The sequence below is a fragment of the Tenggerimyces flavus genome, from assembly GCF_016907715.1.
GTDB classification, from domain to species: domain Bacteria; phylum Actinomycetota; class Actinomycetes; order Propionibacteriales; family Actinopolymorphaceae; genus Tenggerimyces; species Tenggerimyces flavus.
The window spans coordinates 8,023,854-8,136,547 of record NZ_JAFBCM010000001.1 but is presented as its reverse complement, the minus strand read 5'-3'; the positions used below and the strand labels follow the sequence as shown (position 1 = coordinate 8,136,547).

Annotated in this window: 109 protein-coding genes and 1 pseudogene (2 of these 110 cut by a window edge); 59 read left to right on the top strand and 51 right to left on the bottom strand. The window is 68.7% G+C overall.

Features of this window, described 5'->3' with window-relative positions; genetic code table 11:
* Positions 1-576, top strand: partial view of an alpha/beta hydrolase gene (locus JOD67_RS37870; protein WP_205122472.1) — the 3' portion only. 330 nt of this gene lie to the left of the window's left edge; only the last 576 of its 906 coding nucleotides appear in the window; its start codon lies off the left edge, out of view; its stop codon occupies positions 574-576.
* Here JOD67_RS37870 and JOD67_RS37865 read toward each other — a convergent pair.
* From JOD67_RS37865 to JOD67_RS37855, 3 genes are read right to left on the bottom strand one after another with little or no spacing between them, the layout of a single operon-like run.
* The gene (locus JOD67_RS37865; protein WP_205122471.1) at positions 563-1,582 is read right to left on the bottom strand and encodes a TRM11 family SAM-dependent methyltransferase; all 1,020 of its coding nucleotides are present in this window, start codon (positions 1,580-1,582) and stop codon (positions 563-565) included. The two genes, JOD67_RS37870 and JOD67_RS37865, sit on opposite strands and share 14 nt — an antisense overlap.
* Positions 1,579-2,208: an MBL fold metallo-hydrolase gene (locus JOD67_RS37860; RefSeq protein ID WP_205122470.1), complete on the bottom strand. Its 630-nt coding sequence runs from the start codon at positions 2,206-2,208 to the stop codon at positions 1,579-1,581. The genes JOD67_RS37865 and JOD67_RS37860 overlap by 4 nt, the downstream gene beginning before the upstream one ends.
* 10 nt (positions 2,209-2,218) lie before the next feature.
* Positions 2,219-3,196 (bottom strand): N-acetylglucosamine kinase, encoded by a 978-nt coding sequence (locus JOD67_RS37855; RefSeq protein WP_205122469.1) that lies wholly within the window; start codon positions 3,194-3,196, stop codon positions 2,219-2,221.
* A 171-nt stretch (positions 3,197-3,367) separates the two neighbouring features.
* On the opposite strand from JOD67_RS37855, the gene JOD67_RS37850 reads away from it, so the two are divergent.
* The 8 genes from JOD67_RS37850 (at position 3,368) to JOD67_RS37815 (ending at position 13,425) form a co-directional block, all read left to right on the top strand.
* Positions 3,368-4,129, top strand: coding sequence for an isoprenyl transferase (locus tag JOD67_RS37850; RefSeq protein WP_205122468.1), 762 nt, complete (start codon positions 3,368-3,370; stop codon positions 4,127-4,129).
* Between the two features lie 336 nt (positions 4,130-4,465).
* A complete protein-coding gene (gene phoH2 / locus JOD67_RS37845; RefSeq protein WP_205122467.1) occupies positions 4,466-5,806 on the top strand; it encodes an RNA 5'-3' helicase PhoH2 in 1,341 nt (446 codons plus the stop codon).
* Positions 5,807-5,890: 84 nt separating this feature from the next.
* The gene (locus JOD67_RS37840) at positions 5,891-6,850 is read left to right on the top strand and encodes a sulfotransferase family protein (protein ID WP_205122466.1); all 960 of its coding nucleotides are present in this window, start codon (positions 5,891-5,893) and stop codon (positions 6,848-6,850) included.
* Between the two features lie 1,376 nt (positions 6,851-8,226).
* Positions 8,227-8,928, top strand: coding sequence for an aggregation-promoting factor C-terminal-like domain-containing protein (locus JOD67_RS37835; protein ID WP_205122465.1), 702 nt, complete (start codon positions 8,227-8,229; stop codon positions 8,926-8,928).
* 201 nt (positions 8,929-9,129) lie between these two features.
* Entirely contained in the window at positions 9,130-10,473 is a 1,344-nt protein-coding gene (locus JOD67_RS37830) for an extracellular solute-binding protein (protein ID WP_205122464.1), read from the top strand.
* Positions 10,474-10,492: 19 nt separating this feature from the next.
* Positions 10,493-11,422, top strand: a complete 930-nt coding sequence (locus JOD67_RS37825; RefSeq protein ID WP_205122463.1) for a carbohydrate ABC transporter permease — start codon at positions 10,493-10,495, stop codon at positions 11,420-11,422.
* Positions 11,422-12,240, top strand: a complete 819-nt coding sequence (locus tag JOD67_RS37820) for a carbohydrate ABC transporter permease (RefSeq protein ID WP_205122462.1) — start codon at positions 11,422-11,424, stop codon at positions 12,238-12,240. Before JOD67_RS37825 ends, JOD67_RS37820 begins: the two co-directional genes overlap by 1 nt.
* Positions 12,241-12,246: 6 nt before the next feature.
* Positions 12,247-13,425, top strand: a complete 1,179-nt coding sequence (locus tag JOD67_RS37815) for an ABC transporter ATP-binding protein (protein ID WP_205122461.1) — start codon at positions 12,247-12,249, stop codon at positions 13,423-13,425.
* A gap of 65 nt (positions 13,426-13,490) precedes the next feature.
* Here JOD67_RS37815 and JOD67_RS37810 read toward each other — a convergent pair whose 3' ends face one another.
* Positions 13,491-14,327 (bottom strand): hypothetical protein, encoded by an 837-nt coding sequence (locus JOD67_RS37810; RefSeq protein WP_205122460.1) that lies wholly within the window; start codon positions 14,325-14,327, stop codon positions 13,491-13,493.
* 126 nt (positions 14,328-14,453) lie between these two features.
* On the opposite strand from JOD67_RS37810, the gene JOD67_RS37805 reads away from it, so the two are divergent.
* The 3 genes from JOD67_RS37805 (at position 14,454) to JOD67_RS37795 (ending at position 17,954) form a co-directional block, all read left to right on the top strand.
* Positions 14,454-15,152 carry an SDR family oxidoreductase gene (locus JOD67_RS37805; RefSeq protein ID WP_205122459.1) on the top strand — a complete coding sequence of 233 codons (699 nt, stop codon included), beginning with the start codon at positions 14,454-14,456 and terminating at the stop codon, positions 15,150-15,152.
* A gap of 270 nt (positions 15,153-15,422) precedes the next feature.
* The gene (locus JOD67_RS37800) at positions 15,423-16,832 is read left to right on the top strand and encodes a hypothetical protein (RefSeq protein ID WP_205122458.1); all 1,410 of its coding nucleotides are present in this window, start codon (positions 15,423-15,425) and stop codon (positions 16,830-16,832) included.
* Positions 16,833-16,856: 24 nt separating this feature from the next.
* On the top strand, positions 16,857-17,954 hold the full coding sequence (locus JOD67_RS37795; protein WP_205122457.1) for a dienelactone hydrolase family protein: 1,098 nt from the start codon (positions 16,857-16,859) through the stop codon (positions 17,952-17,954).
* Here the strand turns inward: JOD67_RS37795 and JOD67_RS37790 are convergent.
* From JOD67_RS37790 to JOD67_RS37775, 4 genes are all read right to left on the bottom strand, one after another.
* Positions 17,932-18,519: a GrpB family protein gene (locus tag JOD67_RS37790; RefSeq protein WP_205122456.1), complete on the bottom strand. Its 588-nt coding sequence runs from the start codon at positions 18,517-18,519 to the stop codon at positions 17,932-17,934. The two genes, JOD67_RS37795 and JOD67_RS37790, sit on opposite strands and share 23 nt — an antisense overlap.
* A 14-nt stretch (positions 18,520-18,533) precedes the next feature.
* Complete coding sequence (locus JOD67_RS37785; protein WP_205122455.1) at positions 18,534-19,487, bottom strand: phosphotransferase enzyme family protein; 954 nt, start codon at positions 19,485-19,487, stop codon at positions 18,534-18,536.
* Positions 19,488-19,494: 7 nt separating this feature from the next.
* Positions 19,495-20,133 (bottom strand): hypothetical protein, encoded by a 639-nt coding sequence (locus JOD67_RS37780; RefSeq protein WP_205122454.1) that lies wholly within the window; start codon positions 20,131-20,133, stop codon positions 19,495-19,497.
* Positions 20,134-20,207: 74 nt separating this feature from the next.
* Positions 20,208-21,602, bottom strand: coding sequence for a class II fumarate hydratase (locus JOD67_RS37775; protein ID WP_205122453.1), 1,395 nt, complete (start codon positions 21,600-21,602; stop codon positions 20,208-20,210).
* A 33-nt stretch (positions 21,603-21,635) separates the two neighbouring features.
* Here JOD67_RS37775 and JOD67_RS37770 point away from each other — a divergent pair, with 33 nt between their 5' ends.
* The 3 genes from JOD67_RS37770 to JOD67_RS37760 are packed head-to-tail and all read left to right on the top strand — an operon-like array spanning position 21,636 to position 24,085.
* On the top strand, positions 21,636-22,841 hold the full coding sequence (locus JOD67_RS37770; RefSeq protein ID WP_205122452.1) for a citrate synthase: 1,206 nt from the start codon (positions 21,636-21,638) through the stop codon (positions 22,839-22,841).
* A 58-nt stretch (positions 22,842-22,899) separates the two neighbouring features.
* The gene (locus JOD67_RS37765) at positions 22,900-23,529 is read left to right on the top strand and encodes a hypothetical protein (RefSeq protein WP_205122451.1); all 630 of its coding nucleotides are present in this window, start codon (positions 22,900-22,902) and stop codon (positions 23,527-23,529) included.
* A 31-nt stretch (positions 23,530-23,560) separates the two neighbouring features.
* Entirely contained in the window at positions 23,561-24,085 is a 525-nt protein-coding gene (locus JOD67_RS37760; protein WP_205122450.1) for a hypothetical protein, read from the top strand.
* Here JOD67_RS37760 and JOD67_RS37755 read toward each other — a convergent pair.
* The 4 genes from JOD67_RS37755 to JOD67_RS37740 form a co-directional block, all read right to left on the bottom strand.
* Entirely contained in the window at positions 24,082-25,215 is a 1,134-nt protein-coding gene (locus JOD67_RS37755) for a citrate synthase/methylcitrate synthase (protein WP_205122449.1), read from the bottom strand. The genes JOD67_RS37760 and JOD67_RS37755 overlap by 4 nt on opposite strands.
* A gap of 52 nt (positions 25,216-25,267) precedes the next feature.
* The gene (locus JOD67_RS37750; RefSeq protein ID WP_205122448.1) at positions 25,268-25,840 is read right to left on the bottom strand and encodes a TetR/AcrR family transcriptional regulator; all 573 of its coding nucleotides are present in this window, start codon (positions 25,838-25,840) and stop codon (positions 25,268-25,270) included.
* Between the two features lie 11 nt (positions 25,841-25,851).
* Positions 25,852-26,778, bottom strand: a complete 927-nt coding sequence (locus tag JOD67_RS37745; protein ID WP_205122447.1) for a DMT family transporter — start codon at positions 26,776-26,778, stop codon at positions 25,852-25,854.
* A gap of 714 nt (positions 26,779-27,492) precedes the next feature.
* Positions 27,493-28,191, bottom strand: coding sequence for a spermine/spermidine synthase domain-containing protein (locus JOD67_RS37740; RefSeq protein WP_205122446.1), 699 nt, complete (start codon positions 28,189-28,191; stop codon positions 27,493-27,495).
* 44 nt (positions 28,192-28,235) lie between these two features.
* On the opposite strand from JOD67_RS37740, the gene JOD67_RS37735 reads away from it, so the two are divergent.
* On the top strand, positions 28,236-29,495 hold the full coding sequence (locus JOD67_RS37735) for an MFS transporter (protein ID WP_205122445.1): 1,260 nt from the start codon (positions 28,236-28,238) through the stop codon (positions 29,493-29,495).
* A gap of 169 nt (positions 29,496-29,664) precedes the next feature.
* Positions 29,665-30,294, top strand: a complete 630-nt coding sequence (locus JOD67_RS37730; RefSeq protein WP_205122444.1) for a DUF1707 SHOCT-like domain-containing protein — start codon at positions 29,665-29,667, stop codon at positions 30,292-30,294.
* Positions 30,295-30,297: 3 nt separating this feature from the next.
* Here JOD67_RS37730 and JOD67_RS37725 read toward each other — a convergent pair whose 3' ends face one another.
* The 10 genes from JOD67_RS37725 to JOD67_RS37680 form a co-directional block, all read right to left on the bottom strand.
* The gene (locus JOD67_RS37725) at positions 30,298-30,915 is read right to left on the bottom strand and encodes a vitamin K epoxide reductase family protein (protein WP_205122443.1); all 618 of its coding nucleotides are present in this window, start codon (positions 30,913-30,915) and stop codon (positions 30,298-30,300) included.
* Positions 30,896-31,627 (bottom strand): DsbA family protein, encoded by a 732-nt coding sequence (locus tag JOD67_RS37720; RefSeq protein WP_205122442.1) that lies wholly within the window; start codon positions 31,625-31,627, stop codon positions 30,896-30,898. The genes JOD67_RS37725 and JOD67_RS37720 overlap by 20 nt, the downstream gene beginning before the upstream one ends.
* 42 nt (positions 31,628-31,669) lie before the next feature.
* Positions 31,670-32,143 (bottom strand): hypothetical protein, encoded by a 474-nt coding sequence (locus tag JOD67_RS37715; protein WP_205122441.1) that lies wholly within the window; start codon positions 32,141-32,143, stop codon positions 31,670-31,672.
* A 136-nt stretch (positions 32,144-32,279) separates the two neighbouring features.
* Positions 32,280-33,209, bottom strand: a complete 930-nt coding sequence (locus tag JOD67_RS37710; RefSeq protein WP_205122440.1) for a cation diffusion facilitator family transporter — start codon at positions 33,207-33,209, stop codon at positions 32,280-32,282.
* Positions 33,209-33,616 carry an ArsR/SmtB family transcription factor gene (locus JOD67_RS37705; RefSeq protein WP_205122439.1) on the bottom strand — a complete coding sequence of 136 codons (408 nt, stop codon included), beginning with the start codon at positions 33,614-33,616 and terminating at the stop codon, positions 33,209-33,211. Before JOD67_RS37705 ends, JOD67_RS37710 begins: the two co-directional genes overlap by 1 nt.
* A 130-nt stretch (positions 33,617-33,746) precedes the next feature.
* Positions 33,747-35,639, bottom strand: a complete 1,893-nt coding sequence (locus JOD67_RS37700) for an outer membrane protein assembly factor BamB family protein (protein WP_205122438.1) — start codon at positions 35,637-35,639, stop codon at positions 33,747-33,749.
* A 3-nt stretch (positions 35,640-35,642) separates the two neighbouring features.
* Positions 35,643-36,671 carry a class II fructose-bisphosphatase gene (glpX, locus tag JOD67_RS37695; RefSeq protein ID WP_205122437.1) on the bottom strand — a complete coding sequence of 343 codons (1,029 nt, stop codon included), beginning with the start codon at positions 36,669-36,671 and terminating at the stop codon, positions 35,643-35,645.
* Between the two features lie 209 nt (positions 36,672-36,880).
* The gene (locus tag JOD67_RS37690; RefSeq protein WP_205122436.1) at positions 36,881-37,114 is read right to left on the bottom strand and encodes an exodeoxyribonuclease VII small subunit; all 234 of its coding nucleotides are present in this window, start codon (positions 37,112-37,114) and stop codon (positions 36,881-36,883) included.
* A gap of 7 nt (positions 37,115-37,121) precedes the next feature.
* Positions 37,122-38,330 carry an exodeoxyribonuclease VII large subunit gene (gene xseA, locus JOD67_RS37685; RefSeq protein WP_205122435.1) on the bottom strand — a complete coding sequence of 403 codons (1,209 nt, stop codon included), beginning with the start codon at positions 38,328-38,330 and terminating at the stop codon, positions 37,122-37,124.
* 49 nt (positions 38,331-38,379) lie between these two features.
* Positions 38,380-38,694 (bottom strand): hypothetical protein, encoded by a 315-nt coding sequence (locus JOD67_RS37680; RefSeq protein WP_205122434.1) that lies wholly within the window; start codon positions 38,692-38,694, stop codon positions 38,380-38,382.
* Between the two features lie 93 nt (positions 38,695-38,787).
* Between JOD67_RS37680 and JOD67_RS37675 the strand changes: the two genes are divergently transcribed.
* From JOD67_RS37675 to JOD67_RS37665, 3 genes are all read left to right on the top strand, one after another.
* Positions 38,788-39,978, top strand: coding sequence for a hypothetical protein (locus JOD67_RS37675; protein ID WP_205122433.1), 1,191 nt, complete (start codon positions 38,788-38,790; stop codon positions 39,976-39,978).
* A 138-nt stretch (positions 39,979-40,116) separates the two neighbouring features.
* Positions 40,117-41,217 carry a hypothetical protein gene (locus JOD67_RS37670; RefSeq protein WP_205122432.1) on the top strand — a complete coding sequence of 367 codons (1,101 nt, stop codon included), beginning with the start codon at positions 40,117-40,119 and terminating at the stop codon, positions 41,215-41,217.
* Positions 41,218-41,289: 72 nt separating this feature from the next.
* Positions 41,290-43,164 (top strand): beta-N-acetylhexosaminidase, encoded by a 1,875-nt coding sequence (locus JOD67_RS37665; RefSeq protein ID WP_205122431.1) that lies wholly within the window; start codon positions 41,290-41,292, stop codon positions 43,162-43,164.
* 91 nt (positions 43,165-43,255) lie between these two features.
* Here the strand turns inward: JOD67_RS37665 and JOD67_RS37660 are convergent, their stop codons facing one another.
* Entirely contained in the window at positions 43,256-43,834 is a 579-nt protein-coding gene (locus JOD67_RS37660; protein ID WP_205122430.1) for a chorismate mutase, read from the bottom strand.
* A gap of 108 nt (positions 43,835-43,942) precedes the next feature.
* Between JOD67_RS37660 and JOD67_RS37655 the strand changes: the two genes are divergently transcribed.
* A complete protein-coding gene (locus tag JOD67_RS37655) occupies positions 43,943-44,905 on the top strand; it encodes a 4-hydroxy-3-methylbut-2-enyl diphosphate reductase (RefSeq protein WP_205122429.1) in 963 nt (320 codons plus the stop codon).
* Here the strand turns inward: JOD67_RS37655 and JOD67_RS37650 are convergent.
* A complete protein-coding gene (locus JOD67_RS37650; RefSeq protein WP_205122428.1) occupies positions 44,902-46,518 on the bottom strand; it encodes a DUF6542 domain-containing protein in 1,617 nt (538 codons plus the stop codon). The genes JOD67_RS37655 and JOD67_RS37650 overlap by 4 nt on opposite strands.
* A gap of 207 nt (positions 46,519-46,725) precedes the next feature.
* Between JOD67_RS37650 and JOD67_RS37645 the strand changes: the two genes are divergently transcribed.
* A complete protein-coding gene (locus JOD67_RS37645) occupies positions 46,726-47,511 on the top strand; it encodes a siderophore-interacting protein (RefSeq protein WP_205122427.1) in 786 nt (261 codons plus the stop codon).
* Here JOD67_RS37645 and JOD67_RS37640 read toward each other — a convergent pair.
* Together JOD67_RS37640 and ychF are read right to left on the bottom strand one after the other, a co-directional pair.
* The gene (locus JOD67_RS37640; RefSeq protein WP_205122426.1) at positions 47,490-47,690 is read right to left on the bottom strand and encodes a hypothetical protein; all 201 of its coding nucleotides are present in this window, start codon (positions 47,688-47,690) and stop codon (positions 47,490-47,492) included. The two genes, JOD67_RS37645 and JOD67_RS37640, sit on opposite strands and share 22 nt — an antisense overlap.
* Before the next feature lie 29 nt (positions 47,691-47,719).
* Positions 47,720-48,793: a redox-regulated ATPase YchF gene (gene ychF / locus JOD67_RS37635; RefSeq protein ID WP_205122425.1), complete on the bottom strand. Its 1,074-nt coding sequence runs from the start codon at positions 48,791-48,793 to the stop codon at positions 47,720-47,722.
* Positions 48,794-48,855: 62 nt separating this feature from the next.
* Here ychF and JOD67_RS37630 point away from each other — a divergent pair, with 62 nt between their 5' ends.
* The 4 genes from JOD67_RS37630 to JOD67_RS37615 are packed head-to-tail and all read left to right on the top strand — an operon-like array spanning position 48,856 to position 51,993.
* The gene (locus JOD67_RS37630; RefSeq protein WP_239554238.1) at positions 48,856-50,016 is read left to right on the top strand and encodes a DNA recombination protein RmuC; all 1,161 of its coding nucleotides are present in this window, start codon (positions 48,856-48,858) and stop codon (positions 50,014-50,016) included.
* Between the two features lie 54 nt (positions 50,017-50,070).
* Positions 50,071-50,490, top strand: coding sequence for a VOC family protein (locus JOD67_RS37625; RefSeq protein WP_205122423.1), 420 nt, complete (start codon positions 50,071-50,073; stop codon positions 50,488-50,490).
* 40 nt (positions 50,491-50,530) lie between these two features.
* The gene (locus tag JOD67_RS37620) at positions 50,531-50,959 is read left to right on the top strand and encodes a MerR family transcriptional regulator (protein WP_307782700.1); all 429 of its coding nucleotides are present in this window, start codon (positions 50,531-50,533) and stop codon (positions 50,957-50,959) included.
* Between the two features lie 56 nt (positions 50,960-51,015).
* Positions 51,016-51,993 (top strand): aldo/keto reductase, encoded by a 978-nt coding sequence (locus JOD67_RS37615; protein ID WP_307782699.1) that lies wholly within the window; start codon positions 51,016-51,018, stop codon positions 51,991-51,993.
* Here the strand turns inward: JOD67_RS37615 and JOD67_RS37610 are convergent.
* The 7 genes from JOD67_RS37610 to JOD67_RS37580 form a co-directional block, all read right to left on the bottom strand.
* Positions 51,990-52,193, bottom strand: a complete 204-nt coding sequence (locus tag JOD67_RS37610; protein WP_205122420.1) for a hypothetical protein — start codon at positions 52,191-52,193, stop codon at positions 51,990-51,992. The two genes, JOD67_RS37615 and JOD67_RS37610, sit on opposite strands and share 4 nt — an antisense overlap.
* A gap of 94 nt (positions 52,194-52,287) precedes the next feature.
* The gene (locus JOD67_RS37605; RefSeq protein ID WP_205122419.1) at positions 52,288-52,731 is read right to left on the bottom strand and encodes a DUF1707 SHOCT-like domain-containing protein; all 444 of its coding nucleotides are present in this window, start codon (positions 52,729-52,731) and stop codon (positions 52,288-52,290) included.
* 88 nt (positions 52,732-52,819) lie between these two features.
* Complete coding sequence (locus JOD67_RS37600) at positions 52,820-53,842, bottom strand: ABC transporter ATP-binding protein (protein WP_205122418.1); 1,023 nt, start codon at positions 53,840-53,842, stop codon at positions 52,820-52,822.
* Positions 53,826-54,848, bottom strand: a complete 1,023-nt coding sequence (locus JOD67_RS37595) for an ABC transporter ATP-binding protein (RefSeq protein ID WP_205122417.1) — start codon at positions 54,846-54,848, stop codon at positions 53,826-53,828. The genes JOD67_RS37600 and JOD67_RS37595 overlap by 17 nt, the downstream gene beginning before the upstream one ends.
* Positions 54,849-54,856: 8 nt before the next feature.
* Positions 54,857-55,786, bottom strand: coding sequence for an ABC transporter permease (locus JOD67_RS37590; protein WP_205122416.1), 930 nt, complete (start codon positions 55,784-55,786; stop codon positions 54,857-54,859).
* The gene (locus JOD67_RS37585) at positions 55,779-56,705 is read right to left on the bottom strand and encodes an ABC transporter permease (protein WP_205122415.1); all 927 of its coding nucleotides are present in this window, start codon (positions 56,703-56,705) and stop codon (positions 55,779-55,781) included. Before JOD67_RS37585 ends, JOD67_RS37590 begins: the two co-directional genes overlap by 8 nt.
* A gap of 107 nt (positions 56,706-56,812) precedes the next feature.
* Positions 56,813-58,465, bottom strand: a complete 1,653-nt coding sequence (locus tag JOD67_RS37580; protein ID WP_205122414.1) for a peptide ABC transporter substrate-binding protein — start codon at positions 58,463-58,465, stop codon at positions 56,813-56,815.
* Between the two features lie 166 nt (positions 58,466-58,631).
* On the opposite strand from JOD67_RS37580, the gene JOD67_RS37575 reads away from it, so the two are divergent.
* A complete protein-coding gene (locus JOD67_RS37575) occupies positions 58,632-59,495 on the top strand; it encodes a hypothetical protein (protein ID WP_205122413.1) in 864 nt (287 codons plus the stop codon).
* A gap of 135 nt (positions 59,496-59,630) precedes the next feature.
* Here JOD67_RS37575 and JOD67_RS37570 read toward each other — a convergent pair whose 3' ends face one another.
* From JOD67_RS37570 to JOD67_RS37555, 4 genes are all read right to left on the bottom strand, one after another.
* Complete coding sequence (locus JOD67_RS37570; RefSeq protein ID WP_205122412.1) at positions 59,631-60,401, bottom strand: SDR family NAD(P)-dependent oxidoreductase; 771 nt, start codon at positions 60,399-60,401, stop codon at positions 59,631-59,633.
* Positions 60,398-61,363 carry a sugar phosphate isomerase/epimerase family protein gene (locus JOD67_RS37565; protein WP_307782698.1) on the bottom strand — a complete coding sequence of 322 codons (966 nt, stop codon included), beginning with the start codon at positions 61,361-61,363 and terminating at the stop codon, positions 60,398-60,400. The genes JOD67_RS37570 and JOD67_RS37565 overlap by 4 nt, the downstream gene beginning before the upstream one ends.
* Positions 61,360-62,121 carry an SDR family NAD(P)-dependent oxidoreductase gene (locus JOD67_RS37560; protein ID WP_239554237.1) on the bottom strand — a complete coding sequence of 254 codons (762 nt, stop codon included), beginning with the start codon at positions 62,119-62,121 and terminating at the stop codon, positions 61,360-61,362. Before JOD67_RS37560 ends, JOD67_RS37565 begins: the two co-directional genes overlap by 4 nt.
* Positions 62,122-62,310: 189 nt before the next feature.
* The gene (locus JOD67_RS37555) at positions 62,311-62,721 is read right to left on the bottom strand and encodes a hypothetical protein (protein WP_205122410.1); all 411 of its coding nucleotides are present in this window, start codon (positions 62,719-62,721) and stop codon (positions 62,311-62,313) included.
* 513 nt (positions 62,722-63,234) lie between these two features.
* Between JOD67_RS37555 and JOD67_RS37550 the strand changes: the two genes are divergently transcribed.
* The 3 genes from JOD67_RS37550 to JOD67_RS37540 are packed head-to-tail and all read left to right on the top strand — an operon-like array spanning position 63,235 to position 66,287.
* The gene (locus JOD67_RS37550; RefSeq protein ID WP_205122409.1) at positions 63,235-64,539 is read left to right on the top strand and encodes an ABC transporter substrate-binding protein; all 1,305 of its coding nucleotides are present in this window, start codon (positions 63,235-63,237) and stop codon (positions 64,537-64,539) included.
* The gene (locus JOD67_RS42285; RefSeq protein WP_307782697.1) at positions 64,536-65,465 is read left to right on the top strand and encodes a carbohydrate ABC transporter permease; all 930 of its coding nucleotides are present in this window, start codon (positions 64,536-64,538) and stop codon (positions 65,463-65,465) included. Before JOD67_RS37550 ends, JOD67_RS42285 begins: the two co-directional genes overlap by 4 nt.
* A gap of 6 nt (positions 65,466-65,471) precedes the next feature.
* The gene (locus tag JOD67_RS37540; protein ID WP_205122408.1) at positions 65,472-66,287 is read left to right on the top strand and encodes a carbohydrate ABC transporter permease; all 816 of its coding nucleotides are present in this window, start codon (positions 65,472-65,474) and stop codon (positions 66,285-66,287) included.
* Between the two features lie 26 nt (positions 66,288-66,313).
* On the opposite strand, the gene JOD67_RS37535 is transcribed toward JOD67_RS37540, so the two are convergent.
* Positions 66,314-67,735, bottom strand: a complete 1,422-nt coding sequence (locus tag JOD67_RS37535; RefSeq protein ID WP_205122407.1) for a M23 family metallopeptidase — start codon at positions 67,733-67,735, stop codon at positions 66,314-66,316.
* A 193-nt stretch (positions 67,736-67,928) separates the two neighbouring features.
* Here JOD67_RS37535 and JOD67_RS37530 point away from each other — a divergent pair, with 193 nt between their 5' ends.
* From JOD67_RS37530 to JOD67_RS37525, 3 genes and pseudogenes are all read left to right on the top strand, one after another.
* Positions 67,929-70,811, top strand: coding sequence for an AfsR/SARP family transcriptional regulator (locus JOD67_RS37530; protein ID WP_205122406.1), 2,883 nt, complete (start codon positions 67,929-67,931; stop codon positions 70,809-70,811).
* A 245-nt stretch (positions 70,812-71,056) separates the two neighbouring features.
* Positions 71,057-71,434, top strand: a pseudogene (locus tag JOD67_RS42280) (hypothetical protein); the annotation flags it as partial.
* Between the two features lie 126 nt (positions 71,435-71,560).
* Positions 71,561-72,661 (top strand): ISL3 family transposase, encoded by a 1,101-nt coding sequence (locus tag JOD67_RS37525; RefSeq protein ID WP_307782766.1) that lies wholly within the window; start codon positions 71,561-71,563, stop codon positions 72,659-72,661.
* A gap of 74 nt (positions 72,662-72,735) precedes the next feature.
* Here the strand turns inward: JOD67_RS37525 and JOD67_RS37520 are convergent, their stop codons facing one another.
* Positions 72,736-73,032: a 4a-hydroxytetrahydrobiopterin dehydratase gene (locus JOD67_RS37520; RefSeq protein WP_205122404.1), complete on the bottom strand. Its 297-nt coding sequence runs from the start codon at positions 73,030-73,032 to the stop codon at positions 72,736-72,738.
* Between the two features lie 293 nt (positions 73,033-73,325).
* On the opposite strand from JOD67_RS37520, the gene JOD67_RS40865 reads away from it, so the two are divergent.
* Complete coding sequence (locus tag JOD67_RS40865) at positions 73,326-73,565, top strand: dihydrofolate reductase family protein (protein WP_239554235.1); 240 nt, start codon at positions 73,326-73,328, stop codon at positions 73,563-73,565.
* A gap of 109 nt (positions 73,566-73,674) precedes the next feature.
* Here JOD67_RS40865 and JOD67_RS37510 read toward each other — a convergent pair whose 3' ends face one another.
* From JOD67_RS37510 to JOD67_RS37485, 6 genes are all read right to left on the bottom strand, one after another.
* Positions 73,675-74,442, bottom strand: coding sequence for a succinate dehydrogenase/fumarate reductase iron-sulfur subunit (locus tag JOD67_RS37510; protein WP_205122403.1), 768 nt, complete (start codon positions 74,440-74,442; stop codon positions 73,675-73,677).
* A 5-nt stretch (positions 74,443-74,447) separates the two neighbouring features.
* Positions 74,448-76,244, bottom strand: a complete 1,797-nt coding sequence (locus JOD67_RS37505; RefSeq protein WP_205122402.1) for a fumarate reductase/succinate dehydrogenase flavoprotein subunit — start codon at positions 76,242-76,244, stop codon at positions 74,448-74,450.
* Positions 76,245-76,263: 19 nt separating this feature from the next.
* The gene (gene sdhC, locus JOD67_RS37500) at positions 76,264-77,058 is read right to left on the bottom strand and encodes a succinate dehydrogenase subunit SdhC (protein WP_205122401.1); all 795 of its coding nucleotides are present in this window, start codon (positions 77,056-77,058) and stop codon (positions 76,264-76,266) included.
* Between the two features lie 421 nt (positions 77,059-77,479).
* The gene (locus JOD67_RS37495) at positions 77,480-78,286 is read right to left on the bottom strand and encodes an oxygen-binding di-iron domain-containing protein (RefSeq protein WP_205122400.1); all 807 of its coding nucleotides are present in this window, start codon (positions 78,284-78,286) and stop codon (positions 77,480-77,482) included.
* Between the two features lie 3 nt (positions 78,287-78,289).
* Positions 78,290-78,715, bottom strand: a complete 426-nt coding sequence (locus JOD67_RS37490; RefSeq protein ID WP_205122399.1) for a VOC family protein — start codon at positions 78,713-78,715, stop codon at positions 78,290-78,292.
* Positions 78,712-79,326 (bottom strand): TetR/AcrR family transcriptional regulator, encoded by a 615-nt coding sequence (locus JOD67_RS37485; RefSeq protein WP_205122398.1) that lies wholly within the window; start codon positions 79,324-79,326, stop codon positions 78,712-78,714. Before JOD67_RS37485 ends, JOD67_RS37490 begins: the two co-directional genes overlap by 4 nt.
* 114 nt (positions 79,327-79,440) lie before the next feature.
* Here JOD67_RS37485 and JOD67_RS37480 point away from each other — a divergent pair, with 114 nt between their 5' ends.
* From JOD67_RS37480 to JOD67_RS37450, 7 genes are all read left to right on the top strand, one after another.
* Complete coding sequence (locus tag JOD67_RS37480) at positions 79,441-79,884, top strand: hypothetical protein (protein ID WP_239554234.1); 444 nt, start codon at positions 79,441-79,443, stop codon at positions 79,882-79,884.
* Entirely contained in the window at positions 79,785-80,096 is a 312-nt protein-coding gene (locus JOD67_RS42595) for a helix-turn-helix transcriptional regulator (RefSeq protein ID WP_372442380.1), read from the top strand. The genes JOD67_RS37480 and JOD67_RS42595 overlap by 100 nt, the downstream gene beginning before the upstream one ends.
* A gap of 7 nt (positions 80,097-80,103) precedes the next feature.
* Entirely contained in the window at positions 80,104-81,057 is a 954-nt protein-coding gene (locus tag JOD67_RS37470) for an NAD(P)-dependent alcohol dehydrogenase (protein WP_205122397.1), read from the top strand.
* Between the two features lie 14 nt (positions 81,058-81,071).
* Positions 81,072-82,211, top strand: coding sequence for an NUDIX domain-containing protein (locus JOD67_RS42275; RefSeq protein WP_205122396.1), 1,140 nt, complete (start codon positions 81,072-81,074; stop codon positions 82,209-82,211).
* An 88-nt stretch (positions 82,212-82,299) separates the two neighbouring features.
* Entirely contained in the window at positions 82,300-84,354 is a 2,055-nt protein-coding gene (locus JOD67_RS37460; RefSeq protein ID WP_205122395.1) for a GxGYxYP domain-containing protein, read from the top strand.
* 241 nt (positions 84,355-84,595) lie between these two features.
* Positions 84,596-85,966 carry an FAD-binding oxidoreductase gene (locus JOD67_RS37455; RefSeq protein WP_205122394.1) on the top strand — a complete coding sequence of 457 codons (1,371 nt, stop codon included), beginning with the start codon at positions 84,596-84,598 and terminating at the stop codon, positions 85,964-85,966.
* 26 nt (positions 85,967-85,992) lie between these two features.
* A complete protein-coding gene (locus tag JOD67_RS37450) occupies positions 85,993-88,080 on the top strand; it encodes a S9 family peptidase (RefSeq protein WP_307782696.1) in 2,088 nt (695 codons plus the stop codon).
* Here the strand turns inward: JOD67_RS37450 and JOD67_RS37445 are convergent.
* Together JOD67_RS37445 and JOD67_RS37440 are read right to left on the bottom strand one after the other, a co-directional pair.
* On the bottom strand, positions 88,077-88,280 hold the full coding sequence (locus JOD67_RS37445; RefSeq protein ID WP_205122393.1) for a cold-shock protein: 204 nt from the start codon (positions 88,278-88,280) through the stop codon (positions 88,077-88,079). The genes JOD67_RS37450 and JOD67_RS37445 overlap by 4 nt on opposite strands.
* 187 nt (positions 88,281-88,467) lie before the next feature.
* Complete coding sequence (locus tag JOD67_RS37440; RefSeq protein WP_205122392.1) at positions 88,468-89,118, bottom strand: TetR/AcrR family transcriptional regulator; 651 nt, start codon at positions 89,116-89,118, stop codon at positions 88,468-88,470.
* Between the two features lie 432 nt (positions 89,119-89,550).
* Here JOD67_RS37440 and JOD67_RS37435 point away from each other — a divergent pair, with 432 nt between their 5' ends.
* The 6 genes from JOD67_RS37435 to JOD67_RS37410 all read left to right on the top strand — a co-directional run bounded on the left by JOD67_RS37435 (position 89,551) and on the right by JOD67_RS37410 (position 94,593).
* Positions 89,551-90,441, top strand: coding sequence for a fatty acid desaturase family protein (locus tag JOD67_RS37435; protein ID WP_239554233.1), 891 nt, complete (start codon positions 89,551-89,553; stop codon positions 90,439-90,441).
* On the top strand, positions 90,438-90,644 hold the full coding sequence (locus JOD67_RS37430) for a hypothetical protein (RefSeq protein WP_205122390.1): 207 nt from the start codon (positions 90,438-90,440) through the stop codon (positions 90,642-90,644). The genes JOD67_RS37435 and JOD67_RS37430 overlap by 4 nt, the downstream gene beginning before the upstream one ends.
* A 245-nt stretch (positions 90,645-90,889) precedes the next feature.
* The gene (gene mshB / locus JOD67_RS37425) at positions 90,890-91,771 is read left to right on the top strand and encodes an N-acetyl-1-D-myo-inositol-2-amino-2-deoxy-alpha-D-glucopyranoside deacetylase (RefSeq protein ID WP_205122389.1); all 882 of its coding nucleotides are present in this window, start codon (positions 90,890-90,892) and stop codon (positions 91,769-91,771) included.
* A gap of 88 nt (positions 91,772-91,859) precedes the next feature.
* On the top strand, positions 91,860-92,261 hold the full coding sequence (locus JOD67_RS37420; RefSeq protein WP_205122388.1) for a DUF6113 family protein: 402 nt from the start codon (positions 91,860-91,862) through the stop codon (positions 92,259-92,261).
* Complete coding sequence (locus tag JOD67_RS37415; protein ID WP_307782695.1) at positions 92,242-92,775, top strand: flavin reductase family protein; 534 nt, start codon at positions 92,242-92,244, stop codon at positions 92,773-92,775. Before JOD67_RS37420 ends, JOD67_RS37415 begins: the two co-directional genes overlap by 20 nt.
* Positions 92,776-92,883: 108 nt before the next feature.
* Positions 92,884-94,593: a VanW family protein gene (locus tag JOD67_RS37410; RefSeq protein ID WP_205122387.1), complete on the top strand. Its 1,710-nt coding sequence runs from the start codon at positions 92,884-92,886 to the stop codon at positions 94,591-94,593.
* A gap of 13 nt (positions 94,594-94,606) precedes the next feature.
* Here JOD67_RS37410 and JOD67_RS37405 read toward each other — a convergent pair whose 3' ends face one another.
* Entirely contained in the window at positions 94,607-95,557 is a 951-nt protein-coding gene (locus tag JOD67_RS37405) for a GNAT family N-acetyltransferase (protein WP_205122386.1), read from the bottom strand.
* Between the two features lie 121 nt (positions 95,558-95,678).
* Between JOD67_RS37405 and fdxA the strand changes: the two genes are divergently transcribed.
* The 7 genes from fdxA (at position 95,679) to JOD67_RS37370 (ending at position 103,643) form a co-directional block, all read left to right on the top strand.
* A complete protein-coding gene (gene fdxA, locus JOD67_RS37400) occupies positions 95,679-96,014 on the top strand; it encodes a ferredoxin (RefSeq protein WP_205122385.1) in 336 nt (111 codons plus the stop codon).
* Positions 96,015-96,062: 48 nt separating this feature from the next.
* Complete coding sequence (gene dapC / locus JOD67_RS37395) at positions 96,063-97,151, top strand: succinyldiaminopimelate transaminase (protein ID WP_205122384.1); 1,089 nt, start codon at positions 96,063-96,065, stop codon at positions 97,149-97,151.
* 144 nt (positions 97,152-97,295) lie between these two features.
* Entirely contained in the window at positions 97,296-98,585 is a 1,290-nt protein-coding gene (locus tag JOD67_RS37390; protein WP_205122383.1) for a citrate synthase, read from the top strand.
* Between the two features lie 66 nt (positions 98,586-98,651).
* Positions 98,652-98,927, top strand: a complete 276-nt coding sequence (locus JOD67_RS37385) for a hypothetical protein (RefSeq protein ID WP_205122382.1) — start codon at positions 98,652-98,654, stop codon at positions 98,925-98,927.
* A 795-nt stretch (positions 98,928-99,722) separates the two neighbouring features.
* A complete protein-coding gene (locus JOD67_RS37380) occupies positions 99,723-100,979 on the top strand; it encodes an HNH endonuclease signature motif containing protein (protein WP_205122381.1) in 1,257 nt (418 codons plus the stop codon).
* 139 nt (positions 100,980-101,118) lie between these two features.
* Complete coding sequence (locus JOD67_RS37375) at positions 101,119-103,008, top strand: glycosyltransferase family protein (RefSeq protein ID WP_205122380.1); 1,890 nt, start codon at positions 101,119-101,121, stop codon at positions 103,006-103,008.
* On the top strand, positions 103,005-103,643 hold the full coding sequence (locus tag JOD67_RS37370) for a class F sortase (protein WP_205122379.1): 639 nt from the start codon (positions 103,005-103,007) through the stop codon (positions 103,641-103,643). The genes JOD67_RS37375 and JOD67_RS37370 overlap by 4 nt, the downstream gene beginning before the upstream one ends.
* Here the strand turns inward: JOD67_RS37370 and JOD67_RS37365 are convergent.
* Complete coding sequence (locus tag JOD67_RS37365) at positions 103,636-104,793, bottom strand: glycosyltransferase (protein ID WP_205122378.1); 1,158 nt, start codon at positions 104,791-104,793, stop codon at positions 103,636-103,638. The genes JOD67_RS37370 and JOD67_RS37365 overlap by 8 nt on opposite strands.
* Position 104,794: 1 nt before the next feature.
* Positions 104,795-105,844: a succinyl-diaminopimelate desuccinylase gene (gene dapE / locus JOD67_RS37360; RefSeq protein WP_205122377.1), complete on the bottom strand. Its 1,050-nt coding sequence runs from the start codon at positions 105,842-105,844 to the stop codon at positions 104,795-104,797.
* Between the two features lie 63 nt (positions 105,845-105,907).
* Between dapE and dapD the strand changes: the two genes are divergently transcribed.
* From dapD to JOD67_RS37345, 3 genes are all read left to right on the top strand, one after another.
* Positions 105,908-106,852 (top strand): 2,3,4,5-tetrahydropyridine-2,6-dicarboxylate N-succinyltransferase, encoded by a 945-nt coding sequence (gene dapD / locus JOD67_RS37355; protein ID WP_205122376.1) that lies wholly within the window; start codon positions 105,908-105,910, stop codon positions 106,850-106,852.
* Positions 106,852-107,700, top strand: coding sequence for a VldE C-terminal domain-containing protein (locus tag JOD67_RS37350; RefSeq protein ID WP_205122375.1), 849 nt, complete (start codon positions 106,852-106,854; stop codon positions 107,698-107,700). The genes dapD and JOD67_RS37350 overlap by 1 nt, the downstream gene beginning before the upstream one ends.
* Before the next feature lie 130 nt (positions 107,701-107,830).
* Positions 107,831-108,493, top strand: a complete 663-nt coding sequence (locus tag JOD67_RS37345; RefSeq protein WP_205122374.1) for a hypothetical protein — start codon at positions 107,831-107,833, stop codon at positions 108,491-108,493.
* On the opposite strand, the gene JOD67_RS37340 is transcribed toward JOD67_RS37345, so the two are convergent.
* Positions 108,483-109,646, bottom strand: coding sequence for a threonine synthase (locus JOD67_RS37340; RefSeq protein ID WP_205122373.1), 1,164 nt, complete (start codon positions 109,644-109,646; stop codon positions 108,483-108,485). The genes JOD67_RS37345 and JOD67_RS37340 overlap by 11 nt on opposite strands.
* 184 nt (positions 109,647-109,830) lie before the next feature.
* Here JOD67_RS37340 and JOD67_RS37335 point away from each other — a divergent pair, with 184 nt between their 5' ends.
* Positions 109,831-111,408, top strand: a complete 1,578-nt coding sequence (locus JOD67_RS37335) for a carboxypeptidase-like regulatory domain-containing protein (protein WP_205122372.1) — start codon at positions 109,831-109,833, stop codon at positions 111,406-111,408.
* A gap of 377 nt (positions 111,409-111,785) precedes the next feature.
* Positions 111,786-112,694 carry the 5' portion of an ABC transporter substrate-binding protein gene (locus tag JOD67_RS37330; protein WP_205122371.1) on the top strand. 855 nt of this gene lie beyond the right edge of the window, so the window shows 909 of its 1,764 coding nt (coding positions 1-909); the start codon lies at positions 111,786-111,788; its stop codon lies beyond the right edge, outside the window.

The window sequence follows — 112,694 nt, the reverse complement described above, 5'->3', positions numbered from 1 at the left end:
ATCTGCCTCGGCGGCGGGTACGCCGTCCGGGCGGCCGCGTTCGACCGCCGGATCGCCGCCGTGGCGAGCGTGGCGGGCGGGTTCAACAGCCCGGCCTGGTTCCGCGACCAGATGGGCACCCGGGCCTACCAGGCGACACTCGCCGAGTTGATGCGCGAGTACGCCGACGAACCCGACAAGCGCATCCCGGCCGTCGCACTCGAGGGCGTCGCGTCGATGCCGGGCGACGAGCCGTTCGCGTACTACGGCACCGAGCGCGGCCGCAGTTCGTTCTGGCGGAACGAGGTCACCGCGTTCTCCACGTACACGCTGCTGACGTTCAACACCCTCGGCGCCGCGAGCTTCGTCTCGCCCACGCCGCTGCTGATCGTGCACGGGCGCAAGGACGACTACTGCAGCCCCGAGGGCGCGCAGGCAGCGTACGAAGCCGCGGACGAGCCCAAGCGGATCGTCTGGCTCGACACCACCAACCACATCGACCTGTACGACCAGCAGGAGTACGTCGGTCGCGCGATCGGCGAGCTCGCCGACCACTTCGGCCGACACCTGGCCGGCCGCGGTGTCAGCGGGTCTTGACGGCGACCACGATGTCGCGGTCGATCGACTGATCCACCCAGTGCCGGAAGCCGTCGTACGGCGGTTCGTCGCGAACGGTCAACCCGGACGAGGCGAACAGCTCGGCGACGTCGGTGCGCGGCGCGACGTGCGTGTTCCAGGACAGGCCGATCGCGCCGCCCGCCCGGAGCAGTTCCACCCAGATCGGTACGGCCTTGCGCAGCAGGTCCAACGGCGACCGCGACAGCGACGACTGGCCGGCCGCGCGGCTGCCGTGCTGCACTCCATACGGGGCGTCGGCCACGATCAGGTCGAACGCCGACGCGCGGAACACGTCGCGGCCGAGCAGGGTGTCCGCGTTCACCACCGTCAACGACTGGCTGACGCCCGCCTTGTGCAGCTCGGGCGTCGCCGACACGGTCACGTCCAGCCGGCGGCCGAGCGTCTTGCGTTCGCGCCGCACTGGGGTGATGTCCGCGCGGTGCTTGAGCCGCTTGCGCCGGAGCCAGGTCTTGAGGAACGCGGCGTACGCGTCGAAGTCCTTGCCGTCGACGTCCATGCCGGTCGCGTCCCAGCCGTACATCAGGGCCTGGTTCAGCGTCGTGCCGCGCCCGCACAGCGGGTCGAAGACGTGCAGCTTGCGCTCGGCGGTGGCGAACGCGCTGGCCGCGACGGTCACGTTCAGCAGCAGCTTGGTGAAGTGCTCGTTGGTCTTGCCCGCGTACTTCGGGATCGTGATCAGGTCGTCGTCGTACGTCGCGAGCGGCGTCAGCTCGACCGGGCGCAGCAGCTCGCCCTCGCGGGCGAAGAGTGCGTACACCGACGAAAGGTTGGACAGCTTCGCGATCGCGTCGGGCGCGAGGTCGGCGGTGAACGTCACGTACGACACGCCGCCGAACGTCGTCTCGGCCGCCGCTCCGACGGCGTCGCCAAGAACGGCGCCGAGCTCGGCGCGGGTCAGTGCTGGTGTCGCGTCGGCGTACACCCGGTTGGCGGCCGGGAGGACCAGCAGCGCGTACTCGGTCACGCGTCGACCGCTGCGCCGACCGCGAGCCGGCGGTACTCCGAGCCGGCCTGCTCGGCCATCTGCCCGAGCAGCCGGTCGACGATCGACAGACCGATGTCGTTGTAGAGCCCGTCGTGGACGGCGAGGGCGAGCTCCGGGCGGACCGTACGGATGTAGTCGACCGAGTCCGCGGCGCGGAGCCACGGCGCGCTCACCGGGACCATCAGCGTCCGCACCGGGCGGTCGGGCACCGTGAACGCGTCGCCGGGGTGGAAGAAGGAGTCGTCGACGAAGAAGCCGACGTTCGGTACCGACGGCAGGTCGGGGTGGATCACCTCGTGCAGCGCGCCGTGGACGGAGATCTGGAACGCGCCGATCTCGAACCGCGAACCCTCGGCGACGACGTTCAGTCGGTCCGTGCCGAAGTCCGCCAGCTGCTCGGCGACGGCCTCGTTGGTGTAGATCGGCAGGTCCGGGTACTTCTCCAGCTTCGCCGGGTCGAGGTGGTCGGGGTGCTCGTGCGTGATCAGCACCGCCGTCGCGCCGTCGAGCGGCTCCGCCTCGGAGAACGTTCCCGGATCGATCACCAGCGCCTGGTCGCCCTTCTCTAGGCGTACGCATGCGTGGGTGTACTTCTGGATCCGCATTCCCTGGATTCTAGGTCGTGAGGTGCGAGGTGCCGGCGGCCAGCCGTTCGATCACCGGCCCGTCGACGACGACTCCGGCGCGCTGGAGGGCGAGGAGCGCGGCTCCCGCGACCGGCGGAAGGGCTGGATCGGTGACGTGGAACCGCCCAGCGGGAGCGACCCCCGCGAGCTCGACCGACACCCGACCGGCGAACGCAGGGGAACGGGCGAGCCCTCCGAGCAGGGCTACCCGCACCGTCGGCGAAGGGAAGTGGGCGGCGAGCAGGCGGATGCCCACGCAGGTGAAGTGCGCGAGCCGGTCGCAGGCGGCGCCCGCGACCGGCGCGGAGTCAGCGGCGGCGGTGACCAGGGGAGCCATCCGGCCGTAGAAGCGCTTGGCCTCGTTGTAGTCCGCGGCCTCGAGTTCCCGCGCCTTCGCCCGCAACCCGGGCTTGTCGGACACGCCCCAGTACCGGCAGATCTCCTCGACCAGTACGGCGTCCGCCGCGGTGTCCTCGTCGATCAGGATCCGCGCCATCAGGTCGAACACCAGGTGCCGTGCCCCGCCGGCGTAGTGGCGGTAGCGGTCGTTGCGGATCACCTCGCCGTCCTCGGCGACCGCCAGGATCATCGATCCCGTTCCCGCGATCGCGACGATCCCGGGCTCGCCGGCGAACGCTCCCGCCTGGGCGACCATCGCGTCGTTGACGACGTGTGCCCGGCAGCCGAGACCGTCGAGGTCGAGGAACCCGGCCGCCCACTTCAGATCGTCTTCCTGGTCGAAGCCCGCCATCCCCGACACCATCGCGACGACCTGCGGCGGCTTGACGTTCGCCGCCTCCATCGCCTGGTGGATCGCGTCGCGGACATGACGCCTGGCGTCGACGTTGTGGTTGGGGCTGCCACCCGGGCCTCGCCCCGTTCCCCGCACGGTGCCTTCGAGGTCGACGCACGCCACTCGGGTATGGCTGCCGCCGGAGTCGATGCCGATCACGTACCCGCGGTCCATCCACGCTCCCGCCCCCGCGCATCCCGACGACGCGACCGAAGGGAGAGGGTACCCAGCCCGCTGAGGCGGCGCCAGGGACCGTTATCTGACTCGTGGCCCCGCGCCCGCTGCGGTGGAGCGGTGCGCGCCGGTAGCCTCAGTCCTGGCATGTCGAGGAGGTGACCCGAGCGAATGGCCTTGTCCGGCCTGCTCTACCGGCTCTATCAACGCCGACTGATCGCGTCGCTGTCGAGCGATCGGATTCCTCGACACGTCGCGGTGGTCATCGACGGCAACCGGCGCTGGGCCCGCTCGGTCGGCGGGAACGTCGAGTACGGCTACGACGCCGGCGCGGACAAGATCCCGGAGTTCCTCGGCTGGTGCGAAGAGCTCGGTGTCGACGTCGTCACGATCTACATGCTCTCCACCGACAACCTCACCCGCGACGAGGAACACCTCGCTCCGCTTCTCTCGGTGATCGACCGGATCGTGGGCGAGCTCGCCGACAGCGGGCGCTGGCGGATCCATCCGGTGGGAGCGCGCGACCTGCTGCCGGAGGCGTTCGCGCACATGCTGAAGGGTGCGGAGGAACGCACCGCGAACGTCGACGGCCTGCTGGTCAACGTCGCGATCGGGTACGGAGGCCGCCGCGAGGTCGCCGACGCCGTCCGGTCGCTGCTCCAGGAGCACGCGACGCGGGGGACGACGATCGAGGAGCTCGCGGAGGTGCTCGACGTCGAGCACATCGCCGAGCACCTGTACACGAGGGGCCAGCCCGACCCGGACCTGGTGATCCGAACGTCGGGCGAGCAGCGGCTCTCGGACTTCCTGCTCTGGCAGAGCGCGTACAGCGAGTTCTACTTCTGCGAAGCGTTCTGGCCGGACTTCCGCAAGGTCGACTTCCTGCGGGCGATCCGTTCGTACGGCGTCCGCAACCGGCGCTACGGCCTCTGACAAATACCTGGTCAGGCGACCGTTCCCACGCCTGGCGTTACACGCTGTTCACCACGCGGTCGTGCGTGTCCTCTGTTCGGATGCCCAGAACCGTCGTACCGTCATAAGTGGCGAGTCGGATAGATAGCCGGCCGCTCGGGAGGCCCATCGATGCGAGCTCGATCCAAGCACCGCAAGGCGGGGCGAGGAATGAGCGCGCAGGTCGCCCCAGGGTCAGTACGACCTGTGGCGGGAGGGCCGGCACCCGGCCCTCGGGCTTGGTCTCGGTCTCACACCTAGCGCGCAAAGGGCACTTGCGGCGCAGGGTGCGCGCCGCGGGCTCGAGGGGACGGAAGCATGGCTACCTCGACGCGGAACCCCGTACGTCGTAAGTCGCGGACCCCCTCGGGTCGCAGAACCTATGTGTTGGATACCAGCGTGTTATTGGCGGACCCCCACGCCATCACCCGTTTCGACGAGCACGAGGTCGTGATCCCGCTCGTCGTCGTGACCGAGCTGGAAGGCAAGCGGCACCACCCGGAGCTGGGCTACTTCGCCCGTTCCGCCCTGCGCTTGTTGGATGAACTGCGGGTGTCCGCCGGGCGCCTCGACGAGCCGATCCCGATCGGTGCCGCTGGTGGAACGATCCGGGTGGAGCTCAACCACACCGATGCCGAAGTGCTGCCGGCCGGCTTCCGGCTCGGCGACAACGACACCCGCATCCTCGCGGTCGCACGGAACCTCGCGGCCGAGGGGCGCGACGTGGTGTTGGTGTCGAAGGACCTGCCGCTCCGGGTGAAGGCCTCCGCGGTCGGCCTGTCGGCTGACGAGTACCGCGCGGAGATCCCGGTCGAGACCGGCTGGACCGGGATGGTCGAGCTCGACGTGTCGCCGGACGAGCTGGACGAGCTGTACTCCTCGGGCTCGCTCGTCCACGGCGCCGCGGCCGAACTGCCCTGCCACACGGGGCTGGTGTTGCTGTCGTCGCGGGGATCCGGGCTCGGGCGCGTGACTGCGGACAAGACGATCCGCCTGGTACGTGGAGATCGCGAGGCGTTCGGCCTGCATGGCCGTTCGGCCGAGCAACGGGTGGCGCTCGACCTGCTGCTGGACCCCGACATCGGCATCGTGTCGCTGGGCGGGCGCGCAGGTACGGGCAAGTCGGCGTTGGCCCTGTGCGCGGGGCTCGAGGCCGTGATGGAACGTCGGCAGCACCGCAAGGTCGTGATCTTCCGGCCGTTGTACGCGGTGGGCGGGCAGGAGCTCGGGTACCTGCCGGGGTCGGAGACGGAGAAGATGCAGCCGTGGGCCCAGGCTGTCTTCGACACGCTGGGTGCGGTCACGTCGTCGGAGGTGATCGACGAGGTGATGGACCGCGGCATGCTCGAAGTGTTGCCGTTGACGCACATTCGCGGGCGGTCGCTGCACGACTCGTACGTCATCGTGGACGAGGCACAGTCGTTGGAGCGCAACGTGCTCTTGACGGTGCTGTCGCGGATCGGCTCGGGGTCGCGGGTGGTGCTGACGCACGACGTGGGACAGCGCGACAACCTGCGCGTCGGCCGGCATGACGGCGTAGTGGCCGTGGTGGAGAAGCTGAAGGGCCACCCGCTGTTCGCCCATGTGACGTTGACTCGGAGCGAACGTTCTCCGATCGCGGCGCTGGTGACGGAGATGCTGGAGGACATCACCCTCTAGGGCAATTTGGCGCCCCTTCCGGGTCCGGGAGGGGCGCCTTATTGGGTTGGCAGGTCGGCTGGGGTGCGGGTTGACTCTGTCGCCATGGACAGTCCGACACGGATCTTCGTCGCCGGCACCGGTCGGTCGGGTACGTCGCAGCTTGCTGACGTACTCGGCGGGCACCCGCTGATCCACCGGGTGCCGATCGAGACGCACTTCATCGTGGACCCGGGCGGCTTGCGGGATCTGGCGGACGCGCTCACCGTTCGGTACGACAACTACGTCGCGGACGACGCGCTTCGTCGGCTTCACGACGTGCTCACCGTGCGCGTGCCCGGCCGGATGGACTTCGATCGCGGTCACACCGCGCCGCAGGCGATCGGCGAGCGGCACTACTGGGACGCGGTGGGCCGGCTGTGGTCGGAGCTCGTCGTGTCCACGTTCGACGAGCCCGTGGGGGCGGCGGGGTCTCGCCATGCCTCCTGGCCGGCGGGGCCGTTCGAGGAGCTGAGTCACCGGGTGGCGGTCGCTCGGTACTTCAAGGACCGTCCTGAGCTGATCGCCATCTTGCGTCGCGCGGTCGACACGATGTTCGGCGGCTCGGCTGCGGACGCGGGGAAGCCGATCTGGTGCGAGAAGACGCCGTTCAACCTGCTGTGCATGGACTTCCTGTGGGAGCTGTTTCCCGAGGCGACGATCGTCCACATCAAGCGCCACCCGATCGCGGTGCTCGCGTCGCACCTCGACCAGTCCTGGGCACCCTCGACCGTCGACGGCGCCCTCGCCTGGCTGCTGCCGATCTACGACCGTTGGCTTTCGTGGAAGGCGACGGCCTCGCTCGACTCGCAGCGATACGTGGAGGTCAAGGCCGAGGACCTGGCGGCGGACTGGCCTTCCCAGCGGAAGGCGCTCTTCGCGAACGTGGGGCTGGAGGACGTCGAGACCGCGGCGACCTTCGTGCCGCGCAGCCTCAACCACCGCAACGACCAGTTCGATGGGGAGACCCGCGCCCGGATCGAGCAGGCACTAGCGGAAGTCATCCCCGCCATGGGCTACGAGTAGCGCCCCCGCTCGGTTCGAATGAAGGGCACCTTCATTCGAACCTATTGAATGAAGGTGCCCTTCATTCAAACCAGGGGCCCACTTCACCTACTGGGCTGGGGTTCTCCAACGTTGCAACAGCGCTCCGAACCCCGTTTCGGTAGGTGAAGTCGGGCAAGTTGTGGACAGCGATCAGCTGATCCCGCATCCTGTCATTGCCCATCAAAGGGGCGTTCCCACCGCCTGCGAGCGCCCTCCGAACGTGGCGGGGCAGCTCGGCGGCCAGTGGAGGGGAAGTGCGTTGGATGAAGGGCACCTTCATCCAAACCTATTGGATGAAGGTGCCCTTCATCCAACCAGCGGGAGTGGTGGCGAAGGGGATGGGGCGCGGCGAGAGTTGGCGCGAGCTGGTCGACGGGGAGTGACAGGCGCGGGGGAGCTGGCAGGGAGTCGATCAGGCGCCACGTCGATCTCGTCCATGCGCCTTTCCGGTCGCGGCGGAGCTAGTCAAGGGCCGCGCAGCGGTCGCGAAGCGACGCTGCCCGTCTGCGAAGCCGCCGCGGCGCCCTTTACTCGCTCCGCCGCGACCGGACACTGGCGGACGAGATGACGAGGCGGAGCACCCACACCCGCCGAGCGCGCACGAGTGAGCACGGCAGCTGGTCGACGGGGAGTGACGGCGCCAAGGAGCTGGCAGGGAGTCGATCAGCCGCCGCGACCGGACAATGGCGGACGAGATGACGAGGCGGAGCACCCACACCCGCCGAGCGTGCACGAGTGAGCACGGCAGCTGGTCGACGGGGAGTGACGGCGCCAAGGAGCTGGCAGGGAGTCGATCAGCCGCCGCGACCGGACAATGGCGGACGAGATGACGAGGCGGAGCACCCACTGCCGGAGAGCGAACGGCAGAACCCCACGATCCGCAGAGCTCGATCGCTCCGAGGCAGCTCGCGGGAAGAGGACGGCAGCTGGCACACGTCGAGTGACGCAGCCCGAGAGCGCTCCCACTCTTGGCGGGCGGCGGCGTATCCCGCCTGGCAGGAGAGCTCGCAGCGGCCGCGATCAGCCAAGGAAAACCGCGCCAAAAGGGCCGTTTCACCCCTGAAGTTCCCGACCTGCGGGACTGGTCCGGACTCGGCCACAGACCCTTCGCGTTCCCCGCCTCCAGGTACTGGACGGATGACCAAGATGCCCGCTATAGATTCCCCTGCGCTCTCTCCACCCCTTCGAGAGCCGGCCCGACACGCGCCATCCCCGCGTGAGCACAGCGTTACCGTCTTGATACAGTCCGTGTTCATCCGGGGGACGAGCGACGTCTGGAGGTAAGGGTGCCGTCGCGGCAGCCAGGCAGGCATAGAGCACCTGGGCGCCATTCGGCGAAGGTGAAGGCGCGCCCCGTGGGGCCGCGGTTCGCACTCCCGAAGCTCCCCTCCCTCGACCTCGGCAGGAAGGGCCTCAAGCCCACCCTCGCCGCCGTCACCTGTGCGAGCGTCGGCGTCGCCGGCGTCGGGGTCACGGCCGCGGTGGTCGCCACCGCGAAGGGGCAGCTCGCCCAGGACAACACCCTCCTCGCCGACCAGATCAAGGTTCCCGGACCCCTCACCTCCGCCACCAGGGCCCGCCTCGCCGACCAGAAGAAGCAGGACGACAAGAGCACCACCGCAGCCAAGGCGAGCACTGCCGTCACGTTCGAGGAGCCCCAGGCCGCCAGCGGCGTGGCCTCGTTCGACCGGACGAGGATCGAACGCCAACGCGCCATCGACCGCGCGAGCCGCGACAAGGAACGGGTCTTCGCGGAGGGCACTCCCAAGGAGATCGCCAAGGTGCTCGTGATCGAGCGCGGCTGGAGCGAACGTCAGTACAACTGCCTCGTGCCCATGTGGCGGCGCGAGAGCAACTGGAACCACCTGGCCGAGAACAAATCCTCCGGCGCGTACGGCATCGCCCAAGCCCTGCCCGGCCGCAAGATGGCGAAGTTCGGCGACGACTGGCGCACGAACCCGGTCACCCAGATCAAGTGGGGCCTCTGGTACATCGAGAACCGGTACGGCACCCCGTGTGGCGCCTGGTCGTTCTGGCAGCGCAATCACTGGTACTGAGACGTACTGAAACGCCACCCGAGAGGGTAGGGACTCGGTGCGAGATCTCACGATCTTCTAGTAACGCGCCGCGCCGCTGGAAAGTCTTGCGGATTTCGCAAAGATCGACAGGATGAGTTCACACGGGCGTAACTTGGACCGACCACGAGCTACCGCGCGTAGGCAATGGCCTACGCGCTGACGCGACCGGGGAGGCACACGGTGCATAGCAAAGGTCAGGGCAACGGGGAACGGACGCACAGATCGGCCGACGCGCGAGCACCGGCCCGCCCACCCCAAAGACACCACCGCCGCAAGGGAGCGGTCTTCTGCGTCGCGACGCTCCTGGCCGCCAGCGCCTTCGCCGGCTGCAGCAGCCAGACCGGCCCGCCGGCGTTGACCTGGTACATCAACCCGGACAACGGGACGCAGGCCAAGCTCGCCGAGACCTGCACCACGCAGGCGAACGGCAAGTACCGCATCAACACCGCGCTGCTGCCCCGGGAGTCGACCGGCCAGCGCGAGCAGCTCGTCCGGAGGCTCGCGGCGCAGGACTCCGGCATCGACCTGATGAGCCTCGACGTCCCGTACCTCGCCGAGTTCGCGAACGCCGACTTCGTCAGGCCGTTCACCGACGAGGAACGTCAAGACCTCACCGAGGGCATGCTCGAGGGCCCGCTCGAGGCCGCGCAGTGGGAGGAAGACCTCTACGCCGTCCCGTTCAACACCAACACCCAGGTGCTCTGGTACCGCAAGTCGGTCGCGGAGCAAGCCGGCCTTGACATCGGCCCCGACGCCCAGCTCACCTGGGCGCAGGTCATCGAGGCGGCCGAGCAGACCAAGACCACGGTGCAGGTCCAGGGCAAGCGGTACGAGGGCTACATGGTCTGGATCAACTCGCTGATCATGTCGGCGGGCGGCGAGATCCTGGAGAATCCCGAAGCGGGCAAGGACGTTCGCCCTGCCCTCGACTCCGAGGCCGGGAAGCGCGCCGCCGAGGTCGTCAAGCTGCTCGCCGACTCGCCGGCCAAGGCGGCCGACCTGAGCAACTCCGACGAGGGTACGACGCAGGCCGGGTTCGCCGCGGACAACGGCGGCTTCATGACGAACTGGCCGTTCATCTTCGCGGCGGCGAACGACGAACTCCGCGCGGACATCGGCTGGGCGAGATGGCCGTCGGTCACCGAGGGCGAGGAGAGCAGGCCGCCGCTCGGAGGCATCGACCTCGCGATCGGTGCGTTCACCAAGCACCCGGACCTCGCGGTGGAGGCGGTCAAGTGCATCACCTCGCCGGAGAGCCAGAAGACCTACACGCTCGCCGAGGGTCTGCTCCCGACCATCGAGTCCGTGTACGACGACGCCGACGTCAAGAAGGCGTTCCCGATGGCCGACCTGCTGCGCCAGTCCGTCGACGACGCCGCGCCGCGTCCGGTCACGCCGTACTACCCGGACATCACCGAAGCCGTGCAGCGTACCTGGCATCCGGAGTCTGGAGTGGGAGACGGAACGCCCAAGTCTGCCGCGGATCTGATCGTCGCCGTGCTCCACGACGAGCGACTTCTCTGAGGCCGAAGGGAGGACAAGCATGACCACAACGGCAACGCCTGCCCCTCCGGCGGTACGCAGAGGCGGCGCGAGCGACCGGGCACGCAGCGAACAGCGGCTCGCCTGGTATCTCTGCGCGCCGGCATTCGTTCTGATGCTCGTCGTCACCGCCTACCCGATGATCCAGGCGGTCTGGCTCTCCTTGCAGAGCTATCGGATCACCGACCCGGAGTCCCGGGAGTTCGTCTGGTTCCAGAACTACGCGGTGGTCCTGTCCGACGGTCTGTGGTGGCGCGACGTCGCCGTCACGGTCCTGATCACCATCATCACCGTGGTCGTGGAGCTCATCATCGGCTTCGCGCTCGCGATGGTGATGCACCGCATCATCTTCGGACGTGGCGCGGTACGAACGTCGATCCTCGTTCCGTACGGGATCATCACGGTCGTCTCCGCGTTCGCCTGGCAGTTCGCGTTCGCGCCCGACTCGGGATTCATCAATACCTTGTTCGGGTTGGAGAACTACGACTTCTTCGCGCAGTTCGGTTCGTCGATCGCCGTCATCTGCATGTCGGAGATCTGGAAGACGACACCGTTCATGTCGCTGCTGCTGCTCGCCGGTCTCGCCCAGGTTCCGGAGGAGCTGCAGGAGGCCGCGAAGGTGGACGGCGCGACGCCGTGGCAACGGCTGTGGAAGGTGACGATCCCGAACATGAAGGCGGCCATCATGGTCGCGCTGTTGTTCCGGACGCTCGACGCCTACCGCATCTTCGACAACGTGTTCATCATGACCAGCGGCGCGCAGGGCACCGAGACGGTGTCGTTCCTCGCGTACAGACAGATGATCAGCCGAACAGCGGTCGGCTTGGGCTCGGCCGTGTCGGTGCTGCTGTTCTTGACAGTGGTGTTGATCGCGGTCGTCTTCATCAAGCTGTTCAAGGTCGACCTGGGTCGAGTACGGGGTGATGGGTGATGCGTAAGCGCAGCAACCTCTGGTGGGGCCTCGGCGGCGTGGTGATCATTCTCTACGCGCTGCTGCCCGTCGCCTGGATCATCTCGCTGTCGTTCAAGGCAGACGACCAGGACAAGCAGTTCTTCCCTGCGGAGTTCACGTGGGACAACTACAAGACAGTGTTCGACTCCGGCCTGTTCACCAGCGCACTGCGCAACTCGATCGGCATCTCGCTCATCGCGACCGTGCTGTCGGTGGTGCTGGCGACCCTCGCGGCGTACGCGATCGCGCGGCTGGAGTTCAAGGGCAAGCGGCTCGTTCTCTCGATGGCGTTGGGGATCGCGATGTTCCCGACGATCTCGTTGGTGCCGCCGCTGTTCGACATGTGGCGCAGCATCGGCCTGTACGACACGTGGATCGGGTTGATCATCCCGTACATGTCGTTCACTTTGCCCTTGTCTATCTGGGTGTTGTCCGCGTTCTTCCGAGAAATCCCTTGGGAGATGGAGCAAGCGGCGCAGGTCGACGGTGCGACACCGTGGCAGGCGTTCCGCAAGGTGATCGTTCCGCTGGCCGCGCCGGGTGTGTTCACCGCCGCGATCCTGACGTTCTTCTTCGCGTGGAACGACTTCATCTTCGGCATCTCGCTCACCGCGTCCGATGCCGCGAGACCTGTGCCCGCCGCCCTCGCCTTCTTCACCGGCGAGTCCTTCTTCACCCAGCCGACAGCGGCCATCGCGGCTGCCGCGGTGGTGGTCACGATCCCGGTGATCGTGCTCGTTCTGTTCTTCCAGCGAAAGATCGTCGCCGGCCTGACGTCCGGCGCTGTGAAGGGTTGATACGCCATGGCAGCCATTGAGATGAAGAACATCGTCAAGCGGTACGGGGACGGTTTCCCGGCGGTCAACGACATCAGCTTGGACATCGCCGACGGCGAGTTCATGATCCTGGTCGGACCGTCCGGGTGCGGGAAGTCCACGCTGCTGCGGATGATCGTGGGCCTGGAGGACATCACGTCCGGCGACATGGTCATCGGCGGCGAGCGCGTGAACGACAAGGCGCCGCGCGAACGCAACCTCGCGATGGTGTTCCAGAACTACGCGCTCTACCCGCACCTCACCGTGTACGAGAACATCGCCTTCCCGCTGCGGTTGGCGAAGATGTCCGACGCGGACGTGAGCTCGAAGGTCGAGAACGCGGCGGAGCTGCTGGAGCTGAACGAGCACCTGCAGCGCAAGCCGAGCCAGCTTTCGGGTGGTCAGCGGCAGCGGGTCGCGATGGGCCGCGCGATCGTTCGCGAGGCTTCGGCGTTCCTGTTCGACGAGCCGTTGTCCAACCTGGATGCGAAGTTGCGCGGGCAGATGCGTACGGAGATCTCCCGGCTGCAGCGGCGGCTCGGGACGACGACCGTGTACGTGACGCACGACCAGACCGAGGCGATGACACTCGGCGACCGGGTTGCCGTTCTGCGCAAGGGGATTCTGCAGCAGTGCGCGTCGCCGCGCGAGCTGTACGAGCAGCCGGTCAACCTGTTCGTCGCGGGCTTCATCGGCGCGCCGCCAATGAACTTCCTGCCGGCTTCGGTGGAGGGCAACGAGGTGAAGCTGCCGTTCACCACGGTGCCTTTGCCTGCTGGGCTTGACGCTTCGGAGCTGTCGGGGCAGCTGCTGGTGGCGGGCATCCGGCCGGAGCACTTCGAGGACGCGGAGTACGTCGAGGCGGCGAAGCAACCTCGCGGGCACACGTTCGAGGCGACGGTCGACGTGACGGAGTGGCTGGGCAACGAGCAGTACGCGTACGTGCCGTACGAGTCGCCGGCGGAGATCCGTGCGCAGGTCGACTCGCTGGCGCAGGAGCTCGACATGGAGGCGATGCGGCCGCAGCTGATCATCTCCCTCGACCCGGCCAGCCGGATCCGCGAGGGGGAACCGGCGAACTTCTGGGTCGACTTCACGCGGATGCACCTGTTCGACCCGCGTTCGGGCGACAACTTGACGAACAAGGCCACGGCTGCATCGGCCTGAGCTTCGTGCGCTAGGTGGCGGCCGCGTGCTGAGCACGTGGCCGCCACACAGGTTTGCAGCCGCCGCTAGCCGGTGAGCTCGGGGCGTTCGGCGATCGGGAACAGGTAGCGGTCGGCGATGTGGTTGAGGACGCGTCTGGCCTGGTGGAACCTGCTTGCGACGTCGGCGACGACGGCCAGCCGTTCGGTACGGATCGGGGCCAGGTCCCAGGCGTTGCGGTACCAGCCCGCGCCGAGCATCTCGAACAGCTCCAGCGCCGGGGCTTCGGCCATCCTCGCGCGCTCCTGCCGTTTCACGAGCCGGAGCAGCCGGCCGGCGTCGATCGGAGACAGCGCCTGGCGTTGGGTGTACTCGGGGAAGACGCCGGCGAGGAACAGCGCGACATCGCCGAGCCTTCGGTAGATGCCGGGGCGCTCGGCCTCGTTCGCGCTGTCCAGTAGCCCGGCCAGGTGCAACGGGTCGAGCTCGCTGTACCTCCGCCACCGCCAGCCCCGCCTCGTCTGCACGCGGTACCGACCGCTGGCGATGCGCGTGAACGAGGCGAGCAGCTCCGCGAGCAGCAGCCGCCGCGCGTCGTCGGAGAGGAAGTCGGCGAGCTGCGGCCCGTCGAAGACCGGGACTCGTTCGCGGAGCCCGGTGCGTTCGGTGACGTACGTCATCTCCGACAGATCGTGCGCCGCCTTGTGCACGATCACGGCGAACAGCAGAAACGGCGAGACGCCGAGGAACGGAGCGGCAGCCTTCGACTGGGCGCCGAGGATGCTCTCGAACACGCGCCGGTCCGACAACACCCGCGGTATCAGGTCCGGCCGCCGCCGCAGCTCCGCGGCCCCGAGCTTCGCCAACAGCTCGAGGTCATGCTCGGTCAGGTGGTCCGCGTAGGAAGCTCCGACACCGTCCACCCTTCGACTATCGCACGCGATCAGCCAACCAGCACTGCGTCAGGTGGCCTCAAACTGTGGGGTTCTGGTAGCAACACGCCGGCGTGTTGCTACCAGAACCCCACAGTTTGTGCAGCATGCGAGCTGGTGCTCAGCCGGCAGGCCCACCCCGCGAAAGACGGCGTCGAGTACGTCGTCGGCGACCTGGCCACCGGCGACGGACTCAGCGAAGCCGTCGAGGGCGTAAACACCGTCGTCCACCTCGGCGGATCCGCCAAGGGCGACGACGCCAAGGCGCGCCACCTCGTCGACGCCGCCAAGCCGGCCGGCGTCCGGCATGTGGTGTACGTCAGCGTGGTCGGCGCCGACCGCGTACCGGTCAAGAGCGGCATGGACCGCGCGATGTTCGGCTATTTCGAGACCAAGCTGGCCGCCGAACGGGTGATCGCCGAGTCCGGGCTGCCGTGGACCACTCTCCGCGCGACGCAGTTCCACGAGGCGATGCTCGCGATGGTCCGCGCGATGGCGAAGCTCCCGGTCGTCCCTGTGATGGTCGGCTTCCGGTTCCAGCCCGTCGCCGCCGCGGACGTGGCCGAACGGCTCGTCGAACTGGCCCTCGGCGCGCCCGCCGGCCTCGTACCCGACCTCGCCGGCCCGACGTCGTACGGCCTGGACGAGCTCGCCCGCGACTACCTGCGCGCCACCCATCGGCGCCGGCCGATCCTGTCCCTCCCGATGCCGGGCAACGCCGCCCGCGCCTACCGGGACGGCGCCAACCTCCCGACCGCGGGAGCGGCGAAAGGCCACCGCACCTGGGAGGCTGTCCTCGCGGAGCAGACGAGCTGACCCGTAGCGGTCCAGGCCGTGTCAGGCAAAGATCGCCTGGCGCGCGACACCTCGCATCCCGCCTGGACGCGGTGCACCTCGTCACCCATATAACCAATATGAGCTCCTCCTGCACCACGCCCAGCCGGGCGCGATGCGCTGCGCGCGATGACCGGCGCTATTTGCCGGACACGGCCGCCGAACGGGTTGTCAGCCCCGCGCGTGGTCGCTAGCGTCCTTCTGTAACCGCATAGATATCTCCAGCATTTCGTACGGAGGACGTCAGACGTCATGCCCGCACGTGAAGGCTTCCGCGCCAACCTCCCCGCCGGCGGCATCAAGGCCGCGCTGATCGGCGGCAACACGATCGGTGCCTCGATCCGCGAGGCCACGGCCCGTTCCGACGGCTACCGGCACATCGACACGCCTCGGCTCATCGGGCGTCTCCAGGAGCTCAACACCAACACGTACTTCTACGGCGTCTGGGACTCCGCCACCGACTGGGACGACCTCCGCGAGGAGTTCCTCCCCGCCGCACAGGAGATCGGGCTCAAGGTGATCCCGTACCTCGTGCCGCCGTCCGAGACCGACCTCAACGGGCGGGCGTCGCGGCCGTACATCATGGACTACGTCGCCTGGGCCCGCGCGCACGCCGAGCTCTCGCTGGAGTACCCGAACCTGATCGGCTGGTCGATCGACGACTTCGAGTTCGACATGAACGCGAAGCTGTTCACGCACGAGTACATGACGCAGATGCGCGAGACCCAGGACGCGATCAACCCGGACCTGGGCTTCCTGACCTGCGCGTACTGGGGCGCCGCGACGAGCCCGGAGTTCCTGGACAAGTACGGGCCGTTCATCGACGGCATCGTGTATCCGTACCTCGACGGGCACAACCACAACACGCAGGTCACGTCGACGGTTAAGTCCGACCTCGACGCGATCCGCGAGGTGGCCGAGCCGCGTGGGATCGAGACCATCCTGCTCGTGTACGCGGGCCGGTTCCTCACCTCGCAGCTGCGCCCGACCGAGACGTACGCGGCGGAGTGCGTGCGCGCCGGGGTCGAGCATGCCGCGGAGGGCAAGATCGCCGGCGTGGTCGCGTACGGGACGCAGGTGGACGGGGCGCCGACGCCGAACAGCGAGAACCTCGCGATGTACGGCACCGGCCGGCTGTCGCTCGCCGCGCCGTACCACTCGGTCGCCAAGACCGGGACGTACGGCGAGGGCTGGCAGACGGTCGTCGTAGACCCGGACTCGCCGCGGTACGAGCTGTCGTTCTGGCACTACCGCCTCTTCACCTCGAACGTGCCGGCGCCGGGCGACTACGAGTTCCGCGTGCTGGTCGACGACGAGGAGGTATGGGCGTCGGACGTACGCGGCGAGCCGTGGGCACTGTGGATCCAGGGCAAGGGGCTGCAAGGCCCGGTTGACATCACGCCGTACCTGAAGGGCAAGACGTCCGCCCGGTTGGCCTTCCGGCTGACAGCCGAGCGGGACGTGTCGAGCCGGTACGTCGACGTGGGCATCGACCACCTCGAGACGGTCGGCTTCACGATCGCCGACCCGGGCTTCGAGGAAGACGGCCCTTGGGAGTTCGTCCGGGGCGGGAACGGCCCGATCCTCGCGAGCATCGACCACTTCGTCCCCGACCGCCCGGAGCGCATCTTCCGCGCCGTGAGTGAGGAGTTCGGCCGCTGAGCCTGGACTAGTAGCGTCGTGGGCATGGCGACCTACCAGGATCTGGGGCCGTACTCCGACTTCGTCGACGCCGCTCGTGCTCGTCAGCCAGCCAGGGATGGTGGCGGGGTGCGGGCGGCGTTGGGGTTCGACGGGCCTGACACCCTGCCGACCGACGTCCGGCTTGAGGGGACCTGGGAGCGCGACGGCGTGGTGGGCGAGGAGCTGACCTGGTCGGTCGGCTACGGCCCCAGGACAGCGGCTACTTTCGTCAAGCCCGCCGGAGCAACAGGCCCGTTGCCGGGTGTCGTCGCTCTGCACAGCCACGACGGCTACACGTTCCACGGCCGAGAGAAGGTCGTCGACGGCGCCGATGGCCTTCCGCCGGACCTGACGAGGATCCGGAACGAGCAGTACGGCGGCGTCGCGTTCGCCAACCGGTTGGCCAAAGCTGGCTTCGCGGTGCTCGCGCCGGACGTCTTCTGCTGGGGGAGCCGCCGGTTCCCGGTCGAGACGATGCCGGAGTCGATCCGCCGGCACACGAAGGTGATCGCGCCGGACGCGGACGAGGTGACCGAGCAGAACGCCGCTGGCAGGCTGTTCGAGAACCTCGTCGAGAAGTACTGCGTGCTCCTCGGCGCCAGCATGGCCGGCGTCGTCGCGGCCGAGGACCGGATGGCCGTGGATTACCTCGCCTCGAGGCCGGACGTGCAAGCCGGCAAGGTCGGCTGCGTCGGCCTGTCCGGCGGCGGTGCGCGGTCGGCGCTGCTGCAGGCGACGAGCGAACGGATCGGTGCGGCGGTCGTGGTCGGGATGATGTCCACGTACGAGGGCCTGCTCGACCACAACGTCGCCGGGCACACGTGGATGTTCTTCCCCGCCGGCTGGGCCCGCCACAGCGACTGGCCCGACCTCGCCGCCGCGCGGGCGCCGTCGCCGCTGCTCGTGCAGTACGACAACGAGGATCCGCTGTTCACGCCCGACGGTATGCGCGCGGCGCACGCGAAGCTGCAGGCGGCGTACGGCGAAGCAGGCGGATACGAGGGCAGGTTCTACGACGGCCCGCACAAGTTCGACCAACCCATGCAGGACGACGCCGCGGCCTGGCTGACCGGGCAGCTCAGCGCAGCGCCCGCGCCATGATCTCGTCGACGACGCCGGTCTTGGCGTCCGCGTAGTTCTGCACGAACTCCCAGTCCCGCGACGCCAACTCCCGCTTCGTCTGCTCGTACAGCAGCCGGTCGGCCTCGTTCGCACGCAGCCAGTCCCGGAACCGCACCATCCGCTCGGTCTCCGGCGACCCGGCCGAGAACACGTGCAGGTTGACGTTCGTGTCCGGGCCCTTGAACAACCGGTGCTCGTGCCAGTCCGGCTCCCGGATGCGCAGCAGGTAGCCGGCGGCCTCCATCGGCGGGACGTACGCAGGCTCGTCGGACGAGTCTGGCACTTCGAGCGTCAGGTCGATGATCGGCTTCGCCGCGAGCCCGGGCACCGAGGTCGAGCCGGTGTGCTCCAGCCGTACGACCAGCTCGCCGAGCACCGAACGGATCCGCTCGGCCTCGCGCGCGAACAACGACGGCCACGCCGGGTCGTACTCCGCCAGCACGATCCGCCCACCGACCGGCCGGCTCGGCTCTCCCACGGTCGCCGCCCGGATCTCCTCCTCCGAGGAGACGGTACGGGTGCGATCGAGCGGTGCGTCAGACATGCCGAGGAGACTACCTACGTCCACCAGGCAACGGAGTACGCGGCGGTGCGGGACTCCAGCCGAACGCCGGCGTCGAGCCGGTCCACGACGTCCTCCAGCGTGGCCTGGCCACGGCGCCACTTGCCGGCGCGCCAGATCGCCGAGCCGAGGGCCCGGTGCCGGACCGCGGCCGGCAAGGCGGCGAGCTCCGGCTCCGACAGCGGCCAGCGCGCGGTGTAGCCGCGAGCGAACGCCTGCACGGGCGCGTCGTCGTCGCGGTCCTCCGACCAGGCGAGGACGGAGTGCAGGCCGGCCACCGGGTCGACCAGGCGCAGGTCGGCGCCCGCGATCTCGAAGTCCAGGATGGCCGCCACCGAGCCGTCGTCGGCCAGCAGGATGTTCGACAGCGCGAAGTCGCCGTGGACGATCTGGACCGGCAGCGTCGCCTGCAGCACCTGATGCTGCTCGTCGGTCGGGTGCGCGTGCTCGGCGAACCAATCGGCGCCCTCCGACGCCGGTAGGGAGGCGATCAGCTCGTCGAGGTCCGTCACCGCCGGGTGGATCTCGGTGAACGGCCGCCGCCAGTCGGTCGGCGCCAGCGACAGCGGCAGCTTGGCGAGCGCGAGATCCAGCTCGGCCAGGGCGGAGGCGGCAGCGGCGACCTCGTCGGGCCGCTTCCACTCCGGATGCCGGCCGGGTACGTACGGGAACAGCGCCGCCAGCTCCGTACCGTCCGACACCACGGTGCGACCGTCCGGAGTCGGCAGCGGGGACGGAACGGCGAACGGGAGCCCCAGTGCGGACAGCTCACGCAGCAAAGCGTGCTCGGCGAGGACCTGCTCGAGCGCGAAGTTCTGCACCCCACGCAGGACGTACGAGGACGAGCCGATCTCCACGATCAGCATGGTGTTGTTCGTACCGCGGGCCGCGTCACGCACCGAGGAAGGTGCCGGCAGGTCCCACGAGGACAGCAGCGCGAGCAGGCTCATCGCGCTGTCAGGCGGGGGTTGACAGCAGCCGCATCAGGATCACGCCGCCAAAGATAGCGGTCGGAACGTACAACAGGATGGGCGGAACGCCGTCGGTGAGGATGAACAGCCCGACGATCAGCGCGCCCGCGCCGACGCTCATCCAGCCGACCCAGAAGGGCATCAGGTCGGTCATGACCAGCGAAACCCCGAAGCCCACCAGGCCAAGCGAGCACAGGATCGCGCCGGCGTGCCACAGCCCGCTGACCCAGTTCGACAGCGGTTCGTACCAGTCGCCGATCTGCCCGCCGTGGCGATAGGCCTCGGCCTCTGTCGAGGTCACGGACAGCCGGAACGCGAGATTCGCCAACCACAGCACGGAGCCCACGGCGAACATGATCAGCGAGGGCGTCGGCAGGAAACCCTCGGGTTCCTGCCGGTCGATGACGCGTGCCAGCCCGGCGATGCCAGGCAGGGTGAGACCCGCGCCCACGGCGAACAACCAGTTCGCGAACCTCCAGATCCCGGTCCGCCTGGCCACCAACGGCAACGCGTCCTCGCCACGCCTCCACCACACGCGGTAGAGCTGGGGAAACAACGAAGCGAGCACCACACAGAAGCCGCCAGCGCCGAGCAGCCCGCCCACGGCGAACAGTTCGGTGCGCATTGGGCCATTGTGCGCAGCAATGCGCAACGATGCCGCTGGTTTGGATCATTGTGCGAGATTGGCCACAGTGGCAATTACGGGTGTGTCATGGACAAAACATCCAATGCCGCATCGAGTTGCTCCTCGGTGAGATCGCCGCGGTCGACGTACCCCTGCTCCAGAACGACCTGCTTGATGGTCTTTCGTTCGGCGAGGGCGGTTTTCGCAACCTTGGCGGCGTTTTCGTACCCGATGTAGCGGTTCAAAGGAGTCACGACGGAAGGTGACGACTCCGCATACTCCTTGCAGCGTTCAACATTTGCAGTGATGCCGTCGACGAGCCGGTCCGCGAAGAGCCGACTGACGTTGGCCAGCAGGCGAATCGACTCGAGCAGGTTGCGCGCCATCACCGGCAGCATCACGTTCAGCTCGAAGTCACCCTGCGAACCGCTGAACGCCACCGCGGCGTCGTTGCCGATCACCTGCGCGACGACCTGGCGCGCTGCTTCGGGGATCACCGGGTTGACCTTGCCGGGCATGATGCTGCTGCCCGGCTGGAGGTCGGGCAGCGCCAGCTCGGCGAGGCCGGTGCGCGGGCCGGAGCCCATCCAACGGATGTCGTTCGCGATCTTGTACAGGCCGACGGCGATCGTCCGGAGCTGACCGGACAGCTCGACGAGCCCGTCCCGGGCACCCTGGGCCTCGAAGTGGTCGCGCGCCTCGGTGAGCGGCAGGCTGGTGGCCGCGACCAGCTCGGTGATCACCTTGTCGGCGAACCCGGGCGGGGTGTTGATGCCGGTGCCGACCGCGGTGCCGCCGAGTGGGAGCTCGGCGACGCGGGGCAGCGTGGCGTTGAGGCGCTCGATGCCGTGCGTGATCTGGGCGGCGTACCCGAAGAACTCCTGGCCGAGCGTGACCGGCGTGGCGTCCATCAGGTGGGTACGGCCGGATTTCACGATGTCGGCGAACTCGGTGCCCTTGCGGCTGAGCGCCTCGTTCAGGTGGCCGAGCGCGGGCATCAGGTCGTTCAGGACAGCGTTCGTCGCGGCGATGTGGATCGAGGAGGGGAACACGTCGTTGCTGGACTGCGACGCGTTCACGTGGTCGTTCGGGTGCACGTTGCTGCCGAGCGACTCCGAGGCGAGCGTGGCGATGACCTCGTTGGTGTTCATGTTGCTGCTCGTGCCGGAGCCGGTCTGGAACACGTCGATCGGGAAGTGCGCGTCGAACTCGCCGTCGGCGACGCGCTGCGCGGCGTCCTGGATCGCCTTTGCGATGCCGGCGTCGACCACGCCCAGCTCGGCGTTGACCTTGGCGGCGGCGCCCTTGATCAGCGCGAGCGCGCGGATGTGCTGGCGCTCCAGCGTGGTGCCGGAGATCGGGAAGTTCTCCACCGCCCGCTGCGTCTGGGCGCGGTACTTGGCCCAGACGGGCACCCGAACCTCACCCATCGTGTCGTGCTCGATCCGAAACTCAGCGTCCTCGACCATGTCCCCGACTTTATGCCGGTACGTTCTGTCTCTATGTCCCAGGGTTCGCGCTGGCTGACGACCGCGCAGGCGGCGGAGCGGTTGGGCGTGAAGCGGGAGACGCTCTACGCGTACGTGAGCCGTGGCGTGCTCGCCCGGCATCGGGGTCCCGACAAGCGCTCGTCGCGGTTCGACCGGTTCGAGGTCGAGCGGTTGGCAGCGCGGACGCGGCGCGGCGGGCGGGCCGGGTCGCTCGAGGTCGTGATCGACTCCGAGCTCACCATGCTGGATCCCGCCGGGCGGCTGTACTACCGCGGTCAGGACGCGGCGGAGCTCGCCGCGACGTCGACGGTCGAGAACGTCGCCGCCCTGCTCTGGGGCCTGCCCGCCCCGGCGCCGTGGGAGGCGTCGCCCGTCGCGTTGAAGGTCGGCCGGCGCGCCCAGGCAGCGCTGCCCGCCTCGGCCCGGGTGATCGACCGGGTGCGGGTGATCGTGGCGGCGGTGGCCGCGACGAACCCCGTCCGGGATGACCGCCGCCCGGCCGTCGTGGTCGAGGTCGCGCGGTCGCTGATCGCGGCCGCGATCGGCTGTCTGCCCGAGCTGTCCGAGCCCGCGTCGACCGCTGTCGCGGCCCGGCTCTGGGCGCGGTTGTGCGCACGCAAGCCGCGCCGCGGGGAGCTGCGGGCGATGAACGCGGCGCTGATCCTGCTGATGGACCACGAGCTCCCGGCGTCGACGTTGGCGGCCCGGATCGCCGCGTCGGTGTGGGCAGACCCGTACCTCGTTGCCCTGACCGGGCTCTGCGTCGGCGGCGGGGTGCTGCACGGGGCGATCTCGTCGGCGGTGGAGGCGCTGCTGCTCGAGCCTGCGGGCGCGGACGACGTGCCGCGTGTGGTGGGGGAGCGGCTGCGTCGGGGCGAGGTGCTGCCTGGTTTCGGCCATGCCGTGTACACCGGCACCGACCCTCGGGCGGAGGTCCTGCTCGGTTTGGTGCGCGGGATGGGGCGGCGCGGAACGTTGGACGCCGTGATCGACGGGCTGGTGTCCGTGGTCGGCGCCCAGGGCGGTCCGCGGCCCAATGTGGACTTCGGATTGGCCTCGTTCGGCGTCAAGGCCGGGTTCACGTCTGGGTCGGGCGAGGTGATCTTCCTGGTGGCGCGGATGGTGGGCGTTCTCGCGCACGCGTTGGAGGAGTACCCGCACCGGCAGCGCTTCCGACCCCGGGCGCTCTACACCGGGCCGCCGGTTAAGCCTTCGTAAACAGCTCTCCCGGCGTGCGGCGGCCCGCTATGGTCGTTGCGGGCGAGGGGGGAAGTCGATGCTGGGCAGGGTTGTGCTCGTCGTGCTGCTCGTGGCGGCGGCTGCGGCGTGTGGTGTCGAGGAGCCGAAGGAGTACGGCGCGACGCGGGCCGGGCCGACCAAGGTCTCCAAGCCGTTGATCGCTGACCAGCCGCCTCAGGTCGACGATTCGGCCGAGAACGAGGACGAGCCGAAGGTCGTGACGTCGTCCGCCGGGCTGTGCAAGCTGTACACCCAGGAGCAGATCGGGGAGTTCCTCGGTCGCTCGGTGCGCGAGGGGCGCCCGGGGACGAGCAAGACGAGCGCCAGCTGCGTGTGGGCCGGCACCGGCAAGCCGACGAAGACCAAGGGCGCGCCGCCGGTTCCGATCGTGGTGTCGATCACGCGGGCCAAGGCGACGCGGTACGACACGATCCACGCGAACACGGTCGAGATGGCCGAGAGCCGCAGCGCCGGCGGCGCCCAGGTCATCCGCGGCGTCGGCGACGAGGCCTTCGCGATCGGCGCCTCGGTGAAGGGCGTCCCGATCTGGTACGGCGGCGCCCGCCACGGCGACTGGATGACCGTCGTCGAGATGTCCGGCGGCAACTCGAAGGCCGGCGTGGTGTCCGTGACCGAGTTCCTGCTCGACATCATCGAACACGGCTGAACCTTCCGTCCGCGTCCCGCGTCTACGAGATATGCGACGGCTGACTGTCCTCCTCGTGCTGACGCTCCTGCTTGCTGGATGCACAGCGGGCGGTGGCGAGCCGCCGCCGGCGCCCTCGCCGCCGTGGCGTCAGTTCGAGCTCGACGACCTGCGGTTCACCGCGCCGGCGGACTGGCACGCGCTCGAGGTGGGCCGGCCGATCAACACCCAGGAATCCGTGATCGGCCTGCTCGGCTCCGTGCCGGCGGGTCCTCCTCGCGAGCTTCGCGCCCCGTTCGATGTGGGTGAAGGCGGCGTCGGGATTATCGTGACGAACGACGGCAACTTCGGCCTCCGCCGTCTCCCCGACGACGGCGAGCCGTGTGCCGAGCTGGCCGGGATGAGGTGCGTTCGCCGGACGGTGGCTCAGGACGGGTTCCGGACGAACGCCGAGCGCATCGTCGAGTGGACCTACAAGCCCGCCAAGGGCGACCTCATCCACGTCCGTGTGCACGTCACCGGCGACCGTGCCCTCGGCGACCTCGCCGCGAAGGTCGTCGCGACGATGACGCGTTAGGCCGCCGGGATCGGCATCGGTGGGGTGGGACCGGTGTAGCGGGCGGCGGGGCGGATGATCTTGCGTTCGCGGGCCTGTTCGAGGATGTGGGCGGTCCAGCCGATCACGCGGCTCGAGGCGAACGTCGGGGTGAACATCTCGCGCGGCAGCCCGCACTGCTCCATCACGACCCCGGCGAAGAACTCCACGTTCGTGTACAGCTTGCGGTCCGGCTTCAGCTCCGCCAGCAGCGCCAGCACCTGACGTTCGACCTCCACCGCGAACGCGGCCCGCTCGCCGCCGAGCTCCAGCGCGGTCTGTTTGAGCATGCGCGACCGCGGGTCCTCGGTGCGGTAGACCGCGTGCCCGAAGCCCATGATCCGGTCGCCGGCGACGATCTGAGCCCGCAGGTACGGCTCGATCTGGTCCGGCGTGCCGATCGCGTCCAGCAGCTCCAGCGCACGGCTCGGCGCGCCGCCGTGCAGCGGGCCGGACAGCGCGCCGATCGCGCCGACGATGCAGGCCGCGACGTCCGCTCCGGTCGAGGCGATCACCCGCGCGGTGAACGTCGACGCGTTGAAGCCGTGGTCGACGGTCGACACCAGGTAGCGCGAGATTGCCCTTTCCTGCAAGGGATCTGGGACCTCGCCGGTGAGCATGTACAGATAGTTGGCCGCGTACGACAGGTCCGCGCGCGGCTCGATCGGCTGGTCGCCGTTGCGCAGCCGGTGCAGCGCGGTGAGCAGCGTCGGCACCTGGGCGGCGAGCCGCAGCGCGTCGAGGCGGCGTTGCGGCTCGTCGAGGTCCCAGATCGGGCGGAGGCCGAGCGCGGAGCCGCTGAGGGAGAGCGCGGTGCGCAGCTCGTTCAGCGGGTTGCCGGACGTCGCGATCGCCGGCAGCACGTCGCGTACGCCGTCGGGCAGCGCGAAGAACGGCGCGATCTTGGTGGCGAACGCGTCCCGTTCCGCGTGCGTGGGCAGGGCGCCTTCGTACAGCAGGTACCACACGTCCTCGAGTGGACGGGTCGTCGCGAGCTCGACCGCGGAGTACTGCCGGTAGTGGTAGAAGCCCTCCAGGCCGCGCACGTCCCCGAGCGTCGTGTCGGTGACGGCGACGCCGGCGAGACCAGGCGGAACGTCGATGAGCGTCATGCCTGGACTGTCACTCCGCCGCAACATGTTGTCAATGTTGATGGAATCAATGTCAAGCGTGCCGAGTGAGCAGGATCACGGCGAGCTGTTGCAGGCCGGCGGTGATCTGGTCGGGGGTGAGGCCGCGCTCGTGGCGTTGGTAGTCGTACACGTCGGCGGCGAGTGGGGCCAGGAGTGGTTCGATCAACGTGTCGGGCTGGTCGATCTTCGCGGCGACGAGCAGGGAGCGAACGTGGAGCCGCCAGAAGCCGTACGCGCCCGTCGCGAACCGCGCCGGCCCGACCTCGGTGCCGAGAACGAGGTGGACGTGGTTTTCCAGCAGCCGCACCATCGCGGCGTAGAACGCGGCGAGCCGCTCGGCCGGTTCGGCGCCGGGGCCGAGCGGCGGTGCGCCGTTGATCAGCTGCTCCTGCAGTTCGCGTTCGTGCTCGTCCAGCAACGCGGTGGCGATCGCGGCGATGTCGGGGTACCGCCGGTACAACGTGCCGCGCCCGACGCCCGCCGCCGCGGCGATGTCGCCCATCGTCACGTTGCGCGCGCCGCGTTCCGCGAACAGCTCGCTCGCCGCGTCGAGTACGCGGCGGCGGTTGCGTGCGGCGTCGGCGCGCTCCGGTCGGTCTTCCATGGGGTCTATGTCTAGCTGAACTGGACGAGCGCGGAGCCGGCGAGGAGCAGGACGAGGCCGCCGAGTCGTACCGGCGCGAGTTGCCGTTGTGGCATCCGGAACAGGCCGAAGTGGTCCACGACCGCCGAGGCCAGCTGCTGCCCGGTGACCGTCAGCGCGACCGTGGTCGCGGCCCCGATCTGCGGGATCAGCAGGAACGTCGCGGTCACATACGTCGCCGCGCAGGCACCGCCGAGCCAGCCCCACCAGGGCATCTTGTTCAGGCCTTTGAGCTTCGGCGGCGGCGTGCGCCGGGTCGCGGTGAGAACGATCAGGACGAGCGCGATCGTGACGGTGGCGACGAGGAAGCTGACCAGGCCAACGACGATCGGCGCGCCGACGGTCTGCCGGAGCTGGGCGTTCACCGCGCCCTGGACGGGGAGGACGGCGCCGGCGACGATGCCGAGCGCGATCCAGCCAACCCGCCGCCGAGCCGCTGCTGACGTTGGAGAGGCGGACTGCCCGCGGATGATCACCGTGATGCCGGCGATCACCGCCACCGCACCGAGCAGGATGCCGGCCGTGACGGGTTGGCGCTGGACGCCGATGAGTCCGAACAGGTCGAGTGCCACCGAGGCGAGGATCTGGCCGGTTACGAACAGCCCAACCGCCGCCAGCGCGCCGAGCCGCGGGAACAGCAGGATCCCGCTGGTGATGTAGAGCGGACTCGCGATGCCGCCGAGCAGCTGCCAGGCGGGTACGTCCGCGACGTGCGCGATCGCGCCGACGGTACCGGTGGCGACCGCGACGACGAGCAGCAGCAACGCGGCAACGCCGAGTTGGAGCGTCGAAGCCCCGTACGGCGTCCCCACCGCCGCGTTGAGGCGCAGGTTGACCGAGGTTTGGACAGCCAACAGCCCACCGACGAGCAGGGCAGACACGAGCAGGAGGAAGGTCATGAAGACTCTAACTGGACACGGTGTCCACTTCATTCCACGCCAAGGGTTTGAATGAAGGGACCCTTCATACGAACCTATTGAATGAAGGTGCCCTTCATTCAAAAACAGGGGACGGCCCCGGCTTCATCTGAGCCACAAGAAGCCGGGGGCCAACAGGCGACCCAAGCACGGCAGCAAACCGGAACAGGAAGGAACCTCCCCCGGGACACCTGTTCCGGGGGCAGGGGCGGCGCGTGAAAAACAGGTGGCCGGGCCGGGGCGAGTCAAGGGCCGCTCCGCGGTCGCGAAGCGACGCCTCTCTCCGTATGCGCGAAGCGCCCCTCAGAGAGGCGCCCTTGACGCGCCCCGGACCGGCCACCACCATCGACCGCCGCCACAGACCCCGAAGAGCACCAAACGACAGGAGAGCTCTCATCGAGGACCGCACCAATACAGCACCAACCCAGAAGAGCTTCGCCACAAGAGAACCGAGCCCCGGTCCGTGATCATGAAGGCCAACCCGTCGTATACGACCGGTTCGGCTTCATGATCACGTTCATGATCACGGCGCTGACCGCACCCGCGGATGGCCCATTGGCGGGGTCTGGTTGGGTCGGGGGCACCCTGGTCCGGACCTATGGGACCAGGGTGCCCCCGACCCAAACGACCAGGGCCCAAGGGATGCGCCGGGCTCGTTGGATGAAGGTGCCCTTCATCCAAACAGCGGGTCGGCGGTCAGGCTTTGGTCGCGACGTAGAGGTAGTAGTCGAGCAGCTTCCCGTCCCGGTGCACGAGCTCGTGCAGCTCCTGGCAGGACGCGAACGTACGGTCTAGCACGCGGCGGAGGGCGCGGGAGCGGGCGGCGGACCAGACGACGAGGATGCCGCCTGGGCGCAGGACGCGCAGCAGCTCGCGCGCGAACGCCAGCTCGTACACCTCGACGTTCGCCATGTGCACAAGGAAGTCTGGCCCGTTGTCCACATCCAGCAGCACCGAGTCCACGCTCGCGTCCGGCTGCGCGGGGATCCAGTGCCGGACGTCGGCCACGTGCGTCGACACCCGCGCGTCGGCCAGGACGCCGCGGGTCGCTGGGACGAGGCCGGCGCCGATCCAGGAGACGATGCAGGACTCGAGCTCGACGACGTCGATGTGCTCGATCCGGGTGTCGGACAACAGCTCCCGCAACGTGAAGCCGAGCCCAAGCCCGCCGACGACCACCCGCGACGGCGACGACGCAGCAGGGGTCCCGGCCCGGGCGAGGAGCCGCTCGGTCGCGGTCTCGACGGTGTCCATGACGAACGCGCCGTTCACGACCAGCTCGTACACCGCCGGCCCACCCGGCACCAGCCGCCGCCGGAGGGCGACCTCGCCGCGCGGGGTGGCCTCGCGCGCGACGGTCTCGGGCAACGATTCCGGAGCCGGCGGGGTTGGCATAGCCGAAACCGTATCCAGTAAGTTGGGCGGCTCAGGGGGAGGACATGGGGGCTTCCATCAGTAGGTCCGGGCTCGGCCGTTCGCTGAACAAGAACTTCAAGTGGTACTGGACAGGCGAGTCGATCTCGCTGCTCGGTACCGAGATCTCACTCACGACCATCCCGCTCATCGTCGCCGTCACGTTGCACGCGTCCGCGACCGAGGTCGGCCTCATGCGGGCACTGGTCTTCGTCCCGTTCATGGTCGTCCCGATCTTCGCCGGCGTGATCGTCGACCGCTACCGGCGACGACCGATCATGATCGGCGGGAACGTCGTCCGCGCGGCCGTCCTCGCCGTCGTGCCGGTCGCCGCGTGGCTCGGCTTCCTCGACCTGCCGCTGCTGTACGTCGTGGCGGTGATCGTCGGGACAGCCGCCGTCTTCGTCGACGTCGCGGGGCTCGCGTTCTTCCCGTCGCTGGTCGACAAGCGGGAGCTCGCGCGGGCGAACAGTTGGCTGGGTACGTCCAGCTCGACCGCCGTCACCGCGGGTCCGGGCATCACCGGTTTCCTCGTCGGCATCATCGGCGCACCCGCGACGCTGCTCGCCAACGTCGGCGCGCTCGTCGTCTCGGTCCTCACGCTGCTGAAGGTCCGGCACCGCGAGGAACGACCAGGCAACACCGACGAGGGACCGAGCCCGTGGCGCGAGCTGCTCGGCGGCTTCGGCGTCGTCGCGAAGTCGCGCGTCGTCATGGTGCTCGCGCTCGTCGGCGGCACGTACAACCTGTGCCTGGAGATGATCGAGGTCGGGCTGCTGCTGTACGCGACGCAGACGCTGCGCTGGCCGTTGCCGGTGTACGGGCTGGTGCTCGCAGCGATGGGCGTCGGATCGATCCTCGGCTCGATGGTCGCGGCGCGCGTCTCCGATCGCATCGGGCTCGGCCCGCTGTTCGCGATCGGCGGCGTCGCGAGTGGTCTCGCCGCGTTCCTGATCCCGCTCGCGCCGAACGGACTGCTCGGACAGGCCCTCGCCGCCGTCGGCCTCGCCGGGGTCGGCGCCGCGATCGTGGCGAGCAGCATCGCCGGCCAGACCATCCGCCAGGCAGTGACGCCGAACGAGCTGCTCGGCCGGATGTCCGCGCTGGTACGGATGATTCTGTTCGCCGGCATGCCGCTCGGCGCCCTGGCCGGCGGCATCGTCGGCGCGGCCGCGAGCCCGCGGATCGCGTTGATCGTGGGAGCTGTCGTGCTGCTGCTCGCCGGCCTTGCCGCGCTGGCGACGACGGTGCGGACGTTCGTGCGGGTGCCCGTCGCCGTCGACTGATCGTTTGCGGTTGTCGGTGCCCTGTGAAATCGTTTACTGGCGGGTCTTGACCCAAGGGGGAATGGGAAGGAGGCCGTCATGAAGGGCACTCGCGTGACGTGATGACAGCGCCGCGGCCCTCGCTTCGGCGGGGGCCGCGGTCCGCTCTTTCGTGGGTTAGCCTCGAGCTATGAGCGAATCGCGGTGGCCGCAGTGGGGATCGCGTCCCAGGTCGGACGACCTGCGCGCGTCCGACTCCGACCGCGACCGTACGGCCGAGGTGTTGCGCGACGCCGCGGGTGAGGGACGGCTGTCGCTGGAGGAGCTGGAGGACCGGCTCGAGCAGACCTACTCCGCGAAGACGTACTCCGAGCTCGCGCTGGTCACCGCCGACCTTCCGGTCGAGCAGGAGCCGTCGCTCGGCGGCAAGTCGACGCCGTCCGATGTCACCCGGCCCGGGCCGTCGGAGATCACCGCGTTCCTGTCCGAGCAGAAGGTCACCGGGCGCTGGCTGGTGCCGCGGCACGTGACCGCGCGGACGTTCCTGGGTTCGGTCACACTGGACCTCACCCAGGCGGCGCTGCCGCACGAGGTGGTGCTGGACGTGCAGGTGTTCCTCGGCGAGCTGAAGCTGATCGTTCCCGACGATATCGCGGTCGTGATGGAGCCGTCGCCGACGATCCTGGGGGAGCGGTCGAACTCCTCGACCGCGGAGTACGCGCCGGGTACGCCGGTCGTACGCGTTCGCGGTCCGGTGATGCTGGGCGAGCTCAAGGCGCGGCCGCCGAAGCGACGCTGGTTCGGCAAGCCGCGCGGGTAGTGCTCAGATCAAGCTGACCCAGTAGTCCCAGAAGCGCAGCACGATCAGCCCGAGGATGCCGAGCAGCCACACGGTGAGGACGACCGCGTGGTTCTCGATCAGGATGCGGGCCCAGCGTTGTCGCCTGAGGTTGAACAGCGTCACGTACCAGAAGATCGGGATCGTGACGACCCAGACCACCATGCAGTAAGGGCAAAGCGCGCCGATCGAGTACAGGCTCTGGACGATCAGCCAGTGGATGAACCCGACGCCGATCGTCGCACCGGCCTGCAGTCCGAGCCAGAACCAGCGCGGCAGTCGCGCGCCGGCCAGCAGCGCCATGCCGATCGTCACCACGACCGCGAAGCCGGCGATGCCGAGCAGCGGGTTGGGGAAGCCAAGCACGGCCGCCTGCGGCTTGGTCATCACCGAGCCGCAGGACAGGATCGGGCTGATGCTGCAGCTCGGCACGTACGCCGGGTTCTTCAGCAGCTCGATCCGCTCGACCGTGAGGACGAACGCCGCCGCGAAGCCGAGGATGCCCCCGATCACCAACAGCCACGGCAACATCCGGGCGAACGGCGCCGGCTCGGCGGCGTCCGCCTCGGCCTCGTTCTCGGTGTCAGTTTGCGAGAGCTGCATCGATCGCCTTCGTGAAGTCCTCGTAGGATTTGGGGTCCAGCTTCTCACCGTTCAGAAAGAACGAAGGCGTTCCGGCCACTCCGAGCGCCTCGCCGTCCCTGACGTCCGCGTTGACCCGCTTCAGCGTCGCCGGATCCTTGTACGCCTTGTCCCACTTGGCCATATCCAGGCCCAGCTCCTCCGCGAAGCCCCGGAACGTCGCGTCGGCGGGCGTCTGCTTGTTGCCCCACTGCTGCTGGGTCTCGTACATCTTCTGGTACATCGCCTCGAACTTGCCCTGCTGCCCGGCGGCCTCGGCGGCGAGCGACGCGCGCTCGGCGTTGAAGTGCATCTCGAGCGGGAAGTACCGCGCGACGAACGTCACCTTGCCCGCGTAGTCCTTGCGCAGTTGCTCGACCGCGGGATAGATCGCCCCGCAGGACGGGCACTCGAAGTCGAGGAACTCCACCAGCGTGACCTTGCCGTCTCCGGCGTCACCGAGCCGGTGGCTGTCCGGACGGACGAGCTGGCTGTTCGTCGACGTGTCGGCGGCGGCCGGCTTGTCGTCCTTCAAAGCCGAGTTGATGAAGATCACGCCTCCGACGACGACCGCGAACGCGATCACCGCGCCGAGCGAGATCACCAGGTTGCGCCGGGTCGTCTTCCGCCGTTGGGCCTTCTGTACTTCTTCGAGACGCTCTCGACGCGACTCGCGATCCTTCTTCTGAGACATGGGAATCTTCCTTCTGGGCAGGGTGAAATGGCGCTCGACTGCTCAGAAGGATGGTGGCCCGCGAAGTCGGTTCGTACGGATCGACGCCGCCGGCGCGGGGGCCGCGACGACGGAAGCGGGAGCGAGCTGCGGAACGTCGGGCAGCAGCACTCCGAGGAGCGCCACGCGGATGAACCGCAGCAGGTCGGCGATCGCCCAGATCAGCGAGTCGCCGTGAACGGCCAACGCCGCAACGAGAATCGACACGGTGACGTGGAACACCGACATCGACGGGGTCGGGAACGCGCTGTCGTGGCCGCAGATCACGAACGCGGCGGGGAACACCAGCTGGGCGCCGACGGCCGACGCGCCCACCTGGACCAGGCCGCGCCGTTTGTCGGCGAGCACCACGAAGGCCGCGGCCAGCACGGCCCAGCCCGCGACCAGGCTCAGCAGCGGTGGCAGGTGTCCGCCCGTGGCGACGTGCGCGGCCGCCGCGAGCATGGTCGTGACGAACGCGAGCACGGCGCCACGCATGGCGCGCGTTGCCCCCGTGAGCCACCCCGGGGTCCCCGCGAAATCGTGGCTGGTCACGCCAGCCGGTTCACTCCTTGACACCGGAGCGATTTCGTGGGGTAACTTCACGCGGCCGAGCATAACTGGTGAATGTGTGTCACCAGCCCAGTTCGTCGCAGCCCCGGTGGTCGGCCGGCTCCACCTGCAAGGTCGCGTGGGCCACGCCGTGGCGGTCGCGCAGGATCGCGCGGCCGCGGTCGAGGACGGCGTGCGCCTCGGTCTGGTCCGCGATGACCAGGTGCGCGGTCGCGACGTTCATGCCGGACGTCAGCGACCACAGGTGCAGGTCGTGGACGTCGCGTACGCCTTCCACAGCGGCCAGGTCGGTGGCGATCTGGTCCGGGTCGAGGCCGTCCGGCACGTGCTGCGCGAGAACGGCGAGCACCTGCCGGCCCAGCCCGACCGCCCGGACGACCACGAAGACGCCGATCGCGAGCGCGATCACGGTGTCCCAGAACGGCTGGCCGGTCGCGCCGACGAGGAGCCCGGCGACGATGACGCCCACCGAACCAGCGGTGTCGGCGACGACCTCGAGGTAGGCGCCCTTGACGTTCAGGCTCTCGCTGGCGCCCGCACGGAGGAGGAACAGCGCGATCAGGTTGACGATCAGGCCGAGCCCACCGACGACCAGCATCGGGGTCGTCGAGATCTCGGCGGGAGCGTTGATGCGGTGGATGGCCTCGTACACGATGTAGCCGGCGACCATCAGCATCAGCCAAACGGCGAGCGCGGAGGCGAAGACCTCGGCCCGGTACGAGCCGTAGCTGCGGCGGCCGGTCGTGTCCTTGCGGGTCGCGACGCGGGTGGCGATCAGCGCGGCGGCGAGGGTGACCACGTCGGCGGCCATGTGGCCCGCGTCGGAGAGCAGGGCCAGCGAGCCGGAGACCAGGCCGTACGTCAGCTCGACGACGAAGAACGCGGCGATCAGCGCGAACGCGGCGGCGAGCCGCCAACGGTGCTTGCCGCCCGCGTGACCGCTCGCGGGGACCGTGCTGTGGCCGTGACTGTGACCGTGTCCTGCGCCCATCACGTCTCTCGTTCGGGGTGAATGGCGTCGGTGTGTTCCACGTGCGAGAACGCGAGGTCGAGCAGCATCCGGACGTGCGCGTCGTCGAGGCGGTAGTACGCCATCCGGCCGGACCGGCGGGCGGCGACGACGCGGTGCGCGCGCAGCAGGCGCAGGGCGTGCGAGGTGGCGGACTCGCTGGTGCCGGTCACCGCGGCGAGGTCGCAGACACAGAGCTCGCCGTCCAGCAGGGCGACGAGCAGGCGGAGCCGGCCCGGGTCGGCGAGCAGGCTGAACACGTCCGCGGTGTCGACGACGTCAGGCTCGGCCGGCATGCGGTTCTGGACGCTCTGGACGCGGGCGGCGTCGACGACTCGGGTGTTGCAGGCGTCGAGCGCTAGCACCTGGTCGTCTGAAGAGCTGTTCATACGTCGATCCTGGCGGCGCTGGTCCTGGCCTGTCAAGCTCGCAAAGTGTGGGGTTCTGGTACAGACACGCCGGCGTGTCTGTACCAGAACCCCACACTTTGCGTGGGTGGGCCGGGGGAGGGGGTGCTGACTACTGGATGGAGGCGCCGACGAACGGGACGGAGTTCTCCGACAGCAGCTCGACGTACAGGCCGAGGTCGCCGACGGTCACCTTGAGCCGCGGCGTGCCCGTGACGTCGGCGGGCGTCGTCGTGGTGTTCGCCATCGGGATCGTCGTGTCCGTGCCGATCTCGCCGTTCCGCGGATCGATGGTCACCAGCCGCAGCCGGAAGTCGCGCGCCGCCTCGCCGCCCGTGCCCTCAGGGGAGCCGACGACGCCGATCAGCAGCCGGCCGTCGGGGAGAACGGTCTGGATCCAGCGGACCGTCGACCGCTCGTACTCCGTGATCGGCAGCTTGCGCGACCACGCCGTGTAGCCAGTCGCCGGCCGGATCGCGCGCAGCTCGAGGGCGCGCGCGTCGAACGTCGCCTCGGTGAGCACCGCGATCCGGCCCGAGGTGACGAACGTCCGCCGGTACGCGACCGAGGTACTGGCGAAGTCGGACTCCGGCCCGGAGTGGCTCGCGTCCAGCCAGATCTGCTTGCCATCGGTCAGCCGCACCGCGCCGAGCGTGTACTCCGGTGCGCCGTTGCGGGCGATCGCGACGACCGCCTCGGTCGCGCCCGGCTGCAGCTTGCCGACGACCGAGAACAGGCCGAACGCCGGCGCCGTCCAGGTCCAGACCGTCTTGCCGGTCGAGGCGTCGAACATCATCAGCACGTTCGGGGTCGGGTACGAGTCGCGCCCGGGCTGCGAACGGCAGGTCAGCACCGCGAGCACGCGGTCGCCCGGCGCGTTCTGCGCGTCCCGAACGGTGCATGCTCCGGGCAGCTTGTGCTCCCAGATCGTCGTCCCGTCGAACCGGGTCGCGGTCATGACCGCGTCGTCGGTCGGCGTCGCGCCCCGGCTCCACAGCAGCCAGTTGCCGGCGAGCGCGGCACGCAACGAGCTGCGTTCGTCCGGCGCGGCGCGGCTGACCAGCATCTTGCCGGTGAGCGCGTCGAATACCCAGAGCCAGCGGGTCGGCGGGCTGTTGAACAGTACGTTCCGGCTCTTGTCGAGCCGGCCAGTGGTCGCCACGATCGAGCCGTCGGTCGAGACCTTGGGGATCTCGACGTTCTTGGTGTCGTACCGCAGCTGCTCCCACCGGAGTTTGCCCGTCCGCGGGTCGGTCATCGTCAGGCCGCGGCCGGTCGTCGCGACGAGCCCTCCGGAGGTGGTGAGCCACCCGTTGGACCGGTTGTCGTTCGCCGGCTGGCGCCACTCCAGTCCGCCGTCGAGCTTCGCCACCTGCTCCTTCGGCGCCGGTAGCGCGGTCTCCTTGACGATGGTGTTGCCACCGGAGACGGCGTCCGGGAGCCACAGCTCGGTGGTGAACGTGGTCGCGGCCACGCCGACCACGACGACGACGGCCATGCAGATGATCGACACCCGCCGGGCGCGGCGCATCCGGCCGCGGTGGCTGACGATCAGGCAGATCGCGGCGAGCGTGGTGAGCCCCAGGCCGACCGCCGCCAGCGGGCCGCGGAAGCCCGCACCGCCGAGCGGGCCGGGCTCGACCATCAACGTGAGCAGGGCGACCGTCATGCCGCTGAGCGACGCCACGAGCGTGAGGCTCGGGACCAGCAGCCGCCACAGGTCGCGGAACGTGAACCAGGAGATGATCGCGAGCGCGAACGCGAGCACGGTCATCGAGACGCTGCCGTCCAGCCAGAAGCCCGGCTGGGAGTACCCTGCCGCGGGGGCCGTGACCGTGGTCTGGATCGAGGCGGCCTGCAGGTGCAGCGCGCCGGCGAGCAGCAGCATCAGGCCGAGCGTGCGGAGTACCCAGCGGCCGCGGGTGGCGTACCCGCTGTCGGGCGCGGGTGGTTTCGCCGGCGGTGCCTCGGTCGCGGCCGGTGGGGGCACGGTGTGCGTGTCCATAGCTCAGTGCTCGAAGTCGACCGAGGAGTACGCGCGGAGCTTGGCCAGCGAGTGCTCGGAGACGATCGAACGGATCGTTCCACTGCGCGAACGCATCACGAGCGAGTGCGTCGTGGCGCCACCGGAGCGGTAGCGGACGCCGCGCATCAGCTCGCCGTCGGTGATGCCGGTCGCGACGAAGAACGCGTCGTCGCCCTCGACCAGGTCGTCGGTCTTGAGCACGCGGTCCAGGTCGTGGCCGGCGTCGATGGCCTTCTGCCGTTCGTCGTCATCGCGCGGCCAGAGCCGGCCCTGGATCATGCCGCCGACGCACTTCATCGCACACGCGGCGATGATGCCCTCCGGCGTTCCGCCTATGCCGGCGAGCAGGTCGACGCCGGTGTCCGGGCGGGCGGCCATGATCGCGCCGGCGACGTCGCCGTCGGTGATGAACTTGATCCGCGCGCCGGTCTCGCGGACCTCCTGGACGAGGGCCTCGTGTCGCGGCCGGTCCAGGATCACGACGGCCACGTCGGCGGGCGAGGAGTTCTTCGCCTTGGCGACGCGGCGGATGTTCTCGCCGATCGGAACGGTGATGTCGATGACGTCGGCGGCCTCGGGGCCGGTCGCGAGCTTGTCCATGTAGAACACCGCGGACGGGTCGAACATGGCGCCGCGCGGGGCGACCGCGAGAACGGAGACGGCGTTGCTCATGCCCTTCGCGGTCAGCGTGGTGCCGTCGATCGGGTCCACGGCGACGTCGCACTCCGCGCCCTCGCCGGAGCCGACCTCCTCACCGTTGTAGAGCATCGGGGCGTTGTCCTTCTCGCCCTCGCCGATCACGACGATGCCGCGCATGCCGACGGACGCGATCAGCGTGCGCATCGCGTTGACGGCGACCTGGTCGGCACCGTTCTTGTCACCGCGGCCGACCCACCGGCCGGCGGCCATCGCGGCCGCCTCGGTGACGCGAACGAGCTCGAGCGCGAGGTTGCGATCCGGCGCCGTCGGTTCGACGCGCAGCGGCGGCGGTACGGCGGTGGGATCGGACATCGGGTCGCCTCCGTGGGCGGGTCGAGGGGAGTGCTCGCCAGCCTATCCAGCGGCGCTCGGTCGCAGGAGAGTCGGTGGCGGCGTTGCTTTCTCGGCCCCGCTTTGCGTCGATGGCGCGCCCGACCGATCAGCTGATCCAGACAACCCGGATGGCGCCATCGATGCCATCCGCCGAGAAGGCGACGCCTGATGCCACCGACCGGTGCGACCTAGGAAGCACTGTCGAGGTCTTCCACCTCGTCGGCGGGCTTCTCCGACCGCGCTGCCGCGAGGCGGGCGCGGGCGCCGTCGAGCCAGGACTGGCAGATCTTCGCCAGCTCCTCGCCGCGCTCCCACAGCCGGAGGGACTCCTCCAGCGTGGTGCCGCCGGCCTCCAGCTTGCGGACGACGTCGATCAGCTCGTCGCGGGCCTGTTCGTACGAGAGGCCGTTCTCACTCACCATAGGCAGCCTACTTCCGTACCTCGACGCCGAATCGGCCGGCCGACACCCGCGCGTCGAGCCGCTCGCCCTCGTCGACCTCGGACGGGTCGAGAACGGCCACGCCGTCCGCCTTCTGCAGCACGGCGTAGCCGCGGTCGAGCGTCGCCTTCGGGCTGAGCGCGCGGACTTGGGCGAGCTGGTGGACCAGGTCGTCACCGGCCCGGTCGAGCAGGTGGCCGAGCGTACGTCTGGCCCGGTCGCGGACGGCGACCAACTCCTCGCCGCGGCGGGTGATCTCGCGCTGCGGGTCGCCGAGGGAAGACCGCGCGCGGAGGCCCTGCAGACCGTTCGTCTCGCGGTCGAGCCAAGCGGTGACGAGCTGGCGCGCCCGGGTGCGGAGCTCGCTCACCCGGGTCAGCTCCTCGCCGACGTCGGGAACGATCCGCCGCGCGGCGTCGGTCGGCGTGGACGCGCGGAAGTCGGCGACCAGGTCGAGCAGCGGGGAGTCCTGCTCGTGCCCGATCGCGCTCACCACCGGGGTCTTCGCCTCGGCGACGGCGCGGACCATGCCCTCGTTCGAGAACGGCAGCAGGTCCTCGACCGAGCCGCCGCCGCGGGCGATCACGATCACGTCGACCTCGTCGTCCTTGTCCAGCCGCCGGAGCGCCTCCATGACCTGCTCGACCGCGAACGGCCCCTGAACGGCGACGTTCTCGACCCGGAACCGCGCGGCCGCCCACCGCCTGCGGGTGTTGTCGAGCACGTCCCGCTCGGCGGCGGAGTCGCGGCCGACGATGAGGCCGATCTTCCTTGGCAGGAAGGGCAACGGGCGCTTGCGTTCACGTGCGAACAGTCCCTCGCTCGCGAGCAGGCGCTTCAGCCGTTCGAGCCGCGCCAGCAGCTCGCCGAGGCCGACCGGGCGGATGTCGTCCGCGGCGAGCGACATCGTGCCGCGCGGGATGTAGTACGTCGGCCGAGCGTGCACGACCACGCGGGCGCCCTCGACGACCGGCGGGTCGACCACGTCGAACACCCGGCGCGGGCAGGTCACCTGCACCGAGATGTCGGCGGCCGTGTCGCGGAGCGTGAGGAACACGACCGTCGTGCCGGGGCGGCGGGTCAGCTGTGCGACCTGACCCTCGACCCAGATCACGCCGAGCTTCCCGATCCACTGGCCGATCAGATTCGCGATCTGCCGGACGGGAGCGGGTTGCTCGGGTGTGGTCTGCAACGCCATTCGGGCAGCCTACTTGGGTGTTCCGACGGTTCTTCGGCTATCCACAGGGTCAGTCTTCGTACTCCGAACGCGACCAGAACTCCGGCTCCAGGCCGAGACTCTTCAGCCAGGTCGACTCGCCGGCCCGGACGAGCAGCTCGCCCTCGCGCTCGAGCAGGTCGAGCACGTCGTCGCCCGGTTGGCCGCCGAGGGCCGCGACGACCCGGGGAACGTCGGCGGGCGCCACGCGGAGCGAGTACTCGTACTCCACCATGCCCGGCCGGCCGAGGTCCTGGCCCTCGATCACGAACCCGCGGTCGTCGGTCGCGCTGGCCCACACGTGCAGGCGGTGGGCTGCGTACATGCGCACGGTGCGGCCGGTCACCCGCCCAACATACGTACTTCTACCGATAGATCAGCTCCGCCCTCGGCTGACACCGTGACGCTGGCCACCAGGGGCTTGGGAGAGGGGATCACCATGTCGGAGAAACGAGACACACGGCGGGCTGTGCTGACGGGGGGAGCGGTGCTGCTGGGTGCGGCGGTCGTCGGCGGTGCGGCGGAGGGTACGGCCGAGGCGGCGAACGGCGGCGCGTTGCTGATCGGGCGCGCGAACGCGGGGTCGGCGGAGACGAAGCTCAGCAACGCGAGCACGGTGCCCGGGTTGAGCGTCACGAGCACCAACGCGGCCGGTGGAGCTCGGGCGGCGAGCCTGATCGCGAAGGGCGGCTACGGCGCGTACATCGAGTCGACCAGCAACCACGCCGCGTCGATCTGGGCGAAGCACAAGGACAAGTGGGGCATCTTCTCGGTCAATGGTGCGACGACCAGGGGCACCGGTGGCGCGTTCCGTGCGGACGGCCGGCAGAACCAGGGCTTGTTCGCCACCACGGCCAACAAGACGACGACGGCGATCACGGCCCGCAACACCGGGGCGGGAGCCGGGTACGTGACCGCGTCGGCGATCAACGGCACGGCGGGGCCGACCGCCGACGCGGACCTCAAGACCGCGATCACCAACTACTGGGCGGGCGCCGGAAGCTTCGCCGGAGCGAACGGCGTGCTGGGCGTCGCGACGGAGTCGTCCGGCTACGCCGTCGTCGGAGTGGCGACCAAGCCGAACGCTGTGGGCCTCAAGGGCATCGCGACGAGCCCGGCCGTGATCGGCCTCAGCGTCAGTGGCCGGAGTGACCTGGGTGGCGATGCCAGGGTGTTCGGCACGCTGTCGAAGACGGCGGGCTCGTTCAAGATCGACCACCCGTTGGACCCGGCGAACAAGTATCTGTCGCACTCGTTCGTCGAGTCGCCGGACATGATGAACGTCTACAACGGCAACGTGATCGCCGATGCGAAGGGCGAGGCGACGGTCGAGCTGGCGGACTGGTTCGAAGCGCTGAACCGAGACTTCCGCTATCAGCTCACCCCGATCGGCGGCGCCGCGCCAGACCTGCACATCAAGCGGGAGGTCGAGAAGGGGCGCTTCTCGATCGCCGGCGCAAAGCCGGGGCAGAAGCTCTCCTGGCAGCTGACCGGCATCCGCCAGGACGCGTACGCCGAGGCGCACCGCATCCCGGTGGAGGAGGTGAAGTCCGCGCAGGAGAAGGGGAAGTACGTGTTCCCCAAGGGCTTCGGCAAGCCGAACTCGGCCTCCGTGGCGGCGCACCGATGAGCAGCCGGCACCGCCAGCGTACCTGCCCGATAGCTCCTCCGAGCCGACCCGAACGGCGGCACGTTCGCCGCTCCCGCTGACGGTTCTGTCTCTGCCACCGTGCGGTGGCAGAGACAGAACCAAGGGGAGGGGTCAGTGATGACGGAGAAACGCAACACCCGGCGGGGGATGCTGACGGGCGGAGCGGTGCTGCTCGGCGCCGCGGTCGTGGGGTCGCCGGGCACCGCGGAGGCGGCGAACGGCAACGCCCTGTTGATCGGCCGGGCGAACACCGGCTCGGCGGAGACCAAGCTGACGAACTCGGGGACCGCGCCCGGGCTGAACGTCACCAGCACCGCCGCCGCCCACGCCGCTCTGCTCACCACCAAGAACAAGGACCGATGGGGCACGTGGGCGGCGAACGACGCCGCCGGGCAGGGCGTCGGCGGTGCGGTCCGCGCGGACGGGCGGCAGAACACCGGCCTGTCAGCGGGCACGGTGAACCCGAAGGCCACCGCGATCACCGCGCGCAACACGGCGGGCGGCGCCTCGTCGATGCGCCGCGCCGTCGTGGGCACCGCGACCCCGACCGCCCAGCCGAAGCTGGACGCGTTCCACGACCGGAACTTCTGGGGTGGAGGCGGCGAGTTCGCCGGGACCAACGGACTCATCGGCCTGGCCACGGACTTCGGCGGCTACGGCGTGCTCGGCATCGCCACCGAGGCGAGCGGCGTGGGTGTCTACGCCGAGGCGCCGCCGGACCAGACCGCCCTGCTCACCCTGGGCAACGCGTTCGTGCAGGGCAATCTGTCCAAGTCGGCGGGCTCGTTCAAGATCGACCACCCGCTCGATCCGGCGAACAAGTACCTGTCCCACTCGTTCGTCGAGTCGCCGGACATGATGAACGTCTACAACGGCAATGTCACCGCCGACGCGAACGGTGAGACGACGATCGAGCTGCCCGAGTGGTTCGAGGCGCTCAACCGCGACTTCCGCTACCAGCTCACGCCGATCGGCGATGCCGCTCCCGACCTGCACGTGAAGACCAAGGTGGCCGGCGGCACGTTCTCGATCGCCGGCGCGAAGCCCGGCCAGGAGGTCTCCTGGCTGCTCACCGGCATCCGGCGGGACGCGTACGCCGAGGCGCACCGCATCAAGGTGGAGGAAGCCAAGCCGGCCGAGGAGAAGGGCACGTACCTCTTCCCCCAGGGCTTCGGCAAGCCGGCCTCGGCGGGGATCCGCCGGCAGCGCCCACGCTAGCCCCGTCGCTCCTGGGTGCGGGCAGATACGGTGGCCACCGATGTCCGCACTCAGGAGGGGCCGATTCACGAAATGACCGAGCTCACGTTGCTACCGGCGCCACGTTCGATCACCGCGGACGAGGGCGAAAGCCTCACCCTGCAGCCGGACGGCCTCCTCCTCATCGACGCCCCGGACGCGTCCAAGATCCTCTTCACCGCCCAGCGTCTGCAGGGCGCTCTGGCCAGCCACGCGGGCGTCGCGTACGAGATCGCCGCCGCCACCTCGGAGTCGCCCGACGGCGCCATCGCGCTCCGCATCGACCCGGAGCATGCGCACAGCCAGGGGTACGTGCTCACCGTGCGCGAGCACGGCGCCGAGATCCGGGCCAAGACCCCGCAGGGCCTGTTCTACGGCGTGAGCACGCTCGTCCAGATCCTCGAGCAGGCCGGCTCGGAGCTCCCGCGCTTCACCGTCACCGACTGGCCCGATCACCATGCCCGCGGCGTGATGCTCGACGTCAGCCGCGACAAGGTCCCGACGATGGAGACCGTCTACGCGCTCGTCGACAAGCTCGCCAGCTGGAAGCTGAACGAGGTGCAGCTCTACACCGAGCACACGTTCGCCTACCACCAGCACAAGGACGTGTGGGAGGAAGCGTCGCCGTTCACCGGCGAGGAGATCCTCGAGCTGGACGCGTACTGCCGCGAGCGCTTCGTCGAGCTCGTGCCGAACCAGAACTCGTTCGGCCACATGCACCGTTGGCTGAAGCACAAGCAGTACGCCGATCTCGCCGAGGTCGAGGGCGACTTCGAGACGCCGTGGGGCACGATGCCCGGCCCGTTCTCCCTCACCCCGCAGGAGCCGGGCAGCATCCAGCTGGTCGCGAGCCTGTACGACGAACTGCTGCCGCACTTCACCAGCAAGCAGCTGAACGTGGGCGCCGACGAGACGTTCGACCTCGGCCAGGGCCGCAGCAGGGAGGCGGTCGCGGAACGCGGCGTCGGCCGGGTCTACCTCGACTTCCTCACCGAGATCTACCGCGAGGTGACCAGGCGCGGCTACACGATGCAGTTCTGGGGCGACATCATCGAGCAGCACCCCGAGCTGATCGCCGAGCTGCCGAAGGACGCGATCGCGCTCGGCTGGGGGTACGAGGCCGGCCACGACTTCGCGACGCTGTGCTCGCGCTACGCGGCGGCCGGCGTCGAGTTCTACACCTGCCCGGGGACGTCGGCGTGGTGCACGATCGCCGGCCGGACGACGAACGCCCTCGACAACCTGCTCAACGCCGCGGAGAACGGCGTCGCGCATGGGGCGAAGGGATATCTCATCACCGACTGGGGCGACCGCGGCCACTGGCAGCAGCTGCCGGTGAGCTACCTCGGGCTCGGCGCGGGTGCCGCGTACTCCTGGGCGCTCGAGGCCAACCGCGACCTCGACATCGCGCAGACGATCTCGCTGCACGCGTTCTCCGACCCGTCCGGCTCGCTGGGGCGGGTCGCATACGACCTCGGCGAGGTCTACAAGGCGCTCGGCCTGATGATCCCGAACGCGTCGCCGCTGTTCTGGGTGTTGGGCTTCACGTTCGAGGAGCTCGCGACGACCGACGAGAAGTCGCTCGCCGGGCGGCTCGCCGGCGGCCTCCGGACGATCACGCAGGAAGCCGTGCAGGACACGCTCGCCGCCATCGACGCCGCGATCACCCCGCTGGGCGAGTCGACGTCGACGGCGGCGGACGCCGAGGTCGTACGGGCGGAGTTCGAGTTCACCGCGCGCTTCCTGCGGCACGCGGCGCAGCGGCTCGAGCTGTTCCTGGACGACTCGGAGGACCGGACCGAGCTCGCGTCGGACCTCGAGGGTCTGCTCGAGGAGTACCGCTCACGGTGGCTGGCCCGGAACCGTCCCGGCGGCCTGGCCGACAGCGTGGGCCGGCTCGAGGCGCTGCGGGTGGACTACGCCGGCTGAGCTCGCGCTGCTCGGTGATCATGTACGTGATCATGAAGCCTGAGCCGCACATAGCCATCGTGCGCCTTCATGATCACGGCCGGTGGGCGGGTCAGGTCCGGTGGCAGACGGAGGGGAGGGCTCGGCCGAGGCCGGCGAGGTGCAGGGCGTCGAAGTGCCGTTCGTGGCTCTCCACGACCGCGCCGACGGTCACCTCGATCCGGCAGCCGAGTCGGGCCCGTTCCTTGGCGGTGTCGGCGACCGCGTGGACGAGCGCCGAGCTGGCCACATTGATCTTGTCGCGGATCTTTTCGAGGCCCGGTGCCTCGGTCGGCGCCTGCGAGGGGTGCTGCCTCCAACGGCGGTGCAGCCCGTTCTGGACGACCTTGCTGGCCTCGATCTGGTCGCGGAAGATCGTCCGCATCTCGTCCGGGTCCGCGCCGAGCTCCTCGGCCTGCCTGGCGACGTCGTCGAGCACCTGCTGTTCGCGTACGGGATCCTCGATCGGCGCGCCGGAGATCCACTTCGAGGCGGCGACGAGATCAGCGATCGCGAGCCGGTCGGCGGCGTAGTGGACGACCGGACGTACCGGCGTCTGGGTCGTGGCCTGGGCGGGGAGCGCGCTCAACCCGGAGACGGCGACGGTTGCGGCGAAAACGGCCAAGAGCTGGCGAGATCGTGGAAAGTGCATGAACCTCATCCTGGCCACGCCCGCTGACGGATCGCTGACGCGGGGCTGACGATATGTGGCGTTGGTCACGCTGCGTGAACGAGGTCGCGCAGCGCTTACGATGGAGGCATGACGACGACCCCGCGCCGCGTCCTGCTCGCCGCTCCCCGTGGTTACTGCGCCGGAGTGGACCGAGCCGTGATCACGGTCGAGAAGGCACTCGACCTGTACGGCGCGCCGGTGTACGTACGCAAGCAGATCGTGCACAACAAGCACGTCGTCCACACGCTGGAGGAACGCGGCGCGATCTTCGTCGAGGAGCTCGACGAGGTGCCCGAGGGCGCGACCGTCGTCTTCTCCGCGCACGGCGTCTCCCCGGCCGTCCACAGCCAGGCCGCGGACCGTTCGCTGAAGACGATCGACGCGACCTGCCCGTTGGTGACGAAGGTGCACCACGAGGCAAAGCGGTTCGCAGGCGAGGACAAGGACATCCTGCTGATCGGCCACGCCGGGCACGAGGAGGTCGAGGGCACCGCGGGTGAGGCGCCGTCGCACGTGCAGCTGGTCGAGGGACCGGACGACGTCGACCGCCTCGAGGTCCGCGACCCGTCGAAGGTCGCTTGGCTCTCGCAGACGACGCTGTCGGTGGACGAGACGATGGAGACCGTCGACCGGCTGCGGAAGAAGTTCCCGCTGCTGATGGACCCGCCGAGCGACGACATTTGCTACGCGACGCAGAACAGGCAGGTCGCGGTCAAGGAGCTCGCCGCGGAGGCCGACCTGGTGATCGTGGTCGGCTCGGCGAACTCGTCGAACTCGGTGCGGCTGGTCGAGGTCGCGCTGGAGGCCGGGGCTGGGGCTTCGTACCGGGTGGACAACGCCTCCGAGGTGGACGTCGCCTGGCTCGAGTCGGCCTCGGTGGTCGGGGTGACGAGCGGTGCTTCGGTGCCGGACTCGTTGGTGGAGGGCGTCCTCGACCTGCTGGCCTCGCACGGGTATCCGGCGGCGGAGGAAGTGCGTACGGCTGACGAGAGCCTGATCTTCGCGCTGCCGCCGGAGCTGCGGCGCGACCTGCGTTCGGCTGCTTCCTAGGCCGCGGTGCGGTAGGGCTGCCGTTCGGGCGGCTCTTCTTCCTCGGCCTGCTTGGGCGGGCGAGTGAGCGCGACGCGTACGGCGATCGTGCCGAGCGCGATGGCGGTCGCGGCGACCAGCGTCCACGACTCCGAGGCGAGCGCGGCGAGAATGGCCGTCGGCCGGTCCGTGATCCCGCTGAGCCGCATGGGGACGAGGGCGCCGAGCACGATGAACGTCGCGAGCGCGGCGAGGGGCGGTAGGACGCCGGCCGTGAACACGTCCGGCCTTCGGACGGCCGCGGCGACGCCGAACGCGGTGAGGATCGAGCTCAGCATGAAGAACAGGCCGAGCTGGTTCGTGAGCATCAGGTCGAGACCCGCGGTCACGAGGCTGGCGCCGACGCTGATCAGGATCCCGAGCCACCCGGACATGCCGGACGCGCGCGGTTTGCGTTCGGGCCGGCCGGCTCGGTCGGCGCTGGTCAGCTGCACGGGCGGCAGGTCGACCTGCCTGGGCTGTTGGGGTGGCTGGTGGTGCTGTTGCTGTTCGCGTTCCAGGTCGCGCTGCGCCATCCGCTGGGGGAGCGTGTACGCGTCGTCGGCGAACAGCGGGCGCTCTTCGGTGCGCGGGCGCGGCGGCGGTGCGGGCTCCCAGCGGGCGACAGGGTCGTCGGCGAGGGGGTCGTACTCCTGCTCCTGGAGCTGCTGGCCGTAGCCGCCCTCGCTCGCGTGGTCGAGCACCTCGTTCGGGAACGCGGGGCTGATCTCGGGATCGATCGGCAGCGTGCCGGCGCCGAGCGCGTCCGAGCCGAGCAGCTCGTCGGCGTACTGGTCGTTGACCGGGAGCGTCTCGGCGTAGCGGTCGACGTACGGCTCGGCGGAGAACAGGCCGGTGGAGGTCTGCTCCTGCTCGTTCCGGTCGTTCGGGTCGCTCAGCAGGTCCGAGAACTCCTCGGGCGCCCAGGCTTGGGTCCGCTCCTCCCAGGAGGGCGTCCACTCGTACTGCGGCTCCGGCTGGGGCTCCGGGATGGGTTCCGCGATCGGTTCCGGCTGGGGCGCCGGGGCCGGCGGTGCGTACGGGGGCTCGTCGTAGCGCGACTGGTAGCTCCGGTACGGCTCCGGGTCGGGCTGGTAGTACTGCGGCGGCTCGGGCGTGGGCTCCGGCTCGGACCAGGTGGGTGGCCAGGTCGGCTCTGGGGCTTGCTCCGGCTGCGGCTGCTGCGGTGCGTAGGAGTCCACCCGCTGCGGCGTGGTGGGGAGGTCGTCCTCGTCGTCCAGCTCGGTGACCGGGATCGAGGCGGTCTGGTGGCGCCAGCTCGTGGTGGGCGGCGAGGAGACGGACGGGAGATCGCCCTCGGCTTCGTCGTCCCAGTCGTCCTGGAGCGGGTACGCGGCGCGGCGTCCGACCGGGCGCCGGCCGGGGATCGGCGAGGGCGTGCGGTGCGGGGATTGGGCGTCGACGTTCATTTGGTACGCGGCACGGCGGCCCGGGGTGCTCGGGGTGTCCTTGTCGCGGCTGTCGGAGTAGTCGGCGCGGTGCCCGGAGGCAGCCGCGCGTCGTCCGCCCCGGTGCCCGCCGTTCAGCGAGCGGCCTGGAGCAGGAGTTGCGCTCTCCCAACCCGACTCGTTCACATGCCCAAGGTAGAGCCCCGGTCACCTCCTCGTCACTCTCGCGGGCCCATCCGCGCTGAGAGTCATCAGGGTCTCACACTGTGCGGACGTCGGTCGTACCGGATATCCCCATACAGGAAGGGATGTACGGAATCTTCTGCTTGTGCTGGATGCGAGGTTGTCGGATTCACTCTGCGTGTCGGAGGCGTATAGCTTAGGCTTACCTAAGTGAGCAACATCGTGGTGTCGCACGCCGAGTCGGGGTTGGTGCTGGCTTCCGTCGTACGGGCTTCGCGGATCTCGCCGCACTTCGTGCGAGTGACGTTGGGCGGGTCCGATCTGGCGCGGTTCGAGCCGTTGGGGTTCGACCAGTGGATGCGGCTGGCTCTGCCGGTGTCTGCGGGGACGCGGTTCGACAACTTGGCGCCGACGTTCGGGATGAAGGGGTTCCTGCGGTACCTGACGCTGCCGCGGGGGACGCGGCCGGTGATCCGGAACTACACGGTGCGGTCGTTCCGGCGGTCTCCTCTGGAGTTGGACATCGACTTCGTCGTGCATGGGACCGAGGGCGTCGCGGGGCCTTGGGCTGCTGCGGTGCAGCCGGGGGAGCGGGTGGCGTTCATCGACCAGGGCTGTGGGTGGCGGCCGGTGCCCGCGTCGTCGTACCTGCTGGTGTGCGACGAGAGCGGGCTGCCAGCCGTGGCGGGGGTGCTGCGCGATCTGCCCCGGTCTGCTGTGGGGACGGCTGTGGTGGAGCTCTTCGACCTGGCTGACCGGCAGGAGGTCTCTGCTCCGCCGGGGGTTGCTGTGCGGTGGTTGGTGCGCCCTCCGGGGTCCGCTCCGGGGTCCGCCGCACTTGCCGCGTTGGCGGAGCTGGACGTGCCCACGGATCCGCCGTACTGCTTCGCCGTGGGCGAGCAAGCCCTCGTCACCGGCACCCGCCGCCACCTCGTCGCCCGGGGCGTGCCGAAGACGCACATCACCTTCTCCGGCTACTGGCGCCGGCCTAGATGACTCAGCCAGGCGACCCGACCGTGCTGAACGGACCAGATGCTGAAGGCCTGCCGCACCTCGCCGTCGTCGTAGGCGACGACGTGCCGCAGATCGGAGTCGATCCCCACCATCGACACAGCGGGCACGATCACGGTCGCCGTCGGTGCCGCAGGGTCATCCCAATAGTCAATGCGAGCCATGCCGGCCCTCTAAAGCTCGGGTGACGCGACTAGACGTTGAATTTGAACTCGACGACGTCCCCGTCGGCCATCACGTAGTCCTTGCCCTCCAGGCGCGCCTTGCCCTTCGAGCGGGCGACGGGGAGGGAGCCGGCTTCGACGAGGTCGTCGTACGACACGATCTCGGCCTTGATGAAGCCGCGCTGGAAGTCGGTGTGGATCACGCCCGCTGCCTCGGGGGCCGTCGCGCCCTTGGGGATCGTCCAGGCCCGCGACTCCTTCGGGCCCGCCGTCAGGTACGTCTGCAGGCCGAGGGTCTCGAAGCCCACCTTCGCCAACATCTTCAGCCCCGACTCGGTCTGGCCGGTCGACTGCAGCAGCTCCAACGCCTCGTCCGGCGGGAGCTCGATCAGCTCCATCTCGATCTTCGCGTCCAGGAAGATCGCCTGCGCGGGCGCGACGAGCGCCGACAGTTCGGCCTTGAGCGCGTCGTCGGAGAGCTCGGACTCGTCGCAGTTGAACACGTACAGGAACGGCTTCGCGGTCAGCAGGTTGAGGTCGCGCAGCTCGGCGAGGTCCAGACCGGCCGAGTAGACCGTCGTCCCCTCCTCGAGCACCTTCTGCGCAGCCTTCGCCGCCTCGACCTTCGCGACCAGGTCCTTCTTGAGCCGAGACTCCTTCTCCAGCCGCGGCAGCGCCTTCTCGACGGTCTGCAGGTCGGCGAGGATCAGCTCGGTCGTGATCGTCTCGATGTCGTCCGACGGCGAGACCTTGCCATCGACGTGGACGACGTTCGGGTCGCGGAACGCGCGCGTCACCTGGCAGATCGCGTCTGCCTCGCGGATGTGCGCGAGGAACTGGTTGCCCAGCCCCTCACCCGCGGACGCGCCGCGTACCAGCCCCGCGATGTCGACGAACTGCACCGTCGCGGGCACGATCTTCACCGACTCGAACAGCTTCCCGAGCACGTCGAGGCGTGGGTCGGGCACGCCGACCACCCCGACGTTCGGCTCGAGCGTCGCGAACGGATAGTTCGCCGCAAGCACGTCGTTCGCGGTCAGCGCGTTGAACAGCGTCGACTTCCCCGCGTTGGGAAGCCCGACAATCCCGATTTGCAAAGCCACGGTGGAAGCGTACGCGGAGCGTCACCGCCGAGTTGTCGGTGGTCGCCGGCAGAGTGGCTTCCATGAACGGGATCGTGCTCGGCTTCGCCGTCGGCCTCGCGCTCGGCGCGCTGCTCGGCGTGCTCTGGATGCGCGGCCGGGTGGCCGATCGGCGCGCGTTCGCCGACCAGGTCAAGGCGCTGTGCTCGGACGCGGTCGCCCAGTCCAGCCGACAGTTGCTCGACCTCACCGACGCGCGCTCGCGGGCGGCTGAGGAGGCGGTAGCGCCGGTGAAGGAGAGCCTGGACCGGTTCGACATGCGGCTGCGGGAGATCGAGCACGAGCGGCTCGAGCTGCACGCGGCGATGCGGGAGCAGGTGGAGTCCGTCCGGCTGCAGGGCGAGGAGCTGCGGCGGGAGACCCGTTCGCTGGCCTCGGCCTTGCGCAAGCCCCAGGTCCGCGGGCGGTGGGGCGAGCTGCACCTCGCCCGGGCGACGGAGCTGGCGGGGCTGGTGGATCACGTGGACGTGACGTTCCAGCACACGTCGTTCGGTACGGACGGTGAGGCGGTGCAGCGGCCCGACCTGGTGGTGAATTTGGCGGGCGGCAAGCACATCGTGGTGGACGCGAAGGTGCCGCTGCAGGCGTTTCTGGAGGCGGCCGAGGCGGTGGACGACCACGTCCGGGCGGAGCGGCTGGCGATCCACGCGCGGCAGGTCCGTTCGCACGTCGACGCGCTGGCCGGCAAGGCGTACTGGCGACGGCTGCCGGGGACGCCCGAGTTCGTGGTGTTGTTCATGCCGGGCGAGGCCTTCCTGTCGCACGCGCTGGAGGCAGACCCGGGGTTGCTGGAGTACGCGGCCGAGCGCCGGGTCGTGCTCGCGACCCCGACGACGCTGATCGCCCTGCTGCGGACGGTGGCGTACGCATGGACCGAGCAGGCGCTGACAGAGAACGCGCGCGAGGTCTTCGAGCTGGGCCGGTCGCTGTACGAACGCCTCGGCAAGCTCGGCCGGCACCTCGACCGCCTCGGCCGCTCGCTGACCGGCGCGGTGTCGTCGTACAACGAGGCTGTGGGCTCGCTGGAGACCCGCGTCCTGACCACGGCCCGGCGGATGCACGAGCTGAAGATCACCTCCGACGAGCTCCCCGGCCCGGCGCCGGTCGACGCGGCAGTCCGTCCGCTGGGAGCTCCCGAGCTCCTCGACTCAGCCGCGGAAGCCCGCTCCGTCCGTCCGATCTGACGTTCTGTACCGTCCGTAACTCGCGATCGCGCTGCACAAGGCGGAGGTAGGCGAATGACTGAGGCGTTCCCCGTGCTGATGCACACGGCACTGGATGCGGTGGACTGTCGAGGGCTTGCCGAGTTCTATCGGGAGTTCCTCGGTTTGCATTACCGGCCTGGTGACGAGCCCGATGGGGGCGAGGACGAGGCGGATTGGTTGGTGCTCCTCGACGAGGCCGGGCGCCGGGTGCTGGCGTTCAACCAGGTGGACAGGCTCGAGCGGCCAACCTGGCCGGCGTCGGAGGACGTCCCCAAGCAGATGCATCACGACTACCGCGTCGACACGGTCGAGGAGCTGGAACGGCAGCGCCAGCGCGCTGAGAGCCTGGGCGCGACCCTCCTCTACGACCGGTCGGAAGACGAGGGCGAGCCCCTCTACGTCTTCGCCGACCCGGCCGGGCACCCGTTCTGCGTGCTCGTACAAAAGGGCTAGATTTGCCTTAGAGCGCACTCCAAGGGGCATGGTTACCAGGGTGAACGACGACCTTGAAACCTGTGGCATCGACGAGATCACCCCAGACGTCGACGGACCGCTCACCATCGGCCAGGTCGCGACACTCACCGGCCTGAGCGCGCACACGCTGCGGTGGTACGAGCGGGAAGGCCTGCTCCAGGACGTCGACCGCGACGCCTACGGCAACCGGCAGTACACGCGATCCGACCTGCGCCGCCTCACGATGCTTATGCGGCTCCGGACGACAGGCATGCCGGTCAGCGAGATGCAGCGGTACGCCCAGCTCCTGCGCGGCGGGGACGACACCGAGCCGGAGCGCGCCAAGCTGCTGGAGCAACATCGCGACCGCGTGCTCGGCCACATCGCCGACCTACACCGCGATCTGGACATGATCAACCGCAAGATCGCCTCGTACCGGCACGCCAAACCACCCGCCTTGTCGGCGTAACCCCACCCAGCAACGCGACAACGCCCTACCCCGGCATGCCCAAGGGAGAAACCCCAGTGCTCACCAGAACGATCGGCAACCGCCGCAACGTCAGCGCCCTCTGCCTCGGCGCGATGAACTTCGGCGCCTCCACCGATCCGGAAACCGCCACCAAGATCCTCGACCGGTTCGTCGAGGCGGGCGGAACGTTCATCGACACCGCCAACAACTACGGCCAATGGCACGGCCAACCCGGCCGCAGCGAGGAGTTCCTCGGCAACTGGATGCGCGAACGGGGAAACCGCGACCAGCTGACCGTCGCCACCAAGGTCGGCGCGAGGTCGACCGTGCCCGGCGATCCGGGCGACGAGCACTGGGAGGGGCTCGGCGCGGAAACGATCGAGAACGCCGTCAAACAAAGCCTCGAACGCCTGAGAGTCGAAAGGATCGACCTCTACTACGCCCACATCGACGACCGCCGCACGCCGCTCGAGCAGACCGTCGGCGCATTAGGAAGCCTCGCCAAAGAAGGCCTCGTCGACGTCATCGGCTGCAGCAACACGACCAGCTGGCGGCTGGAACGCGCCCGCCAGCTCGCCACCGACCAGGGCGTAGCGAGGTACGAGGTGATCCAGCAGCGCCACACGTACCTGTGGGCCAGCCCGCTGGCGCAGGGTGCCGAGAGACGGCTCGGGAGCCGGCACTTCCCGCACGCGACCACCGAGCACTTCGACTACCTCGAGGAGCACCGGGACGTGACGCTGGTGGCGTACGCACCGCTGGTGGAGGGTTCGTACGCACGCCCCGAGCGACCGTTCCGAGCCGAACGCGGCTACGCGCACCCGACCGCGTACGTGCGCTTCGAGGAGCTGCGCAAGGTCGCCAACGAGCTGGGCGCCACGCCCAACCAGGTCGTGCTCGCCTGGATGCTGCAGAAGGACCCAGCGGTCATCCCGCTCTTCGGAGCCTCGTCCGTCGACCAGCTCGACGAAGCCCTGGCGGCAGTCGACCTCGACATCGACGAAGAGACGATCGAACGTCTCGACCAGGCCTAGGCGGCGAACCGCACGGTCAGCGAGCGCAGCAGCGCCTTCTTGACCCGAGCCAGGCTGTAGCGGATCGCGTGCTGCCGGAAGACGTTCCGGATGTCGTGCCCGCCGGCGTCGACGCACCAGCCGGAGCCGACTCCGCACAGGCCGCACGGGGTGCGCAGGAGGGTCCGTCGTTGAGCGAGTGCCTGGTCGTACGTGTCCATCGTCGCCCCAGTCGAGTCAGTGGAGGCGCCCGGCGCGCTTCCACCCTTCCTGACACCGAGCACCCGGAAACATGACGCGACCAATCGAACTCGTTCAGTGACCGCGGCGACCCACAGCCCGACCGGCGACGAAACCGACCAGGGCGGCGACGAGCAGGACCAGGAGGAACGTCGCGTTCTCACGGACGACCCAGAGGGCGCTGTCGAGCCACCACGGGAACAGCGACCGCCCGCCCTGGATCACCGCACCGACCAGGACGCCGAACGCGAGGACAGCCGCGAACCCGCCCAGGATCCACCGCAGCTCCGACGGCACCCGCGGAGACGAAGGCGCAGGCGCATGGATCGGCAGGTCGGCCAGCACCCGCCCCAGGTCCGTGGTCGTCTCTGCCGCGAACGCCGCCCCCAGCCGCGTCTCGAACTCCTCCGGCGAGAGCCGCCCCTGAGCGTGCTGGTCGGCGACGATCTCCGCCGCCCGCTGCCGCTCCTGATCCCCCACCCGCAACGCCGCCAGCGGCGTCCCCGAAACGTCAACCATGGGAGCGCACGCTACGCCCGCCGGGGGAGCCCCGTAATCCACCGCGAGACCCAGACCCCTCAGCCGAGAGGACGACCAGACCCCGAGCTCACGCCTCGTGCGTCACCACGACCCGGCGCAGCTCGCCGAAGTGGCAGGCCGACGGGTGCGGGTCAGCCGGCCGGGGCTCCAGCCGCGGCTCCTCGGTCGCGCAGATGTCCTCCGCCTTCCAGCAGCGCGTACGGAACCGGCACCCCGACGGCGGGTTCGCCGGCGACGGTACGTCACCCTCGAGCCGGATCACCTCGCGCGACCCACGCGCCGTCGGGTCCGGCACCGGCACCGCCGACAGCAGCGCCTGCGTGTACGGGTGCGTCGGCCGCTCGTAGATCTCCGGCTCGGTGCCGATCTCCACGACCTTCCCGAGGTACATCACCGCGAGCCGGTCCGAGATGTGCCGCACCACCGACAGGTCGTGCGCGATGAAGATGTACGACAGCTCCAGCTCGTCCTGCAACGACTCCAGCAGGTTGATCACCTGAGCCTGGATCGACACGTCCAGCGCCGACACCGGCTCGTCGCACAGGATCACCTTCGGCCGCAGCGCCAACGCCCGCGCGATGCCGATCCGCTGCCGTTGGCCGCCGGAGAACTGGTGCGGGTACCGGTTGATGTGCTCAGGGTTCAAGCCCACAACGTCAAGCAGCTCTTGCACCCGCGTCCGCCGCGAGGCCTTCGGTGCCACGTCCTTGTGGATCTCGAACGGCTCACCAACGATGTCGCCGACCGTCATCCGCGGGTTCAGCGAGGTGTACGGATCCTGCATCACCAGCTGGATGTTGCGCCGCAACCGCCGCAGCTCCGCACCCTCGAGACCGAAGATGTCCTTGCCCTGAAAGAGAACCTCACCCGCCGTCGGCTTCTCCAGCCGCATGATGAGCTTCGCCAACGTGGACTTGCCACAGCCCGATTCGCCCACCACACCGAGCGTTTCGCCGGTCTTCAGCTCCAGCGAGACGCCGTCGACCGCCTTCACCTCGCCGATGTGGCGCTTGAACACGATGCCCTGCGTGATCGGGAAGTGCTTGACCAGGTCACGTACCTCGAGGATCGTCTCAGTCCCGGGCGCCATCGAGGACCTCCTCGGCGTAGTGGCAAGCGCTCGAACGTTGCACTCCGACGTCGCGCAACGGCGGATCCTCCTGCGTACAGATGTCCTGCGCGTACGTGCACCGCGGATGGAACGGGCATCCCGACGGCGGGTGCAGCATGTTTGGCGGCATGCCCTTGATCGACTTGAGCTGTTGACCCTTCAGGTCGACGCGCGGGATCGAGGCCAACAGCCCTTCTGTGTAAGGGTGTCCGGGGTTGGAGTAGAGGTCGTGAACGTTCGCGTTCTCGACGATCCGCCCCGCGTACATCACCGCGATCCGGTCCGCGACGTCCGCCACCACGCCGAGGTCGTGCGTGATGAGGATCAGCGCCATGTCCAGGTCGCGCCGCAGATCCGCCAGCAGGTCCATGATCTGCGCCTGCACGGTCACGTCCAGCGCCGTCGTCGGCTCGTCCGCGATCAGCACCGCGGGGTCCAACGCCAACGCCATCGCGATCATCACGCGCTGCCGCATCCCGCCGGAGAACTGGTGCGGGAAGTCCTTCACCCGATCCTTGGCCGCTGGGATGCGGACGAGATCCATCAGCTCCACGGCCCGGCGGTACGCGTCCGACTTCGACATCCCGAGCCGGCGGCGGAGGTTCTCCGAGATCTGGAAGCCCACGGTGAACACCGGGTTCAACGCCGACAGCGCGTCCTGGAACACCATCGCGATCTCGGCGCCGCGAATCCGGCGGCGCTGATCCTCGCGCATCGTCAGCATGTCCTCGCCGCGATAGCGGATCGTGCCGCCCGCGACCTTGGCCGGCGGCGTGTCGAGGATGCCCATGATCGCCTGCGCCGACACGCTCTTGCCCGAGCCGGATTCGCCAAGCACCGCGAGGGATTCGCCGGCATTGACGTAGTAGCTCACGCCGTTCAGGGCGCGTACGACGCCGTCGTGGGTATGGAACTCGACCCGCAGATCGCGCACGTCCAGCAGGTGCCTACTCGTATCGGCGGTGTCGTCTGGTTTCACGTCCATCGGTGCGGTCATCGTAGCCTCGGGTCGAATGCGTCACGGATCGCGTCGCCCAACATGATGAAGGCGAGCACGGTCACGCTGAGGAAGCCAGCCGGGAACAGCAACGGGTGTGCCGCTTCGCGGATGCGGGCCTGTGCGTCGGAGATGTCGATGCCCCACGAGATCGATGGTGGTTGCAGGCCGATGCCGAGGAAGCTCAACGTCGCCTCCGCGGCGATGAACCCGCCCAGCAGGATGGTGAGAACGACGATGACCGGCGCGATCGCGTTCGGCAGGATGTGCCGCAGCATGATGCGCAGGTGCCCCGCGCCCAACGCACGTACGGCCTGCACGTAGTCCTGCTGCATCGTCGAGATCACCGTCGAACGCATCACCCGCGCCGCGGTGGTCCAGCCGAACACGCCGAGCGTGAACACCACGCCCCAGATGCCGACGTCGCGGTTCGACAGCGACTTCAGCAGCACCAGCGCGCCGAGCAGCAGCGGGATGCCGAACACGATGTCGATCACCCGCGAGATGATCACGTCGACCCAGCCGCCGAAGTAGCCGGCGAGCATGCCGAGGACGACCGCGATCAGCCCGGCGAACGTCGTACTGAACAGCCCGACGAGGATCGACGCGCGGGCGCCGTAGACCGTGCGCGAGAAGACGTCGCAGCCCTGCAGGTTGTACCCGAACAACGCCTTGTCACCTGGCGGCTGGAACGACCGGGACAGGTTGCAGTCGGTCGGGCTGACGCTGGTGAACAGGCTGGGGAACGCCGCCATCACCCCGAGCAGCAGGATGAGCGCGGCGGAAACCCAGAAGATCGGGTTGTGGCGCAGGTCCCGCCACGCGTCGCCGAACAGGCTGCGTGGCCGGCCGACCAGCTCGGCGCCGGCGGCACCAGCGGCGACCACACCCTCCTCGCGGCGGGCGGTCGTGTCTTGCTCAGTCATAGCGGATCCTCGGGTCGAGCACGGCGTACAGGACGTCCACGACCAGGTTGGCGATCAGGTAGACGAGAACGAGGATGCTGACGATCGTCACGACCGTCGGCCCGTCCTCGGCCCGGATGCCCTGCCGGATCTGGAACCCGACTCCGGGGATGTTGAAGATCGACTCGGTGACGATCGCGCCAGCCATCAGGTCGCCGAGGCCGGCGCCGAGGAACGTCACGACCGGGATCAGCGAGTTGCGAAGCACGTGCACACCGACCACGCGCGCGGTCGGCAGACCCTTGGACCGCGCGGTCCGTACGTAGTCCATCCGGAGGTTCTCGGCGATGCTCGTCCGCGTCAGCCGGGCGGTCGTCGCGAGCGCGAGCGCGCCGAGCACCATGCCCGGCAGTAACAGCTCGAACCAGGTCGCCTCGCCGCCCACAGCCACCGGGAAGATCCGGAACTGCACGCCGAACAGGAACTGCAGCGTCGAACCCAGCACGAAGACCGGGATCGAGATGACGACCAGCGTCGACACGAGCACGGTGGTGTCGAAGACGCCCTTGCGCCGCATGCCGGCGAGGATGCCGGCGGTGATGCCGAACACGATCGTGAACGCGAACGCGACGAGCGCGAGGCGGATCGTGATCGGCCAGGCGGTGGAGAGGACGTTGGAGATGTCCCGGCCGTTGAGCTGCTGGCCGAGGTCTCCGGTGAGGAGCCGGCCGAGGTACTTCACGTACTGCAGGATGAAGGGATCGTTCAGGTTGAACCGCTCCTCCAGCACCAGCCGCTCGGCCGGGGTGACCGGCCGTTCTCCGGCGAGGGCCTGAAGGGGGTCGGTGCTCCCGGCGAACATCAACCAGTACACGAGCAGCGTCGTGCCGATGAAGACCGGGATGACCTGCAGGATCCGTCGTATCAGGTAGGCGCCCACGGTGATGGCCCTTACGTTGTCTGGCGAGAGTGGTGGAGGATCGCCTCCACCACTCTCACCTATGGACGGGGTCGCAGATCGGCAAACCTACCGACTGCTCGACAGGTCTACCCCGCCGGCGCGATCTTGATCAGGTTGACCCGCTGGAAGGCGTCGAGCTCGACGTCCTTCACGTTCTCCGACCAGCCGAAGTTGTTCTTGCCGAACCGGAGCGGGAGAACCGGCAGGTCGCGAACGAGGATGTCCTCGGCCTGCTGCCACAGCTTGATGGAGTCCTCGGGCGTGGTGGCCTTGCTGCCGTCGGCGACGAGCTTGTCGAACTCCTCGTTGCAGTAGCCGTAGTAGTTCGACGAACCCTTGCAGGCGTACAGCGGGCCGAGGTAGTTCTCCATCGACGGGTAGTCGAAGATCCAGCCCATCCGGAACATGCCGACGGCCTTGTCCGCGTCGACCTTCTCGAGCAGGTCGGCGAACGCCGGCTCGGGTGCGCTGGTGCACTGCACGCCGAGGTTCTGCTGGATCTGGTTGCACGTCGCGTCCACCCACGGCTTGTTGTCGCCGTCGGAGTTGTAGGTGATCGTCAGCTTGTTGCCCGGGATGCCGCCGCCCTGCGCCAGCAGGTCCTTGGCCTTGGCCGCGTCGAGCTCGCACGCCTCGCCGCAGGTGTTGTCCCGGAACCCGGGGACCACGGGGGAGACGAACGAACGGGCGACGTCCTGGCTGCCCTGGAAGATCGTCTTGACGATGGCCTCGCGGTCGATCGCCATCGAGATCGCCTTGCGGATCTCGACCTTCTTGAAGATCGGGTCGTACGTCGGGAACGCCAGCATCTGGTAGCCCGAGGAGGACGACTGCGCGAACCGCTCCGGCAGGTCGGTCTGGGCGTTGGCGAGCTCAGCGGTCGGGATCGACTTCATCACGTCGTGGTTGCCGGCGAGAAGGTCGCGGTACTCGGTCGCCGGGTCCTGGTAGATCGTGAACTTGACGCCCGCGACCTTCGGCTTCTCCTCGCCCGCGTACTTGTCGTACGCCTCGACCTCGACCTGCTTGTCGTGCTCCCACTTGCCCTTGAGCTTGAACGGACCGTTGCCGATCGGGGCCTCTTCGTACGCCTTGAGATCGGTGAACGCCGCCTTCGGCATCGGGTAGAAGACCGTGTAGCCCATGACCGACTTCCAGTCGGCGAACGGGTCACTCAACGTGATCGTGAAGTTGAGGTCGTCGGTCTTCTTCAGGCCGGTGAGCTTGTCCGCCTTCGGCTTGGGCGCCGCCTTCGGGCCGTCGCCGTCGGGGTCCGACGTGTTCATGTCGGCGTAGCCGTCGATGCGCTGGAAGAAGTAGTTGCCGCCCTGGCCGTTCGGGCTGTACGCGCCGTAGTTCCACGCGTCGATGAAGCTGTCGGACGTGACCTTCTCGCCGTTGTGGAAGGTCCAGCCGTCCTTGATCTTGACGTTCCAGACCTTGTTGTCGCTCGACTCGACCGATTCGGCGACGTTCAGGACCGGCTTGTTCTCCGCGTCGAAGCCGACGAGAGGGGAGAACAGCGCGGCGAGGACCTGCGCGCCGCTCGTCTCCGTCGTGTTCGGCGGAAGCAGGTGCCGCGGCTCGGCGATACCGATGCTGATCACGGTGCCGGTCTCGGCGCCTGGGTCTTCGCCCCCGTTGCCGCCGTTCCCGCCGCCGTTGCCGCCGCACCCGGCGGCGACCAATCCGAACGCCGCGGCCAGCGTCAGGACACTGGCGAGCCTCCGTTGTTTCATTCTCGACCATCCCCTTGTCATGAACCCGGGCAAGGCTGCCGTGTGGGCGCCAGCGCCGGCCGTCCCGGCGCAAACTAGGGGATCCGGCCGGAGTTGCGGAAGAATCTGTGCCACTCCGTGTCTATAACGATGCAAGATCTGTGACTGGAGAGGGACAAAACGGACAGTGCGTGACCTGGATGTGATCGCGGGCGAGCTTTACGCCACCCCGCCGAGCGAGTTCGTCGCTAAGCGTGACGAGGAGGCCAAGTCTGCTCGCGACGCCGGCGATCGTACGCTCGCGGCCGCTCTGAAGAAACTGGCGCGCCCCACGCAGGGCGCTTGGCTCGTCAACCTGCTGTGGCGGTCGGAGTCCGATCTGGTCGAGTCGTTGTTCTCGCTGGGTGCGGAGCTGGGCGCTGCGCAGCGGGCGCTGGACGGGGACGAGATCCGTTCGCTCTCGGCGTCGCGGCAGAAGCTGATGTCGAAGATCGCTGCCGCCGTCCGGCGCCTGGGCGCCGATCGGGGCGTTCGGATCACGGCCGACCTGTCGCGCGAGGTCGAGTCGACGCTCGACTCGGCGCTGGCCGACGAGGAGGTGGCTGCGCTCGTGCGGTCCGGCCGGGTGGTGAAGTCGGTGACGTACGCGGGCTTCGGCCCGTTCGGCGGCGACCTGTCCGCTGTGCCGACGTTGCGTTCGGTGCCGTCGCCGGCGAAGAAGAAGTCGTCGCGTGCTTCGTCGCCGGAGGACGAGGACGAGGACGCGGCTCGGGCGAAGGCCGAGGCCCGGCTCGCCGATGCGCGCGAGGTGCTGGAGGAGGCGGAGGAGGACTACACCGAGCGGGAACAGGCGTTCACCGACATGGAGTCCTCGCGCGACTCGCTGCGGGAACGGCTGGACGAGCTGCGCGAGGAGATCCGCGACACCGAGGCCCAGCTGCTCGCCGCCGAGCGCGGGCTGCGGGCCGAGAAGCGCCGGTACGAACGCGCGGAGTCCACGCTCGAGCAGGCCCGCAAACGCCTGGCCGAGGCCGAGGACGCCGCCAAGTAGCCGCCGCCCTCAAGGCCCGTGATCATGATGGTGATCGTGAAGCCGAACCGGTCGTATACGCCGGGTTTGCCTTCATGATCACGCTCATGATCACGGGTCGGTGAGTTGGGCGACCTAGGGAGATCAAGCGCGCGGTCACCAGCAGACGATGGTTTCGCCGGTCAGGTAGTCCGAGGCGGGACCGGCGAGGAACAGCACGATCGCGGCCATGTCGCCCGGTTCGGCGATCCGCTGCAGCCGGGACAGCTCGCTCTGGTCGCGCACCTCGCGGGTCGCGAGGAAGCGCCCGGTGTACGTGGCGGCCGGGGCGAGGCAGTTGACGTTCACGTCGAACGGCCGGAGCTGTTCGGCCAGGCAGCGCGTGTAGTGCGAGTTCGCCGCCTTGGCCGCGGCGTAGACGATGCCGTTCCGCGCCGGGGCGTGGCCGGCGACGGAACCGACGTTGATGATCTTGCCGGTCCGCTGCTCACGCATGTGCAGGCCGGCGTACTTGCACGCGAACATCGTCGTCAGCACGTTCCGATCCACGACCGCGCGGATGTCGGCCGGGTCGATGTCGAGCGCGTCATTCGGGTCCGGCCGCGGCGTGGTCGCGCCCATGTCGCCGCCGGCGTTGTTGACGAGGATGTCCAGCGTTCCGAACGTCTCCACCACGTCCGCGACGAGCCGCGCGGTCTGCTCGGCGTCGGTGAGATCCGCCGCGAAGAAGCCCGAACGCCGGCCGAGCGCCTTGATCTCGTCGGCCACCGCCGGCCCCGACGCCGCCTCGCCGAACCGCGCGGCGGCCGTCGTGTCCACGTCGTGGATCGCGACGTCCGCGCCCTCGGCGGCCAGCGCCAGCGCGTAGGCGCGGCCGAGCCCGCGGCTGGACCCGGTGACGAGCGCGACCTTCCCCTCCACGGTCATCGGGACGCCACCAGCCCTCGTACGTACTCGACGCTCTCGGTGAGCTGGCGTTGCTCGTACGCCTCGATCGCCTCCGGCGACTCGCCGCGCTCGTACGGCGTCCGCCAGTCCCCGTCCGGCTTGGCGTTCGCGCGGACCACGCGCAGTGCCTCGGCCAGTTGCGCAGCCGTACGCGGCGGGTAGTCCGGCCAGAAGTCCGGCGCGAACACGCGGATGTTCCGCGCCTCCAGCGCACCCAGCTCGATCGACATCGGCACGTCCGGAACGGCGGGGGCGAGCAGGTCGAGCAGCACCGGGAAGTCGACCAGCCCCTGCCCGAGTGGCGAGCGCACGAGCAGGAAGCCCTCGTCGCTCCACCAGGTCCAGTAGTCCTTCAGGTGCACGTTCTTCACGTGCGGCGCGACCCGCCGGAAGTAGTCGATCGGCTCCTCTGCGGTGGCGAGCGGGTTGCCGGTGTCGAGGTTGATGCCGAAGAACGGGGAGGCGATCTCCTCGCACAGCTGGAGTAGCTCCTCCGAGGCGAGGTCCTGGTGGTTCTCGACGCAGAGGGTGACGCCCGCGCGTTCGGCCTCCGCGGCGGCCACCTTCAGCTTCGCCCGGACGTCGTCGAGGAACGGCTGCCAGCGCCCGGCCAAGGGGCGGCGGTCGCCGCCGATCTTCGCGCCGCCGACGACGGTCCGTACGACCGGTGACCCCACCTGGCCGGCCAGCTCGATCACGCGCGCGAGCGCGTCCGGCTCGTACCCGCCGGTGTCGACCGTGACGAACATCCCTCGCTCGGTCGCGTCCTGCCGGACGGCCTCGGGGTTGTCGATCATCCGGTCGGGCAGCTCGATGCCGACAAGGCCACGGGCTTGCGCCTTGTCCATCAAGGTGTGGGCGTTGATGCGCGGGCGGGCGGCCTTCGGATGCAGGCCGAAGCTGAACGTGGTGCCGGAGGTGGCGAGTCCTATCCGTGTCACTGGGCCGTCCAACCTCCGTCGATCACGAGCGTGGCGCCCGTCATGAACGCGGACGCGTCGGACGCGAGGAAGACGGCCGCGCCGCCGAGCTCCTCGGGGTTTCCCCAACGTCCCAACGGGATGCGGTCGAGGAACCACTTGTTCAGCTCGGGGTTCTCGAGCACCGGGATGTTCAGGTCGGTCGCGAACGGTCCCGGGCAGAGCGCGTTCACCGTGACGCCGTGCGGCGCCCACTCGAGCGCGAGGACGCGGGTGAGGTTGACGATCGCGGCCTTGCTCGAGGAGTACGCGGCGCGGCCGGGGAGCGCGGTGAGCCCGAGCATCGAGCCGAGGTTGATCATCCGGCCGTGCGGGCTGGCCTTGAGGTGCGGCGCGGCGGCTCTGGCGAACAGGAACGGCGCCTTGACGTTGGTGTCCTGGACGAGGTCCCAGCTCTCCTCGTCGAAGTCCTCGATCGACTTGCGCACGTTCACGCCGGCGTTGTTGATCAGGATGTCGAGGTGGCCGAACTCGTCGACGACGGCGGCGACCGCTCGTTCGACATCGTCGGCTCGCGTCACGTCGGCACCGATGCCGCGTGCGCGCCGCCCGTTCGCCGCCTCGATCTCGCCGGCGGTCTTGTCCGCCTCGGCCTGGTTGCGGCTGAGGACGGCGACCTCGGCACCGGCCGCGGCGAGCGCGTTCGCCATGACCCGCCCGAGCCCGCGGTTGCCGCCGGTGACCAGGGCGACCCGGCCTTCGAGTGAGAACGATTCCATGACCATGGCTTCAAACGTAGCCACGGATTCGAGGAAGCGGGCCAAGTTGATCACATGCCGGAGCGTGTTTAGCGGCCGGTTTCTGACACCGGAAAGCAGAAAGCCCGGCGAGCCCGGTCGCCGGGAGCGCCGCCGATTTCCCCCAGCCCCTCAGCTCGGCGGCGCTCGAAGATACGTACTGGTGGTGCTCTACGCGGCCACGCTGTCGGTCGGAGAACCCGTCCGCTGCCGCGGGAGTCGAAGCCGGCTCAGCAGCCGGCTGCGAGGTCCGACCGGTCTGGCGGTCGGATAGTCGCGCTCGTTGTGCCCGAGGTAGGCGATCGCCACCGGGCCAGGCGAGTGGGAGTCGAGGCCGCCCTTGAACACGCGGACCCGCACCTTCATGTGCAGATCCCCGCGCCGCTGGTCGGCGTTCGGGTGCCGGACGATGATCCGCTCACCGCCGGTCAGTTGACGTCGGTTCCCGATGATCCACCGCTCGACCAGTGCTCTGGCGATGTCGTCCGGGTTCCGCATGAAGGTCTCGTCCTGCCGAACGACGACCTTCCAGAGACCTTCCAGGTCCCGTGTCGAGATTTCGAACGTATACCTCTCCCTCATGGTGCACCCCTTAAGGTCGCGACCTCCGCCGCGGCGCACATCTTTGGGTGCCGGTGGGTCCTTATCCAGCGGGTTCCGATCGGACCGTCCCGTGGTGGGTCTGTCATGTCTGATAGACGTAGGACGGGCCCGGGACGTTTCCTTGGAGAGGCCAGTATTTGCGGTCTCAGGTTCAATTTCCAGGAAATTACGCAGCGAATTCCAAGCTGTTCAATCACTGTTCCGTAACAGGCCCCGAAAAGTGGTCAGGCCACCCGACAGGTGAAGCGATTCTGGAACGTTTGAAAGTGGTTGAATCGGACAAATCGCCAACGCTTCGACGTTCGGTGTTTAGCTGCGCGACATCTAGGTTTCGTGCCCTCGGAAGCCAAGTTGTCAGGCCAGTCAATCGGTACGAACCGCCCGCGGGATCCACGCGATGCTCGCCCTGGTGCGTGGCCACCCCTGCACAAGTCCGGCCTGATGCGGTCATCGAGGTTCCCAGGTCATCCCATGTCCGGTTCGATGAGGAAGATGACTCCCCGCGGCCTGTCCCGCCGGCACCTGCTTGGTGCCGCGGCTGGTACTGCCGCGGGAGCTCTCCTCGCCGCCTGTGGTCTGTCCCGGGACGGGGCGCTCGGCGACGGCACGGGCGAGATCATGGTGTGGACCTGGCCGGACAACGACCGGACGTTCCTCGAGACCATCCCCGCGTTCGAGCGGAAGTTTCCCAAGATCAAGGTCAACGTCCAGGGCTTCAGCGGCGCGTTCGGCGGAAGCTACAACACCAAGGTGCTCGGCGCACTCGTCTCCGGCTCCGGGCCGGACGTCGCGATGGTCGAGATCACTTCGGTCTCGAACTTCGCCAGCAAACCGGGATTTGTCGATCTCAAGAAACCACCGTTCAACGCCGGAGAAGTCGCCGACAAATACGCCGACTTCTCCTGGAAGTACGTCGCCGACCAGAACTCTGGGCGAATCTTTGCCTTACCTAAGAACACCGGCCCGGGCGGAATGTTCTATCGCCGCGACGTCTTCGAACAGGCCGGCCTTCCCACCGAGCCCGACGACGTCCACGAGGCACTCGAGGACTGGCCGACCTTCGTCGAGCAGGGACGCAAGGTCGCCAAGAAGGGCGAACGCTGGCTACTCGACGCCCCCGACACGCTGATCCGCGTCCTGCAGGCCCAGAACGGCGTCTCCTACTTCGACGAGAGCGGCCAGCCGCAGCTCGACAGCGACGTGGTCGTCGACGCGCTCGAGTTCGCGATCGGCCTGCAGAAGGACGGCCTGCTCGCCCCGGACATGTCCTCCCAGGAACGCGGTGCCGCGATCAACGCGGGCAACATCGTCACGTTCCTGTCCGGCAACTGGTTCGGCGGCCTGATCAAGGCGCAGTACGCCCCGGACAGCGCCGGCAAGTGGGGCGTCGCGCTCGCGCCGGCGACGAACGGGGTCAGCGCGTTCAACTACGGCGGCGACTTCATCGGCGTCCTGCAGAGCAGCCGCAACCAGCTGGCCGCCTGGGAGTTCTGCAAGTGGGTCACGCAGGACTCCGAGAGCCTCGACGCGATGTACCAGCGCGACCTCTACCCCGCCTGGAAGACGGCCTGGCAGGAGCCGTGGATCAACAAGCCCGACCCCTTCTACGCCAACCAGAACGTCAACACGGTCTTCAGTGAGGTGTCCGCCACGATGAAGCCCCCGGTGACGAACCCGAACGACACGATCGCCAACACCGCCCTGTCGACCGCGGTCAACGACGTCGTGCACAACGTCCGGTCCGTACGAGACGCGCTGGCGAGGGCGCAGGCCGACGTCGAGGGCAAGCTCGCGTGACGGCCGCCACCGCGACGACGACCACCCCCGCCGCGCGGGCGGTGAAGACGAGGCGGTTCCGTCAGCACCGCACGTTCTACCTGATGGTGTCGCCGTTCTTCGTCCTGTTCGGGATCTTCGGGCTGCTCCCGATCATCGCCGCGATCTGGATCGGCCTCACCGACTGGGACGGCCTGAATCCAGCGAAGTTCGTCGGTTTGGCCAACTACGCAACGATCCTGACCGACCCGCTGTTCGCCAAGGCGGTCGGCAACACGATCTTCATCTGGATCGGCTCGACCGTCATCACCTGTGGGTTGGCGTTCGTCCTGGCGTACCTGATCAACGAGTACGTCCTCGTCGGCGGCGGCACGCTCCGCATGGTGTTCCTGCTGCCGATGCTCGCCGCGCCCGCGGTGATCGCGATCATCATGAGCGTCCTGTTCTCCACCAACGCCGGCCTGATGAACGCGGCGCTGTCGGTGCTCACCGGCGACCGCGTCACGTTCGACTGGCTCGCCTCGACGGGCTGGATCAAGCCGATCGTGATCGTGATGATCACCTGGCGGTTCCTCGGCTTCCACCTGCTGCTGTTCGTCGCCGGGTTGCAGTCGGTGCCGCGCGAGCTCTACGACGCGGCCCGCGTGGACGGCGCGAACGGGCGACAGGTGTTCTGGCGCGTCACCGTTCCGCTGATGCTGCCGATCATCTTCTTCAGCGCGACCTCCTCGACCGTCGGTGCGTTCCAGCTGTTCGACGAGCCGTTCGTGCTGACGAACGGCTCCGGCGGGACCGACCAGGCGGCGGAGGTGATGGGAACGATGCTGTTCCGCACGGCGTTCACCGAGTTCGAGTTCGGCACTGCGTCGGCGCTCTCGTGGATCATGTTCGCGCTGATCGCGGTCTTCACCATCGTCAACAGCCGCCTGCTTCGGGTCAGGACGTGATCGAGAATGGCCCGTAGAGTCATCACCGCGTGGATCTGGCTGATCGCGCTCGTCTTCGTGTTCCCGTTCTACTGGATGCTCGTTCTCGCGACGCACTCCAACGACGACATCTACAAGTTCCCGCCGCCGCTGCTGCCCGGCGGCAACCTCTCCGAGAACTGGGACCGGCTGCTCGAGGTCGTCGCGCTGCCGCAGGCCGTGTTCAACAGCGTCCTGGTGGCGTTGGCCCATACGGCGTTGGTGTTGTTGCTGTCGTCGTTGGTGGGCTTCGGCTTCGCGCGGTTCCGCGACGCGCCCGGCGCCAAGTGGATGTGGCGCTTCGTGCTGGCGACGATCTTCGTGCCCGGGCTGGTCGGCCTGATCCCTTGGTACGTGCTGATCGCCCGCCTCGGCTGGATCGACACCCTGTGGCCGTTGATCATTCCGGGCGCGGCGAACGGCTTCGCGGTGTTCTGGATGCGGCAGATCATCCTGCAGACCGTTCCGCCCGACCTGTACGACGCGGCACGCATCGACGGCGCCGGTGACTGGCGTACGTACTGGACCGTGGTGCTGCCGCTGATCCGGCCCGGCCTTGGTGCGTTGGGGATCTGGACGTTCATGGCGACCTGGACCGCGTTCCAGATCCCGCTGATCGTGCTGAACTCGCAGTCGAACTTCACGCTCCCGTTGGCGATCGCGAGCCTGAACACGCTGTACGGGCAGGACACCGCGGCCGTGATGCTCGGCAGCGTGATCAGCGTGCTGCCGATCTTCATCGCGTTCGTGCTGGCGGGCAAGCAGTTCATGGCCGGCCTCACCGCCGGCGCCCTGAAGGGCTGAGCCCAACAAGGCGCCGGCGACGTGCATTACGCGTCGATCGAGGGACTCGTCCCCGCGGCCATGCCCGCTCCCCAGTCCTTCAGGGCGAACGTGCCCACCGTCCAGAGGTTGCCGGTGTTGACCTGCAGGGCGACCTCGTACCCACCACCGGGCAGGCAGGCGATGGAGGGGCTGGTGCCGGCCTTCATGCCCGCGTTCCAGTCCTTGTCCTCGTGCCAGCCCAGCGTCCACAGCTTGCCGGTGTTGATCTGCAGCGCGACCTCGTACCCACCGGTGGCAAGCGCGCAGATCGACGGGCTCGTCCCGGCAGCCATGCCGGCGTTCCAGTCCTTGTTGCCGGCGTTGCCGACAGTCCACAGCTCGCCGGTGTTGGTCTGGAACGCGACCTCGTAGCCGCCGCCGGCCAACGCGGCGATCGCGGGGCTGGTGCCGGCCTTCATCCCGGCGTTCCAGTCCTTGTTGCCGGCGTTGCCCACGGTCCACAGCTCACCGGTGTTCGTCTGGATCGCCACCTCGTACCCGCCACCCGGCAGACAGGTGATGGACGGGCTGGTGCCGGCCTTCATGCCCGCGTTCCAGTCCTTGTTCTCCTGCCACCCCAGCGTCCAGAGCTCGCCGGTGTTCGTCTGGATCGCCACCTGGTAGCCGCCACCAGCGAGCGCGCAGATCGACGGGCTCGTGCCAGGCGCCATGCCGGCGTTCCAGTCCTTGTTGCCCGCGTGGCCGACCGTCCACAGCTCGCCCGTGTTGGTCTGGAAGGCGACCTCGTACCCGTCACCGGGCAGTGCGGCGATCGCGGGGCTGGTGCCGGCCTTCATCCCGGCGTTCCAGTCCTTGCTCTCCCGCCATCCCAACGTCCAGAGCTCGCCGGTGTTGGTCTGCAACGCCATCTCGGGCTTCGGCGTGACGCCGCCGCCACCGTTGTACGCGGCGACGAGCAGCGGCTGCAGGTTCCGGAACGGGTGCGACGCGCAGGCGGCGCCGGAGCACGAGGGCCGTCCCGTGTACGGCGGCGGCAGCATGTCGATGTGCAGGTGCGGCTGCGTACCGACCGCGTGGGCGGACGTACCCACGACGCCGATCGGGGTCCCGCGGTCGACATGCTGGCCTGACGACACGCGCAGCCCGGGGGAGTGGTGCATGTGCGCGAGGTACCAGATGTCGCCGTCGCCGTCGCGGATCTGGACCCTGCTGCCGACGCCCGACGACGCGTTCGTGGCGCTGATGACGGTGCCGGCCACCGGCGAGACGATCGGTGTGCCGGTGGGAGCGAAGATGTCGGCGGCGTTGTAGTTGTGGTGGCAGTTGGACTGGCTCGCGAAGCACCAGCGCAGTGGTGACTGCGACTCGATGACCGCCTTGGTCGCGTTGACGGGGAACGTGATCGCGCCGGGCACGGCCTGCGCCGCGGGCGCGACCGCCTGCAGGCCCAGGAACGATGCCGCCAATGCGACCGCCCCTGCCAGAACCCGTCGGTAACGTGCACTTCTGACTGAAGTCAACTCCGCCTCCGTTGCTGGGCCACACGTCGGGGACGCGGGCGTAAGCCGGACCGAACCGTTCGCAGCATGCCCGGCCCCGCTGGATGCCGGCCTTGACGAAAACCTTGAACAACCGGCGGGGATGTGTTGTCCTCATTCCGTGTTCTTTCGGGTGCTTGGCCCGGTTGAGCTCTTGGCGCGGGGGCGTCCGGTCGACCTCGGCCCGCAGCGGCAACGGGCCCTGCTGGCCGTCCTGCTGTTCAGCCCGCGTCGCGTGGTGCCCGCGGCGACCCTGATCGACCGGATCTGGGGTGCGTCGGCTCCGGCCTCCGTGCGCAACACGCTCTACAGCTACGTCACCCGGCTCCGACGCGTCCTCGAAGGCGTCTCCGCGTCGGACAGCCCGCCCCTGTTGGTCAGCCGTGGCGGTGGGTACGTACTCGATGTCGATCCCGAGTTGGTCGACCTGCACCGCTTCCGCGCTCTGCTCGGCCAAGCCCGGCAGGCCGATGCCGACGACGCCTCCGTCCAGCTGTCCGGCGAGGCACTCGGCCTGTGGACCGACAACCCGCTCGCCAACGTCTCCGGCGACTGGCTCGCCGGACAACGAGAAGCACTGTGCATGGAGCAGCTGAGCGCGATCGCCGAGCACGCCGACGCCCTGGCGCGACTCGGGCGCGGTGCCGAGCTGGTCCCGGAGCTGGCCGCGACGCTCGAGGCCCACCCGCTGTCGGAGCCGATCGCTGTCCGGCTCATCCGCGCCCTTCGCGGCGGCGGGCGCCGAGCGGAGGCCCTCGCGTACTTCGCCCGGACCAGGGCGCGGATCGCCGACGAGCTGGGCGCCGAACCGGGCGCTGAGCTCCGGAGCCTGCACCTGGAGCTGCTCCGCGACGACGCCGAGCCGCGGCCGCCCGTACGCCGGGAGGACCCGCCGCCGACCAACCTGCCAAGCACCACGGGCGATTTCACCGGACGAGCCGGCGAGCTGGCCGCGCTGCTCGCGTATGCCAACCACGCGACCCCAGGCGTCCCCACGGTCGTCGCCGTCAACGGGCTGGCCGGCGTCGGCAAGACCTCGCTGGCGCTGCACGCGGCGCACCGGCTCCTCGACCAGTTCCCCGACGCGCACCTGTTCGTCGACCTCTGCGGCCACACCGCCGACCGAGGCGTGCTCTCCGCGGAGGAGGCGCTCGACACGCTGCTGCGCTGTCTCGGCGTGCCCGCGGCGGAGATGCCGGCACGGCTCGACGAGCGGGTGGCGTTGTGGCGAACGCAGCTGCACCGCAGGCGGGCGCTCGTCGTTCTCGACAACGCGGTCACCGTCGAACAGCTCCAGCCGCTACTCCCATCCTCCGGTGACGCGCTCGTGCTGATCACGAGCCGCCAACGGCTGATCGGGCTGGCCGGCGCGCAGTCGCTCAGCCTCGACCCGTTCACCGAGACGGACGCGGCGCGCTTCTTCGAACGGATCGCCGGCCGCGACCGAGTGCAAGGCGAGATTGACGCCGTCTCGGAGGTCCTCGCGCTGTGCGGCTATCTGCCGCTGGCGCTGCGGATCGCGGCGGCGAGACTGCACCACCGCCAGACCTGGACGGTCGCGCACCTGCTGGCTCGGTTGCGGGATCAGTCAACCCCGCTTGCCGAACTGGCGTACGGAGACCGCGGCGTGGCCGCGTCCCTGCATCTCTCGTACACGCACCTGTCGCCGGATCAGCAGCGGATGTTCCGACTCTCCGGCCTGGTCCCGGGCAACGACCTCGACGCCTACGCGGGGGCCGCGCTCGTCGAACGGAAGGTGCCCGAGGCGCGCAAGCTGCTCGAGGACCTGGTGGACGCCAACCTGCTCCACCAGCAGCATCCGGACCGGTACCGCGCGCACGACCTCGTTCGCGACTATGCCCGCCACCTGACCGACGCCGAGGAGACGCCCGACGGTAAGCGGCACGCGTTCGGACGGCTGCTCGACTTCTACCGCCGAGGCGCGTACCTCGCGAACGGACGGATCACCACGCGACCCGCGCCGTTCGACCTGCCCGACGACGATCGCGCGCCGACGCTGCCCGACGTGCGCGACCGGGCGGGCGCGTTGGCTTGGTTCGACCAGGAACGGGCCAACCTGATCGGCGCCGTGCGGTTGGCCGCGACTGCCGGCTGGCCGGAGTACGCCTGGCAGATCACCAGCCGGCTCTGGTACTTCCTCGACCTGCGCTGGTACACCGACGACTGGATCGCGACCCAGCGCGTGGCCATCGGCGCGACCCAGGCCAGCGGCGACCTGAACGCCGAGAGCATCGCCAGGTACAGCCTCGGCATCGCCTACCGGCGGAGCGGGCGCTACCGAGAGTCCATCGACGAGCTGCGCCACGTCCGAGCGCTCGGCGCGGAGCTCGGCAACGAACGGCGCCAGGCCGACGCCCTGAACTCGCTCGGCGCCGCGTACATGCACATCGCGGACTACGCGGAGGCCCACGAGAGCCTGCGGCAGGCCAGGGCGTTGTACCACCGGATCGGCGATGACGACGGCGAGACGATGGTGATCCTCAACCTCGGCGAACGGGCCATGCGCACCGGCGAGTACGCCGCGGCCGCCGAGCTCGGCTGCGAAGCGGTGGACCGTTCGCTTCGCACCGGCGCCGCCCACCTGCGGGTCGACGCGCTGCTCACGCTCGCCGAGGTGCGCTTCCAGACGGGCGAACCGAAGGCCGCGCTCGCGCACTACCGGGACGCCGCGACGTTGGCGCTCGAGATCGGCAACCCCGGCCTGGAGGCGCGCGCGGTCAACGGCATCGCTCGGCTCACCAGCGCGGCCGGCGACCTGGCAGGGGCGGTCGCAGGCCACCTTCGCGCGCTGGCCCAACTGCGTGAGCTGGGCGATCTCGCCGGCCAGGCCGAGGTCTGCCTCGGAATGGGCGACAGCTACCGCGCGCATTCGGCGACGCCCGAGGCAGAGCAGCACTACCGGCAGGCCCTCGCGCTCGCCCGGCAGATCCGCTACCGCCACCTCGAGACGCGGGCAGAGGCCTGCCTGGCCGCGCTCGCCTAGGGCGGGCTCACTCTCACTGTGCTGTTGTCAAGGTGCGAAGCGTCTGTGCGCTTGACGACGACCATACCGATTCGAACGTATATTCGCATGCGCGTTCACGGAGAGCGAACGCCGCCCTAGCCTCGGGAAGGCGCTCCGTGGGTGAAACGTCGTGGTCGCCTTACCCGGCCTGTGACCCCTCTACCTGGCGTCCACCCCACGTAAAGCGGCCAATGATCATGTAAACAGGCTCTTCTTAGCCAAGGGTGGTGGTGGGGCTGGTAGCAGACCTGTCGGCGTGTCTCCTCGTGAGGGGGGTCCTGTGCCGGTCAGTCTCGGTTGGTTGCGAATCAGCCGGGGCTGGAAGGAGCACAGGACCCGTGGATGACGTTACTGGGTGGACGGCCGCGTTGGGCCTTGAGGGGTTCGAGGTGACTCGGGCGGTGGAACTGCTCGGGGAGTGGAACCTGCTGATTCAGACCACGGCCGGGTCGCAGGCGTGTCGGGAGGCGTGTCGGGAGGCGTGTCGGGAGGCGTGTCGGGAGGCGTGTCGGGAGGCGTGTCGGGAGGCGTGTCGGGGGTGTGGGGTGGTCGCGTCGCCGCATGGTCGGCGGCCGGTGGTGGTGCGGGATCTGCCGATTGCGGGTAAGCCGGTGCTGCTGGTGTGGCATAAGCGGTTGTGGCGATGCCGCGAACCTCGTTGCCTGCAAGGAAGAACAACCACGGCCACGGCCACGACCACGGCCACGACCACGGCCACGGCGACGGCGGTGACGTGGTCTGAGACGAGTGAGCTGATTCGGCCGCGGCGGTGTATGACCGAGCGGGCGGTGGCCGAGGCGGTGCGCCGGGTCGGTCAGGACCAGTCCGCGGTGGCGACGGTGGCCGCGGAGTTCGGTGTGTCGTGGGGCACGGTCAACACCGCCGTCGTGGCCGCCGCGAAGGCGCTGCGCCGGCCACCGGAGGCGCGTGCGGTGACCGCGGTCGGCGTCGATGAGCACGTGTTCGGGGCCCGTGGGCCGGTGCAGTGGATGCGGTTCTGCACCACCATCGTCGACGTCGGCCGCGGGAAGCTGCTCGATGTGCTGCCGGGCCGCACCGGCCGGATCGTGTCCGACTGGTTCGCCCACCGGGACCCGGCCTGGCGGGCCGGTATCCAGGCCGCGGTGTGTGATCCGCTGCGCTCCTACCGGTCCGGGCTACGGACCGGGCTGCCGCAGGCCAGCGTGGTGCTGGACGCCTTCCACCTGGTCAAACTCGGCACCGACACGACCGAACTGGTCCGCCGCCGAGTCCAGTTCGACCAACTCGACCAACTCGGCCGCCGCGGCCGCAAGGGCGACCCCCTGCACGACACACTGCGGCTGCTGCGCAGCAAACCCGAGGCCTTCACCCCCAACGGACACCGCGCCACCCGACTGCGCACCGTCCTACTCGACCACGACCCCACCGGCCAGGTCGGCGCCACCTGGGAGATCGCCCACCGCCTCCGCCACCTCTACCAACGCGTCGACACCACGGCGAGGCAGCGTTTCCCCAACAAAACAAGGGTCACCGCACGCCTTGACCGGCTCATCGCCGACGCCCGCTACTACGCCCACCACGACGACATCCCCGAACTAGCGACCCTGGCGAACACCCTCACCGAGTGGCGCGACCCCATCCTCGCCCGAGCCGACCACCCCTACGCCAGCAACGGCCCCACCGAAGGCACCAACACCATCATCAAGAAGATCAAACGCATCGGCTTCGGCTTCCGCAGCTTCACCAACTACCGCGCCCGCATCCTCCTCGCCTGCGCCGACATAGACTGGCCACCCAAACCCGCAGCCACCCACATCAGACACCGCACACCACGCTTGGCTGCGTAGAGCCTGTAAACATGATCGTTGGCCCCAGGGCGGACCCGGACCGGGCGAACCAACCGCCAGCTGAAAGCTCGAGGCTAGAGCTGGTCGACGACGGCGGTGATGCGGCGGGCGAGGTCCACGTCGTACTGGGTAACGCCGCCGCGTACGTGGGTCGACAACGAGAACGAGACCGTCCGCCACCGGATGCCGATGTCGGGGTGGTGGTTGAGCTGCTCGGCGAGCTCCGCCACCTCGTCGACCAGGCGGATGCCGGCCATGAACGTGGGCGCCTTGACCTCCCGGAACAGCGCCCCAGGGCGGGCTTCCCAGCCGGGCAGGTCGCGCAAGGTCTCGGTGATCTGGTCGTCGCTGAGCAACTGCGGCTCGGTCATGGAGGCTAAGTAACCTGCCCACCTCGTGATCGTCAAGTGCCTGGGTTCATGACCGGTCCTGACGACCATGCCGCCAACGGGCTGGGGACGGGCGGTGAGGTGCTGCACGACTGGATCGACGCCGACGCCGACGCCGACGCCGACGCCGACGCCGACGACGTGGCGCGGCCCGTTGGAAGGAACGCCGACGTTCTCGCCGAGATCTACGCCACCGGCGCGGTCGTGGTCGGCCGCCGAACGACTCGGTCGCGAAGTACCCGCTCGTCACCTACACGGCCACCATCGAGGACGCGATGGCCCAGGCGAAGCAGGCCGCGGGCGAACGGAACGTGCTCGTCCACGGCGCGTACACCGCCCAGACCGCGCTCAAGGCGGGGGTGCTCGACGAGCTGGAGATCCACCAGATCCCGATCCTCCTCGGAGCCGGCCGCCGCCTCTTCGAGAACCTCGGCACCGACCCCATCGACCTTGAGGTCGTCCGCGTCATCGACACCCCCGAGGCCACCCATATCCGCTACCGGGTCAAGCGATGACGGTCCAGCCTCACCATCCGTTACACAAACTGTGGGGTTCTGGTAGCGACACGCCAGCGTGTCGCTACCAGAACCCCACAGTTTGGGACGAACGACGGGTAGGCAGGACTCAGACCTCTTCGCGCTGGTCCCGTCGCAGGATCTTCGAGCCCAGCCACACCACCGGGTCGTACTTGCGGTCGACCACACGCTCCTTCATCGGGATGATCGCGTTGTCGGTGATCTTGATGTGCTCGGGGCACACTTCCGTGCAGCACTTGGTGATGTTGCACATGCCCAGCCCTGCCGCCATCTGCGAGAGGTTGCGGCGGTCGTTGGTGTCCAACGGGTGCATGTCGAGCTCGGCGTACCGCAGGAAGAACCGCGGCCCGGCGAACTTCGGCTTGTTCTCCTCGTGGTCACGGATGACGTGGCAGGTGTCCTGGCACAGGAAGCACTCGATGCACTTGCGGAACTCCTGCCCGCGTTCGACATCCGCCTGCTTCATCCGTCGCTTCCCATCGCGATCAGGAGCAGAAGGGGCGAACGACGGGACCTGCTTGGCCTTCTCGTAGTTGTACGAGACGTCCGTCACGAGGTCCTTGATCACCGGGAAAGCCCGCATCGGCGTCACCGTGATCGTCTCTTCCGGCGAGTACTCCGACAGCCGCGTCATGCACATCAGCCGCGGCCGGCCGTTGACCTCCGCCGAGCACGAGCCGCACTTGCCCGCCTTGCAGTTCCACCGCACGGCCAGATCGCCAGCCTGCGTGGCCTGCAGCCGGTGGATCGCGTCGAGGACGACCTCGCCTTCCTCCACCTCGACCTTGTAGTCCTGCAGCGCGCCACCGGACTTGCGGTCGCCCCGCCACACCTTCATCGACAGGTCGTATCCCATGACGTCTACTTCTCCTCGAAGAAGGTCTGGAGCTCATCCGGCATGACCGGCAGCGGCTGGATGGACAGGTCGATCTTGTCGCCGATGGCCTTGAGGATGATGTTCTTCCGGCCCCACGACTGGTCGGTCATCGGGAAGTCGTCGCGGGTGTGACCGCCGCGGCTCTCCGTACGCTCGAGCGCGGCGCGGGCGATGCACTCCGACACCTGCAGCATGTTGTGCAGGTCGATCGCGAGGTTCCAACCGGGGTTGTACTCCGGGCCTCCGGTGACCGTGAGCTTGGCCGCCCGGTCGCGCAGCGCCGCGATGTCAACCAGCGCTTGCTCGAGCTCCGCCTCGGTCCGGATGATCCCGACCAGCGTGTGCATGACGTCCTGCAGGTCGCTCTGCACCGAGTACGGGTTCTCGCCGCCGTCCTCGGCGAACGGGGCCACCGCATCGGCCTCGGCCGCGGTGATCTCCTCCTCCGTCACGGTGACCGGCGCGGACTTCGAACGGACCGCGTAGTACGCCGCATTCAGTCCGGCGCGACGCCCGAACACCAACAGGTCGGACAGCGAGTTGCCGCCGAGCCGGTTGGCGCCGTGCATGCCGCCGGCGACCTCGCCCGCCGCGTACAGGCCGGGAACGAGCGACATCGCCGTGTCTGGCTCGACCTCCACGCCACCCATCACGTAGTGACAGGTCGGCCCGATCTCCATTGCTTCCCTGGTGATGTCGACGTCCGCCAGCTCCTTGAACTGGTGGTACATCGACGGCAGCCGGCGCATGATGAACTCGGGGTCCCGACGCGACGCGATGTCGAGGAAGATGCCGCCATGGGGTGACCCGCGGCCGGCCTTGATCTCGGAGTTGATCGCCCGGGCGACCTCGTCGCGGGGCAGCAGCTCCGGCGGCCGCCGGTTGTTGGTCTTGTCGGTGTACCAGCCGTCGGCTTCTTCGATCGTGTCGGCCGTCTCGGCTTTGAAGAACTCCGGGATGTAGTCGAACATGAAGCGCCGGCCCTCGGAGTTCTTGAGGATGCCGCCGTCGCCACGGACCGACTCGGTCACGAGGATGCCGCGCACCGAGGGCGGCCACACCATGCCGGTCGGGTGGAACTGGACGAACTCCATGTTGACCAGCGTCGCGCCGGCGCGCAGCGCGAGCGCGTGCCCGTCGCCGGTGTACTCCCACGAGTTCGAGGTGACGCGGAACGACTTGCCGATGCCGCCGGTCGCGAGCACGATCGACGGCGCCTCGAAGACGATGAACTTGCCGTTCTCCCGCCAGTACCCGAACGCTCCGGAGATCCGGTCGCCGTCCTTGAACAGGTCGGTGATCGTGCACTCCATGAACACGTCGATGCCCAACGCGACAGCGCGTTGCTGCAACGTACGGATCATCTCCAGGCCGGTGCGGTCGCCGACGTGCGCGAGCCGCGCGTACCGGTGTCCACCGAAGTCGCGCTGGGAGATCAGGCCGTCCGCCGTACGGTCGAACAGCGCGCCCCACTCCTCGAGCTCGAGGACGCGGTCCGGCGCCTCCTGCGCGTGCAGCTGGGCCATCCGCCAGTTGTTGAGCATCTTCCCGCCACGCATGGTGTCGCGGAAGTGCACCTTCCAGTTGTCCTCGGGCCACAGGTTGCCCATCGCGGCGGCGGCGCCGCCCTCGGCCATGACCGTGTGTGCCTTGCCCAGCAGGGACTTGCAGACGATGGCCGTCTTCGCGCCGGCGTCGTGCGCGGCGATCGCGGCCCGGAGGCCGGCGCCGCCCGCGCCGACGACGATGACGTCGTAGGAGTGACGTTCGTACTCAGTCATGAAGAGCTCCCTCGATCCGTCAGAAGAACCGGACGTCGGTGATGGTTTCCGTCGCCAGCAAGTAGATGTAGAAGTCGGCGAGGCCCACGGAGATCAGCGATGCCCACGCGAGCTTGGCGTGGTGACCGTTCAGCTTCGAGACCGCTGTCCAGGCCTTGTAGCGCACTGGATGTTTGGAGAAGGTGCGCAGCCGTCCGCCCACCGCGTGCCGGCAGGAGTGGCACGACAGGGTGTAGAGCCAGATGAGGACGACGTTGACGAGCAGGATGAGGGTGCCGAGGCCCATGTGGCCCCACTCGTGTGCCTCGTTGCGGAACGCGATCACCACGTCGTACGTGAGCACCAGTGCGACCAGGCCGGCGGCGTAGAAGAACCAGCGGTGAAGGTTCTGGAAGATCAGCGGGAAGCGCGTCTCGCCGCTGTACTTCTGGTGCGGCTCGGCGACCACGCACGCGGTCGGCGACTGCCAGAACGCGCGGTAGTACGCCTTGCGGTAGTAGTAGCAGGTGAGCCGGAAGCCCAGCGGGAAGATCAGGATGATCAGCGCCGGCGAGATCCAGGTCGGCAGGAACGCCAGTGGCGTACCGAAGTCCGCCGATCCCGGGACACACGCGTCGCTCAGGCAGGGCGAGTAGAACGGCGAGAGGTACGGAGACGCGTAGTAGAACTCGTTCGCGAACGCTCGCCACGTCGAATAGACCACGAACGCGGTGAAACCGATGAACGTGATGACCGGAGAGATCCACCACCGGTCACGACGAAGGGTGCGTTGGTCGATTTTCGCGCGTTCGGGGCTGAACACTCCCGAGGCCATCTGGCGTCCTCTCGCAATTCTGGTCGCTGCCGGTACGAAGTCTGCTCCCTGGCGTGCTCGGTTTGGACTCCGGGGCTGGCCAGGGCAACGAGGGCGACGACGGGGCAGCGTAATGGAGTCTTATCCGACCCAAGTGCGGTGGGGAAGGGCCGACACGCAAGGTGTGTCCAACGCAACATGACGCTGTGTGAATGCGAGAAATAGACGACCGTTCGGTGACGAAATTCCTTCGTGTGTGCGGGTTAGGTCGTGTCGGTCGAAGATCGCCTGGCGCGCGACACCCCACACCCCGCCTGGACGCGGTGCACCTCGTCACCCACATAACCAATATGAATTCCTCCTGCACCACGCCCAGCCGGGCGCGGGGCGCCGCGCGCCATCGCGCGGAGCGCGATGACCGGCGCTATTCGCCCGACACGACCTACGTCGATCGCGGCTCCATCGCGGCGAGCATCGCTTCGAGAGCGGCCTGGTCGGGGCCGACGTACGGCGTCGCTTCGGGGGCTTGCTCGAGCATCTCGAGCAGCCTCGTCGTCGCGTTGTGTGCTGCCGGCAGGTGCGAGCTGAGGATCACCGGCGGGGCGAGTCTGCGGAGAGGTTCGAGCGAGGCGCGAAAGGCCGTTCGGTCCACGCCGGTCACCCACGGGCTGTCGACGGTCGCCCAGAGCCGTTGCCCGGCGACGAGCTCGCTGGGCGGCACCGCCGCGATGTCGTCCGCATGCGCGAGGTCGGCGCTGGCGACCGGTGCGCCGAAGCAGTCGGAGCTGAAGCAGGTCCCCGTCAGCGAGTCGTAGAACCCGGTGGTCGCCGGGCTGTCGTACAGCGGCGGGCGGAAGCATGTCAGCTGCCGGTCGCCGACATCGAGGGTCTGTCCCGGGTTGAGCAGGAAGACGCGTTCGGGCGGGATCGGCTCCTCGAGCGACAGGATGCCCATCCCCATGAACGTCGTGACGAGGCGCGCCCGCGGCGCGAGGTCGAGCAGCGAACGAATGCTGCCGGTGTGGTCGCGGTCGGGGTGGGTGAGGTAGATCCACCGAAGGTCGGCCGGATCGAGCAGCGATGACAGCTTCGCCAGGAACTCGGGGCTCGAAGCGGTGAGCCCGGCATCGACGAGGACGGGTTGCTCGGCCCGCAGAAGGAACGCGTTGACGGGGACGAAGCCGAGGTCGGGGATCGGGATCGCGTCGGCGAGGGTGGTCACGTCTGGTGCGGATCGAACGAGTTCCATGGCTTACTCCAAGGCGATGAGCTCGAGCTGGATGTTGTCGGGATCGCGGAAGACGAGCACGGAGCCGTACGGCTCGTCGGCGATCGGCGACTGGGTGAGCGGACGGTCAGCCCTTGTGGTGCGTACGACGCCGTTACTCTCCAGGTGGTCCTGCCAGGCGACCAGGTCGTCGCGGGTGGCGACGCGCAGGCCGACGTGGTCAAGTCCGGTGCGGGTCTCGTGGAACGGTTCGTCGGGGGTGTCGTCGTGCCGGTGCAGGACGATGACGCACTCCAGCTTCGGGTCGGCGAGCCCGACGCCGATGCCGCCTTCGTGTGGAACGTCCATGAAGTGCGCGAGCCCGAACACCTTTCCGTACCAGTCGATCGCGGCGTCGAGATCGCGGACGGTGAGGGCGAGATGGTGCAGCTGTGGTGGTGCGATCGTCATGACATTGCCTGCCTTCTGCGTCGGGTGGTGGGTTTCGCGCGTGCCTCGAGTCGGGGCACGAGCAGGTCGGCGGCGTCGTCGATCAGGCGTACCCATCGCGATCCGCCGGGGTCGTTCGCGAGGTGCTGGTTGATCAGGCCTGTGATCACGGTCGTGATCAGGTCGAGGTCGTCCTGGCTGGGGTTGGCGACCTCCTCGAGCGGCCGGGTGAGGAGGCCGTAGACCTGCCCGGCGAGTGCGTACGACTCCTCCGACGGGGCGAAGCCGGGGATGGTGCGCTCGGCCAGGAGTTGGTGGCGGACGGGATCGGCGACCGCCTGGCGAACGAAGAAGCCGATCGTGTTGCGGAGCGTGCCGCGAACGTCCTTGCCGGCCTTCGGCCACTCCATGGCGAGGATCGCGCGGTTGCCGTCGGCGAACATCGCGTCGAACAAGGCGTTCTTGGAGTCGAAGTACGAGTACAGGCTCGGCGCCGCCATGCCCACGTGTCGGGCTACGTCGCGCAGGCTGAGCCCGGCGAGCCCATGCTCACGGGCCAGCGACCACGCCGCGTCGACGATCTCCTGCCGCGCCGCCGAACGCCGCTTCGCCTGCCAATCACTGATCGCCATACCGAACAGTGTTAGGAAAGACGAACGATGCGTCAAGCGTAATCTCGGGAAGTAAAGAACGTTTGACATCATGTCCGCGCTGCTTTACATTCGAGCATGTCAACAATCTTTGACATGGAAGCAGGAGTGATGGCGCACGAAGAGAAGCGGGCGTGGATCATGGTGGTGGTCTCGACGGTCGGTTTCGCGTTCTACGTCGTGACCGTGCTGTCCCGCGCGGACGGCCGGAGCCTGACCGACGTCACGTACGTCTGGCCGCTGGTCTGGACGATCGTCGGGGCGATCATCGCCGCGATCGTGCTCGAGATCATCGTCTCCATGGCCGCGGGCAGGGACGGGACGAAGAAGGACCAGCGCGACCGGGAGATCACCCGGTTCGGGGACGCGATCGGCCAGTCGTTCGTCGTGATCGGCGGAGTCGCCGCGCTGCTGATGGCGATGCTCGAGCTCGACTACTTCTGGATCGCGAACGCCGTCTACGTCTGCTTCGTGCTCTCCGCGGTGCTCGGCTCCGTGGCCAGGATCTTCGCCTACCGCAGGGGCTTCCAGCCGTGGTGAAGCCCACCAAAGTCACGAACTCGATCCGTGCCCTCCGCTTCGCGAACGGGGAAATGACCCAAGCGGAGTTGGCCGAACGCATCGGCGTGACTCGCCAGACCGTCATCGCCATCGAGCAGGGCCGCTACTCGCCCTCGCTGGAGATGGCATTCCAGATCGCCCGGGTCTTCGACGCGACGCTCGACGCCGTGTTCCAGTACCCGGAGAAATGAGTACGTCATGAAGGCAATCGTGCAAGACCGGTACGGAGAGGCCGGCGTGCTCGAGTTCGCCGATATCCCGACGCCGACGGCTGGTGAGGGGGAGCTGCTCGTCCAGGTGCGCGCGGCCGGCGTCGAGCAGGGCGTGTGGCACTTCATGGCCGGGCGCCCGTACCTCGTGCGGCTCGGCATCGGTTTCAAGGGACCGAAGGACCGCGTCCGCGGCCGCGAGGTCGCCGGCGTCGTCGAGGCGGTCGGCCCGAACGTGGCCGGCTTCCAACCAGGCGACGAGATCTATGGAACGTGCGAGGGCTCGTTCGCCGAGTACGTCACCGTCAAGGCGAAGCTGGCGGCACGAAAGCCGGCCAACCTCACGTTCGAGCAGGCGGCCGTCGTCCCGATCTCCGGCGGCACCGCCCTGCAGGCGACCCGCGGCATCCAGCCAGGCCAACGGGTGTTGGTGATCGGCGCGTCCGGCGGCGTCGGAACGTTCGCCGTCCAGCTCGCCAAGGCGGCCGGCGCCCGCGTGACCGGCGTCTGCCGCACGGAGAGCGTCGACCACGTCCGGGCGATCGGCGCGGACGAGGTCGTCGACTACACGCGCGAGGACTTCACCGGCCCGTACGACCTCATCATCGACACCGGCGGCAACCGCACGCTCGGACGCCTCCGCAAAGCCCTTGCTCCCAAGGGGATTCTCGTCATCGTCGGTGCCGAGACGGGCGCCAAGTGGACCGGTGGCATCGGCAAGGCCATGCTGCGCGCGCCGTTGCTGTCGCTGTTCGTCGGACAGCAGCTGCGCGGGATGCTCTCGACCGAGAAGGCGGAAGACCTCGACGAGCTCCGCGAGCTGATCGAGGCCGGCAAGGTCACGCCGGTCATCGACCGCACGTACCCGCTCACCGAGGCCGCCGACGCGATTCGCCACATGCGCACCGGCCACCCCCGCGGCAAGGTAGTCGTCACCATCTAGAAGACTCCAAGACCGTGCAGATCGTCGTGGGTGCCGCGATCGTCCGGGCGGGGGAGCTGTTGGCCTGCCGCCGGAGCACGCCCGCCGAGGTGGCCGGCGGGTGGGAGCTGCCCGGCGGCAAGGTCGAGCCCGGTGAGGACGAACGAGCCGCGCTCGTGCGCGAGTGCCGCGAGGAGCTCGGCTGCGCGATCATCGCCGGTGAACGGCTCGGACCGGACGTCCCCATCGGCGACCGGTACGTACTCCGCGCCTACCACGCCCACCTGGCGCCGGAATCGAAAGAGCCGGCACCCGGACCCGAGCACGACCAGCTGCGCTGGCTTCAGCCCGAGCAGCTCGACGAGGTCGACTGGCTGCCCGCCGACCGCCCGCTGATCACCGAGCTCGCCGACAGCCTGCTCGACGGCGACCAGCTGGCCGGCGGGCAGGTCGGCGGCGCGGTGCGGATCGGCGACACCGTCCGGCGGCCGGTCGGGCCGTGGACGCCGACGATCCACGCGCTGCTCGCCCATCTCGCCGCGGAGAACGTGACAGGCATCCCACGGGTCCACGGCATCGACGCCCGCGGCCGCGAGATCCTCGAGCTGCTTCCCGGCCGTACCACCGGGAACGGCCGCCCACCATGGGCGGACGCCGACGAGCTGCTCGCCGACGTCGGCCGGTGGTTGGCGACGTACCACGAGGCCGTCAGGACGTTCCGTCCCGAGAGTCCGGTGTGGCGGTCCGGCGCCCGCCCGATCGGACCGGACGAACTCGTCTGCCACAACGACCTCGCCCCTTACAACGTCGTAGCGACCGAGACCGATCCGCCGCGGCTCCACGGCGTTCTCGACTGGGACGTCGCCGGTCCAGGCAAGCCGATCGACGACGTCGCGTTCGCCGCGTGGAGCTTCGTCGCACCGTACGACGCGAAGCAGGGCGAGGCGGCCCGCCGGCTGCACGTCCTCGCCGAGGCGTATGGCCGTTTCACCGCGGAAGAACTGCTCGAAGCCGCACCGATCCGGATGAACCGCGCGCTCGAGCGCATCCGTGCCGGCGCGGCACGCGGCGACGAGGGCATGCAGCGGCTCATCGACGGCACCGAGGTGCGGCTGACCGAGGAACGCCTTGCCCGATTGGAGATTCGGACAGCGGAGATCCGCGCGGCGCTCTGACACCATGTTGCCACGGCAGCTTGGTGACACCTCTGATACCGGACACACGCCTTGACGCGTACCATGCGCCACCCTGAGATTCGGCTGCATGGCATCGTTCCCACGTCGCATCCCCGTCATGTTGTTGGCCGCCGCGACACTCGTGGTTGGCCTCGTCGCCCCGACCGGTTCGGCGTCCGCTGCCGACCCGTCCGGAGTGCAATGGCCCGCAGGGCAAGAGCTTCCGACGTTCGCGAAGGCTCGACACCTTGATGTCGCGCTGACGAACGGGCAGTCCACCGCCGTCGACGTCCAGATCCTGCTGCGTACGTTGCAGGGCCTGATCAACCGAGAACGCCCGCAGATCTACGTGATCCACGACCAGCCGGCCGAGGGCAGCCGTACCTGGCTGGACGACACCGACGTGCCGTACCGCACGTACGCCGACCCGTGGCAGCTGATCAAGAAGTACCTGCCGCGCACGAACGGCATCGTGATCTACGACCCCGCGGTGCCGGAGACGATCAACGTCGCGACCACGCTGGCGGGGATCCGCGGCGGCGTCGTCGCGAGCCCGCAGCTCGCCGCGAAGCTGACCGCCGCGCCGTACAACCTCGCGGTGATCGACGACTATCGCGGCGACTTCGAGACCGGCCTCGAGGCGACGGCGTGGCAGTTCGAACACCTCTGGCCGCAGACGACGCACAAGGCGCTGGTCGGGATCAGCCCCGGCCGCAGCGTGACGGTGCCCGCGGACAACTTCAAGGACTTCGTCGAGCTGATCCGCGAGGACGAGCAGATCCGCAACGGCTCGAACCGCGCGGTGCACGAGCTCGACCTCACCTCCTACCTCGGCGGCGAGGCGGTCTACCTGCGCTTCACCGACGCGTTCCCCGCCGACGGTTGGGGACCCGCGGTGCACAAGGTGACGGTCAAGGCGAACGACCAGGTGGTGCAGGAGTTCGAGGTCGGGACGCCGGAGGAGCGCGCCGCGCTGACGGACCGCAGCCGGTCCGCGTTCAAGCCGAGCACCGAGCCAGAGGGTGCGCACCGGTTCGCTGACGGGACGGGCTACTGGGTCTACCGGTTCGTGCCGCCGGCAGGGGCGACGAAGTTCACGGTGTCGGTCGACATGTTCAACCAGTACGTGGTTTCCGCGTCGAAGGTCCGGCCGCCGGTGTCGTCGGACGACAAGGAGCCGGAGTCGTTGCCGCTGCGCGACTACGCGCTGGCGATCGGCGCGATGCCGTTCTGGCTGCAGTCGAACGACAACCCCGAGGAGCAGGCGCTGCTCGACCAGATCTTCGCCTCGGTGGAGAAGGGGACGCCGTACCTCGGCTGGTTCACCGACGAGTTCAACGGTGTACGGATGGCGTCGCGGCACGGCATCTACGTGCTCGCGGCGGACTTCCTCGAGAACGCGTCCGTGCACGGCGGCGTGCGCTCCCCGATCCGTGCGCAGAAGGTGGTCGCGCCGCCGCCGTTGCAGAACAAGGCGTACGTCACGTTCACGTTGAGCGAGGGCGACAACCTGCAGTACGTGCAGCACCACATGCGCCGGATCTGGGACAACCCGGACCGCGGCAAGGTGCCGCTGAACTGGTCGGTCAGCCCGCTGGTGGTCGACGCGGCGCCGGACATGTGGGCGACGTACCAGGCGACGGCCACGAAGAACGACCTGCTGGTGGCGGGGCCGAGCGGGCCCGGGTACTTCTTCCCGTCGCTGTGGCCGGCCGATCATCTGCAGTCGTTCCTCGCGTCGTCGAAGCCGCGGTACTTCACCAAGCCCGGCTTGTCGGTGATGTACGCGCTGGACGACCGTTCGACGATGCGACCCGAGGACGGCGCGGCCTACCGTACGGCGCTCGGTCTGAAGGGCGCGGTGTTCAACATGTGGTTCACGCAGAGCGACACGTCGATGGTCGGCGGCCTGCCGGTGTCGCGGCAGCTGGCGTTCGTGAACCGCACCGAGATGGCGAACGCGATCAAGGCTCAGATCGCAGCCTGGGATGGGAATTCGCCGCTGTTCATCGCGGTGGGGGTGCCGGCTTGGGACCTGACGCCGACCGACCTGAAGTGGGTCGCCGACCAGCTCGGCCCGCAGGCCGTTCCGGTCCGCGGTGACCACTACTTCGACCTGATGAAGCAGGCCGGAGTCTCCTAGCCCACGCCCGAGTGCCTTAGATGAAGGGCACCTTCATCCAATAGGTTTGGATGAAGGTGCCCTTCATCCAATAGGGGCAGCGAGCGGCCGGGGACGACGAAATCCGCAATCGTCCTCGGTCGCTGTCGCATCGGCGTAGCGTGGCGGGCTCGACAAGGGATAGTCGCCCAGCCTCCGTTGGAGGTTTGGCGGGGGTTTGTGCTTCACGTCCGGCGGCAGGGCGACGGGAGTGGAGCGCGTCATGGCCAAACCCACCATCGAGCAGTTGCGCGAGAGCGTTCGCGGCGTGGTGATCACCGCCGACGATCCGGGGTACGACGAGGCACGTACGGTCTACAACGCGATGATCGACCGGCGGCCCCGCGTCGTCGTGCGTTGCGTCAACGTGGGCGACGTCATGGCCACGGTCGACTTCGCCCGCGACAACGACTTCGACCTCGCTGTCCGTGGTGGTTCGCACAGTGTGCCCGGGTTCGGCACCGTCGACGGCGGTGTGGTGCTCGACCTGTCCGCGATGCGCGGCGGCCGGGTCGATCCGCACACGCAGACCGCGCGCGTCGGCGGTGGCGCGACGTGGGGCGACTTCAACGCGATGACCTACCCGTACGGGCTCGCGACCACCGGCGGCATCATCTCCACCACCGGTGTTGCCGGCCTGACGCTGGGTGGCGGTATCGGCTACCTGGCAAGGGGATTGGGGCTGTCCTGCGACAACCTGATCTCGGCCGACATCGTCACGGCGGACGGCCGGCTGGTCATCGCCAGCGAGAAGGAGAACGACGATCTGTTCTGGGCGCTCCGCGGCGGTGGTGGCAACTTCGGGGTCGCGACCTCGTTGGAGTTCCGGCTGAGTCCGGTCAAGGACATCTACGGCGGGCCGATGTTCTTCGAGCTCGATCGCGCGGGCGACATGCTGCGGACGTTCCGCGAGTACATCGCCGAGGCGCCGGAGCAGCTCGGCGGATTCCCGGCGTTCCAGATCGCGCCGCCGTTGCCGTTCATTCCGGAGAACCGCCACGGTGAGACGTTCGCGCTGGTCGTGGCGTGTTGGGCGGGTCCGCTCGACGAGGGCGAGAAGGCGTTCCGGCCGTTCCGCGACATCGGGTCGCTCGTCGCCGAGCACGTCGGGCCGATGCCGTACCCGGCACTCAACAGCGCGTTCGACGCGCTGCTGCCGCCCGGTTTGCAGCACTACTGGAAGGCGAACTTCAACACCGAGCTCACCGACGAGGCGATCGAGGGTCACCTCGAGTACGGGCCGAAGGTGCCGGCCGTCAGCGCGACCATGCACATCTACCCGATCAACGGCGCGTGCCACCGCGTCGCGGCCGACTCGACCGCCTTCGCGTACCGGGACGCGAGCTACGCGACGAACATCGCCGGCATGTGGCCGGACCCGGCCGACAACGAGGCGAACATCCAATGGGTGCGCGACTACTACGCCGCGACGGCGCCGCACTCCGAGGACGGGGGCTACGTCAACTTCATGTCCGGCGACGACGAGGACCGCGTCGCCGCGAACTACAAGGGCAACTACGGCCGCCTGGTCGAGATCAAGCGGAAGTACGACCCGGACAACCTCTTCCACCTGAACCAGAACCTCAAGCCCTAGGGACGTTTGCCCTAGCATCAGGACTCGTGACGATCTCCTTCCCTCGCCTGGCCGCCCGCACGATGGGCTTCAAGCTGGGCGCGCCGCAGTCCTTCACCGTCGCGCCGGACGGGAGCCGCATCGCGTTCCTGCGGACCCCGTCCGGCACCGAGCGCGCCACGCAGCTGTGGTCGTACGACGTGGCCACCGGCGAGGAACGCCTGATCGCGAACCCGGCCAGGCTGCTCGCGACCGGCGAGGAGGAGCTGTCGCAGGAGGAGCGGGCGCGTCGGGAGCGATCCCGGACGGCCGCTTCCGGCATCGTTGCGTACACGACCGACGCGTCCGCCCGGATCGCGGCGTTCGCCCTGTCGTCGCGGTTGTGGATCGCGGACCTGGACGACGGCGAGGTGGGGGAGCTGCCCGCGACGGGCGCCGTGCTCGACCCGCGGCTGTCGCCCGACGGCCAGTACGTCGCGTACGTCTCCGACGGCGCGCTCCGCGTGATCGAGATCAAGACCGCGGCCGAGCGGGTGCTCGCGGCGCCGGAGTCCGAGACCGTCACCTGGGGGCTCGCGGAGTTCGTCGCGGGCGAGGAGCTGCACCGGTTCGTCGGCACCTGGTGGGCCCCGGACAGCTCGGGCGTGCTGGCTGAACGGGCCGACAACGAGCCAGTCCAGGTCTGGCACATCGCCGACCCGGCGAACCCCGACCGGCAGCCGATCCCGACGCGCTACCCCGCCGCGGGGACGCCGAACGCCGACGTCACGCTGTGGCTGCTCGGCCTGGACGGGGCGCGGTTCGAGGTCAGCTGGGACCGGGCGGCGTTCCCGTACGTCATGGCGGCCAGCTGGACCTCGTACGGCCCGCCGCTGATCCGCGTGCTCAGCCGGGACGGCCGCACGGCGCAGGTGTTGTCGATCGACGTCGAGTCCGGCGCGACGACGCTGGTGCACGAGGACCACTCGGAGTTCTGGATCGAGATCGTGGCGGCGACGCCGCGCTGGCTGCCGGACGGCCGGCTGGTGATGCTGCGCGACGACCTCGAGGCCGACACGCGGCGACTGGCGTTCGACGACACGTACGTCACGCTGCCGGGGCTGCAGGTCGACAGCGTGCTCGCGGTGACCGACTCCGGCGTGGTGGTGTCGGCGACGGGCGAGCCGACCGAGCAGCACGTCGTCGTGGTCGGCTTCGACGGCTCGATCGTCTTCCAGACAACGGAGATCGGGCTGCACGCCGCATCCGCTGGCAGCGAGCTGCTGGTGCTTTCTTCGGCGGGCTTGGAGCATGACGGCGTCACGACTCAGGTGCTTCGCAACGGCGAGCACGTCGGCGGGATCGCTTCCCTGCAAGAGCTTCCGCCGTTCGCGCCGAACGTCACGCTGCTCGAGCTGGGGGATCGTGCGCTGCGGACGGGTGTGCTGTTCCCGCGCGACCACACGCCGGGGTCGGCGCGGTTGCCGATCCTGCTCGACCCGTACGGTGGCCCGCACGGCGCTCGAGTCCGCGCGTCACGGGCTCTGTTCCTGACGCCGCAATGGCTTGCGGACCAGGGCTTCTGCGTCGTGGTCGCGGACGGGCGTGGGACGCCGAACCGGGGTCCGGCCTGGGAGCACCTGGTGCACGACGACTTCGTGGGCACGCTCGACGACCAGGTGGAGGCGGTCGCGCAGATCGCTGCCGCGTACCCGGACGACGTCGACACCTCGCGCGTCGCGATCCGGGGTTGGTCGTACGGCGGGTATCTCGCCGCGTTGGCAGTGCTGAAGCGACCGGACGTGTTCCACGCCGCGATCGCTGGGGCGCCGGTGACGGATTGGCGACTGTACGACACCGCGTACACCGAGCGCTATCTCGGACACCCCGACGAGCAGCCGGAGGTCTACGAGCGCAACAGTCTCAGCTCGCTCGCGCCCGGGCTGAAGCGACCGCTGTTGTTGATTCACGGGTTGGCCGACGACAACGTGGTTGCCGCGCACACACTGCGGCTTTCCTCTGCCTTGCTTGCCGCCGGCCGCCCGCATACCGTGCTCCCCCTGACAGGAGTCACTCACATGACGCCTCAGGAGGTGGTCGCTGAGAACCTACTTCTCCTGCAGGTGGAATTCCTGCGGAGCGCTTTGAGGTCCTAGATGACGGTGACGGCGGAGGCCTGCGGCCCCTTCGGTCCCTGAACGATCTCGAACTGCACGCGCTGGTTCTCTTCGAGGCTCTTGAAGCCCCCGCTCTGGATCTCGCTGTAGTGAACGAAGACGTCCTTGCCGCCATCGTCAACCGTGATGAAGCCGAAACCCTTGTCGGCGTTGAACCACTTGACCGTGCCTTGAGCCATTTTCTTCCTCACAAATGAAGTCGGCGCTCACACCGCGTGAGCGTCTAGCCGCTTGTTCGTCGTGAGCGGCACTCCGCTCTTCTCAGGAAGAAAAGCAAAATCCGCGAGCCTTACTGGCCCGCGGACTCGAAGAATCGAGTACGTCACACAGAGCAGACGACTACGAGACATGAGGGTAGCCCATCCGTCACGATTCGTCGATGCTCCCGCCATGCGGGCGTAAATTCGCCTGAAGCCCGGCCAACAGGATGTCGAGTCCCCGCTCCAGTTCGGCGGCCCCGTCGTAGCTCGCCAGCTCCGGCGCGAGGCCCCGCATCAGCGGGAACTCCCGCAGCGGCAGCCGGTGCAGCCCGAGCCGGAGCACGTCGTCGGTCTCGTCCGGCTGCTCGACGACCTCCTGCAGCTCGGTGAGAACGTGGCCGTGCAGGAAGCCGAAGAACGAGCGGTAGATGTCGAGTGCTTCGGCCGGGGCGAACTCGGCGCGGGTCAGCAGCGTGAGGATCGCCTCCAGCGGCCGCAACGTCCCCAACGGCCGAAGTGCCAGCGGGGTGGACAAAGGCCGTGTGACCAGCAGCGGAACGACGTGCGGGTGGGCCAGGGCGAGCCGCCGGAAGTCGTGGGCGACCACACGCAGCTGGGACATCCAGTCACCGGCGGTCGTGTCCACCCTGAGCTGGGACAACACCTCTTCGGCGATGCCGTCGAGGAGGTCGGTCTTGTGCGGTACGTACCGGTACAGGACCATCGGATCGCGGTGCAGGGCCTTCCCCAACCGGCGGATCGAAAGACCGTCGACACCGTCCCGATCGATGATTTCCAACGCTGTCTCGAAAATCATCGTGCGGGTAATTCCTTGCCGCCTGCCTCCGGTTCCGGCAGTGGTGGTCGCGCTGGCCACAGATCGTCCTCAGCTCTGGCAGACAATCTGCCGTAGGTCTTCACTGTAGGCCTACGACATTGACAGAGCGGTATTCCCCGCGTTGACTGGTGTCCAAGCCGTAGGGCTGGTGACGACCAGGAACGTCCGGCCTTCGCCCACGCCGAGACCCCGCGGACTCGCAAGCAACCGCTTCCGAGTTGCCCCACCGACCTACGACAGGGTGGCTTCATGTCTGAACTCGTTGCCGAAAGACCCACAGATGAAGGTGATTTTTCTCGCGGTAGCGACTACGCGAAGCTGACCGAACGCATCCGCGCGGCCGGTCTGTTGAATCGGCGCAGCGGTCATTTCGCGACCCGGTTCGGAATCACCATGGCCATTCTCGGCGGCATGATCGCGCTGCTGGTGGTCATCGGGGACTCCTGGTTGCAGCTCCTGATCGCCGCGGGACTCGGCATCGTGTTCACCCAAATGGCGTTCCTGGCCCACGACATCGGTCACCGCCAGGTCTTCCGTACCAAGCGCGGTGCGCAGTACGCCGGACTCGCGCTGGGCAACTTCGGCGTCGGCCTGAGCTACGGCTGGTGGATGGGCAAGCACACCCGCCACCACGCCAACCCCAACCACGTCGACGAGGACCCCGACGTGGGCGTCGGTGTCATCGCGTGGAGCGCGGACCAGGCGGCGGAACGTACGGGCTGGGCGTCTCGCGCGCTGGCCGCGTGGCAGGCGTTCCTCTTCTTTCCCCTGCTCCTGTTGGAAGGTCTGCAGCTGCACTTCCAGAGTGTCCGGGCGTTGTGGTCGCCCGAGGTCAAGTGGAAGAAGGTCGAAGCGCTGCTGCTGGGTGGGCGCCTGGTCGGCTACGCGGCGATCCTGCTCGCGACGATGTCGCCGGTGAAGGCGCTGGTGTTCTTCCTGATGCAGGAGGCGGTCTTCGGCTTCTACATGGGAAGCTCGTTCGCCCCGAACCACAAGGGAATGCCCATGGTGGAAGGGCGCATGGACTTCCTGCGCAAGCAGGTCCTGACGTCGCGGAACGTACGCGGCGGATGGTTCGTCGACCACGCGCTCGGCGGCCTGAACTACCAGATCGAGCACCACCTCTTCCCGACGATGCCGATGCCCAACCTGCGCCGCGCCCAGGTGCTCGTGCAGCAGTTCTGTGCGGACCACCGGATCAGCTACGCCGAGGTGGGCTTGTTCCGTTCGTACCAAGAGGTCCTGCGCCACCTGCACTCCGTCGGCGCCGTCCTTCGTCCCGCGGCGGGGACCTCGACGTGAGCTTGGAAGCGTGCGCGGAGGAGCTCCACGCGGAGCTCCCCGCGCTCGTCAGCGCTCTGCACACCGGCGGTGCCTCGGTCATCCACATCTCGCACCGGGTCGACGCCCAGGGCGACTGCAAGCTGACCATCGACGTCGTCCCGCCGGAGACCCCGCCGGACGGCGAGCCGCCGCGGAAGACCTGGGAGTACCGCTGGCCGTAGGCCCGATCTTTCGTCCTGCGGTTGCTTCGACCGGTCCGGCCCGGGGCCAATGATCATGTTTACATGATCATTGGCCCCTTTACGTGGGGTGGACGCCAGGTAGAGGGACCACTGGCCGGGTAAGGCGACAACACGCAGCCCACCCAGCTCACGAATTCCCGAGGCTAGGGCGGCCCGCAGCTCGGCGTGGCCGGGTCCGGGTGGGTGCCCGCTCGTTCGGGGGGCTGGTCCGTAGGGTTGGGACCATGGCCGATCGACGCATCCTGTTCGTACACGCGCATCCCGACGACGAGTCGATCAACAACGGCGCGACGATGGCGAAGTACGTCGCCGAGGGTGCCCAGGTCACGCTCGTGACCTGCACACGCGGCGAAGAGGGCGAGATCATCACGCCCGAGCTCGCCCACCTCGCGGCCGACCAGGAGGACGGGCTCGGCGCGCACCGGGAGAAGGAGCTCGCGGCGGCGATGTCCGCGCTCGGCGTGACCGACTACCAGTACCTCGGCGGCGCCGGCCGCTACCGCGACTCCGGCATGATCGGTACGCCGCCGAACGAGCGGCCCGACTGCTTCTGGCGCGCCGACCTGCGAGAGGCCTCCGACCACCTCGTCGCCGTGATCCGCGACCGGCGACCGCAGGTGCTCGTGACGTACGACGAGTACGGCAACTACGGGCACCCCGACCACATCCAGGCCCACCGGGTCGCGACGTACGCCCAGGCGCTGGCCGGCGTGGTCTCGTACAAGCCGGAGCTCGGCGAGGCCTGGGACATCCCCAAGCTCTACTGGACCGCCACCTCGGAGAAGATCGCCCGCGAGGGCGTGGAGTCGTTGCGCGCGGCGGGCAAGGAGATCCCGTTCGACGTGACCGAGGAGATGCCGGAGCTGCTGACGCCGGACGAGCTGATCGCGGCGAAGATCGACGCCGAGGACCACGCCGACGCCAAGCGCGCGGCGATGCTCGCGCACGCCACGCAGATCAGCGTCGAGTGGCCGTACTACGCGCTGTCGAACAACCTCGGCAAGCGGGCGTTCGGCCTCGAGGTCTACCGGCTCGCCCGCGGCACGCGGGGGCCGCTCCACCCGTCGACGGGCGCCGAGGCCGACCTGTTCGCCGGCGTGGCCTGAGCCCCCGGCCGTGGAAACCCAGCCCACTTCACCCACCCAACCGGGGCTTGCCGACGTCGTAACCACCCCGCCAACCCCGGCTCGGTGGGTGAAGTCGGTACGGGTTGTGGGCAAGGTTGTCGGGCTGGTCGTCTTCGGCCTGCTCGGGCTGGGAGTCGGCGCGGCCGGTCCGTTCATCGGGCGGGAAGTCCTGCGCTGGCAGGGGCCGTCGGTGCCGTACGGGATCGTGCTCGCGCTCGTGGCCACGGCCGGCCTGTTCTATACCGGCGGGAAGCTTTTCGGGCCGCTGGGCGCTGTCATACCCGTGCTGACGTGGGCTGTTCCGGTGGTGGCGTTCCTGCTGCCGCGCCCCGAAGGCGACGTGGTCCTGGCCAACGACGGGTACGGGACCGCCTTCCTGCTGGTGGGCGTGCTCATCGCCGCCTGGAACTTCGGTCGGGCGCTGACGAACCCGGGTAAGGTCGATCGACGTGCTGCAGAGCGTTCCTGACGACGGGCTCCTGCCCGTCGACACCGCGCAGTTCCGAACCGCGATGGGCAGGTTCGCGTCCGGGATCACGATCGTGACCGCCCGCGTGGACGACATCGACCACGCGATGACGGCGAGCGCGTTCACCTCGGTCTCGCTGACGCCTCCGCTGGTCCTCGTCTGTGTGGAGAAGATCGCGCGGTTCCACGACGCGATCCTGCGCGCGGGCAAGTGGGGCGTGTCCGTGCTCGGCGCGAGCGCGGTCGACGTGTCCACGCACCTGGCGCGCCGCGGGCGGCCGTTGCTCGGGCAGCTGGACTCGTACCCGCACTACCGCGGCCGTACGGGCGCGGCGCTGCTGTCGGACGCGCTCGCCTGGCTGGAGTGCCGGACCTGGGCCACGTACGACGGCGGCGACCACACGATCGTCGTCGGCGAGGTCGTCGCGCTGGACGTCGCGCGGTCCAGCGAGCCCGCTTTGCTGTACCACGAGGGCAGTTACCGGACCGTCCAGGAGACGACGGACGAACGCTGACTCTGCGTACACGTCTAGCATGGCTGGCTGTCCTGCGTCACGGGACGAATCGGGCACATTCTGGGAGCTGCCATGCGCCGTCGCCGTCGTTTGACCATAGGTCTGGCCGTGGGCGCCGTCGTGCTGGTGCTCGCCGGCGGCTACCTCCTGCTGCACCAGTACGCGAGCGACCACGTCGCACGCGGGACGACCGTCGAGGGCATCGAGATCGGTGGGCTGACTCCGAACGCCGCCGAGCAGACGCTGGCCGAACGGCTCGGACCGATCGCGGCGCAGCCGCTGAAGGTGACGGTCGAGAAGCACTCCGCCTCGGTGGATCCCGCGACGGCCGGGCTGCGGCTGGACGTCGCGGCGACGGTCGAAGCGGCGTTCGCCGGCCGTTCGTCCGACCCGATCTCGTTGGTACGTTCGCTGTTCGGCTCGCGCGAGGTCATGCCGGTCGTCGACGTCGACCAGCCGAAGCTGGACGCGGCCGTGACGAAGCTGGCCGCGAAGGTCGACGGACGGGCGCAGGACGGCGGAATCGCGTTCAAGGACGGCAAGGTCTCGGTGACCGAGCCCAAGGCCGGGGTGGAGCTGAACCGTACGTTGGCCGCCACGCGGCTGAGCACGTCGCTGTTCGTTCCCTCCCGTGAGGTGACGCTGACGGCCGGTCCGGCCGAGCCGAAGGTGACGCAGGCGTCGGTCGACGAGGCGCTGGAATCGTTCGCCACGCCGGCGATGTCGGGCTCGGTCCGGGTCCGCGTGGGGGAGCTGGCGTTCTCGGTCAAACCGGAGGAGATCTCGCCGGCCTTGCGGATGGTGGCCGATAGCAAGGGCAAGTTGACGCCCAAGCTGGACGGGGCGAAACTCGCCGCTGGATTGAAGGTTCGGCTCGAGAACGTGGAGATCGAGCCGGTCGACGCGTCCATCCGGCTCGCCGGTGGCAAGCCGGAGGTGGTGCCGGAGAAGCTGGGACACACCGTTCCGCCGCCCGCGTTGGCGTCCGCCGTTCTTGGGGCGCTGCCCCTGTCCGGCGAGGAGCGGATCGCCGTCGTCAAAACGGTGACGAAGCAGCCGAAGCTGACCACAGCCGCGATCCAGAAGCTCGGGATCAAGGAGGTCGTGGGCGAGTTCACGACCCGCTACCCGCACGCGGCGTACCGCAACATCAACCTGGGCAGGGCCGCTGAGCTGATCAACGGCACGATCCTCCAGCCTGGCGACACGTTCTCGCTGAACAAGGTCGTCGGGGAGCGGACGCGTGCGCGCGGCTTCGTGGACGGCTTTGTCATCGAGGGCGGCCGGCTCCGCGAGGGCGTGGGCGGTGGCGTGTCGCAGATGGCGACGACGTCGTACAACGCGGGCTTCTTCGCCGGGTACGAGGACGTCCAGCACCACCAGCACCACTTCTACATCTCGCGCTATCCGGTGGGCCGCGAGGCGACGGTCTACTGGCCGCGGCTCGACATGCGGTTCAAGAACGACACGCCGTATGGCGCGCTGGTCGAGGCCGTCCGCAAGAAGAGCGCGCCGGGCAAGCGTGGCTCGGTGGTCGTGCGGATCTGGAGCACGAAGTACTGGACGGTGAAGACCGAGACGTCCGGCCGGTATGACCTCACGGCGCCGAAGCGGATCTACGACGACAAGCCAGGCTGTGTCGCTCAGGCGGGTTCGTCCGGTTTCGACGTGGACGTGAAGCGTTGGGTTTATCACAACGGGGTCGAGAAGAAGGACGAGAACGACCACGTGGTCTACAAGCCGGAGAACAACATCATCTGCGGCCCGGCTCCGGCGCCCGATCCCTCTCCGAGCCCGACTCCGCCGCCGCCGGACTGACGCTCGCCCGCCGTCAGCCTGGCGTGTAGTAGCGGTACTGGTGGTCGGTGCGGTAGCCGAGCCTTTCGTACAGGGCTTGGGCGGGCTCGTTGTCCGTGCCGACCTGGAGGTACGACCATCGGGCGCCTTGGTGGCTGCCCCATGCGATCAGCGCGGCCATGATCGCGAGACCGTGCCCGCGGCGTCTTGCGTCTTGTGCGACCTCGACGGCGCCGATGCCCAGCCAGGGGCCGGTGACGACGCCGCGACCGATCGCTTGGAGCGGTTTTCCCAGCCGGGCAAGGGCAACGGGGGCTTGGCCGCCTCCGGTGAGGACGTGTCGTGCCTCGGGGGAGCTGGACCGCCCGTATAGCTCCAGCCAGTCGTCGTCGAGCGGGCTGTCGACGTCCACGTTGGCTGTTTGCTCGAGGTCGACATCGGCGAGCCTGGCCACGCGTACGTCCACCAACGAGTACGGGGTCTTGCCGCTCGGCCGGACCACCCAGCCGGCTGCTTCGAGCGCATCCTCGAGGGAGGTGCCGACGACGGTCTGGATCAGCGGCGGCAGGCCGCGCTCGGCGTAGAACGCGCGCACGGTGGTCAGGGCCGAGGCGAGCGGCACGCCCGGCTCGCCGGCGGGGACGACGGAGTTGGCGCGCCCGGTGAAGCCGTTCGCGGCCTGGAGCAGCCAGTCGCCGAGCGTCTGCGTCTCGACCGCCGGCCACCCGGCGGCGGACACCAGCGCCAGCCCCTCACCGCTGTCCGGCGGCCGCGGCGCCGGCGGGGGAGGGACGCGCTTGCCGGCCACGACCTCGGCCTCGGGAACCGCCACGTCGGACCCGTCGCGCCGGTGGATCACGAGCACGCCGTCGGTGTAGGAGGACAGCACGCCCAGCACGTCCCCGTACTGTTGCCGCCCGTTCTCGACGCCCAGCTTCCTACGGACGACGATCCGTTGGCCTACATCGGCAGGGGACAATGCCACGCGGGAGAGCCTATGGGGCCACCAGCTGAGCCTCGGTGACCGGCATGTGGACCCTTCCGTGTGGCCATCCGGACTCCGCCAGGGATACTAGGTCCGGAGAGCCGAACGTCAGGAGGATCTGGTGACCTACGTCATCGCGCAGCCGTGTGTGGACCTGAAGGACCGCGCCTGCGTCGACGAGTGTCCGGTCGACTGCATCTACGAGGGCAAGCGGATGCTCTACATCCACCCCGACGAGTGTGTCGACTGTGGTGCGTGTGAGCCGGTCTGCCCGGTCGAGGCGATCTTCTACGAGGACGACACCCCCGATCAGTGGAAGGACTACTACGCCGCGAACGTGGAGTTCTTCGACGACCTGGGCTCGCCCGGCGGTGCTGCCAAGACTGGTGTGATCGACAAGGACCACCCGTTCATCGCGGCCCTTCCGCCCGACATCAACCCCGAAGCGGCCAAGTAACCCCACCGCTCCCACGAGACATTCGTCACACCTGGCGAGAAGGCGGCCATGGCGCGAGAGCCTCTACCCGACTTTCCCTGGGACAGGCTGATCCCCGACAAGGAACGCGCCGCTGCCCACCCTGGCGGCATCGTGGACCTGTCGGTCGGTACGCCGATCGATCCCACTCCGCGGGTCGTCCAAGAGGCGCTGGCCAAGGCCGCTGACTCGCCGGGCTACCCGACGGTCTGGGGGCCGACCGACCTCCGCCAGGTGGTCGTCGACTACCTCGCGCGGCGGTTCGGTGCCCAGGGCCTCACTCCTGAGGCGATCCTGCCGACGATCGGAGCCAAGGAGTTCGTCGCCTGGCTGCCGACCCAGCTCGGCGTCGGCAAGGGCGACGTGGTGGTGATCCCGGAGGCGGCGTACCCCACGTACGCGGTCGGCGGCCTCATCGCCGGCGCCACCGTCGTTCCGTCCGACGCGCTGACGGCGCTCGGTCCGGCGCCGGTCAAGGTCGTCTGGCTGAACTCGCCGGGCAACCCCACCGGGCGAATCCTCCCCGCCGACCATCTCGCGAAGGTCGTCGCCTGGGGTCGCGAACGAGGCGCGCTGGTCGTGTCCGACGAGTGCTACCTGGAGTTCGGCTGGGACGCCGAGCCGGTCTCGATCCTGCACCCGGACGTCAACGGGGGCAGCCTGGACGGGATCCTCGCCGTGCACTCGCTGTCGAAGCGGTCCAACCTCGCCGGCTACCGGGCCGGGTTCGTCGCCGGCGATCTGTCGGTGGTGAAGTCACTGCTCGAGCTTCGGCGGCACGCCGGGATGATGGTGGGCCGTCCCGTACAGGAAGCGATGCGCGCCGCGCTGAGTGATGATCATCACGTCGATGAGCAGCGCGAACGGTACGCCAGGCGGCGCGCCACCCTCCGGCAGGCGTTCGAAGCGGCGGGATTCGCCATCGACCACTCCGAGGGCAGCCTGTACCTGTGGGCGACTCGCGGGGAGCCGTGCTGGGAGACCGTACGGTGGTGTTCGGAACGAGGCATCCTGGTGACACCAGGTGACTTTTACGGCACGGCGGGTATTCAGCATGTGCGGGTAGCGTTCACGGCAACCGATGAGCGTGTCTCCGCGGCAGCGGAACGCCTGAAGTAATGGTTTGTCATCGCTTCGGATCAGTTGTGTACGCATGTGTGAGAGGTGCCTGACACGCCGCCACATCACGAGTGCGGTGCGTGTGTCTGGGGGTGGTAACCCCTCAACCCTGGGACCCGGACTAGGCAGGACGGAGGACAGAGCGTGACGGACCAACGGTTCACGCTGAAACACGCGGGCGGGGAGGTCGAGCTACCGGTCGTCACCGCGACCGAGGGCGCCTCGGGGGTCGAGATCACGAGCCTGCTGAAAGAAACGGGCCACGTCACTCTCGACCCTGGATACGTCAACACCGGCTCGTGTACCTCGGCCATCACCTACATCGACGGTGATGCCGGCATTCTTCGATATCGCGGCTATCCCATCGGCGAGCTCGCCGAGAAGAGCAACTTCCTCGAAGTCTCCTACTTGTTGATCTACGGCTCATTGCCGACGCAGACCCAGTACGAGGAGTTCGCCGGTCGCGTCACTCGGCACACTCTGCTCGACGAGGATCTGAAGAACTTCTTCGACGGTTTCCCGCGCGACGCGCATCCCATGCCCGTGCTCTCCTCCGCGGTGAGCGCGCTGTCGACGTTCTACCAGGACAGTCTCGACCCGTTCGACCCCGCGCAGGTGGAGATCTCCACCGTACGGCTGCTCGCGAAGCTGCCGACGATCGCGGCGTACGCGTTCAAGAAGACCGTCGGGCAGCCGTTCCTCTACCCGGACAACTCCCTCGGCTACATCGAGAACTTCCTCCAGATGACGTTCGGTCTGCCGGCCGAGCCGTACGAGGTCGACCCGATCGTCGCGGAGGCTCTGGATCTGCTCTTCGTTCTGCACGCCGACCACGAGCAGAACTGCTCGACGTCGACGGTGCGGCTGGTCGGCTCGTCGCAGGCCAACCTCTTCGCTTCGATCTCCGCCGGAATACTGGCTCTGTTCGGTCCCCTGCACGGTGGCGCGAACGCCGCCGTGCTCGACATGCTCGAGGGCATCAAGGCCGACGGCGGCGATGTCGACCACTTCGTGCAGCGGGTGAAGAACAAGGAGAAAGGTGTCCGCCTCATGGGCTTCGGACACCGCGTCTACAAGAACTACGACCCGCGCGCCGCGATCATCAAGAAGACCGCGGACAACATCCTCGAGCGGCTGGGGCAGTCGGACGAGCTGCTCGAGCTCGCGATGAAGCTCGAGGACGTCGCGCTGCACGACGACTACTTCGTGGAGCGGAAGCTGTACCCGAACGTCGACTTCTATACGGGGTTGATCTATCGGGCGATGGGCTTCCCGACCAAGATGTTCACGGTGCTGTTCGCGATTGGCCGGCTGCCTGGGTGGATCGCTCAGTGGCGGGAGATGAACAACGACCCCGCGACGAAGATCGGTCGGCCGCGCCAGGTTTACATTGGTGAGCCGGAGCGCCCGTTCGTTCCTATCGCTCAGCGGTAGTTTCTTTCGCATCATCGCCGAACGCCCCCTCGCTTGAGGGGGCGTTTGTCGTGGGATCGTCTGTGTGTGAGCGACGATTATTGGTACATCGACATCCCTGGGCTGTCCTATGAGCGGGCGGTCCGCATTCGGGAGCTTCTGCTGCCGGACTCGCCGTTTGGCGTCCTGCTGATCGATCCTTCGAAATCGATGTTGCGGGGGTATGACCGCGCGGCCGTCGAGCTGTTGGTGAAGGGCATGGAGGCCATCCTTGCCGCTGACAACCTGGACCGTGAGGATCGAATGGGTGCGATGAGCATGCTCGAGGACTATCAGGATTGGCTGGAACACTCGTCGGGTTGAGCTCGACAATCAAGTCGTCCTGGCCGTGTTGTGGCGACTGGCAGGCGGGGCTCACCCCCCGCACCCCTCGTCGATCACCCGGGCCGCTTTACCCACTGGGCTGTCACTTCACCCACCGCCTCTGTGCCTCGCGTGCCCGTCATCTTGCGTGCCCGTCATCTTGCGTGCCCGTCATCTTGCGTGCCCGTCATCTTGCGTGCCCGTCATCTTGCGTGCCCGTCATCTTGCGTGCCTCGTCATCTTGCGCTGCGCGCGACCTTGCGCGGCTCGCCATCTTGCGCGCCGCGCGGCCATCACTCCGCCCCTTCGCTCCGCCAGGTGCGCTCCCACTCCACGCCGGGCAGTCCCACGCCGCTCGTGCCGCAGTCCTCATCCTTCACGAAGGCCACCCTGGGCGCCGCTCCCCATCCCCTTTGTCATCGCCCCCTTTGGGCCCGCTCATGCTGTTGCTTTGCTCAACTGTGCTTGGGCGGAGTAGCTGGTCGGGCTGTGGCGGCGGTCGAGTGTGGTGGCCGGTCCGGGGCGCGTCAAGGGCGCTGCGACGGGCTTCGCAGTCGGGCAGCGTCGCTACGCGACTGCTACGCAGCCCTTGACTCGCCCCGGCCCGGCCACCAGATTTTCACGCGCCGCCTCCGCCCCCCGGAACAGTTCCCCGGGACAGGCCTGCCTGCGCCTTGGGTTTGTTGCCGTGTTGCGGCTGCTTGTGGGGCCCGCCGTTGTTTGTGGTGGCGGTGATGTCGGGGATTCCCCTTACGATGTTGGGCATTAAGCCGATTCTCTTGGTAGAATTCTGCTATGGAATCGACCACCTGCTCGAACACCACCGGCACCGCTACTGGTGGTGTGTCGGCGTGGTCGATGACCGACTCCGAACTCACCACCGCGCTCCTCGACAACGCCACCCAGCTGAACCAGCTTCAGGGCCGCCGGGTCGAGCTCATCCGCGAAGCCGACGCTCGCAACGTCGGCGTCGCGGCTGGTGCGGCGAACACCCAGCAGTGGGTCGCCGGCCTCCTGCACGTGACCACCGCGGAGGCGGGTGGCCTGGTGAAGCTGGCCCGGCACCTCGATGCCGACCTTCCCGCCACGACCGCGGCTCTACAAGCGGGGGAGATCTCTCTCGACCATGCCCGGGTCGTCTCCAAGACCGTGCACCTGCTGCCGTCGGAGGTCTCCACCCCCGAGCTGCGGGCCCGGGTGGACGCGACTCTTGCCGAGGAGGCGAAGACCTTCGACGCCAAAACTCTCCACACGGTCGGCAACCATGTCCTGGACAACATCGACCCCGACCTCGCCGACCACGTGTTGGAGAAGAAACTGAAGCGGGAAGAGGCGCGGGCGCACCGGGACAGGTTCTTCCGGATGGGCTGGGACGAGACCACCGGCACCTGGCGGGTCGCCGGCCGGTTGCCGAAGGTGGTCGGGGAACGCCTCAAACTCGTCCTCGACCCGTTGGCCGCGCCGCAGTCCGGCCCCGACGGACGCGACACCCGTACCCCCGAACAGCGCTACGCCGACGCAATCGGCGAAGCCTGCCGCCGGCTGTTGGCCGACCAGCTCGTGCCCTCCCACGGCGGGAACCCCACCCAGTTGGTCGTCACCGTCACCCGGACCGGTGGGCGGACCCTGCACACCGGGATCGAACTGTCCCGCAAACTCGTCGAGCAGTTGATGTGTGAGGCCGACCTCACCTACCTCGTGAAGCCCGAGGACCAGCCCGGCCGCGTCAGCCTCTTGACCGACACCCAACAACGACTCTTCCAAGGCAAACTCCGCCGGTTGCTCGAACTCCGTGACGGTGGCTGCGCGTTCCCCGGCTGTGACCGTCCACCCGGCTGGTGTCACGCCCACCACGTGGTCCCGTGGAGCAAAGGCGGACCCACCACTCGGGACAACGGGGTTCTGCTCTGCGGCTACCACCACCGCCTGATCCACCAAGGCGCCTGGCAGGTCCGCATCGCACTCGATGGATTACCGGAGTTCTTACCCCCGGACTGGATCGACCTTCAGCGAAGACCACTTCGCCATCACCGCCTCACCCCGGCCGCCTAAAGCGGCGGCCGGGTGGCTGCGGCGCGCGTGGGGCGTTTGTCGTGGAAGACTCCTATAACGTCCGATTTCCCTTCTGGACAACGACTTCGGCTGCGAGAAACGGCGGGTCCATATGGTCCTCAGCTGGATACAGTGAGACGTGTCGCCACGACCTCGCCCCGTTCAGGTGGTTTTGTCGTGGCTGAACGGCTGGGCTGGATCCCTGCTGGCGTTGGTGATTCTGCTTCCCGCCGCAGCGATCATCCAGCTCACCAATCTGATCGGTAGTCCCACCAGCACTATCGGTGAGGGTCTGCACGTCGCTCAGGCGTTCAACCTCGAACGCACGAGTCACCTCCTCTACAACGCCAGCTGGGCCGAGCTTTCTGCCGGGTGGTGGCAGCTCGCTGCTTGGACCGACCTGACCGACGCGTTCCAGCACGCCACCAGCGCGATCGCGGCAGGTAGGGAGGCGATGGTCGCGGCTCACGTCTTCGCCTGCCTCGCGCTCTGGCTCCTCGCAAGACGCATCGGCCTCACCAGACTGGGCGCCACCGGTGCGGTCGTCTTCTACGCGATCTCGCCGCTCGCGATCGAGTACCACCGCCTCGTCCTGCTCGACAACCTCGCCGTTCCGTGGCTGCTGATCGCGTTCCTGTTCGCCAGCGTCCGCTTCGCCAAAGGCCTCGCCTACCCGATCGCGATCGTCGCGTTCGCGCTCGCCGTCGTCACCAAGCCGACGTTCATCGTGCTTCTCCCCATCCTCGGCTGGCTGCTCTGGCGCGGCTTCACCTGGACCCAGGACCGCACCCCGCGACTCATCTCCGCCATCGTCCTCAGCATCCTCGGCCTCGCCTACCTCGCCGCGCTCTGGCGGTACGGCGAAGCGCTCCCCGGCATCGAGCAGACCAACATCTGGGCCAACCTCAGCACCAGCCTGTACGGGAACGTCGAAGAGCTCGGCAATGCTCAGCGGCTGATCGGGCTCGATCCGATTCTGCCCGCGTTCGGCGCGGTCGGCGTCATTGCCGGCCTCCGCCTCAGATGGCTCCGCCCGTTCAGCGTCGGGGTGCTGATCGAGGTCGCGTTCTGGTTCGCGCCCGGCGCCCACCCGGAGACGTACGTCGTCGCCGTCATTCCGCTCGTCGCGCTGCTCGTCGCCGGCGTCATCGACGCGGCGATCCGGGCGGGTGCGAAGGAGGGGCAGCCGTTCCTGCAGCGGCCGATCGCGATCGTCGCCGTGCTTCTGCTGATCGGCAACGTCGCCCTCGCTGCCGCGTTCTGGCCGAAGTCGATTGTCTCGATCTACTCCGGGCACCAGGAGCGGCCGAGGTACGCGGCCACGAGCTGGATCGCGAGCAACGTACGTCCGAAGGACAAGCTCATTGTCGACGACGCGATGTGGGTCGACCTCATTGTCGGCGGCGTCGACGAGAAACGCCTTGTGACGTTCGCGAAAGCCCGCGACTGGAAGAGCTATCAATATCTCGTCGCGGTCCCGCAGATGTCCTCGCCGATCCTCAAGAGCGCGACCTCGAACTCCCAGTCCCACGCGAGGTTCGGCCCCACCGGGCAGCGGATCGAGGTACGCCGGATCCTGCCGGAGGGCAAGGAGGTCGCCGAACGCGAACAGGACAAGGACGCCCAGAACAGGGCCCGCGCCGGCCTCGAGCTCACCAAGAACGTCCGCCTCCACCTCGACAGCGACGCGCGCGCGGCGCTCAGCGAGGCACGCGTCGACCCGCGGCTGCTCAGCGTGCTCGCGTTGCTCTCCGGCACCCACGAGCTCGTCGTCTACCAGTTTCCCGCCGAGCCTGGCGAGGAAGGCACGAACGTCCTCCGCCGGTCCGCGCTCATCGCGGCCGTCGACGGCCTGCCGGTCGTCGACGCGGAGGGCGCCGACTCCAAGGGAGCAAAGGCCGTCATCTCGGAGTTGAAGGTGCAGTTGCCGACGTACCGGCCTGCCAGCATGGAGGTCCGGGTCGTGAACGGATACAACGTGCTGGAGATCCGCTACACCCCGCCGAGCCCCACCGCGATGCCCAAATGAGGTGGCTCGCGGGGGCGCTGGTGACCCTCTTCCTCCTCAGCGCGTGCAACCAGCCAGCGCCGGCCGACGTGGGCCCGAGCCCGGCGGCGACCCTGGCGAACCCGGCGACCAGCACGGCCGGCGCGCCGACGCCGTCGTCCTCGCCAGGGGGCAAGGTCACCGGCTCCGACCCGGCCGGCAAGGTCGAGCTGGCGGGCGTACGTCCCCAGTCCGTCCAGATCCCCGCGATCGGCGTGCGCAGCGCGCTGATGTCGCTGAAGCTCGACAAGTCGGGCGAACTCGAGCGGCCGAAGGAGTTCGCGCGCGCCGGTTGGTACGACGGCGGCCCGGTCCCCGGTGCGACCGGCCCGGCGGTGATCGCCGGCCACGTCGACTCCAAGACCGGCCCGGCGGTGTTCTGGCGGCTGCGCGACCTGCAGCCGGGCGACGAGGTGCGCGTCGAGCTGAGCGACAAGTCGACGGTGAAGTTCCGCGTCGCGCAGGTGAAGGCGTACCCGAAGCGCAAGTTCCCCACCGCGGCTGTCTACGGCCCGACCCCGATCCCCACACTGCGGCTCATCACCTGCGGCGGCGACTGGGAACGCGAGGGCGGCTACCGCGACAACATCGTCGTGTACGCCGAGCTGGTCAGCTAGCGAGCTCCTCGAAGAACGCCACGGCCTCGTCGGCCGGCGGCAGCGCGTGGATGTCGGCGCGCAGCTTCTCCGCGCCGGTCCGGAACGACGGCTCGGCGAGCACGCGCCGCGTCGCTTCGGCGACCCACGCCGGATCGACGGGGTCGTCGAGGTGGTCGTTGCGTACCTGCAGCCCGGCGCCGAGCGCCTCGACCCGCGCGGCGTTGTCCGGCTGGTCGGCGAACTGCGGTACGACCACCATCGGCACGCCCGCGGACAAGCCGCCGAGCACCGTGCCCATCCCGCCGTGGCACACCATCGCCGCAGCGTGCGGCAGTACGGAGGCCTGCGGGACGAACCGTTCGACCCGCACGTTCGCCGGCAACCCGTCGAACGCCGACGGGTCGCCGCCGTCGCCCACGGTCGCGAGGAGTCGGATCGGCAACGAGGCAAGGGATTCCACGACCGCACGGAACGTCGCAACAGCTTGCGGCACCGACGCGGACACGGTCCCGAACGTCACGTACACCAACGGATCCGCGTTCCCGTTCGACCAGTCCGGCAACGGCTCCGCGGCATCGAGAACGGACGCGTCGACGTACCGCCGCACCTCGGAGCCGGCCGTGCCGGGCTCCTCGTACGACAGAGGCAGCAGCGACACCGACGGGACCGACGTCGTTCCCTCGGCTGGCAGCCCTGCCCACACGCGCGCCCGGCCGTGGATCGGACCGACCACGTCCCTCAACAGGGTGCCGAACTTCGCGAGCCCGATCAGCACCTGGACCTGCGGGATCCCGCCGCGCAGCTCGGACGCCATCGCCGAACCCAGCTCGCCGACCTCACGCAGGACGAGGTCCGGGCGGTACGCGTCGATCGCGGTCAGCATGCCCGGGAGGATCGCCCGCGGCGCGAGGTCGGCGGCGACCTCGACGAACGCGGCGTTCCGCTGCTCGGGCGGCGCGGCGTTCATCCGCGCGTGTGCCGCCGCGAGCTCCGCCGGATCGACGTCGGCGCAGGGCCAGTACGGATAGCCCGACCGTTCCACCGCCGCCGCGAACGACCGCGGCGCCGCGACCTGCACCTCGTGCCCGGCCCGCACAAGGGCAGCGGCGAACGGCAACATCGGAACGTAGTGCCCCATGCCCGAGGTGGTGGCCAACAGCACGCGCATGTCAGAGCCACCGGCGCATGCGCGCCTCGCACTGACGGAGCTCTTCCACCTCGACGAACTCGTCCTTGGTGTGCGCGAGCATCGGGTCGCCCGGGCCGTAGTTCACCGCCGGGACGCGCAGCTCGGTGAAGCGGGCCACGTCGGTCCAGCCGAACTTCGGCCGCGGCTCGGCCTCGACGGCCTCGACGAAGGCGGCCGCCGCGGGATGCGAGAGCCCGGGCATCGCTGCCGGCGCGGAGTCGAGCAGCGCGACCTCGTAGTCGTGGAACACCTCACGTACGTGGGCGAAAGCCTGCTCCTCGGACAGGTCCGGCGCGAACCTGTAGTTCAGCGTGACGCGGCACTCGTCCGGAATCACGTTGCCCGCAACGCCTCCGGAGATCCCGACCGCGTTGAGTCCCTCGCGATAGACGAGCCCGTCAATCGGAACTTGACGCGGCTCGTACTCGGCGAGCCGCGCGAGCACCGCCCCCGCGCCGTGGATCGCGTTCACGCCCATCCACGACCGGGCACTGTGCGACCGCTTGCCGCTGACGAGAACGTCGACGCGCAGCGTGCCCTGGCAGCCGCCCTCGACCTGCGCGCTCGTCGGTTCCATCAGCACAGCGAAGTCGCCCGCCAACACCTCGGGCGACTTGCGGGCGAGCTGACCGAGCCCGTTGCGCTCGGCCTCGATCTCCTCGCAGTCGTAGAAGACGTAGGTGACATCGCGCACGGGTTCGGCGACGGACGCGGCGAGCCGCAGCGCGACGGCGACACCACCCTTCATGTCGCACGCCCCGAGTCCATACAGCCGGGTGCCCTCGAGCTTCGCCGGCAGGTTGTCCGCGTACGGCACGGTGTCGAGGTGACCGGCGACGACGACGCGCTCGGCGCGGCCGAGGTGCGTTCGGGCGACGACGGTGTTGCCGTACCGCGTCACGGTGAGGTGCGAAACGTCCTGCAGGGCGGCGAAGACAACGTCCGCGAGCTGCTTTTCGTTCCTGCTGACCGACTCGATGTCGACGAGTGCGGTGGTGAGGCTGACGACGTCCGTTGTGAGATCGAGCACGCCTGAAGTGTGCCACCCAGGCCCGTGCTGCGGACGCGTCGGGATTCTGGCAGGCTGGCCGGTATGACCCAGACACGGCCTGGCGCCTGGGCCTTTGGTGTCGCGACGACCACTCCCGACGGGACGGTCCTCGACACGTGGTTCCCCGCGCCTCGACTCGGGAGCCCCGCCCCGGACGACAACGAGCCCCCGGCCGACCTGTCCGCCCTCGAAGGCGCCGACGACGTGCGTGGCGTCGAGCGTCGCGTGATGCGTACGGTGATCGACTCGCTGGACGACCCGATCGCGGGAGCGAGCGACGCGTACCTGCGCCTCCACCTGCTGTCGCACCGGCTCGTGCGACCGCGAGAGCTCAACCTGGACGGCATTTTCGGCGAGCTCAACAACGTCGTGTGGACCAACCTCGGTCCGTGCCCGGTCGACGGCTTCGAGCAGACCCGGCTGCGGATGATGGCCGCCGGGCATCGGGTCACGGTGTACGGCATCGACAAGTTCCCGCGGATGGTCGACTACGTTCTCCCCGCCGGCGTGCGGATCGGTGACGCCGATCGCGTACGGCTCGGCGCGCACCTCGCCGAGGGCACGACCGTCATGCACGAGGGCTTCGTCAACTACAACGCGGGAACGCTCGGCGCGTCGATGGTCGAGGGTCGGATCTCCGCCGGCGTGGTCGTCGAGGACGGCTCCGACATCGGTGGTGGTGCGTCAATCATGGGCACGCTGTCGGGCGGTGGCCGCGAGGTGATCTCGGTCGGCAAGCGCTGCCTCGTCGGTGCGAACGCCGGCCTCGGGATCTCGCTCGGCGACGACTCCATCGTCGAGGCGGGCTGCTACGTCACGGCTGGCTCTAAGGTCCGGATGCCGGACGGCGAGATCGTCAAGGCTGTCGAGCTATCCGGGTCGCCCGGCCTGCTGTTCCGTCGCAACAGTGTCTCCGGCGCGCTGGAGGCCGTCGTCCGGGAGGGCGGAGGCTTCGCGTTGAACGAGGCCCTGCACACCAACGCCTGATGCGTAAGGCCCTCGTCATCCTGTTGTCGCTGGCCGTCGTCGCGGGGCTGGTGACGTTCGGCGCGTACCTCCTGTCCGACCGGCTGGCCGGCGAGCTGCCGTTCACCGAGGGCTGCGAGGCCACGGTGAACGGGCACTCGGCCAGTCTGTCGCTGGAAGAGGCGGAGAACGCCGCGCTGATCTCGGCGGTGTCGATCCGGCGCGGCATGCCGGCGCGCGCGGCGACGATCGCGCTGGCGACCGCGTTTCAGGAGTCTGGGCTGCGCAACCTGTCCGGCGGGCACCTGGACTCGGTCGGGCTGTTCCAGCAGCGGCCCAGCATGGGTTGGGGAACGGTGGAGCAGATCCTCGACCCGTACTACTCGACGAACAAGTTCTACGCGGCGCTGGCGAAGATCGACGGGTACACGTCGATGGAGATCACCGACGCGGCCCAGCGGGTGCAGAAGTCGGCAGCCGGCCAGGCGTACGCGCAGCACGAACCGGACGCCCGTGCGCTGGCGTCCTCGCTGACCGGGCACTCGACGGCCGCGTTCAGCTGTGCGGTGCGTCCCGATGAATCCGCCGTTGCGCAGCCGTCCGCGCTGCGTGCGGAGCTGCGGAAGTCGTTCGGCTCGCTGACGGTGAGCAGCAACGCAACGTCCACCGCGGTACGGGTTTCGCAGGCCGAACGAGGCTGGGCGATCGCGCAGTGGTCGGTGGCGCATGCCAAGAAGTTCGGCCTCACGTCGGTGACTTTCGGCAACCAGCGTTGGACGATGGGGGAGTCGCGCTCGGGCTGGCAAACCGCCCCGGACGCCGGCTCGGGAACCGGCACCGTCCGCCTCGCCTTCGCCCCACCCGCCTAGCCCACCCGTCGCCAGTTGTCCCCAACCTGCGCGACTTCCCTTACCGAAACGGGGTTCTGGAGGGTGTTGCCACGTGGCAAAACCCCGGTTGGGCTAGGGAAGTGCGTTCGCTTGTGGATAGGTTGCGATGGTGGGATCTGTCGAGACCAACAGGAGAGTCGTGGCCGGGGAGTTCGTGGTCAGCCAGCGGGTGCGGCTCGGTGGTGTCGTCAGCGCGGTGCTGACGGTGGGCGGGCTGCTGACGACCGCGTTCCTCGTCGTCTCGTCGCCGTGGTGGCTGTTTCGCCTGCTCGATCGCGCGTTCGGCGTGGATGCGATCGTGCCGATCCTGATCGCCACCGTGATCATCTTCGCGCTCCCGTTGTCGGTGGCGGTGCTCGCCTTCGACCGGCCCGGCAACCTGGCGATGCGCCGGCGGCAGCTGGCGATGGACGAGAACGGGATCCGCTTCTACTCCTCGGCGCGCTGGTGGCGCCGGCCGTTCGCGGTGCGCTGGGAAGAGGTCGGGAGGCTGATCGCGTTCACCGAGACCCGCGACACCCCCTCCGCCGGCGGTCCGACACCGACGCTCGTCCCGTGGGACTACCTGGCGTTCCAGCTGCGGGCCGAGTCCGACCAGCCGATCCGCGGCACCCGCATCCACGTGCTGTGGCTGACCGCGACCGTCGAGCAGATCGTCGCCGAGGTGCATGAGTTCCAGCCGAACCTGCCGTTCGTCGACGACCGCACCCCACCGCCCGAGGGCCTCGGCGGCCGCGTCCTGGCCCGCCGGCGGAAAGCCGCTAGGGCGTAGGGATCGTCTCCGGGTACTTCAAGCCCGCGCCCGTGTTCAGCACGACCACCTCGTCCGAGGAAGCGATCCAGCCCGACTCCCGCAGCTGACGTACCGCCGCGAACGCCGCTGCGCCCTCCGGGCAGACGAACGTTCCCTCGAGCTCCGCCACCCGGCGCTGCTCGGCCAGCAGGTCGGCGTCCGACACCGCGACAGCGCAGCCCTCGGTCTCGTACACCGCCCGCAGGATGAGGAAGTCGCCCAGCGCCTTCGGAACGGTGATCCCGAACGCCACCGTCGAGGCGTCCGGCCACGCCTCGGACTCCGGCGCTCCCTTCGCCCACGCCCGAACGATCGGCGCGCATCCCTCCGCCTGCACCGCGACCAGCCGCGGCATCCGGTCGGCGGCGATCCAGCCGAGCGACCGCAGCTCGTTCAGCGCCTTCCAGATCCCGATCAGCCCCACGCCGCCGCCGGTCGGGTAGAGGATCACGTCCGGCACCCGCCAGCCCAGCTGCTCGGCGATCTCCAGGCCCATCGTCTTCTTGCCCTCGATGCGGTACGGCTCGCGCAGCGTCGACACGTCCACGTACCCCTCGGCGAGTCTGCCGCGGATGTACGCGCCGGCGTCGCCGATCAACCCGTCGACGAGAGCCAGCTCGGCACCGACCGCTACGCACTCCGTCCGGCAGATCTTCGGGGCCGACCGCGGCATCGCGATCAGGCTCTGCATGCCCGCCCGCGCGGCGTACGTCGCCCACGCCGAGCCGGCGTTCCCGTTCGTCGGCATCGCGATCTTCCGCACGCCGAGCTCGTACGCCCGCGACACCCCGACGGCCGCCCCGCGTGCCTTGAACGTGCCGGTCGGGATCAACCCCTCGTCCTTCATCAGCAGCCGCGGGACCCCGACGTCGGCGCCGAATCGGCGCATCGGCAGCAGCGGCGTCATCCCCTCGCCGAGCGTCACGACGTTCTCCGGCGATCGGACCGGCAGCAGCTCGTGGTAGCGCCACAACGTCGGCGGCCGCCCCGCGATCACGTCGCGCGACAGCCCGGACAGGTCGTACTGGGCCAACAACGGCGACCCGCAGTCGCACACGCCCGCGACCACGTCCGCGTCGTGATCATGGCCTTGCTTGCCGCACGTGAGGTGGGACAGCGTCGAGTAGCCCATGCTGTGCCTATGGCGACCACTCGCACGCCGCGGCCGCGGACGGCCTTGGCGGCTTCGGGTCGCGGTGCTCGGCGGCTCCGGGTGGCCCTGCGGCGACAGAAGGGGCCTTCGGCCGACGAGTCGTCCTCGGCCCCCGGAAACCGGAGCCGCCGAGCGTGGTGGCTGACATGAGCGAGGAGTCTACGTGGAGCCGATCGGGTACGTGAGCGACGAACGCTTCCTCGCCCTGCCCGACGTCGCCGTCGAGATCTCCGCGGGCGACCAGGTCTGGCAGACCAGGTCGAGCGCGAGCGGCGCGATCTACCTCGAGCTGCCGCCCGGCCCGTACCGCGTCACGCTGGCCAAGGCCGGGTACGGCGCCAAGCACTCCGAGGTCGAGCTCGGCACCGGCGTTCACCACTTCCGGCTCCTCTCCGACCAGCTCTACGGCTACGTCTGGCCGAAATGGGTCAGGTCGGGCGAGCTCGGCGAGTTCCGCGTGCACAGCCCGGAGCCGTACCGGCTGTCGATGTGGCGTTACGGCGCCGAGGCCGAGCAGGTGAAGCTGATCGGCTGGTTCGACGAGCACGCGCCGCGCGCGACCGTCCAGATCACGCCGGACGACGACTACACCCAGACCGGCGCCAGCTTCAACAAGAGCGGCTACACCGACCCCACGCACCGGCAGTACGTGCGCGCGCCGGAGCGGAGCGGGCTGTACTACTTCCACGCCGAGACCGAGTCCGGCGCGTTCTTCTCGTTCCCGTGGGTGGTCGCACCGGCGACACCCACCGCGCCGCTGGCCGTGCTCGCCTCCACCAACACGTGGAACGCGTACAACAACTTCGGCGGCCGCTCGAACTACATCAACGCCTCCGGCCTGCCCGACGTCCCGCTGCTCGTGCCGCGACTGGAACTCGCCCGCTACCAGGACGCCACGTTCGGGGAACACGGTTTCCCGGACGGCTCGTACCCGCCGCTGTCGTTCGAACGGCCCGAGCCGCTGAACCAGATCCGCCGCGGCGAACGGCCGGATGACCCCATCCGGGGAAGGCAGCCGTGCCACCTCGCGGCCGCGGAGTGGCGGCTGCTGAGCTGGCTGGAGCGGAACGGCACCGGGTACGACCTCTATGCCGACGCGCACCTGCACGACGGCACGCTCGAGCTGGATCGCTATCAGGCGTTGGTGATCAGCACGCATCCGGAGTACTGGTCGCGGCAGATGTACGAGACCGTGCGCGCCTGGGTCTTCGAGCGGGGCGGGCGGTTGGCGTACCTCGGCGGCAACGGGCTGGACTGCGAGGTGGAGTTCGTCGGCGACACCTTGGTGTTCCGGACCGAGGCAGTCGAGGCCGGCGGACCGTACGAGAACCGCATGCACCGCAGCTTCCGGCCGGCGTCGGCACTGCTCGGCGTGGTGTTCACCGACGCCGGCGCGATGACGTCCGCGCCGTACCGCGTGCTCGACCCCACGCACTGGGCGTTCGAGGGAACGGGTGTGTCCGAGGGTGACGTCTTCGGGCAGGCGAGTCTGCACGAACGGTGTCCCGGCGGCGCCTCCGGGCACGAAACCGACAAGACCACCGCACACACGCCGAGTGGTGCGGAAGTCCTCGCGCGTGGTCAGAATGTGGACGATGGCGGAGCGGAAATCGTTCACTTCACTACCGAAAGTGGCGGCGCTGTCTTCTCGGTCGGATCGATCACCTGGAGCTCGTCCGTTCTCGTCGACGAGGTCGTCGCGCGCGTGTCGAAGAACGTTATCGAACGGTTTTGTTCGTAGTCGATCTGTGACCGAGAATTCGCTGTTTCGGTGTTCCTGCTGCAGATTTACCCAGCCTGGTAGGTCAAGTCGAGGTTGACGACGCGTTGCTAAGTGCGTTCTGACCTGCGACGTATCAGCATCTGGAACCACGATAAGAATACGTTTTGGTTACATCGCGAAAGCGTCACGGAAAGGTCACGAAGGCGCATATTCAAGCGTTCCCAAATCGTGACCGGCCCATTTCTGAATCTGCTCTATCGTCGGGCACGGCTTTGGAATGACTCGGCGTTTCGTGCTCGGGTGGGCTGGCGCGAACGCGGGCCGGTTGTGACCAAATAGCGAGTAAGCGTCGGGGAGGACCGCTTATGCACAGGCGTGTGTTTGCAATCATTCTAATGATCTTTGGTCTGGTCGTGGCCGCTGCTTGCGGCGCGAACGGCGGTGGCGGAACGCCATCGGAGAAGAACAAGTCAGCGCAGCCAACCAACAACTCCGGGACGACCGCGGACTTCACGGTCACGCTCGATCCCACCGCCAAGGGCCCTGCCCTGGACGTTCCCGGCGCGAAGGAGGGCGGCACTGTCACCGTTCTCACCCGTCAGGTTCCGCACACGCTGGACCCGACGCGTGCGTACTACACCGACTCGCTCGCGATCGCGAAGCTGGTGTTCCGTACGCCGACGGCCCTGGTGATGCAGGACGACGGTTCGTACAAGCTCGTTCCTGACCTGCTGACGGACCTGGGCCAGCACAACGAGGACTTCACCCAGTGGACGTTCAAGATCAAGGAAGGCATCAAGTACCAGGACGGAACGCTGGTCACCTCGAAGGACTTCGCGTACGCGGTGAAGCGGTCGTTCGCGGTGGAGGAGCTCCCGAACGGGCCGGTCTACCAGCAGACGTACTTCCTCGACGGCGACAAGTACAAGGGTCCGTTCAAGGACGCGTCGAAGGGCGGCGGTGCGGACTACCAGGGCGTCGAGACGCCGGACGACCAGACGTTCGTCCTGAAGATGGCCAAGCCGTTCCCGGATCTGCCGTACTACTTGACGTTCCCAGCGTTCACGCCGATCCCGCAGGCGAAGGACACCAAGCAGAACTACGAGAGCGCCCCGGTCGCGACCGGTCCCTACAAGTACAAGCAGTTCAAGAAGGGGACCCAGCTGCTGCTGGAGAAGAACGACCAGTGGGACCCGGCGTCTGACCCGTTCCGGCACCAGTACGCCGACGAGTACAACTTCAAGTTCGACCAGGAGCGGCTGCGGCTGCAGGAGCAGCTGATCGCCGACAAGGGCCCCGACCAG

What these genes read in the sequence shown, in the direction of transcription:
- JOD67_RS37370 (WP_205122379.1), top strand. Translation starts at nt 103,005, where the DNA reads ATGAGGTGGCTCGCGGGGGCGCTGGTGACCCTCTTCCTCCTCAGCGCG.
- JOD67_RS37740 (WP_205122446.1), bottom strand. Translation starts at nt 28,191, where the DNA reads ATGCCAACCCCGCCGGCTCCGGAATCGTTGCCCGAGACCGTCGCGCGC.
- JOD67_RS37725 (WP_205122443.1), bottom strand. Translation starts at nt 30,915, where the DNA reads ATGCAGCTCTCGCAAACTGACACCGAGAACGAGGCCGAGGCGGACGCC.
- sdhC (WP_205122401.1), bottom strand. Translation starts at nt 77,058, where the DNA reads ATGGCCTCGGGAGTGTTCAGCCCCGAACGCGCGAAAATCGACCAACGC.
- JOD67_RS37600 (WP_205122418.1), bottom strand. Translation starts at nt 53,842, where the DNA reads ATGGCGCCCGGGACTGAGACGATCCTCGAGGTACGTGACCTGGTCAAG.
- JOD67_RS37745 (WP_205122447.1), bottom strand. Translation starts at nt 26,778, where the DNA reads ATGACCTTCCTCCTGCTCGTGTCTGCCCTGCTCGTCGGTGGGCTGTTG.
- JOD67_RS37495 (WP_205122400.1), bottom strand. Translation starts at nt 78,286, where the DNA reads ATGGAACTCGTTCGATCCGCACCAGACGTGACCACCCTCGCCGACGCG.
- JOD67_RS37860 (WP_205122470.1), bottom strand. Translation starts at nt 2,208, where the DNA reads ATGCGGATCCAGAAGTACACCCACGCATGCGTACGCCTAGAGAAGGGC.
- xseA (WP_205122435.1), bottom strand. Translation starts at nt 38,330, where the DNA reads ATGGCGTTGCAGACCACACCCGAGCAACCCGCTCCCGTCCGGCAGATC.
- JOD67_RS37825 (WP_205122463.1), top strand. Translation starts at nt 10,493, where the DNA reads ATGACCACAACGGCAACGCCTGCCCCTCCGGCGGTACGCAGAGGCGGC.
- JOD67_RS37625 (WP_205122423.1), top strand. Translation starts at nt 50,071, where the DNA reads ATGACTGAGGCGTTCCCCGTGCTGATGCACACGGCACTGGATGCGGTG.
- JOD67_RS37690 (WP_205122436.1), bottom strand. Translation starts at nt 37,114, where the DNA reads ATGGTGAGTGAGAACGGCCTCTCGTACGAACAGGCCCGCGACGAGCTG.
- JOD67_RS40865 (WP_239554235.1), top strand. Translation starts at nt 73,326, where the DNA reads ATGGCCCAGGCGAAGCAGGCCGCGGGCGAACGGAACGTGCTCGTCCAC.
- JOD67_RS37760 (WP_205122450.1), top strand. Translation starts at nt 23,561, where the DNA reads ATGCGACGGCTGACTGTCCTCCTCGTGCTGACGCTCCTGCTTGCTGGA.
- JOD67_RS37570 (WP_205122412.1), bottom strand. Translation starts at nt 60,401, where the DNA reads ATGACCGTGGAGGGGAAGGTCGCGCTCGTCACCGGGTCCAGCCGCGGG.
- JOD67_RS37795 (WP_205122457.1), top strand. Translation starts at nt 16,857, where the DNA reads ATGGCGACCTACCAGGATCTGGGGCCGTACTCCGACTTCGTCGACGCC.
- JOD67_RS37595 (WP_205122417.1), bottom strand. Translation starts at nt 54,848, where the DNA reads ATGGACGTGAAACCAGACGACACCGCCGATACGAGTAGGCACCTGCTG.
- JOD67_RS37785 (WP_205122455.1), bottom strand. Translation starts at nt 19,487, where the DNA reads ATGAGCCTGCTCGCGCTGCTGTCCTCGTGGGACCTGCCGGCACCTTCC.
- JOD67_RS37380 (WP_205122381.1), top strand. Translation starts at nt 99,723, where the DNA reads ATGGAATCGACCACCTGCTCGAACACCACCGGCACCGCTACTGGTGGT.
- JOD67_RS37770 (WP_205122452.1), top strand. Translation starts at nt 21,636, where the DNA reads ATGTCCCAGGGTTCGCGCTGGCTGACGACCGCGCAGGCGGCGGAGCGG.
- JOD67_RS37850 (WP_205122468.1), top strand. Translation starts at nt 3,368, where the DNA reads ATGGCCTTGTCCGGCCTGCTCTACCGGCTCTATCAACGCCGACTGATC.
- JOD67_RS37440 (WP_205122392.1), bottom strand. Translation starts at nt 89,118, where the DNA reads ATGATTTTCGAGACAGCGTTGGAAATCATCGATCGGGACGGTGTCGAC.
- mshB (WP_205122389.1), top strand. Translation starts at nt 90,890, where the DNA reads ATGGCCGATCGACGCATCCTGTTCGTACACGCGCATCCCGACGACGAG.
- JOD67_RS37675 (WP_205122433.1), top strand. Translation starts at nt 38,788, where the DNA reads ATGTCGGAGAAACGAGACACACGGCGGGCTGTGCTGACGGGGGGAGCG.
- JOD67_RS37365 (WP_205122378.1), bottom strand. Translation starts at nt 104,793, where the DNA reads ATGCGCGTGCTGTTGGCCACCACCTCGGGCATGGGGCACTACGTTCCG.
- JOD67_RS37455 (WP_205122394.1), top strand. Translation starts at nt 84,596, where the DNA reads ATGGCCAAACCCACCATCGAGCAGTTGCGCGAGAGCGTTCGCGGCGTG.
- JOD67_RS37485 (WP_205122398.1), bottom strand. Translation starts at nt 79,326, where the DNA reads ATGGCGATCAGTGATTGGCAGGCGAAGCGGCGTTCGGCGGCGCGGCAG.
- JOD67_RS37750 (WP_205122448.1), bottom strand. Translation starts at nt 25,840, where the DNA reads ATGGAAGACCGACCGGAGCGCGCCGACGCCGCACGCAACCGCCGCCGC.
- JOD67_RS37340 (WP_205122373.1), bottom strand. Translation starts at nt 109,646, where the DNA reads ATGGGCTACTCGACGCTGTCCCACCTCACGTGCGGCAAGCAAGGCCAT.
- JOD67_RS37720 (WP_205122442.1), bottom strand. Translation starts at nt 31,627, where the DNA reads ATGTCTCAGAAGAAGGATCGCGAGTCGCGTCGAGAGCGTCTCGAAGAA.
- JOD67_RS37490 (WP_205122399.1), bottom strand. Translation starts at nt 78,715, where the DNA reads ATGACGATCGCACCACCACAGCTGCACCATCTCGCCCTCACCGTCCGC.
- JOD67_RS37780 (WP_205122454.1), bottom strand. Translation starts at nt 20,133, where the DNA reads ATGCGCACCGAACTGTTCGCCGTGGGCGGGCTGCTCGGCGCTGGCGGC.
- JOD67_RS37460 (WP_205122395.1), top strand. Translation starts at nt 82,300, where the DNA reads ATGGCATCGTTCCCACGTCGCATCCCCGTCATGTTGTTGGCCGCCGCG.
- JOD67_RS37655 (WP_205122429.1), top strand. Translation starts at nt 43,943, where the DNA reads ATGACGACGACCCCGCGCCGCGTCCTGCTCGCCGCTCCCCGTGGTTAC.
- JOD67_RS37435 (WP_239554233.1), top strand. Translation starts at nt 89,551, where the DNA reads ATGATCGCGCTGCTGGTGGTCATCGGGGACTCCTGGTTGCAGCTCCTG.
- JOD67_RS37820 (WP_205122462.1), top strand. Translation starts at nt 11,422, where the DNA reads ATGCGTAAGCGCAGCAACCTCTGGTGGGGCCTCGGCGGCGTGGTGATC.
- JOD67_RS37555 (WP_205122410.1), bottom strand. Translation starts at nt 62,721, where the DNA reads ATGAGGGAGAGGTATACGTTCGAAATCTCGACACGGGACCTGGAAGGT.
- JOD67_RS37730 (WP_205122444.1), top strand. Translation starts at nt 29,665, where the DNA reads ATGAGCGAATCGCGGTGGCCGCAGTGGGGATCGCGTCCCAGGTCGGAC.
- JOD67_RS37775 (WP_205122453.1), bottom strand. Translation starts at nt 21,602, where the DNA reads ATGGTCGAGGACGCTGAGTTTCGGATCGAGCACGACACGATGGGTGAG.
- JOD67_RS37705 (WP_205122439.1), bottom strand. Translation starts at nt 33,616, where the DNA reads ATGAACAGCTCTTCAGACGACCAGGTGCTAGCGCTCGACGCCTGCAAC.
- JOD67_RS37350 (WP_205122375.1), top strand. Translation starts at nt 106,852, where the DNA reads ATGCGTAAGGCCCTCGTCATCCTGTTGTCGCTGGCCGTCGTCGCGGGG.
- JOD67_RS37765 (WP_205122451.1), top strand. Translation starts at nt 22,900, where the DNA reads ATGCTGGGCAGGGTTGTGCTCGTCGTGCTGCTCGTGGCGGCGGCTGCG.
- phoH2 (WP_205122467.1), top strand. Translation starts at nt 4,466, where the DNA reads ATGGCTACCTCGACGCGGAACCCCGTACGTCGTAAGTCGCGGACCCCC.
- JOD67_RS37610 (WP_205122420.1), bottom strand. Translation starts at nt 52,193, where the DNA reads ATGGACACGTACGACCAGGCACTCGCTCAACGACGGACCCTCCTGCGC.
- JOD67_RS37630 (WP_239554238.1), top strand. Translation starts at nt 48,856, where the DNA reads ATGAACGGGATCGTGCTCGGCTTCGCCGTCGGCCTCGCGCTCGGCGCG.
- JOD67_RS37480 (WP_239554234.1), top strand. Translation starts at nt 79,441, where the DNA reads ATGGAAGCAGGAGTGATGGCGCACGAAGAGAAGCGGGCGTGGATCATG.
- JOD67_RS37670 (WP_205122432.1), top strand. Translation starts at nt 40,117, where the DNA reads ATGACGGAGAAACGCAACACCCGGCGGGGGATGCTGACGGGCGGAGCG.
- JOD67_RS37605 (WP_205122419.1), bottom strand. Translation starts at nt 52,731, where the DNA reads ATGGTTGACGTTTCGGGGACGCCGCTGGCGGCGTTGCGGGTGGGGGAT.
- JOD67_RS37790 (WP_205122456.1), bottom strand. Translation starts at nt 18,519, where the DNA reads ATGTCTGACGCACCGCTCGATCGCACCCGTACCGTCTCCTCGGAGGAG.
- JOD67_RS37560 (WP_239554237.1), bottom strand. Translation starts at nt 62,121, where the DNA reads ATGGAATCGTTCTCACTCGAAGGCCGGGTCGCCCTGGTCACCGGCGGC.
- JOD67_RS37590 (WP_205122416.1), bottom strand. Translation starts at nt 55,786, where the DNA reads ATGACTGAGCAAGACACGACCGCCCGCCGCGAGGAGGGTGTGGTCGCC.
- JOD67_RS37660 (WP_205122430.1), bottom strand. Translation starts at nt 43,834, where the DNA reads ATGCACTTTCCACGATCTCGCCAGCTCTTGGCCGTTTTCGCCGCAACC.
- JOD67_RS37505 (WP_205122402.1), bottom strand. Translation starts at nt 76,244, where the DNA reads ATGACTGAGTACGAACGTCACTCCTACGACGTCATCGTCGTCGGCGCG.
- JOD67_RS37580 (WP_205122414.1), bottom strand. Translation starts at nt 58,465, where the DNA reads ATGAAACAACGGAGGCTCGCCAGTGTCCTGACGCTGGCCGCGGCGTTC.
- JOD67_RS37715 (WP_205122441.1), bottom strand. Translation starts at nt 32,143, where the DNA reads ATGCGTGGCGCCGTGCTCGCGTTCGTCACGACCATGCTCGCGGCGGCC.
- JOD67_RS37550 (WP_205122409.1), top strand. Translation starts at nt 63,235, where the DNA reads ATGACTCCCCGCGGCCTGTCCCGCCGGCACCTGCTTGGTGCCGCGGCT.
- JOD67_RS37735 (WP_205122445.1), top strand. Translation starts at nt 28,236, where the DNA reads ATGGGGGCTTCCATCAGTAGGTCCGGGCTCGGCCGTTCGCTGAACAAG.
- JOD67_RS37855 (WP_205122469.1), bottom strand. Translation starts at nt 3,196, where the DNA reads ATGGACCGCGGGTACGTGATCGGCATCGACTCCGGCGGCAGCCATACC.
- JOD67_RS37540 (WP_205122408.1), top strand. Translation starts at nt 65,472, where the DNA reads ATGGCCCGTAGAGTCATCACCGCGTGGATCTGGCTGATCGCGCTCGTC.
- JOD67_RS37640 (WP_205122426.1), bottom strand. Translation starts at nt 47,690, where the DNA reads ATGGCTCGCATTGACTATTGGGATGACCCTGCGGCACCGACGGCGACC.
- JOD67_RS37445 (WP_205122393.1), bottom strand. Translation starts at nt 88,280, where the DNA reads ATGGCTCAAGGCACGGTCAAGTGGTTCAACGCCGACAAGGGTTTCGGC.
- JOD67_RS37800 (WP_205122458.1), top strand. Translation starts at nt 15,423, where the DNA reads ATGCCCGCACGTGAAGGCTTCCGCGCCAACCTCCCCGCCGGCGGCATC.
- JOD67_RS37840 (WP_205122466.1), top strand. Translation starts at nt 5,891, where the DNA reads ATGGACAGTCCGACACGGATCTTCGTCGCCGGCACCGGTCGGTCGGGT.
- glpX (WP_205122437.1), bottom strand. Translation starts at nt 36,671, where the DNA reads ATGTCCGATCCCACCGCCGTACCGCCGCCGCTGCGCGTCGAACCGACG.
- dapD (WP_205122376.1), top strand. Translation starts at nt 105,908, where the DNA reads ATGACCCAGACACGGCCTGGCGCCTGGGCCTTTGGTGTCGCGACGACC.
- JOD67_RS37470 (WP_205122397.1), top strand. Translation starts at nt 80,104, where the DNA reads ATGAAGGCAATCGTGCAAGACCGGTACGGAGAGGCCGGCGTGCTCGAG.
- JOD67_RS37520 (WP_205122404.1), bottom strand. Translation starts at nt 73,032, where the DNA reads ATGACCGAGCCGCAGTTGCTCAGCGACGACCAGATCACCGAGACCTTG.
- dapC (WP_205122384.1), top strand. Translation starts at nt 96,063, where the DNA reads ATGGCGCGAGAGCCTCTACCCGACTTTCCCTGGGACAGGCTGATCCCC.
- JOD67_RS37755 (WP_205122449.1), bottom strand. Translation starts at nt 25,215, where the DNA reads ATGACGCTCATCGACGTTCCGCCTGGTCTCGCCGGCGTCGCCGTCACC.
- JOD67_RS37700 (WP_205122438.1), bottom strand. Translation starts at nt 35,639, where the DNA reads ATGGACACGCACACCGTGCCCCCACCGGCCGCGACCGAGGCACCGCCG.
- JOD67_RS37665 (WP_205122431.1), top strand. Translation starts at nt 41,290, where the DNA reads ATGACCGAGCTCACGTTGCTACCGGCGCCACGTTCGATCACCGCGGAC.
- JOD67_RS37710 (WP_205122440.1), bottom strand. Translation starts at nt 33,209, where the DNA reads ATGGGCGCAGGACACGGTCACAGTCACGGCCACAGCACGGTCCCCGCG.
- JOD67_RS37510 (WP_205122403.1), bottom strand. Translation starts at nt 74,442, where the DNA reads ATGGGATACGACCTGTCGATGAAGGTGTGGCGGGGCGACCGCAAGTCC.
- JOD67_RS37815 (WP_205122461.1), top strand. Translation starts at nt 12,247, where the DNA reads ATGGCAGCCATTGAGATGAAGAACATCGTCAAGCGGTACGGGGACGGT.